Here is a 106,003-nt window from a genome sequence, read left to right as displayed (position 1 = left end):
ATAAGAGAAACCGGCATCGTTCCACCCCTTGGTCACGGCGACAGTGTCACGAAGTGTGCCAGGACCCACCGACATGGTGTCCGCGCCCGCGCGCCGCCCGAGTTGTCCGGTCCTGCCGATTGCGGTTCGGTGTCCGTCCGGCAGACTGAGTACGTCACACGGAGTACAGGGGTCGACGAATGTGCACATCGCGCAAGGGAACCGCGGCATCCGAGCGGGTTGCCGCGCTGACCGCGCTGCTCACCGCGGTCGTGTTGCTGGCCGCCGGGTGCGGCGGCGGCGAGGACGTGGCGCCGCCGCCCGTCCCGACCCTGGATCGGTACTACCAGCAGCAGATCGCGTGGGGCTCGTGCGACGACTATCCGGGCGGCGGAGCCGAGCTCACCGCCGCCGGAATCCAGTGCGCGCGGGTGACCGTGCCGATCGACTACGGGCAGCCCGACGGCGAGACGGCGAAGATCGCGATCTCCCGGCTGCGCGCCACCGGCGCCAAAGTCGCCTCGCTGCTGACGAATCCGGGTGGGCCGGGCGTGCCCGGCCTGCTCATGCCGCTGGCGCTGGCGAAGCTGCCGGTGGCCGAACGCTTCGACGTGATCGGGATGGACGTGCGCGGGCTCGGCGCGTCGACTCCGCTGGTCCGGTGTCGTTCCACGAAGGAGCACCTCACCAGCCGGCGCGTGCTCGGGATGACGGATCCGTTCGCCGAGATCGACCAGATCGAGCAGGAGAACGAGGAATACGCGGACTCGTGCGCCCAGCGCACCGGGCTGGCGCTGCTCGGTCACGTCGGCACCGGTGACGTCGCCCGCGATATGGATGTCATCCGCGCCGTGCTCGGCGACCGCAAGCTGACCTACTTCGGCGGGTCCTACGGCACCCGGCTGGGCTCGACCTATGCCGAACTGTTTCCGGACCGGGTGCGCGCCATGGTGCTCGACGCCCCCGTGGATCCGACCACGAACATCGGCGACGAAGTGATCACCTCGGCCGGTTTCCAGCAGGCCTTCGACGCCTACGCCGCGGACTGCGCCAAAGCGCCGGACTGCCCGCTCGGCACCGATCCGAAGAAGGCGACGGAGGCCTATCGCGCCCTGGTGCTGCCGCTGATCCGGCGCCCGATCCGCACCCAGGACCAACGCGGCCTCGATTACGACGCGGTCATCACCGCGACCATCGCCTCGCTCTACAACCCGGAGTCCTGGCCCGCGCTCACCCAGGGTTTGACCGAACTCGCCAACGGCCGCGGCGACGCGCTGCTCGGCGAAGCGGGCGAGTACCAGGAGGTGTCCTCCGACGACGTGCACCGCGCGGTGCTCTGCCTGGAGGAGGTGCGGGTGACCGACCGCGCGGTGGCGACCGATATCGACCGCCGATCCCGCAGTGCCGCACCGATTTTCGACGATGGGGTGGCCACCGGCCAGACGCCGCTGGATGCCTGCGCGTTCTGGCCGATCCCGCCGACCGCGCAGCCGCACGTGCCGAACGTGGCCGGGCTGCCGAAGGTCGTGGTCGTCGCGGTGACGGGCGATCCGGCGACGCCCTACCCCGGCGGCGTCACCCTCGCGAAAACCCTCGGTGCCGCGCTGATCACCTACGAGGGCACCCAGCACGGCGTAACCTTCGAAGGCGTCGCGTGCGTGGACGAGCCCGTACTGAGGTATCTGATCGACCTGACCGCGCCGGCCGAGGGCCTGCGCTGCCGCAAGTCCTGAGCGGGCTATCCGTCGACGACCACGACCTCGGGCCCCGGCAGCGCGAACAATGCTGTCGCGGCGAGCTTTTCGAGATGGCGTAGCTGACGTTCGTGCACGACGATCCGGCGCAGTGCCTCGTTGATGGTGGCGTTGCTCGTCGAGGTGCCCATGATCGCGGCAGCGGCGGCGAGCAGTTTCTGGTCGAGATCGATCCGCACGGATTTCATGCGTCCTCCTTCGTACGTTCGCCATTTTGCGCTGTCTCGCCCGCTCATGTCCGGCAAATCGATCAGAGTCACCGAATTCGCCGAGTTTTTCAGGGCCGCAAGCAGGTTCGGCACCCCGATGAACAGGCACGTAGGCGGTTCCCGGCACACACCCGGCATCGTCTTCGGCGCCGCGTGCCGGGCAGGTAGGACGACTCGACGGCCACTGGTCAGCTCGTCGTCGGATCAGGCGGTCGGACGCCGGTATGTGGACCCGAATCGGGCACCAGCTAGACACTTTGCCAAGCTGAATGTCCGTTTGTTGTCGCCGAGCCGTCGCGGTGCTTGCATCGTCGTATGTTCACCGAAGCTCAGCTGTACTCACCGGTGACCCGGTCCGGCGACGGCGATGTGACCGTCCACCTGAGCGACGAGCACCCTGGCGTGCACGACGCTGACTACCGGACCCGGCGCAACGCCATCGCCGAACTGGCACTCGACTACGCGCCGGGCAAGCCGGTGCCGCAGATCGACTACACCGACGAGGAACAGCAGGTGTGGCGGATCGCCTCCGCGGAACTCGCCCGCAAGCACCAGACCTACGCCTGCGCAGAGGTATTGGCGTCGGCGGCCCGGCTCGCCCTGCCCGAGGACCGTATTCCGCAGCTGGACGAGGTCTCCACGGCGCTGCTGCCGCTCAGCGGATTCCGCTACGCGCCCGCCGCGGGCCTGGTGCCGCTACGCGAGTTCTTCGGTTCGTTCGCCGATCGGATCTTCCACTCCACCCAGTACATTCGGCACCATTCGGCACCGCTGTACACGCCCGAACCCGACGCGATCCACGAGATCATCGGGCACGCCAACCAGATCGCGAGCCCGCGCTTCGCCGCCATCTACGAGGCGGTCGGCGCGGCCGTCGGACGGCTGGAGACCGATACCGCGCTGAAGTTCCTGGCCAACGTGTTCTGGTTCTCGATGGAATTCGGGGTGGTCCGGGAACAGGGCGAGGTGCGCTGCTACGGCGCGGGCCTGCTCTCCTCTTACGGTGAGATCGAGGAGTTCCGCGGCGCCGACCTGCGGCCGCTCGACGTCGCCGAGATGGGCAGCGCGGTCTACGACATCACGCACTACCAGCCGATCCTCTACTGCGCGGAGTCGATCGCCGAGATCGAGGACGTGGTGGGCGGATTCTTCGCGACCATGGACGACGAGACCCCGGAGCGGCTGCGGCATTCGAATACCGCAGGAGCGCAGTAGGTTCGGCTATTCCCCGGAACGGTCCCGCCCCAGCGGCAGCCCCGCTTCGAGGAATTCCATCGCTTTGGCGAGGTTCTCGGCGTTGACCGGCGCGATCGTCGCGATGGCCAGCGCTATGCCCGCCAGCGCGCCGGAAAGCACCCGGACCTCGAAGTCGTCCGGGGACACCCCCAGCCGTTCGGCCAGCATGCCCGCGGAGAGTTCGATGCTGCGCAGCATCTCCTGCCCGATCGCCGAGCGCAGTTCGGGCACGTGGTACACCAGCGCCTGGCGTTCCTGCTCGAAGGCCAGTTCCGAAGCGGGCAGCGTGCCGAACACCTCGGCGATGGCGTCGCGGAAAGCCTGCAGCGGCGGCACCTCCGGCGGCTGCGCCTGGAAGACCGCCATCAGCACCGGGTCGAGGTCGTCGGCGAGCACCAGCTGTTCCTTGGACGGGAAATAGCGGAAGAAGGTGCTCGGCGAGACCTCGGCCGCCGCCGCGATCTGCTCGACGGTCGTCTCGCCGTAGCCCTGCTCGCGGAACAGCCGGAACGCTTCGAGGCGAATCGTCCGGCGGGTCCGCTCCTTCTTCCGCTCCCGTAGACCGGGCACCGCGGGCTCTTCTCCGGACAGCTCAACCGACATGGTTCGATTCTGACGCATCCGCCCCGACGATCACCTCCGGTGCGGCGGTCGGTGGTTGCCGATCCGGCGCCGCCGGGCGCGGCGCGCGGATGAACACGGCGGCGAGCACCGCGGCCGCCGCGCACAAGGCCGCGCAGACCCAGAGCATCGCGGCCATGCCGCCGACGAACGCGGTCTGCACCTGGTGCAGCAGCACGAGGTCGCCGGTCCGGTGCGCCACCGCGGCGCCGGCGTTCACTCCGTCCGAGATCGGGTCATGGTTCAATTCGCCCAGTTCCGAACGGTATCGGGTGGCCAGCACGGTGCCGAGGATCGCGACGCCGATGGTGCCGCCCGCCTGGCGCAGCGCCTGGATCAACGCGGACCCGGACCCGGAACGCTCGGCGGAGAGCTCGCCCATCGCCAATCCCATGGCGGTCGGCATGGCCAGGCCCATGCCGGCGCCGAGCAGGGCCAGCCACAGTGCGGTGAACCCGTACCCGCTGTGCACGGAGGTCAGCCCGCCGAGTGCGAGTGCGGCGGCGAGCAGGCCGAAGCCCACGGCGAGGACCGTGCGGGTGCCGAGTTTCGGCAGCGCCCGGTCGACCACCCGGCTGCCGACGAGCAGCCCGCCGATCAGCGGCAGCAGTCGCAGCCCACTACCGAGCGCGTCGACGCCGAGCACCGCCTGGAAGTACTGCGGCACCGTGAAGAACATGCCGAACATCGCGAAGTTGACGACGATGGAAAGCGCGGTGCCCCAGCGGAATCCGGCGATGTCGAACAGGCCTAGATCGATCAGTGGATGCGCGGTTCTGCGCTGCCACAGCACGAACACGCCGAGCAGCAGTACCCCGGCACCGACGATGCCCCATGCCGTCCCGTTGCCCCAGCCGAACTCACCGATCCGGATGAATCCGTAGGTGAGGCCGAGCATGCCCGCGGCCGACAGCACCACACCGGGCACGTCCAGCCGGTAGCGGTGCGCACTGCGCGATTCCGGCACCAGGGCGAGCACCGCGAGCACGCCGATGATCACCATCGGCACATTGATCAGGAACACCGAACCCCACCAGAAGTTCCGCAGCAGCCAGCCGCCCACGATCGGCCCGAGCGGCAGTCCGAGCGCGGTCGAGGTCACCCAGACGGTGAGCGCACGCTGTCGTTCGCCGGGTTCGGGAAACAGCGAGGGCAACACCGCCATTGACAGCGGGATCATCGCCGCGGCCGCCACGCCGAGCACCACCCGCGCGGCGATCAGCGCGCCCGCCGAGGTCGCGAACGCGCACGCGAGCGAGGCCGCGCCGAACACAAGCAGGGCAGCGAGCAGGAACTTCTTGCGCCCGTACCGATCGCCGAGCGCGCCCGCGGGCAGCATCACGGCGGCCAGTGCGAGCGTGTACGCGCTGCTGAACCATTGCAGCGCAGCGGTATTCGCGTGCAGGTCGACGGCGAGCGTGGGCAACGCCACGGTCAAGACCGTCACGTCGAGCCCGATGGTCAGCATCGCGACCGCCAGCGCACCGAGCGCCAGCCAGCGGCGCGTCGAATCAGTTCGCACAACCCCTCCAAAAATGAAAGAAACTACTTTTTGATAGTAGCTCTCATTTAGTAGAGTCTGTCAATACCGCGCTCGGACGCGTGCGCGGCCGTCGCCGGCGCCGACCGTTACGCTCGCAAACGATGAAGATCCGGGAGTCGCGCCGCCGCGCCACACTTCGCCTCGGTTCCGCGCTGGCCGCACTGGCGGTCACCGCGGGCTTGGCCGCCGTACCGTCGTTCGCCGCGCCGACGAGCACGACGACGACACCGTTCACCACGCCCAACACCGACGGGTGCCCGCAGAAGACGAGTCCGCCCCCGCCGATCGATCAGTCCGAGGTGCCGCGGCCCGGGCAGTCGGCGCCGACCGCGCTGCCCGTCCCCGTCCCCCCGGTCGGCGGCAGCAGGCTCGGCGAATGCGGGCTGGTGCTGCCCAAGGGCGCACCCGCTGTGCCGCAGGACATTTCGGCCACCGCCTGGCAGGTGTCGGACCTGGACACCGGCGACGTCCTGGTCGCCAAGGACCCGCACGGCCGGTATCGGCCGGCCAGCACCATCAAGGTGCTGCTCGCCACCATCGCACTGCGCACCCTGGACCTGAACAAGGTGGTGATCGGCACCGAGGACGATGCGAACGCCGACGGCACCCGCGTCGGCATCGGACCCGGCGGCCGCTACACCAATCGCCAGCTGATGCAGGCCCTGATCATGGCGTCCGGCAACGACGCAGCCCATGCCATCGCCACCCAGCTGGGCGGCGAGGAGGCCACCGTCGCCAAGATGAACGAGCTGGCGAAGTCGTTGCACGCCTTGGATACTCGTGCGGCCAGCCCGTCCGGGCTGGACGGGCCCGGCATGAGCACCTCCGCCTACGACCTGTCCGTGCTCTTCCGCGAGGCCATGACGATCCCGCTGTTCGCCGAACTCATCCACACCGAACAGGTCGATTTCCCCGGCTATCCCGCGAATCCGAAGATCCCCGACGACAAGGACCATCCCGGCTTCCCGATCGGCAACGACAATCACCTGCTCTACGACTACGAGGGCGCCCTCGGCGGCAAAACCGGCTTCACCGACGACGCCAGGCAGACCTTCGTCGCCGCCGCCGAACGCGACGGCCGCCGGCTCGTCGTCACCCTGCTCAAAGCCGATGTCCGGCCGCTACGCCCCACCGATCAAGCCGCCCGCCTGCTCGACTACGGCTTCGCCCTCCCCCGCGGCACCGGCATCGGCAAACTCCCCAGCGCCACCACCGACCCGTCGAAAACCGGTGCCGCCCTGGCCTCCCCGCCACCCCGCGACACGGCTCCCCAGGCCGACTCCGCTCCCGGCGACTCCCACGGGCCCGACCGCACCGTCTGGATAGTGGGCGGCACCATCCTCGTCCTCGCCCTCCTGCTGGGCGCCCGCCGCCTCAATCGCCGTCGATAGAACAGCGACGGTCGAGTCAGGGACGGCGGCGCAGGCCGGAAAGAGCCAGGGCCGCAAGGGCTCCCGCACCGAAGAAGGTCGCGCCCGCGCCGACGGACAGTTCCCGGGCAGAGACCCGGGGCGCGATGACGGCGGCGGGCGGCGGGGGGATATCGGCTTCGCGGTCGTTGTCGGAGGCGGTAGCAGCCCACGCGGTGGCGAACAGGACGATGCGGTAGGTGATGTAGCTGAAGACCATCAGGCCGATGATGGAGCCGAACGCCGCGCCGGCCGGACTGGACAGCACGGTGCGCAGGTAGATCGAGGCGACGAACTTGAAGACCTCGAAGACCAGGGCGGCCAGCGCCGCGGCCTTCGCGGCGCTCTTCAACGTGACCGGCTCGCGCGGCAGCCGCGCGATGATCCAGGCGAACACCGCCCAGGAGGCGAGGAAGCCGAGGAAGATCGAGACCAGCGCCAACAGCAGCCGCGCCCCCGGCAGATGCGAAAGACCGAGGCTGATCAGCAACCGCGCCCCCAGGGTGCTGGACGCGAGCGCGGAAAGGCCAAGGGAGACAACGAAAGCCAGGCCGAGTCCGAGCAGCGCGCCGAGATCGGACAGCTTCGCCAGGAACCAGTTCTGCTCCTCGCTCTTCTGCTCCCACTGCTCGGTGAGCGCCGCGCGCAGGTTCGCCATCCAGCCGAGCCCGGTGTAGAGCCCGGCCAGCAGACCGATGACGCCGACCGTGCCGCGGGAGTCGACGGCCTTGTCGACCAGCTCGTTCAGCTGGGTGCCGAGCTCGCCGGGAATGTTGTCGACGATCTTGGCCTGCAGCTCGCCGAGCAGATCAGGATTGCTCGTCAGCACGAAGCCCGCGATCGCGAAGGCGACCATCAGCAACGGAAACAGCGACAGCACGGTGAAATACGTGATGCCCGCGGCGTAGTAGTCACCGCGCTGCCGTTGATACCGCCCGCCCGCTCGCACCAAATGGTCGAGCCACGGCCGCTTCTGGATCCGTCGTTCGATCCCGGCCTGGATGTTGTCGATCACCTGCACCAGTTCGCCCCTTCAGGAGTGATCTCGCAGGTGCCGCCGCTAGCGGGTCAGCAGACCCACTCGGTCGTATACCTGTGCGAGGGTGTTGCCGGCGATCTCTCGCGCACGCTCGGCACCGGCGGCGAGGATGCGGTCGAGTTCGCCCTGATCCGACAAATACTCTTGCACCTTCGCCTGCAATGGCGTGACAAATTCGACCAGCGCGTCGGCCACATCTGCTTTCAGGTCGCCGTAGCCCTTGCCCGCGTAATCCTTTTCGAGCGTCACGATCGGCGTGCCGGTCACCGAACTGAGGATCACCAGCAGGTTGCTGACGCCCGGCTTGTGCTCGACGTCATAGCGGATCTCGCGCTCGGTGTCGGTGACCGCAGCGCGCACCTTCTTGGCGGTGACCTTCGGGTCGTCGAGCAGGTTGATCAGGCCGGCGTCGGAGGACGCCGACTTGCTCATCTTCGCCGTCGGATCCTGCAGGTCGTAGATCTTGGCCGTGCCCTTCACGATATGCGCCTCGGGCACCACGAAGGTCTTCTTGAACCGGGTGTTGAAGCGCTGCGCCAGGTTTCGGGTCAGTTCGAGATGCTGGCGCTGATCCTCACCGACCGGCACCTGATGCGGACGGTAGAGCAGAATGTCCGACGCCATCAGCACCGGATAGGTGAACAGGCCGACGGAGGCATTGTCCGAGCCCTGTTTGGCCGACTTGTCCTTGAACTGGGTCATCCGGCTCGCCTCACCGAACCCGGTGATGCAGCTGAGCACCCAGGCCAGTTCCGCATGCTCGGGCACCTGGCTCTGCACGAACAGCGTCGACTTCTTCGGGTCGATGCCGATGGCGAGCAACTGCGCGGCCGCGCCCCTGGTCTGCGCCCGCAGCGCCTTCGGGTCCTGCGGCACGGTGATCGCGTGCAGGTTCGGGATGAAGTACAGCGAGTCGTAATCGTCCTGCATGGTCACCCAGTACTGCAGCGCCCCAAGGTAGTTGCCGAGATGGAACGAGGAACTGGTGGGCTGGATCCCGGAAAGGACCCGCTGCTTGCGTTCAGCGGCCGGGGTTTCTGCAGGAGCGGACATACTCCGATCTTTCCATGGGCGCCCAGCCGTCGCCCGTCCACCACCCCCTCAACGAGTCGCTGCGCGACGCCCCTGTTCGATCGAATTTCGCTGCACCCAGTTACGCGGATCGATGCCGGGCATGCTGGGTCGCCCGGTGCGCAGCAGGCGGCGTTCACGCTGGGAAACCAACTTGTAGACCGGCGCGCTCGGCCCGGCCAGCGTGCCGCGCAGCACAGGCGGCGCCAGCGGCAACGCGACATGCGCGGTCCGCACGGCTTGCGCGAGCGCCCGGTACGCGCCCTGCTCGGCGATCCCCCACCGCATGCCGTACATCTCGCGGATCCGCGGCGGCAGGCTGCCCTGCACCAGCAGGAAGAAAGCGGAGGTGACCTGTTGCAAAGGCATCCGCTGCGGATACGGCACGCGCTGCCCGGCCAGGTACGAACCGACCAACCGCGCCTCGTCAGTGAGGAACAGTTCGTCGGAGGCGAGGTAGGCGTCGAACGACGCGCGGAACTCCCGATAGGTGGCGGGCGCGGCCGCGGGCGGCATGCCGAACAGCTCGGCCCAGCGGACATAGTCCTGGTAGAGGCCCTCGCGCTCGCCGTCGGTCAGGGTGCGGACCAGCAGGTCGTACATCACCTCGGCGGAGTCGAAGGTGAACGCCATCGTCAGATACATCAGGTGCGGATCGTCGGCCGAATACCTGGTGCCCGCCGGATGATGGGCACCCGCGTCCTCGGGCAGCGCGCCGCGCACCGTGGCGTGCTTCTTCTTGGTGAACTCCAGCGCGCGGTCCGCCTCCGCCTTGCTGCCGAGAAACACCGCCTCGAACAGGTGACCGGTGAGCGCGAGCCTGGTGTAGGGCGTCATCCGGTGCTCGGTGTTCTCGGCGGTACCGACGTAGAGCAGTGGCTGCACCGCGCCGACGACCAGGGCGCGCTGGCCGTAGGTCAGGCCGACCGCCCGCTTGCGCATCACCCGCCGGGCCATCGAGTGATCGCTGAAATAGCCGGGTTCGGACATCACTGCCTCCTCATCGAGACCATCTGGCAATAGCATCCGCCAGATTCGCAATTCTGGCAAGAGGCTATGCCAGAATGAGCCGTGCCAGAATCGGAGTCGTGACTCGTAGCTATGGCGGGGTCTCCGCGACGGAGCGCAAGGCACAGCGGCGCACGGCACTGCTCGATGCCGCACTGGAGATCATCGGCACCCAGGGGCTGGCCAAACTGACCGTCTCGGGGCTCTGCGCCCAAGCCGGGCTCAACGAGCGGTACTACTACGAAAGTTTCGACAGCCGCGACGCCGTGCTGACCGCACTGATCGACGCCATCGCCGAGGAACTGGCGAGCGTGATCGTCGCGGCGGTCGGCGCCGCGCCGAAGGATTCCCGGGGCACCGCACACGCCGCGATCGCCGCGGGCATCCACTTGCTCACCGACGATCCGCGCAAAGCCAAGGTCGCGCTGGTCGCGGGCATGGCGACGCCGGAACTGCGGGCGCGCACCACCGAAACGGTGCGGTTGTTCGCCGGGATGGTCGCGGCCGAGGGCATCGACTTCTACGGCATCGATGATCCGGCCGCGGATCCGGCGATCGCGTTCCGGGCGAACTACCTGGTCGGCGGGTTGGTGCAGACGCTGACCGCCTGGCTACAGGGCGAGCTGCCGATCAGCCGGGACGAACTGATCGAACACACCACCGACGTGTTCGTCCTGCTCGGCGAGGACCTGGCACACCGCCTGGGCTGACCTCGGCGGAGTCAGAGCTGCACCGAAACGTCGTGCAAACCGGTCGATTCGCCCTGCAGCACCACCCGGAACAGGATGCCCTTGTCCGACCAGTATTCCGCGGCATCGCGAATCGCCGAGCCGAACCAGGCCCGCTCGTCCGGTTCGTCGGCCAGCAGCTGCGCCGAATCCCGGATCACCACCACGTATCCGGTCGCGTCGCCGACGAAATCGTCCAGATCACGCAGACATTCGTCGAACGCGTCCTTGTTCTCGCCGAAGTAGTACGGGAACTGCAGCGCGGCGGCGATCTCGTCGAAAACCCCTGCGACCGAACGCATCTTCGGCCCGCGCAGCTCACGCACCGCGAAACCCGAAGGCGCACGGTAGCGCACACTGCTCAGCTCGGCCGCATCGACGGCCGTGGCGCCCAGCGCCATCCGCGGCGGCAGCGGGGCGATCGGCTGTGCGTCCGCCGCGGCGACGAGGGGACGAGCAAGGAACTGCGACAACGTGACTGACTCGGTCATCAACGCATCCTCGTGAAGGTTTTGTAATGGTCCCCGGTGTACCAGGCCGCACCGTCACTTCCGGTGACGATGCGTTCGGCGTCCCGATTCCGGTTGCGCTGCTTGGGATTGACGTCCCACTCCTGATAGGTGATCGGTTTGCCGGACGCGTCGGCGGCGGGCAGATCGCCGCCGCGATTCTGCCAGCGGTCACCGCCTTTGGTGCCCGGCGCGTTCGCCGAATCCGGCCAGCGGCCCGCGTCGATCTCGCGCAGGGTGGCGTAGGCGCGATCGGGTACGCCGGGTGCGCGGCTGGCCGACGGGGTCGCTTCCGGCGTCCGCTGAGCGTTCCCGGCCGGTGCGCCGGCGCTCGGCGTGGCGCGGGCAGTGGTGGTCCCCGCGGCCCGGTCGTCACCGCCGCGGGTTGCCAGCACCGCGGCCACGATCAGCACCAGCGCCACCGCGCCGAGCGCGACGACGGCGCGAATCGCTCTCGGCGACAGGTTCATCGGTACTGCACCGTGACCGGTGCGTGGTCGGACCAGCGCTGGTCGTACGCGGCGGCCCGTTCCACCACGGCCTGCTTGGCGCGGGTCGCGAGTTCGCCGCGCGCCAGCTGGTAATCGATGCGCCAGCCCGCGTCGTTGTCGAAAGCGCGGCCGCGATAGGACCACCAGCTGTACGGGCCTTCGACCCCGGGGTGCAGTGTGCGCACCACATCGACGTATCCCGCGGCGAGCAAGCCGTCGATCCAGGCGCGCTCGTCCGGCAGGAAGCCCGCCGACTTCAGGTTGCCCTTCCAGTTCTTCAGGTCCAGTTCGGTGTGCGCGATGTTCCAGTCACCGCTCACCACGAACTCACCGGTGCGCGTGGTCAGGTAGGCGCCGAGTTCGGCCAGGTACCGGTACTTTTCGTCCTGGCGCGGGGTGCCGGCGTCGCCGGAGTGCACGTACACACTCGCCACGGTGACGTCGCCGAAGTCGGCCTCGAGGTAGCGGCCCGAGGCATCGAACTCACTGCTGCCGAAGCCGATTCGGACCGCGTGCGGCTCCCGGCGGGACAGGATCGCGACCCCGGCGCGACCCTTGGATTCCGGTTCGGCATTGGCCAGCCACCAGCCCTCGGCCAGCGCCGGCGCCAACGCCGCTCTGGTCTGCTCGTCGGTCGCCCGGACCTCCTGGACGCAGACGATGTCGGCCTCGGTGGCGGCGAGCCAGGCCAGCATGCCCTTGCCCGCGGCAGCGCGGACGCCGTTTACGTTCACACTCGAAATGATGTAGGCCACCGAACGACCGTACAATGCTGGTCAGATGAATTCCTTCGGACACCGCCGTCCAGGAAAGGGTGATGACGATGCCGTCTGACACCTCCAAGCCCACCGCCGCCGCGAAGCGCCCCGCGCGCCCGCCGGCCCCCGCCAAGCAGGCACCGGCAATACCCAAGGCCGTCAAGGCTTTACATCTGGGCTCCGGCGACCCGCTGCTCCTGCTGCACGGCTTCATGATGTCGCCGCACTGCTGGGAGCAGACGGCGACGCGGCTGTCGAGCCAGTGTGAGGTGTACGCGCCCGCCTTCGCGGGCCATTGGGGCGGTGAGGACGCGGACGGCTGGTCGGTCACCGTGCACACGCTCGCGGACCGGATCGAGGACCAGCTGGACGACCTCGGCTGGCGCACCTGCCACATCGCGGGCAACTCGCTCGGCGGGTGGGTCGGAGTCGAACTCGCCCGGCGCGGGCGGGCCCGCACCCTCACCCTCGTCGCGCCGGCGGGCGGCTGGCACGCGCCCTCGATCACCCAGCTCCGGATCAGCCTGAAGTTCCTGTCGCTGGTTCCGGTCATCGAAATCGGCAAGCGGCTGGGCAGTTTCGCGATCAACAATCCGATCGCGCAACGCTTGGCGTTGCTCCCGCTGAGCAAGAACGCTTCGGCGGTGTCCCGGGCCGACGCCGCGGCGTGCATCATGGCGGCGCTGCACTGCCCGACGATGATCCCGTTCATCATCGCCGGTCTGCGCGGGCCGGGACAGGAAGACCTGTCCACCCTCACCACGCCCGTCCGGCTGCTGCTCGCCGAATACGACCGGGTGATCCCCAATCGCGTCTACGCCCGCCGGTACTTGAAAGAGCTGCCCGACTCCGCCGATCGCATCGTCGTCCACGGGGTCGGCCACGTCCCGATGCTCGAAGCCCCCGACCGCATCGCCACCCTGATCGCCGAGCACGTCTACGCCAGCCGCAACCGCCTCCGCGCAGTCTGAACGACCGGATATCCACAGGTAGAGAAGTTGTCCCCAGATCGAAGAAAGATCTCGATCGCGCTCGCACCGAGACCTAATCTCGTGGCATGGGGAGCCAGCACACCGACCGAACCGTCAACCAACTGCGCGGCGACATCTACGGACTGTACGAACTGAGCGACAAGATCAAGAACGATGTGGTCGAGTGCGATCGCACAGTTCGCGACGTCCACCTACGCCTAGGACGGCTGGAGCGAACTTCCGAACGCCACTTCGGTCTCCTGCTCACCACCCAGCGCGAACACGGCCGGCGACTGGACCGCGTGGAGTCTCAACTCGGAGACGTCACCACCCAACTCCGCGACGTCACCACCAACCTCGACGAACTCGCACCACTACCAGCACAAGTCGCCACCCTCACAACCCAGGTCAGCGAACTCACCGGCCAGGTCGGCGAACTCGCACCACTACCAGCACAGGTCACCACCCTCACAACCCAGGTCAGCGAACTCACAAGCCGATTCGACCAACTCACAAGCCAATACGACCAACTCACAAGCCAAGTCGGTGAACTCACAAGCCAAGTCGGTGAACTCACAAGCCAAGTCGGTGAACTCACAAGCCAGGTCGGCGAACTCGCAGCGTTACCGGCACGGTTCGTCCCGCTCGAGACTCAGATGGGCAAACTGCAAAAGCAGGTGGATCAATTGGAGGGAACCATTCACCAGAACTCCCGAACCCTCGACACCGTCGTGGAACTGCTGCGCAAACAGCAGCCCGCACAGCGCAGAGACGAACTCGACCCACCATTCTGAAACCGGCGAACCGTTCCATTCGGACGAGCACGATGTGCGGTGCAGCGAACCGGCCCGATACACCGCAGGTCAGAGCGTCTTTCGCAGGTCGACAATGGGGTCGACTTACCCTGTAGCGACGGCTAGCGTTGCGCGCCATGGGAATCGCCGAGCTCCAGCATGCTGTCTACCGGCTCCGGAATGACATCGCGAGCCTGCACGAGGTGGCCCGAGCTTCCACCGGGCAAGCCGAAGCAATAGGTCGCACGATCCGCCGTATCGAACTACAGCTGTTTCGCCTGGAGCAGCGGGCTGACGGGGAATTGAGAGCGCCACACCGGCAGCCGACTGCACCACCTCGATCCGAGCAGGAATCCGTTCTCGCCGAGATCGACCGGCTGACAACCAGCTCGGCCCGACTCGCAACGCGAATCGATCAGCTGTCGACGCGGACGACCAACGTTGTCTCGCAAAGCCATACCCTGCAGATCAGGGCCGGAGTATCCAGGCGGCGCAAAGCCTTGTTCGAGCCGGAGCTGGGCATACTGCAGACGCAGACGCACCGTCTCCATCGGCAGACGAAACGCCTAGGCAGTGACCGACTCAGACTCGCCGCACGGATGACACACCTCGAGCACCGTTTCGGCGCGACCGCCACGAATACACCGGCACCACAGCCGTAAGGCCGTGCTCACCCCGTCAGGAGGCGGCGGTTGATTGGGGTGGTGGGGAAGGCGAGGAGGAGTTGGGCGATTTGGTTGGGGGCGTCGAGTTGGGGGCAGTGGCCTAGGCCGGGGAGAGGGAGGAACTCGCTGTGTGGGAGGAGGGCGTGTAAGGAGCGGGCGGCGGCGAGGGGGATGATGCGGTCTTTGGTGCCGTGGGCGATGAGGACGGGGCAGGTGAGGGCGAGCGGGCCATGGCCGGTGGGATGTTCGCGGGCATAGCGGACGGCGTCACGACCGCGGGCGGCGACGGCGGCCATGTCGGGGATCGAACGGACTGCGCTGCTGAGGAATTCGGGGGTGGCGGGGAAGCCGGGGCCGTAGACGAAGGTGGCGACGGCACGGTGCACACCCCAGCGCACCACCGAAGCCGGCACCGGCAGCACAGCGAGGAGACGGAACAAAAGCCGATACTCACGTAAACGACCGACCCGGGCCAGCCAATGCCGAGCCAGCAGCGGTTCGTCCAACGCGACCACGGCGATGACCTCGTCACCCGAATGCCGGGCGGCGGCATGCAGCGCGGTAGCCGCGCCGAGTGAGTTGCCGACCACGGTCAACGGACCGTGCTCGGCGATGATCGCATCGACGAACGCATCGAACTGGGGGGTCAACGCACCGGGCCGGCGCCGATCCGCCAGACCGAAACCCGGCAGGTCGACGGCGAACGCCGCACGTCCGGCAGCCGCGAGCGCCATGAGCACCCCGCGCCAGGTGTCGGCACTGTCCGCATACCCGTGCAGCAGCAGCATCGGCGGGTCCGCGCCCGCTACGGAAAGCACCCGGGTACGGACACCGTCGTAGTGCGCCGTGGTTTCGGTGATCATGGCCGATCCCCTTCACGAGCGGTGCATCCCGAAAGATGCACCGGGACAACGGCGTTGCAACGGCACAGCACGTTCGGAGCGCACACGCCGTTGTGGTGCGCCCCGAACGACGAGCTGTCAGGCCAGCAGACCCTTGGCGATGTGGGTCACCTGGATCTCGTTGCTGCCCGCGTAGATCATCAGCGACTTCGCGTCGCGCGCAAGCTGTTCCACGCGGTACTCGGTCATGTACCCGTTACCGCCGAACAATTGGACCGCCTCCATGGCGACCTCGGTGGCCGCCTCGGACGCGTACAGCTTCATCGCCGAGGCCTCGGCCAGCGTCGGCGGCTTGCCCGCGCGGCCCCGTTCCAGCGTGTTGAACACCATGTTCTGCACGTTGATGCGCGCGATCTCCATCTTGGCCAGCTTGAGCTGCACCAACTGGAACCGCCCGATCTCCTGGCCCCAGAGCTTGCGGCTCTTGGCATATTCCAGGCAGAGCCGGTGGCATTCGTTGATGATGCCCAACGCCATGAACGCGACGCCGACCCGTTCCGCGGTGAAGCTGGACCGCGCGCTTTCCCTGCCGTCGCCGCCCTTGTGCTCCTCGGTTTCGCCGAGCAGCCGGTCCCGGCCGAGGCGGACGTTGTCGAAGAACAGCTCACCGGTGGGCGAGGCGTGCAGGCCCATCTTCTTGAACGGCTTGCCCTGGGTGAGGCCCTCCATGCCCTTGTCCAGCACGAAGGTCAGCACCTTGCGCTCGCGCTTGTCGGCGCCGTCGCCCTCGTCGAGCTTGGCGTAGACGATCATCACGTCGGCGAAGGGACCGTTGGTGATGAAGGTCTTCTGCCCGTTGAGCAGGTAGTCCTCGCCGTCGCGTTTGACGTAGGTCTTCATGCCGCCGAACGCGTCGGACCCGGAGTCCGGCTCCGTGATGGCCCACGCCGCAACCTTTTTCATGGTCACGATGTCGGTGAGCCAGCGCTGCTTCTGGGCCAGCGTGCCCCGCGACATGATGGTGGTGGCGCCGAGACCGATGCTGACACCGAGCGCGGTGACCACGCCCATGCAGACACCGGACAGTTCACCGATGAGCACCGCCATCAGCGATTCCTGCCCGGCGAACGGGCTACCGCCGGAAGACTTCTCCTTCTTCTCCGGCTTCGGTTCGCCCGCCGCGATGGCCGCTTCCTTCGCCTCCTGCTTGGCGAGCAGCTTGGTCACCGCTTCCTCGCCCATCGCATCGATCCCGAACTCGCTGAACAGCTTCCGGATGATCGGGTACGGCGACAGCTCGCCGCTGTCCAGGGCGTCCAGGTTGGGCCGGATCTCCTTGTCGATGAACGTCCGCACGGCATCGCGGATCAGCAGATCGGTCTCGGACCATTCGAACATCGTTGTTCTCCTAACGTTGCGGCGAGCTCAGGGCAGCCGGGCGGAGATGTCGTCGATCAGCCAGGGCCCGTCGGTCTCGATCGTCTTCACATCGTGCCAACCGGCCAGCTCGGAAATGGCGCCGCCCTGTACCGCGAACACCTTGCCGGTGATCGGGCACTTGTCCGAGGCCAGGTAGGCCACCAGCGGCGAGATGTTGGCGGGGCTGAAGGCGTCGAAGCCGCCCTCCTCCACCTCGTCGGCCTCGGCGGCCATCATCGCGCCCATGCCCGGCGTGGCGAGGGTGAGCCTGGTGCGCGCGATCGGCGCGATGGCGTTGACGCGTACGCCGTAGCGAGCGAGTTCGTCGGCCGCGACGAGGGTCAGCGCGGCGATCCCCGCCTTGGCCGCGCCGTAGTTGCCCTGGCCGGCGTTGGGCACCGTGGTGCCGGAGGCGGACGCGGTGTTGATCACCGCCGCGTTGGGCTGGTTGCCGGCCTTGCTCTGGTCTTTCCAGTAGGCGGCGGCGTGGTGCAGCACGGCGGCGTGGCCTTTGAGGTGCACCGCGATCACCGCGTCCCATTGCGCTTCGTCCATGCCGGCGATGAACGCGTCGCGCAGGATGCCCGCGTTGTTGACCACGATGTCGAGCCCACCGAGCTCGGCGACGGCCTGGTCGACTACCCGCTTCGCGCCGTCCCAGGTGGCGATGTTGTCGGTGTTGGCCACCGCTTTGCCGCCCGCGGCGACGATCTCGTTCGCGACCTCTTGCGCGGGCGTGGTGTCGGTGCCCTCGCCCTCGTTGCTGCCGCCGAGGTCGTTGACGACCACGGCCGCGCCCTCCCGGGCGAACAGCAGGGCGTGCTCGCGGCCGATGCCGCGCCCGGCGCCGGTGATGATGGCTACTCGACCTTCGAGTGCACCCATCGATGTCTCCTTTTTCCTGAAGATGAATTGTGCGACCTGGTAAGGGTTTTCGCTCAGTCCGCGATCTCGGCGAGCCCGTCGCTGAGCACCACGTCCGTGCCGCGCACGGTTTCGAACGCGTAGGTGGTGACACCGTCGGCGGAGCCGACCTGCCAGATGCGGGTTTCCAGGTCGTCGCCCGGGAAGACCATCTTGGCGAACCGCACGGCGAATCGCTTCAGCCGGTTGACATCCGAACCGCCCACCTCGGTGAGCACCGCCCACGACGCGAACGCCATGGTGCAGAGGCCGTGCGCGATGATGCCGGGCAGCCCGGCATCCTTGGCCACCTGCTCGTCGAGGTGCAGCGGCACCGGATCACCGGAAGCCGGTGAGTACCGGAAGGTTTGGTCGTCGTCCACGTGCTGGGCCACGACCGCCACCGGCGGCTGCGCGCGCAGGCTCTCGTCGAACTTGTGCGCCGGCGCCGCCGTGCCGACCGACTTGCCGGCGTCGATATTGCGGAAGAAGGCGGTCAGGTACTGCTCGTTGACCAATTCCCCTTCCTCGGTGCGACATTCGATGAGGATAGTGATGGTCGTGCCGTTGGACCGGCTGGTGTATCCGGTCGCCTTGGCCCGCGAGACCAGCTTGTCGCCGGGCTGGATGGCCCGGTGGAAGTGGAAGTCCTGCTCGCCGTGCACAACCCGGCCGAAGATGTCCATCGGCGCGACATCGATCACCGGCATCATCATCGCCTCGAACACCGGCACGATGGCGAAGATCGGCGATGCGACCCGGCCCGCGAGGTGCGCCTCGATCGGATCGTTGGTGGCCGCGGCGTATTCGCCGATCCGTTCGCCGGTGACCTCGAAACGCTCGTCGTCACACCAGGTTTCCAGGCCCGCGTCGTCGAACTCGACCAGCCGCGCCGCGGCGGTCTCGGCGGTCATGCCGAGGCCAGCGCGTCGAGCTGCTCGAGGGACTTGTCCAGCTGCTTGAGTCCGTCCTTCTCGACCGCCTTGCCGAGCGCGCCCTTGATCAGCGCGCCCTCGAAGTCGCCGGACACCAGGATGGTGCTGCCGCCGTCACCCTTGGGCTGGATGTCGAAGGTGAACTCGGTCTTCACACCGGCCATTCCGGTGCCGCCGAGGGTGAGCTTGGACGGCTGCGCGACGGAGACGACGGTCCACTCCAGCTTGTTCGCCATGCCGAGCATCACGATCTTGGCGACGAGCTTGGCGCCCTCGGTGAGCACGGCGGGCGGCTCCTCCATGAAACGCTCGTGGATGGTGAACCACTTGTCCCAGGTCTGCGGGTCGGAGACGACCGCCCAGAGGGCATCGGGGGTGGCGTTGACGTCCTTGGTGGCTTCGATGTGTCCCATGTGTTGACTCCTCGTCGAGATGTGTTGTGCGAGTTCAGCGGTCGGATGTTCGGTGACGGTCCGGCTCAGCGGTCGGCGCGCTGGTAGGCCGTGACGACCGCGGCGCCGCCGAGACCGATGTTGTGCTGCAGCGCGGCGGTGACGCCGTCGACCTGCCGCTTGTCCGCGGTGCCGCGCAGCTGCCAGGTGAGTTCGGAGCATTGCGCCAAACCCGTTGCGCCCAAAGGATGTCCCTTGGAGATCAGGCCGCCGGAGGGGTTCACCACCCACTTGCCGCCGTAGGTGGTCAGATTGTCGTCGATCAGCTTTCCGGCTTCGCCCTCGCCACAGAGACCCAGCGCCTCGTAGGTGAGCAGCTCGTTGGCCGAGAAGCAGTCGTGCAGCTCGATGACCTGAAAGTCTTCGGCGCCGAGACCGGCCTGCTCATAGACCTTGCGGGCCGCCTGCACGGTCATGTCGTAGCCGACGAGGTTCTTGGCGGTCTCGTCGAAGGTGGACTTGAAGTCGGTGGTCATCGCCTGGCCGACGATCTCGACCGCCTGCGCGGCGAGGTTGTGCTTGTCCACGAACGCCTCACTGGCCAGGATCACCGCGCCGGAACCGTCCGAGGTCGGTGAGCACTGCAGCTTGGTGAGGGGGTCGTAGATCATGCGCGCGCCGAGGATGTCGTCCATCGAGTACGCGTCCTGGAACTGCGAGTACGGGTTGTTCACCGAGTGCTTGTGGTTCTTGTAGCCGATCTTGGCGAAGTGCTCGGCCGTGGTGCCGTACTGCTTCATGTGCTCGCGGCCGGCCGCGCCGAACATCCACGGCGCCACCGGGAACAGCACCTCGGAGATCTCGGCGAGCGCCATGATGTGCCTGGCCATCGGCTGTTCGCGGTCGTCCCAGGTCGAGCCGAGCGAGCCCGGCTGCATCTTCTCGAAGCCGAGCGCCAGCGTGCACTCGGCCAGCCCGCCCCGAATCGCCTGTGCCGCAAGGTAGAGCGCGGTCGAGCCGGTGGAACAGTTGTTGTTGACGTTCACCACCGGGACACCGGTCATGCCGAGTTCGTAGACCGCGCGCTGACCGGACGTGGATTCGCCGTACACGTAGCCGACGTAGGCCTGCTCTACCAGGTCGTAGGCGATGCCCGCATCGGCTAGCGCCTTGGTCCCGGACTCCCGCGCCATGTCCGGGTAGTCCCAGTCGGTCCCGTCTTCGTTCTTGCGGCGGCCCGGCTTCTCGAACTTCGTCATGCCGACGCCGACGACGTAAACCTTGTTCGCCATCGAACTCCTCAGATAGTGCCTAGCCCGGCGGCCCCCGCCGGGTACCGCCCGCTGGCGGACGACGCTGACCGATCCGTCCGGATCGAGCTGAAACAAACATACAAAGATGTATGTAAGTGCGCAAGGTTGTCACCGGTACCCGCGGTTCCATATAGGCGTTTCCCTGCCGCCGGACACGCCTCTACGACATACCGTCGGAGGTGTATGTATTGCCAGTTCGTGCTGATATCCGGACCGGTTCGAGCGGCCGCCGCAGTACTCCGAAGCGACTGCTGTGACCCAATTCACCGTCTCGGCGGTCGTAACAGCCGCGTAATGGTCCGGAAATTCATCGTCCACAACCGTGTACGACGGTCGACACGTCGCAGATCGTCAGTGCGAACATGAGGAGAAGAACGTGGTCGAGCTCGATACCCGGTCGTCGAATTCCGACGGGATCGCCGCAGCAAAAGAAACACTCGAGGACTACACCCTGCGGTTCGCGCCACGGAGTTACCGGAAATGGAGCCCGGCCGTCGTCGGCATCTCCGCCCTCGGTGGCATCGCGTACCTGGCCGACTTCGCCATCGGCGCGAACATCGGCATCGCCAACGGCACCGGGAACGCGCTGCTCGGGATCGGACTGTTCGCCGTCGTCGTGATGCTGACCGGCTTCCCGCTCGCCTATTACGCGGCGCGCTACAACATCGACCTCGATTTGATCACGCGCGGTAGCGGATTCGGCTATTACGGGTCGGTCATCACCAATATCGTGTTCGCCTCGTTCACGTTCATCTTCTTCGCGCTCGAAGGCTCGATCATGGCCCAGGGGCTGGAACTCGGCCTGGGCGTACCGCTGTGGCTCGGCTACCTGGCCTCGACGTTGATCATCTTCCCGCTGGTCATCTACGGCATGAACACCCTCGCCAAGCTGCAGGTGTGGACCACGCCGCTCTGGTTGCTGCTGATGGTGCTGCCGTTCGGGTTCCTGCTCGTGCGCCACCCCGACTCGGTGTCCTCGTTCTTCGCCTACGGCGGCGAAAACGGTTCCGGCGTCAGCTTTTCCGGCACGCTGCTGGCGGCGGGCGTCTGCCTGTCACTGATCGCCCAGATCGCCGAGCAGATCGACTACCTGCGCTTCATGCCGCCGCGTACGCCGGAGAACGCTCGCAAATGGTGGAGCTGGATGCTGCTCGCCGGGCCCGGCTGGGTGGTCTTCGGCGCGCTCAAGCAGGTGGTCGGACTGTTCCTCGCGGTGTACCTGATCGCGAATGTGCCTGCCGCACAGGGGATCGCCAACCAGCCGGTGCACCAGTTCCTGGAGATCTACCGCGATATGGTGCCGGGCTGGCTGGCCATGACGCTGGCCGTCGTGCTCGTCGTGATCAGCCAGATCAAGATCAATGTGACGAATGCGTACTCGGGCTCGCTGGCCTGGACCAACTCCTACACCCGGGTCACCAAGACCTACCCGGGGCGGTTGATCTTCCTCGGCGTGAACCTGGTGATCGCGTTGATCCTGATGGAAGCCAACATGTTCGACTTCCTCAACAACATCCTCGGCTTCTACGCCAACTGCGGCATCGCCTGGATCGTCACCGTCGCAACGGATATCGCGGTCAACAAGTACCTGTTGAAGATCTCGCCGAAGCAACCGGAGTTCCGGCGCGGCATGCTGTACGACTTCAACCCGGTCGGCCTGGTCGGCTTCGGGCTGTCCGCGGTGCTCTCGATCATGACGTTCTTCGGGCTGTTCGGTGAGCTGCTGAAGCCGTACTCCCCGATCGTCGCGGTGGTCGTCGCGTTCCTCGCCACCCCGCTGACCGCGGTCGCCACCAAGGGCAAGTACTACCTGCGGCGCAGCGACGACGGCATCGATCTGCCGATGTTCGACGAGCACGGCAACCCCTCCGGCGAGACCCTCACCTGCCATGTCACAGGCCTCGAATTCGAGCGCCCCGACATGATCGCCTCGGCCACCCCCGGCCCCGAAGGGGAGATCCAGTACATCAGCTCGCTGGCCCTGTCCACCGACAAACCCGGCCACCACCTCCTCCCCCGCCAGCACTGACGACCTCGTCGAGCGGGACGGGACCGTGCGGCAGCACCTGCCGCACGGTCCCGTCCCGCCGACGGCGTTATCGGTCAGGCGCGTCGGCGACGATGATCTTCGGCCATGATCTAGCAGGAGTCCGAGCTGCTGGCCCTGGCACTGTGCGGCGAATAGTCGCCGCGCTTCAGTCTGCGGTGCGAACGCCGGCCAATGCCGCGGCGGCGATGTCGTGCAGGTGGGCGGTGGCACGACGCCAACGACGTTGGGCGCGTTCGTTGTCGGGGTCGATGAAGTTGGAGACGAGGATGCCGCGCAGGGCGTCCATGGCCGTGTAGATGAAATCGCGGGCTTCCTTGCGGCGGATCTCGTCGGGGACGAAGCGGGCGACGGCCATCAGGACGGCGTTGTTGACGAACGGCTCGACCTTCTCCATCGCGGCGGCGAGCACGGGATCGGTGCGGCCCGCCACCCACAGTTCGACGGTGGCGATGAACAGCGGACCCTGATGCAGTTCCCACAGGAACTCCAGCGCCGCGCCGACCGGGTCGTCACCGCGCTCGACCTTGGCCATCTCCCGCATCGCGGTCTCGGCGCGCAGCTGCGCGAGGTGGCTGATCGCGGCGACCACCAGGTCGGTCTTGGAACCGAAGTGGTGCACCTGCGCACCGCGGGTGACGCCGGCGCGTTCGGCGACCCGCGGTGTGGTCGTGCCCGCGTAGCCGTACTCGACCAGACAGTCGATGGTCGCATCGAGCAACCGCGTGCGCATCTCGGTGCTGCGCTGTTCCTGGGTGCGGCGCTGCGGTTTCGCGACTTCGATCCTGGCCATCCGGCGATTCTACACTTACATACAGCTCTGTATGTTCAAGTGCAGCGCGCCGTCAGGCGATCAGGGCTGCCGCCGCGACGAGGCGCGCGTCCCGGCGAGCCGCCCAGACGGTGATCGCGAACAACACCACGCCGATCACGGCGAGGCCCGCGCCGACCATGGCGGGCGCGGTGTACCCGAGCCCGGCCGCGATCACGGCGCCGCCCAGCCAGGCGCCCGCGGCGTTGGCGATGTTGAGCGCGGCGTGGTTCAACGCGGCGGCCAGCGTCTGCGCCTCGTGCGCCACATCCATCAGCCGGGTCTGCAAGCCGGGGGCGAGCGAGGCGCCACTCGCGCCGACCAGGAACGCACCGATCGCCGCGGTGTACGGATTGTGCGCCGCCGCAACGAATGCGGCGAGGATGACGGCCATACCGATCATGGCGAAGTAGATCGCGCGATCCACGCCGCGGTCGGCGAGCACACCGCCGACGATATTGCCGACCACCATGCCGACGCCGAACAGCATCAGCACCAGCGGAACCAGGCCGGCGGACATGCCGGCGACGCCGGTGAGCGTGGTGGTGATGTAGGTGTACACGGCGAACATGCCGCCGAAGCCGATCGCGCCGACCAGCAGGGTCAGCAGTACCTGGGGACGACGCAGCGCGCCGAGTTCGGTGACGGGGTTGGTCATCGTGATCCCGGTGAGTTCCGGGACGAACTTGATCAGTGCGGCGACGGTCGCCAGCCCGATCACGGCGACCACGACGTAGGCGTCGCGCCAGCCGAGATGTTGGCCGAGCCAGGTCGCAGCAGGAACGCCGACGACATTGGCGGCGCTCAACCCGAGCATAACCGCGGCGACCGCTTTCGCGCGCTGCCCCACCGGAGCGAGGGTGGCGGCGGCGAGCGAGGCGACGCCGAAGTACGCGCCGTGCGGCAGACCGGAGACGAACCGCGCGGCCACCAGCGTGCCGAAGCTCGGCGCCAGCACGGTCGCGATGTTGCCCAGCGTGAACGCCGCCATCAACGCGATGAGCAGTTTCTTCCGGGACACCCGCGCGCACAGCGCGGCGATGACCGGCGCACCGATCACCACCCCGAGCGCGTACGCGGAGACGGCGTGTCCCGCGGTCGGTTCGGAGACGCCCATCGCGTGGGCGATATTGGGCAGCAGGCCCATGGTGACGAATTCTGTTGTGCCGATGCCGAATCCGCCGAGAGCCAGCGCGAGCATGGCCGGAATATGCCAGCTCGTCCGCTCAGCCTCGGGGCGTGCGGGTACCTGGGTGGCGAGTGGGGTGGTCACGTATTCATGAAACGCCTCCCGCGGCGGTTTCGCTTCCCGAGTAAACGTGAGTTGAAACACCTTTAGATCGAGAAAACATGCAGGTCAGCAGGAAAAATCGCCCAATTTGGACGGTCCGGCCATTCGACCTGGCAATTTTCATTCGGAAACACTCGCGTACCCCGAGCGCACCGCCCGACGCCCCCGCCGAATGTGCGCGGCGTCATCCCGGCCCCGGTTCGATTCCGCCGACGAGCAATTCACGCCGCAGGGGGTTCGCGGAGTTCGAAGGTGCGGCGGTATTCCGCGGGTGTCACGCCGACTACGGCGGCGAAGTGTCTGCGCAGGTTGGCGGCGGTGCCGAGACCGCACATCCGGCTGACCCGGCCGATGGGGTGATCGGTGGATTCGAGCAGCGATTGTGCGCGGGCCAAGCGCTGGGTCAGCAACCACTGTTTCGGGGTCACCCCGATCGACTGCTGTACGCGGCGATGGAAGGTGCGCGGGCTCATGGCGGCGCGGGCGGCGAGCTGGTCGACGGTGAGCGGCTCGCCGAGGTGGGCGCGGGCCCATTCGAGCGCGGGCCCGAGATCGGCCGCGGCCCGCGCCGTGACGGACAGGTCGACGAACTGGGCCTGCCCCCCGGCTCGATTCGGCGGCACCATCAACCGCCTGGCCAGCCGGTTCGCCACGGCCGCCCCGAAATCGCGGCGCACCAGATGCAGCGAGAGATCCAGCGCGGCGGTCATTCCCGAGCTGGTGAGGATGTCCCCGTCGTCCACATAGAGCGCCGATCCGTCCACTTCGACGGCGGGAAAGCGCCGAGCCAGGATCGCGGCGTGCTCCCAGCCCACGGTGGCTCGCCTGCCGTCGAGCAGACCGGCGGCGGCCAGCACGAAAGTGCCGCTGCACAGCGCGACCATCCGTGCGCCGCGCCGGTGCGCCGCGGCGAGGGCATCGATCAGTTCGGGCGGCACCGGGCGGTTGTCGGTCGTGCAGTCGTAGGCGATCGACGGGATGAAAACCGTGTCGGCGGCGACCAGTTCGGCCACGCCGTACTCGGCGCGCAGGAAGGCGCCGTGCCCGATCGCCGACTCGGCCGTTTCCGGCAGGACCGAGCAGATCCGCAGCTCGTACCAGTCGTCGGCGATACCGGGCTGCGGAGTGCCGAAAATCGAGGCGAGCACGCCGAGTTCGTAGAGATCCCAGGGATGCATCGCACCGGGCGTGACGGCGATGGCGACGGTGCGGCCGGTCATGCCGCCCAGGATATGGCAGGAAGCGTGCGCCGACGGTCAGTCCTGCCACTCGTGCGACGCGACCCGAACGCGAAGACTGGGACGCGGGCGCCCACCCGACACCCGCACAGATCTACGGAGGAAACGCATGACCAGCGAAAAGCGCACGCGGATAACGGTGCTCGGACTCGGGCGGATGGGCTCGGCGATCGCCGGACGCTACCTGGCCGCCGGCTACCCGACGACGGTGTGGAATCGGACGCCGGGCCGCGCGCCGCAGCTGGACGAGCTGGGTGTGCGCCGCGCCGCGACGCTCCCCGACGCGATCACGGCGAGCGAACTGATCATCGTCTCGCACGTCGACACCCCTGGCGTGGCGGCGCTGCTGGAGACCGTTCCCGGCGCACTGGCGGGACGCACGGTGCTGAACGTCTCGACGGGCCGTCCCGACGACGCCCGCGCGCTCGCGGCGTGGATCGCCGAGCAGCAGGGGCACTTCCTCGACGGTGCGATTCTCGGCATGCCCGCGACGGTGGGCACCGCGGCCACGCTCGTTCCCTACAGCGGGTCGGCCGAAGCCGCGGACGCGCACGGCTCGGCGATCGCCGAGCTGGGTGCCACAACCTATCTCGGCGCCGACACCGGCCTGGCGGCCCTACACGACATGGCGGTGCTCGCGGGCATGTACGGGCTGTTCGGCGGTTTCTTCCACGCGGCGGCGATGCTCGGCGGCACACCGGCCACCGTGCACGGGCTCACCGCCGACTTCCTGGTGCCCTGGCTGCGTGCGCTGCTCGACGTGCTACCGGCCCTTGCCGCCGAAATCGACGCGGACGAGTTCGCACCGACCTTCGCGAGCATCGCGGAGATGGGTTCGGTGCTGGAAACGATCCGCGGCGTGAGTCGCGAGCAAGGCGTGCCCACCGACCTGCTGGACCCGTTGCAGCGCCTGCTCGACGTGAGCGTCGAACGCGGTCTCGGCGCGGAGAACTTCCCCCGCGCCGCCACGGTGCTGCGCGACCACACCGTCGCGGCCTGACCGGAAAACAGTCCGGGCACCCGTACCACCGTGTGGTGCGGGTGCCCGTAGAGTCGTCCCCGGCGCCGGAATCGCTGCCGGCGCCGGGACATTCAGCTGGTCAGCGCAGGGCGCGGGCCAGGTTGGCGTCCAGCGCGCCGAGGAATTCCTCGGTGCTCAGGTAGCCCTGATCGCCGCCGACGAGCAGCGCGAGATCCTTGGTCATCTGGCCGCCCTCGACGGTCTTGATGACGACATCCTCGAGGGTCTGCGAGAAGCCGATCACCTCGGGGGTGTTGTCCAGCTTGCCGCGGTGCTCGAGCCCGCGCGTCCAGGCGAAGATCGACGCGATCGGATTGGTCGAGGTCGGCTTGCCCTGCTGGTGCTGACGGTAGTGCCGGGTGACGGTGCCGTGCGCGGCCTCCGCCTCACAGGTCTTGCCGTCCGGGGTCAGCAGCACCGAGGTCATCAGGCCGAGCGAACCGAAGCCCTGGGCCACGGTGTCGGACTGCACGTCGCCGTCGTAGTTCTTACAGGCCCAGACGTAACCGCCCTCCCACTTCATGGAGGATGCGACCATGTCGTCGATGAGGCGGTGCTCGTAGGTCAGGCCCGCCGCGTCGAACTGGGTCTTGAACTCGGCGTCGAAGATGTCCTGGAACGTGTCCTTGAACATGCCGTCGTAGGCCTTGAGGATGGTGTTCTTCGTGGAGAGATACACCGGGTAGTTCTGCTGCAGGCCGTAGTTGAACGAGGCGCGCGCGAAATCGATGATCGAGTTCTTGAAGTTGTACATGCCCATGACGACGCCGCCGTCCTCGGGCATCTTCACGACCTCGTGCTGAATCGGCTCGCTGCCGTCCTCCGGCGTGAAGGTCACGGTGACCGTGCCCGCCTGGTACACCTTGAAATCGGTGGCGCGGTACTGGTCGCCGAACGCGTGACGGCCGATGATGATCGGCTTGGTCCAGCCGGGCACCAGGCGCGGGACGTTGGAGATGATGATCGGGGCGCGGAAGATGGTGCCGCCGAGGATGTTGCGGATGGTGCCGTTGGGCGAGCGCCACATCTTCTTCAGGCCGAATTCCTTGACGCGGGCCTCGTCCGGCGTGATGGTGGCGCATTTGACGCCGACGCCGTGGCGCTTGATCGCCTCGGCGGCATCGATGGTGACCTGGTCGTCTGTCTTGTCCCGGTACTCGATGCCCAGGTCGTAGTACTCGAGGTTCACGTCGAGATACGGATGGATCAGCTTGTCCTTGATGAACTGCCAGATGATCCGGGTCATCTCGTCGCCGTCGAGTTCGACGACGGTGCCTTCAACCTTGATCTTGGACATGGATCTTCGTGTCCTCCTAGGATGGTGCCCTCATTGCACGGCCAGGCGAACACGCTTGTGAGCGGACCCCAGCTGTTCCAACAGACAACGTATATGCCCCGCGTTGTCCGCGAGACGTGTGGTGCAAACAAGACAAGCGTACTGCTGCCGCCGTTCGCGGTGTGCGGGCAGCCCCCCGAGTGAGAAACCCCACGAACTTACTGACTGGTAGGTCCCAGCGCAATTCGCCGGTTGGCCCCGGCGCCGCGCACCGGTGGCTACGGCGCAATGCGCAGGTCGCCCGCGCCCCCCACGATAGGTCCGCGGACCGCCGCCTGGCGATCCGCGGACCGAGTCGTTATCCAGTTGATCAGACCCCGACGTGCACCGGGCGCGCCGCGTCGTCGGCGCCTTCGATCAGGTTCGCCGGCCGGTCCCGGATCATCAGCCAGATCACCGGGATGGCGGCGAGGAAGAACCCGGCACCGACATAGAACGCCACGTCGTAGCTGTGGATCGAAGCGCGGGCGAGCAGGTTGTCCAGCGGCGCGTGGCTCTCGGCGTAGCTCTTGGCCGTCTGCACCGAGATGGTGGTCAGCAGGGCCGTGCCGACCGCGCCGCCGACCTGCTGTGCCGCGTTCAGCAGCGCACTGGCCACGCCCGAATCCGCTTCTTCCACCTGATGCAGCGCGACGGTCTGCATGCCGACGAACAGCGGGCCCATGCCGAGCGCGATGAGCAGCTGCGCGGGCAGCACGCTGGTCGCGTAGCCGTCCCCGAAACCGAGCTGGGCCAGCCACAGCAGGCCGAGCACGCCGAGCACGGCGCCGGCCACCATCAGCGGCCGCGGGCCGATCTTCGGCAGCAGCGCGCTGGTCACGCCCGCGGAGATCGCGATGCCCGCGGGGAACGGCAGGAACGCGAAGCCCGCCTTCAGCGACGAGTAGCCGAGCGTGATCTGGAAGTAGTAGCTGAGGAACAGGAACATCGCGAACATGGCGATCGGCACCAGCAGCGCGGCGAGGAACGCGCCGCCCCGGTTGATCTCACCCGGAATATGCAGCGGCAGCAGCGGATTCGCCGAACGGCGCTCGATCGCGACGAACGCGGTCAGCAGCGCGGCACCGGCCACCAGCAGGCCGAGCGTGCTGCCCGCCAGCCAGCCGTCGGCGGCGGCCCGGCTGAAGCCGTACACGATCGCGATCAGACCGAGGGTGACGGTGACCGCGCCGGGCACGTCGTAGCCACCGGTCCGGGGTGTCGGCACATCTTTGACCACCCAGGCCAGCGCGCCGACCAGGGCGAGCAGCGCAATCGGGGTGTTCACCAGCAGGCACCAGCGCCACGAGGCGTATTCGGTGAGCGCGCCACCGGCGATCAGGCCGAGCGCGGCGCCACCGGCGGAGATGCCCGCGAACAGGCCGAAGGCCTTGGCCCGCTCACCGGGTTCGGTGAAGGTCACCGAGAGCAGCGAGAGCGCGGCCGGCGCGAGCAACGCCGCGAACGCACCCTGCAGGGCACGGCCGGCGAACATCTCGGCCCCGTTCTGCGCGAGACCGGCAAGTGCCGACGCGGCCGCGAAGCCGATCAGGCCGACGATGAAGATCCGCCGTCGGCCGAGGTAGTCGGCGAGCCGACCGCCGAGCAGCAGCAGGCCGCCGAAGATCAGCGTGTACGCCGTGAGCATCCACTGCTTGTTGCCGTCGCTGATGCCGAGGTCCTGCTGCGCGAAGGGCAGCGAGATCGTCACGATGGTGGCGTCGAGCACCACCATGAGCTGGGCCAACGCGATGACGCCGAGGGCGAACCAGCGCGCTGAACTGCCTTGTTTTTCTGGAACTGCTACCGCTGTCGCAGTGTCGGTCACTGTCTTCTCCCTCATTTCGAAGTGGAGCCATCCTGACATTGCGCGACATTTGGCGTCAAGAGAAAAATGTCTGATCGCGACAGTTGTCTGTTAATGACACGATCCGGCCCGATTGCGATAGCATGGACGCATGCTCGAGTCACCGACGCCGACGAGTGCGAACACCGCGGCCCCCGCGCCGCAACCCCACCCCGGCCTGCGCGAGCGGAAGAAGCAGCAGACGCGGTTGCGCATCATCGAAGTCGGCCTGAACCTGTGCGACGCACAGGGATTCGACGCCACCACGATCGAACAGATCGCCAATGCGGCCGATATCTCGCCGCGCACCATCAACCGGTACTTCGAGAGCAAGGAAGACATCGTCCTCGGGCCGGTGGTCGACTTCGGCGCGGCGGTCGCGGAAACCCTGCGCGAGCTGCCGCGCACCGGGAACGAACTGCACGCGCTGCGCGAGGCGTTCCTGCGGGTCGTCGACAGCGCGTCGACGAACGACAGCACCGACCCGGTGACCTTCCGCCAGTTCCAGCAGATGCGGCGGATCATGCGCAGCAGCGCGGCGGTCAGCACCCGCAGCATCGACCACGCCGAGAGCAAGAACGTCGCGATCGCGAGCGTGCTCGCCGAGCGGCTCGACACCACGCCCGACGCACTGCCGGTACGGCTCATCCTCGGTGCCTGGCAGTTGATCGGGCACGTCGGCATGGAATGTCAGGAGGCAGTCTTCGACGACGACGATCTCGAGGCCGCGGCCCAGGCCTCGCGCGCGGCCTTCACCACGACATTCGACGAGTTCCTGCGCCTGTGCTGCGGTACCGGTAGCGCCGCCACGGGGTGAGGTTGCGGCGGGCGCGGGCGCGCCGGTTATGATCGCGGTCAGGTCATGAGTACCAGCGCCAAGCCCCGGCTCGCTGGTCGGCAACCCTCCAGCAGCGGTGGGGTGCTCCGGGTGATGACCCGGCTCTCGACGGTCGAGAGCAAGCGCGCTTCCAGGAGGTTCCCGAAATGTGTTGTTGTTCTTCGCCTGCGCCCCGATAACCGAGCAGTTCTGGCGAGCAACCTTTTCTTTGGAGCAAAACCGAGATGACTGACCCCACCGTGTCCGAGGTCGATCCGAGCCAGTGGTCCTTCGAGACCAAGCAGGTGCACGCGGGCCAGGCGCCCGACGACAGCACCGGCGCCCGGGCCCTGCCGATCTACCAGACCACCTCGTACGCCTTCCGCGATACCGACCACGCCGCCGCGCTGTTCGGCCTCGCCGAGCCGGGCAATATCTACACCCGGATCATGAATCCCACGCAGGACGTGGTCGAGCAGCGCGTCGCCGCGCTCGAGGGCGGCGTCGCCGCGCTGCTGCTGGCCTCCGGGCAGGCCGCGGAGACCTACGCGATCCTGAACCTGGCCGCGGCCGGCGACCATATCGTGTCCAGCCCGCACCTGTACGGCGGCACCTACAACCTCTTCCACTACACGCTGCCCAAGCTCGGCATCGAGGTGTCCTTCGTCGACGACCCGGACGACCTCGAGCAGTGGCGCGCCGCGATCCGGCCGAACACCAAAGCGTTCTACGGCGAGACCATCGCCAATCCGAGCAGCGCCATCTTCGACATCCCCGGCATCGCCGCCGTCGCGCACGCGGCCGGGCTGCCCTTGCTCGTGGACAACACGGTGGCCACGCCGTACCTGATCCAGCCGCTGGCGCATGGTGCCGACATCGTGGTGCACTCGGCGACCAAGTACCTCGGCGGGCACGGCTCGGCCATCGCCGGCGTCATCGTCGACGGCGGCACCTTCGACTGGACGGTGACCGACGCGCAGGGACAGTCCCGCTACCCCGGTTTCACCACCCCGGACCCGAGCTACCACGGCGCGGTGTTCGCCGATCTCGGCGCGCCCGCGTTCGCGCTCAAGGCCCGCGTGCAACTGCTGCGCGACCTCGGCGCGGCCATCTCACCGTTCAACGCGTTCCTGATCAGCCAGGGCATCGAGACGCTGAGCCTGCGGGTCGAGCGACATGTGGCCAATGCCACGGCGGTCGCCGAATTCCTGCGCACCCACCCGGACGTGATCTCGGTCAGCTACGCGGGTCTGCCCACGTCACCGTGGTACGAACGCGCCCAGCAACTGGCGCCGAAGGGCGCGGGCGCGATCGTCGCGTTCGAGCTGCGCGGTGGTGTCGATGCGGGCAAGAAGTTCGTGGACGGATTAGCCCTGCACAGCCATGTGGCTAACATCGGAGATGTGCGTTCTCTCGTGATCCACCCCGCGTCGACCACACATTCGCAGCTCACGCCGGACGAACAACTCCGCGCGGGCGTCACTCCGGGGCTGGTCCGGCTGGCGGTGGGCATCGAGGGGATCGACGACATCCTGGCCGATCTGCGCGCCGGCTTCACGGCGGCGGCGACGTGACGGTGGGTACCGAACCGAGTTTCCGCCGTTCGTCCGGGGTAGCCCTGCCGCCGCCGGACGGACGGCTCGGGATCATCCCGGTCGGTGACATTCGATTGGAGAGCGGCGCGGTCATTCCGCAGGTCCATCTCGCGGTCCAGCGGTGGGGCGAGCTCTCTCCCGAGCTGGACAACGTGGTGTTGGTCGAGCACGCGCTCACCGGCGACTCGCACGTGGTCGGCTTCCCGGACGATATCCACCCGCTGCCCGGTTGGTGGGACGGCATGGTCGGTCCGGGCTGTCCGCTCGACACCGACGAGTGGTGCGTGATCGCGACGAACGTGCTCGGTGGCTGCAAGGGCAGCACCGGGCCGTCGACCCTGGCACCCGACGGGAAACCTTGGGGCGCACGGTTTCCGGAGATCTCCATCCGCGACCAGGTGACCGCCGAGGCGGCGCTGATGGATCGGCTCGGCGTCACGCGGCTGGCCGCGGTCGTCGGCGGCTCGATGGGCGGCATGCGGGTGCTCGAGTGGATGGTCGGCAGTCCCGACCGGGTCGGCGCCGCGTTGGTACTGGCCGTCGGCGCCCGCGCCACCGCCGACCAGATCGGCACCCAGACCACCCAGATCGCCGCCATCAAGGCCGATCCGGACTGGCAGGGCGGCGATTACCACGACACCGACCGCGCGCCGATGACCGGCATGGGCCTGGCCCGGCGCATCGCGCACCTCACCTATCGGACCGAGGACGAGCTCGACCACCGCTTCGAGAACAGCGCGCAGGGTGCCGAAGATCCTTGGCGCGGTGGACGTTACGCGGTGCAGAGCTACCTGGACCACCAGGCCGACAAGCTGTGCAACCGGTTCGATCCGGCCACCTACGTGCTGCTGACCGAGGCGATGAACCGCCACGACATCGGCCGCGGCCGCGGCGGGGTGCAGGCGGCGCTGGCCGCGACGCCCGTGCCGTGCGTGGTCGGCGGCGTCGACTCCGACCGGCTGTATCCGCTGCGCACCCAGCAGGAACTCGCCGACGGGCTGCCCGGCTGCGACGGGCTCGAGGTCGTGCACTCCAGAGACGGTCACGACGGCTTCCTCACCGAGGCGGCCGCGGTGGCGAAACTGCTGACCGAAACGGTGCGCCTGGCCCGCGCCGCCCGCCAACCCGCCAACTGAGGTTCAAGCGCGCGATTGTCGCGGCGCGCAAGAACTGTCGCGGCGGGTACGAATCGTCGCGGCGCGCACAGAAGCGCCGACGAGTTCGTGCGCGTGGGGCCTGCGCGCACGAATTGTCGCCGCAGGAGCGGACTGTCGCGGCGCGCGCGAGTTGTCGCGACGCGCGCGAATTGTCATGGCGCGCGAATTGTCATGGCGCGCGCGGAATTGCTTATTGATTCGTGCGCGGGGTGCTGAGATGTGTGCGGGGGCAGGGGCTATGGGGCTGGGGCGCCGACGAGTAGGCGGACGATGGCGTGTACGAAACCTTGTAGGCGTTCGCGGGGGTACTCGTCGGGTTCGCTGACCGCCAGCCGCCCGAGCATCTCGGCCACCTGCAGCAGCGAGTTGGTGAGCAGCGCCGAATCCACACCGGCCCATCGCGGTTCGAGTGCGGTGCCGATCCGCACCAGCGCCTCGGCCTGATCGAAGATGCCCGCCCGCGAATTGCGCAGGGCCTCACGGTATTCGTCGGGTGCGTTGCCCGGTCCGGCGAGGATCAGCCGCCAGCGGGTCGGATTCTCCAGTGCCACACCGACGAACGCCTCGACCGTGGCCGAGGCCGCGACCACGGGGTCGGCGCCGATCAGGTCGGTCGGCAGAGTGGCGGCGACCTGTTCCAGGCCGCGCTCGCGTTCCCGTTCCAGCAGTGCCGCAACGAGTTCGGCGCGGGTCTTGAAGACGGTGTAGAGCACCGGCTTGCCGACGCCGGCCTCCTGCGCGACCGCCTCCATGTTCAGCTCGTGCAGTTCCATCCGGCCCAGCACCGCGAACGCGGCGTCGAGCAACTGGGCCCGGCGCTGCTCGGGCGGCAGGCGCGGCGCGTAACGGCGACGCGGCCGCTCCGCCGCGGTACGCGATGTGGTCACTGCCGCCTCACCTCCATGCGGTCCATCCTGACAGCATTCGCCCACCCGCGGGGAATCCGCCGGTCACAAATGCTACGCCCCCGTTGTATTCAACACACGCAATTGCTACGGTTGCGTTGTATTCACCCCCGCGCCCAGGGGCGATCACCGCAAAGGAGCACGTGATGCACTTCGATCCGACCACCCTGCGCCGGGACGACTACGGGTTCTTCGGTCCCGATTCGCCCAGCTGGAAGATCTGGACCGCGCCGACCGCGGTGATCGGCTTCCAGCGGGCCGTGGTGCTCGAGCACTTCGACCCGTACCTCACCGCCGCGGTCGCCGACTCACAGGGCATCTACAGCAACCCGCGCCGGCGGCTCGACCACACCTTCTCCTACTTCCTGATCGCCGCGATCGCCGACGGACGCACCGCCATCCAGGCGGCCGAACACCTGATGCAGGTGCACGCCCCGATGACGGGCATCGAACCGATCAGCGGCAACCGCTACAGCGCGAACAGCCCCGAGACCCAGCTGTGGATCCACATCACCGGCTGGCACTCGGTGCTCAAGGCCTACGAGATGTTCGGCCCTGGCCCGCTCTCGCCGGAAGAAGAGACCCGGTTCTGGCACGAGTGCGCCATCGCGGCCGAACTGCAGACCTGCAAGCCGGCGGACGTGCCCCGCTCCCGGGAGGAGGTGCGCGCCTACTTCGAGCGGGTGCGCCCGCGCCTGTGCACCTCCGAACGCGCCGAAGAGGGCATGCACCACCTGCTGTGGACCTCGCCTCGCAACGGCGCCGGACTCGCGTATGCCATTGGCAGCAGGCTGCTTTCGCTCGCCTCGGTGGCGACGCTGCCGAAGTGGATGCGCACGCTCGGCCGCTTCGATCGCTGGGGCATCGTCGATCTCGCCGTGAAAATTCCCGCGAAGGTCCTGGTGTGGAGCTTCAGCCGGTTCAATTCGTTCGGGCTGCTCGCCGCGGCGCCGTTCATCGCACCGATGGCGGGCCAGATCCTGAAGGAACACATCAACGCCGAGCCGCCGACCCGGCCGGAAACCGTCACGCCGGCGCAGGCCCGCGCGCTCTACGGCAGCCGGGGCGCCCGGCCGGTACCGTCGCTCGTCTCGGAATCGGCCTGACCGGAAGGCATTTCGCGGGATCCGCCCGCCGCGTCGAGGGGTGCGGTGCGGCGGGTCGCGCGCTCAGAAGACGCCGAGGGTGTTGATCGTCGCGGCGATGAAGACGATGGACGAGCCGAGCAGGGTCAGCGCACCCACGTCGAAAGGCTTGCTGCGCACCGCGAGCAGGCCGACCCGCGCCGTCGGCAGGCACAGCCGGAAGGCGGCGGCCAGCAAGGTGGCTCCGCCGAAGAACAGGGCGCCGCGGCGCCACCGATCCTGGGCCACGAACACGATCGCCACCAGGATGACCAGCGTGACGAGCACGAGCGGCAGGTGGCAACGCAGGAACTGGGCTCCCGCACCACCGGTCCGCTGATCTACTCTCGACCGCTCGGCACCTGTCACCCCCCGATTCTTACAGACCCACAGATCCCGCGCCGCCGGCGGCCGCGATGGCCGCGTCGGGGCGGTCGGCACGTGGCGATTCCCACCCTTGCCGGGAAATTACTACCGAGCGTAGTTTGAGAAGGGATCAGCGGCACAGAAGGTGGGGCAATGCGAGCATTGACACGGATCGGGCATTACATCCAGGCGATGCGCCAGGCCAAGCGGAACCGCTCGGATCTGGTCGGCTGGCAGCTGCGCCGGCCGCAATTGCTGTTCAGCACAGCGGTATTCGAGACCTCGCTGCTGTTCGCGAACCGACTGGACCCGAAACTCAAGGAACTGGCCGAACTGAAAACCGCAGGCCTGGTGAACTGCGAGTTCTGCCTGGACATCGGCTCCGCGCTGGCCAGATCCGCCGGCCTGTCCGAACAACAACTGCTGGACCTGCCGCGTTACCAGACCAGTTCCGCCTACACGGATTTGGAGAAGCTGGTCATCGCGTTCGCCGAAGCCATGACCGTCACGCCCGCGATCGGCATCGACGAATTGCGCGAATCCCTACTCGTTCATCTGTCCAAAGCGCAGCTGGCCGAACTGGCCGTCACCATCGCCTGGGAGAACCAGCGCGCCCGCGTCAATCAGGGGCTGGGTGTCCGCCCGACCGGCATGGCCGAAGGCGGCGTCTGCGCCCTGCCCGAACGGCCCGCCGCGGCCGAATGACCCTGCGGTCGAACCGATTCGGTACACGCCCCGAAAAATGGGGGCGGCGGCGCACGGGTGACATCATCTCGACCATGACTCGACGACTTTCCCTCCTCGCGCTGCTCGCCGTTCCGGCCGCGGCGCTGGCGCTGCCCGGCGCCACCGCCAACGCGATCCCCGGCCTCGACGCGCCGGTGATCGAAGAGGTCTTCTCGGTGTCGGGCACCGTGTCGGCGAAGTTCCACAACCCGAACAACGACGGCGTGTGCTGGATCTTCAACGCCAAGACCGGCGAAATCTTCGGCGGCAACAACCCGACCTCGTTCGCCACCAACGACCACAAGATGGTGCAGACCTCGATCGGCAACGGCAGCCTGCCCGCCGGACAGGTGATCGACGTGCGCGGCGCCTGCGCCTGGGAACGCCCCACCGGCCCGCACGACAACGTGACCGTCACCGACATCATCCCTGTCACCGTGGTCGGCAAGCCCAGCACCGGCAGCTTCGGCTGACCCACCCGGTCCCAGGTGGTAGCCGCAGTACGATTAGCGCTGTGACCGCAGCGCACGTCTATGAAGACCTGCATCGCTTGGTCGATCGGCTGACGCCCGATCAAGCGCATGCGCTGCGCGCGGTCGCATTGCAACTGGTTGTCACCGACACTCCAGAGCAGAGCCCTACCAGCAGCGAGCCCGGTAAGCGACGACGACACCTCTCGTTCGCCGGGGTAATGGACGCCGAGCCGGATCTCGCTGCGCGGTCGGAGGATCTGCTCCGCGAAGAACGTGGCAGGCAAGCCGAGTGATCGTCTGCGACACAGGCCCGCTCGTTGCCTGTACTGAACAAGAACGACGCGGATCATCAGCGCTGTCTAGACCTCCTGGAAACCCATCCTGGGCCACTACTCGTCCCGAGCCCTGTGCTCGCCGAAGTCTGCTATTTCCTGGAGACTCGCGTCGGCCCTTCGGTCGAGGCGTCTTTTCTGGAATCAATCGCGCGCGGTGAGATCGAACTGGTCGATCTCACCCGGGCCGACCTTTCCCGGATGGCGGAATTGGTTCGGAAATACGCCGACTTCCCGTTGGGCGCGGTTGATGCCGCGGTCCTCGCCGTCTCTGAACGCCTCGACACGCACGAAGTCGCAACCCTGGACCGCCGGCACTTCAGCGCTGTCCGGACCCGCCATTCCACACCCCTTCGGCTGCTCCCTGACTGACCGGCCCCGCAACGGAATGCCGGTACCTGATTGACTTGGGGCGTGTTCCGTCTGATGTTTCATGAGCCCGCTATTCCCGGGAACACCGGGAATGCGATCCGGTTGGTGGCCGGGACCGGGTCCGAGCTGCATCTGATCGAGCCATTGGGGTTCGATCTGTCCGAGGCGAAGCTGCGCCGGGCCGGGTTGGATTACCACGACCTGGCCTCGGTGACGGTGCATCCGAGTCTGGCGGCGGCGTGGACGGCGTTGCGGCCGGAGCGGGTGTTCGCGTTCACCACGCAGGCGACGACGCGCTACACCGAGGTCGCCTACCGCGCGGGTGACGTGCTGCTGTTCGGGACGGAGCCGACCGGGCTGCCGCCCGCGGTACTCGACGACCCGCAGGTGACGGCGCAGCTGCGGATTCCGATGCTGCCGGGCCGCCGCTCGATGAACCTGTCCAACGCGGCCGCGGTCACCGTGTACGAGGCGTGGCGGCAGCTCGGCTTCCCGGACGGCGTGTAGTCCCCGCTCAGCAGTCGATCTCGAATCGCTTGTGGCGGGAGGTCGCACCCGCCGCCAAGCGCACGGCGCTCTTCGGAACCCCGTAGTGCGCGGCGAGCAGTTCGATGGCGGCCTTGTTCGCTTTGCCCTCGACCGCGGGCGCACGCACATACAACTGCAAGGTCCCGTCGTCGAGGGTTTCGACGAGCGGGCCCTTGCGGCTGTTCGGTTTGATCGTCGCCCGGACGATGGTCGGCACCACACCTCCCTGTCGGTCGCCATAAATGGCTGGGCTCCAACAATATTCGACAGCTGGGCGGGTCCGCCCTCGATCTCGGACCCGCCCGGCGCAGTCTGCTCAGGACTCGGATTCCGCCGAACTCCCGGTGCCCGGAGGATTTTCAGTACCCGAAGGCTTTCCGGTGCCCGAAGAGCTTCCACCGCCCGAAGAACCGCTAGCGCCCGAAGCACTTCCCGTACCCGAAGAACCTCCGGCGCCCGGAGTACCGCTGCTTCCCGAAGTTACCTCGGCACCCGGCGAACTCGCTGAACCCGCAGCACCGCCCGACCGCTCGGCACCCACCGCAACCGGTGCGGGCCGACCCGCTTCCCCGTGCTCCGGCCCACTCGCCCCGGTCTTCTTCCGCCGCAACACCGTTCGCACGATGCCCCACACCACGGCGGCGAGCACCACGAGGAACCCGAGCCACGGAATCGCCTTGCCGGTGAACACCACCGCGTCCTTCAGCCAATCCACCAGCGAGTTCCAGCCGTCGACGATGCCCTCCCAGAAGCTGTCGGCGCGCTCCTCGTCGACCTTCTTGGTCGTGGTGGTGATGTCGATCGAGAGGCTGGACAGCGCGACCTGGTCGTCGAGGTGGCGCTTCTGCGCGGTCAGGCTGTCCAGTTCGCCCTGCCTGCTGGACAGCGCCTGCTCGGCGTTGAGCAGGTCGGCGGTGTTCGTGGCGTTCGCGATGAGCCCGCGCAGCCGCTCGACGGAGGCCTGCAGCGCCTTGATCCTGGCGTCCAGGTCTTCCCACTGCATGGTGACGTCGTCGCGGTTGGTGCTCACCCGGGTGACCTTGCCGATGCCGCCGAGCCCGTCGATGAACGCGTCGGTCTTGTCCGCGGGCACCCGGACGGTGAGCGTGGCGCTGGCGTCGGTGTCGCCGGCGCCGGGTTGCTCGGTCCGGCTGTCGATCCGGCCGCCGACCTCGCGCACCCGATCGGCGATCTTGCCCGCCGCGTCGATCGGCTTGTCGGCGGTGATCTCCACGCTGCCGGTGACGATTTCCTTACGCGCCGAGGTGGTTTCGCCGCTGCCGGTGTTGTCCTTGCGCGCGGGGCCCTGGTCGCGCAGCGCGGGTGGCGGCACGGCGGCGGGCGCGGGCGCCTCGGTGGCATAGGTGGCGGGCCGGCCCGGCGGCGCGGACTTCTTCGCGTCGTCGGCACCGCAGCCGACGAGCAAGGTGAGACCGAGCAGGCCGATGCACAGCACAGCAAGCTTCCGCATGATTCGCACAGTAACCCCTCTGGCTGCGGAAACGGCCCGACATAACGGTTCTCTAGAACGCTTCTAACAGTTCCTTAAAAGCGACGGCGGGCCCGGCCGCCGCCGCGGCTCAGCGGAAGTCCCGCGACTTCGAATCGACCCGCAGTTCCAGCCTGCGCAGGTGTTCGGCGACGACGGTGACCGCGCCCTCGGCGTTCTGCACCCGGCCCCGGATGAGCAGGGCAGGCGCGCTCTGGGCCAGGCGGCGATAGCGCGTCCACAACCCGACCGAGCAGACGACGTTCACCATGCCGGTCTCGTCCTCCAGGTTCATGAACGTGACACCGCCCGCCGTGGCGGGGCGCTGCCGATGGGTCACCGCGCCGCCCACCAGAACTCGCGAACCGTCGGGCACCGTGAGCAGATCGGCGGCGGGGACCACGCCGAGCGCGTCCAGTCGCGGACGCAGGAATTCGGTGGGGTAGCTCCCCGGCGAGACCCCGGTGGCCCAGACATCGGCGGCAGCCAGTTCGAGATCGCTCATGCCGGGCAGCACGGGCGCGGTGGTGGCGGCGCCGGTGCCGGGCAGGCGATCCGGGCGTTCCCCCGCGGCGGCGCCCGCGGCCCACAGCGCTGCGCGCCGGGTACTGCCCAGACTGCCGAGCGCGCCCGCGGTGGCCAGCGATTCGGCTTGCGCGACAGTCAGTTCCACCCGCCCGGTCAGGTCGAGGAAACTGGTGTAAGGCCGCTCTCCCCGGGCGGCGACGATCTTTTCGGCCAGATCGGAGCCGATGTGCCGGACCGCCGCGAGACCGAGCCGGATCTCGGTGCCCCGACATTCGAGGGTGGGTTCGGCCCGGCTGGCATTGATGTCGGGGCCGTGCACCACCACTCCGTGCCTGCGGGCGTCGGCGACCAGCGATTGCGGCGAATAGAAGCCCATCGGCTGGGCGCGCAGCAACCCGGCGCAGAACGCCGCCGGGTAGTGCAGTTTGAACCAGGCCGAATAGAACACGATCGAGGCGAAGCTCTGCGAATGACTCTCGGGGAAGCCGAAATTAGCGAAGGCGTAGAGCTTTTCGTAGATGCGATCGGCGATCTCGCCCTCGATGCCGTGCAGCTCGCGCATGCCTTGGTAGAGGCGCGCTTTGAGCCGCTGCATGCGTTCGGGCGACCGCTTGGAACCCATCGCGCGGCGCAGCTGATCGGCCTCGGTGGCGGTGAAGCCCGCGACATCGACCGCCATCTGCATCAGCTGCTCCTGGAACAGCGGCACGCCGAGGGTCCGGGCCAGCGCATTCTCCAGGGCCGGATGGTCGAAGTCCCAGTCCTCCAGCCCGTTGCGCCGCCGGATGTAGGGGTGCACCGAGCCGCCCTGGATCGGGCCGGGCCGGATCAGTGCCACCTCCACCACCAGGTCGTAGAACGTGCGGGGCCGCAGCCGGGGCAGGGTGGCCATCTGCGCGCGCGACTCCACCTGGAATACGCCCACCGAGTCGGCGCGCGAGAGCATTTCGTAGACGGCGGCCTCTTTCAGGTCGAGCTGGTGCAGCTCGACCACCTTGCCGGTGTGCTCGCGCACCAGGTCCATCATGTAGTGCAGCGCCGAGAGCATGCCGAGGCCGAGCAGATCGAACTTCACCAGATCGATGGCGGAACAGTCGTCCTTGTCCCACTGCAGCACGCTGCGGCCGGGCATGCGCGCCCACTCCACCGGGCAGACGTCGGCGATCGGCCGGTCGCAGATCACCATGCCACCGGAGTGGATGCCGAGATGCCTTGGGAGGCCTTCGATGTCGCCTGCCAACCGCAGCACTTCGGCGGGGATGTCGGTGTTCGCCTCCGCCTCGACGCCGGTCCACCTGCTCACCTGCTTGCTCCAGGCGTCCTGCTGCCCCTGCGAAAAGCCCAGTGCGCGAGCGGCATCGCGCACCGCGGACTTGCCACGGTAGGTGATCACATTGGCCACCTGGGCGGCGTACGCACGGCCGTACTTGGCGTAGACGTGCTGGATGGCCTCCTCGCGGCGGTCGGACTCGATGTCGATATCGATATCGGGCGGACCGTCGCGCTCCGGGGAGAGGAAGCGCTCGAACAGCAGGGTGTTGCCGACGGGATCGACATTGGTGATGCCGATCGCGTAGCAGACGGCCGAGTTGGCCGCCGAACCCCGGCCCTGACAGAGGATGTCGTTGTCCTGGCAGAAACGGACGATATCGTGCACCACCAGGAAGTAGCCGGGGAACTCCAGCTCCTCGATCACCGCCAGCTCGTGCTCGATCTGCTGGTAGGCCTTGGGATTTCGCTCCCGCGGCCCATAGCGCGCGGCCGCGCCCTCGAAGGCGAGCAGGCGCAGATAGGACGTCTCGTCGTGATTCGCGGGCACGGTGAACGGCGGGAGTTTCGGCGCGATCAGCTTCAGGTCGAAGGCGCACTCGCGGGCGAGCAGGACCGCGTTGCGCACCGCCTGCGGGCACTCGGCGAACAGCCACGCCATCTCCGCGCCGGAACGCAGGTGCGCGCCGCCGGTGGGCGCCAGCCAGCCCGCGATCTCGTCCAGACTCCGCCGCGCCCGGATCGCGGCCAGCGCCATGGCGCGACGACGCTGCCGCGGCGCGGCGAAATGCGCTCCGGTGGTGGCGATCACGGGCAGGCCGAGCCGCTCGGCCAGCACGATCAGGTGCGCGTTGCGCTCGTCGTCCTCCGGGATGCCGTGGTGGGTGAGCTCCACGCTCACCCGGTCGGCGCCGAAACGTTCGGTCAGATCGCGCAGCGCGGCCTCGGCGTGCACGAGACGGGTACTGCCCGAACGCAAGTCGTCCGCGAGTGCGCGGCGCAGATGTCCTTTCCGGCAGCCGGTCAGGATCTGCCACTGGCCGCCCGCCGCCGCGGTGAGGGTGTCGAGGTCGTAGCGCAGGATGCCCTTCTCCCCCGCCGCCATGTGCGCGGCCGCGATCTCCCGGGAAAGGCGGCGGTAGCCCTCCTGACCGCGGGCCAGCACCAGCAGATGCGGTCCGGCGGGGTCGGGAGATCCGGTGCGCGGCACGGAATCCGGGGCATCGATGTGCCCGCTCCGGCCGGCGCCGTTCCCGTCCGGGCCGGGCGCGCCGAGCACACCGTCCGGACCGGTCGCCGAATCCCGTTGGCTGCCCGCACGATCCGCGCCCTTGGTGCGCCGCCGCGCCGTCGGCCGGTCGGTACCGAGCGACAGCTCGGAGCCGAAGACGGTCGGCAGGCCGAATTCCCTGGCCGCCTCGGCGAAGCGCACCGTGCCGTAGAACCCGTCGTGGTCGGTGAGCGCGATCGCCTCCAGGCCGAGGCGCACGGCCTCCTCCACCAGCTCCTCGGGCTGGCTCGCCCCGTCCAGGAAGCTGTAGGCCGAGTGCGTGTGCAGTTCCGCGTACGGCACCCGCGCCTCGTCGTCCGGGGCCACCGGTTCGGCCCGGTACTCGCCGCGTTTACGGGACCAGGCCGGGCTGTCGCCGCCGTCGCCCGGATACATCGCGTCCGGATTCGTGCGGCCGGGCCGGCCGGACAGCACCCGTTCCAGCTCCGTCCAGGTGGGCGGGCCGTTACTCCACCCCACCGTGCATCACCTCCTCGGGCGGGTTCAGCTCGACAGCGGTTCGGTCGAACCGCGGGCCAGCGCGGATTCGACGCGTTCGAGTTCGGACCGGATCAGCGCGCCGTACGCGTCGGCAGCGAGGACATCGAGGTGCCCGCGGGCGATGGTCAGCTGCATGCGCGCCGTGTCGAAATCGCCGACGCGGCGGTGGCTGTCGGCCAGGTTCAGATACAGCGACGGAAGGAAGCTGCGCAACCCCTCGTCGAGCGGAATGCCGGGGCCGAACACCGCGGCCAGTGCCCGCCGATCCCAGAGCAGCGCATCGGCGGCCGCCCCTTGGAGATCCGCCAGGTGGTGCGCGATCACGCAGCGGTGCAAGGGATCACCGCCCTCTCCGATCTCGTCCCACAACTTCTCCAGCGCCTGTCGCGCCGCCGCCGGGTTCCCCCCACCGAGCCGCACCGCGGCAAAGATGTCCGCCATCCGATCGTCCGCCATGCGCCGAGTATCGCACATATGTTCGATCGATTTCGAGGGGTTGTTCGACCCGTGTCCACCACCTCGACCGCCGACCCGGAAAGTGATCAGCGCCACTTGGCAGGTAAACTTACTTCGGAGTAAGTTCGTGCCAAACAACCTGCAAAGGAGCAGCGATGACCGAGGCCTCCGCTGACGCTGCCGGCGCACGTCGCCGCCGTAACCGCGATATCGCCGGACGACATGTCCTGATCACCGGCGCCTCGTCCGGCATCGGCCGGGCGGCCGCGATCGCCGTCGCGGGCAAGGGCGCCACGGTGTTCCTGCTCGCGCGCCGCGCCGACGAACTCGCGAGCGTGGTCGAGGAGATCAAGGCCGCGGGCGGCAGCGCCTACGCCTACCAGTGCGACGTCACCGACTCCGACTCGGTCGATCACGCCGTGAAGACCATCCTCGACGAACACGGCCACGTCGACATGCTGGTGAACAACGCGGGCCGGTCGATCCGGCGCGCGATCCACCGCTCCACCGACCGGCTGCACGACTTCGAACGGACCATGGCGGTCAACTACTTCGGCGCGCTGCGGCTGACGCTGGCCCTGCTGCCGCAGATGCGTGAGCGCAAGTTCGGCCACATCGTCAACATCAGCAGCGCGGGCGTGCAGGTGGCCACGCCACGCTTCGCGGCCTACCTGGCCAGCAAGGCCGCGCTGGACAAATTCGCCGAGGTGGCCTCGGTGGAGACGATGGCCGACGGCGTCACCTTCACCACCATCCACATGCCGCTGGTGCGCACCCCGATGATCACCCCGAGCGGCGATCAGGGACCGTCCGAATCCCCCGAATGGGCCGCGGCGACCATCGTGCGCGCGCTGACCGAACGCCCCAAGCGCATCGACGTGCCGCTGGGCACCTTCGCCGAATACGGCGCGCTGCTCACACCCAAGTTCCGCGACCGAATCCTGCACCGCTACTACCGCGCCCTGCCGGACTCCCCGGCGGCCAAGGGCGAACAGGTGGAGGAGACCGAGGACAACGCCGAACCCGTGGTGTCCCGAGCGGAACCGCGTCCGCGCTCGGCGGCCCGGCGCGTCACCGGCACCGCCCTGCGCCGCGCGGCCCGCTGGGTGCCCGGCACCCACTGGTGAGCCGAACCGCTCGACGAGCTCAGGCGGCCAGGAACGGGTGCACGGCGGCGGCGAACTCGCGATAGCGGTCGCGGTGGATGCTGTGGCCGCAGGTGAACGCGGTGACCGTGCAGTCGGGGACGGCGGTGCGCAGGAACTCGAGCTTCACCGGGTCGACCATGCCGCCGGGCCCGCCGCGCAGCACCAGCGTCGACGCGGTGATGTCGGACAGCCGGTCCCACCACTCCGGGTTCGGCTTGCGGAACTGCTCGAGCGCGGTCCTGGTCATGGACCGGTCGAAGGCCAGCACCGCGCGCGGATGCCGGACCAGGCTCGAGGTGGCGTGCCAGAGCTCGGGCACGGTCGGGAAACGCCGGGTCAGGCGTAATTCCTCGGCGCCGGACTGCAACGGCAGCGGGCATTCCTCGATGACCAGGCGACGCACCAGCGCGGGACGCTCCTGCGCGACGCAGGAGACGGCGTAGCCGCCCAGCGAATGACCGACCAGATCCACCGAGGTCAGCTCCAGCCGCTCGCACAGGTTCAGCACGTCGGCGCCGAACTCGTCGAACCGATACGACTCGGTGTGCGCACTACGGCCGTGGCCGCGTAGATCGGGGATGATCACCCGGCGGCCCGCCTGCACCAGGGTCCGCGCGAACCGGTCCCAGGTGTGCCCGTCCCCGCCCATGCCGTGCACCAGCACCACGGGCACGCCGGAACCCGCGGTCGCCCCCGAGTCCCGGTAGGCGATCCGCACGTCCCCGCATGCCAGCTCGGCCGCCGTCAGATCCACGATCTTCGAGGGTACCGGGGTCGCGGCGGCCGGACCTGCGACTTGTCACCCGGATCACGTGCGCCGAGCAGCACAGATCCGCTGCGCCGGCGGTGCCACCGGGAAAACTTCCTGGCGAAACCCGTTGTGCCGCGCAATACTCCGGGCATGCCGTCCTTCGCGGAGTACGACCGCCGAAACTATCCCACCGTCGACGTGGCCACCGGATACGACGGCTGGGCGCCGACGTACGAGCACACGGTCATGGACGAGATGGATATCGCGCTGCTGGCCCGCCTGCGCCGACCGGCGTGGGCCCGGGTGCGGCGGGCCGCCGACCTCGGCTGCGGGACCGGACGGACCGGCGCCTGGCTGCGCACCCAGGGCGTCGAAGAAATCGATGGCGTCGACGTGAGCACCCAGATGCTGCAGCGGGCCGCACAGCGCGGCGCGCACAGCACGCTGACCACCGGCGACGTGCGCGACACCGGACTGCGCGGCGGAGCCTACGACCTGATCATCGCCTCGCTGGTCGACGAGCACCTGCCCGAGTTGGCGCCGTTCTACGCCGAGGCCTGGCGGCTCGCCGCACCCGGCGCGCGGTGCGTGCTGGTCAGCTTCCACCCCCAGTTCATGATGGTGACCGGCATGCCGACGCACTACACCCCGGCCGGCGGCGAACCGGTGGCGATCAGCACCAACCTGCACCTGCTCAGCGAGCACCTGACCGCGGCGCTGGACGCGGGCTGGGTGCTCACCGAATTCGCCGAGGCACTGATCGACGAGGCCTGGCTGGCCGCGAAACCGAAGTGGACGCACCTGCTGGGGCAGCCGTTCACCATGGCTTCGGTGTGGACCCGGCCTCAGTCGTAAAGCCCTTCCGCACGCCAGTTCCCGTCGTAGTAGAGCAGCAGCAACACCCGCACCTCGGCGGCCGCGCCGTCCAGCTGCACCTGGGCGCGGGCCGTGAAAGTGGCTGCGCCGTCGGCCTTTCCGGGGGTTTCCGGCGCCCACCAGCGCTCGTCCACCGGCCACGGTCCGGCCCATCCGGCCAGCCGCCACTGCCTGCTGCCCCAGCGCAGGCGGGACGGGTCGGCGCTGAACAAGGCGCGTTCGGTGATCCGGACCGGCCTGCCGTCGGCGTCCTCCAGCTGCACCACCGGGCGGTGCAGCAGGATCAGCGCGGGCGCGGGCTCCGGCAGCCGGCCCGGCCACGGCAGCGCCGGATCGGCGGCGGGCACGAGCTCGTCGCCCAGCGCGACCATGGTGACGCGCTCGGTGGGACCGCGACCGCCGCTGAGCACGCCGACCCGCACCGCTTCCCCGCCGAGCAGGCCCTGCACCCGGACGAGCGCACGACGGGCCCGCTCGTCCTGTTCGCCCACACCGCCCCACAGGCCGAGTTGCAGCGCGCCCGCGGCCACCACCTCGACCGGGTCCAGGCGCAGCCGGACGATCGGCGCGGTGGGCCGGTCCCGATGGGTGAGCCAGCCGTCGAGCTGCCAGCGCACCCGGTCCGCGGTGCCCTCCGGGGTCAACGGCTCCGCGCAGCGCCAGATCCGGGAAAGCTCCTCTCCCGCTTCTGTTTCGGCGAAAATAGACAGCCGGGTACAGGCCAGCCCGGCGGCCGCGAGCGCGGTGTGCAGGCGGGTGGCGAGCAGGCGGCCCGCGAAGGCGGCGGCGTCCACCCGCTCGATCGGCGGATCGCAGGGATACTCCACCGCCAGGTCTTTCGGCGGCTGCCGCGCGGCGGGCGGCCGTTCCGGTTCGGCGTTGGCGCTGCGGTGCGCGAGCACCGCGTCCGCGCCGAAGCGCGAGGCCACCTCGGCGGTGGACAGCGCGGCGAAATCACCGATCCGGCGTAAACCCAAGCGGTGCAACAGATCCACCAGGTCGGTCCGCTCTGGTGCGGCCAGGCTCGGCTCGATCGCCAGCTCGTGCACCGGCAATGACGCCAGGAAGCGCGCCCCGTGCCCGGCGGGCACCAGCGCGCCGCGGCGGGCGGCGATCACCGCCGTGGACACCTCGTCGGCGATGCCGACCTGCGCCTCCACCCCGGCGGCGGCCGCGGTGTCGACCAACCGCTCGGCCGCCACCTCCTCGGAGCCGAAAAACCTTGCGGCACCGCGGGCCCCGAGCACCAGCAGTCCCGGCCGCAACACCTCTACGCCGGGCACCGTCTCGTCCACCGCCGCCACCACCGGTTCGAACAGCCGCGCGTCCCGATCCGGATCCGCCTGGGCGAGTAACAGATCGGGGCAACGGGCTTGCGCTTCCCGGCGCTTGAGCCCGCGCCGCACCCCGTCGGTGCGCGCGACCGCCGAACACGCGACCACCCGGTTGGCGAACAGCACCGCCACCGGCCGCGTCGCGGGTATTCCGGCCAGCGCCGCCGCGGCGACCGCCGGCCAATCCGGGCACCACAGCGCGAGTACCCGGGTCGCCTTTCCCGACTTCGGACGAATCATGGTGCCGCTGAGCCGTTCCCGAGCACGGGGGTCGGGTTCCTCACGAGGCTGCTTCGCCGGCGTCGAGCACCGGCACGGCCCGCCGGTTCGTCTCGTGCCGGACCCATTCGACCCGGCCCGCCCGCGAACACAGGTCGAGCCTGCCGCGCCGGGGCTGCCCCTCCTTACCGCGCACCTCCACCTCCAAGCCGAGGGCGCGCAGGCGTCCCCGGCCCCGGCCGAGCCCCGCGTAACCGGCGACGCGCGCGTCGAGCCGCAGCGTGGGACCGGGCCAGCGACCGTCGGTGACCACCAGGGTCGAGCCCTTGTTGCGGGCGCGGGCGGCGATCACCCTGGTGCGGGCGGGCGGCACTGCCGCGCCGCTCAGGCCGAGCACGACCAGGTCGAGACCGTCGAGCAGGACGGCGGCCACCTCCACCGGGTCCTGGCCCGGGTCGGCGATCACGGCGAGCCGCTCCAGCTGGGCGCCCATCTCCGCCGCGGCGAGCAGGCCGAGCCGCGGCACCCCGACCACCGCGGCATGGCCGCCGGCTCCGGTCACCGCGGCGACCAGCCCGGCGAGCAGCGAACGCGCCCCGGTGTAGGACACGACGGAACCTTTGACCAGCCCACCGTCCGGCAACAACTCGGCGAGCGGCGGCGGCACCGCGAGCACCTCCCGGCGCAACCGCGCCTGCGCCGGTACCCGCTCGACCGCCGCCGCTCCGCGCCCGGGGATGGCCGCCATCTTTCTGCGCAGCTCAGCCAAGGTCGGCCGGGTCTCTCGACCGGCCGACGGCGACGAGCCCCGCGGTTGTGCCCCCTCCTGCGTTCGCGCATCCGAACCCATCCCTACCACCTACTTCCCACGATGGACCCGGGTCGGCACCGACTCAGCTATCGATCCGTAATCGAATATACGTTCGATACCTGCTCAGTAGAAACCGACCCCCGGGTTCCGTCAAGAGGGCGCACCCGTGGGCGGCGATTTCGAAACGCGGCCGTTGTACAACGACGGCCGCTCAACCCGGTCGTTATGCGGGTGCGACGGCGGCATGCGGTGTCGCCACGAATCAGGCCAGCTAAGCCCATTTTCCGCTACCCTCGCACCCGTGACCGAACGCGCTCGTCCCATCGTCGGCCCCGACTACCTCGTCGCCGGCCGCTACCGGCTGCAGTCGAAGGCGGGCGGGGGTGGCATGGGCGCGGTCTGGCTCGCGCACGACCGGCTGCTCGATCGGGATGTCGCGATCAAGCAGGTCATCTCGACGGCCGGGCTCGACGAGCAAGAGGCCAACGAGATCCGCAGCCAGATCATGCACGAGGGCCGGGTCGCCGCCAAGCTCTCGCACGAGCACGCGATCGCCGTCTACGACGTGGTGCTGGAGGCCGGCGAACCGTGGCTGGTGATGGAACACCTGCCTTCCCGCAGCGTCGCCAAGGCGCTCGCGCTGGTCGAGACCCTCCCCCCGATCGAGGTGGCGCAGATCGGCGCGCAGGTGGCCGACGCGTTGGCCGCGGCACACGCGGCGGGCATCGTGCACCGGGCCATCAAGCCCGGCAACATCCTTGTCGCCGACCGCGGTCCGATCGTCGGCATGGCCAAGCTCAGCGACTTCGGTATCTCGCGCGGCGCGGGCGAGCACTCCGACGAACCCGACGGCGTGATCACCGGCACCCCCGCCTACCTGCCGCCGGAGGTGGCGCGCGGCGCCCAGCCGACCAAGGCCAGCGACGTGTTCTCCCTCGGCGCCACGCTCTACACCGCGATCGAGGGGCAGCCGCCGTTCGGTTTCGACGAGGACCAGGACGTCGTGGTGACCCGCGCGGCCATGGCGCAGATCATCCCGCCCACCCGCAGCGGCATGCTCACCGAGGCGCTGCTGCACATGATGGAGCCCGCCCCGCAGCGACGGCCGACGATGGCCGAGGCCAGAGACGAAATCCTCACCGCCGCTTTCGGTCCCGGCACCGGTCCGTACATTCTCGGCGCACCGGTGCGCACCGAGGACGGCACGATTCCGGCGTGGGCGGCCCGCAATTCGGCCTCCGGCTTACGCAGCCCGCACTCCACCCCGTTACCCCGCCCGCACCGCACCCCCGCGAGCACCGCGGCGGCCCCCGCCCCGCAGCGCACGAAGGCCCCGCAGCCGAGCAGCGCTCCCCTGGCCATCGCCGTCGGCCTGCTGATCGGCCTGATCATCATCATCGCGATCATCGTCGCGGTGATGTAAGCACCTCTCCCGCAAGCCAACCTGCCCCGAGCGGACGAGGAGTTCGCGCGCGGCGAACTCAGTCGATGCGGCGCCGATGCGCCCAGCGGGTGAGCGCATTGCGATTGGACTGCTGGGTTTTGCGCAGCACGTTGGAGGCGTGCGTCTCCACGGTTTTCACCGAGATGAACAGGTTTTCGGCGATCTCCCGATAGGTGTAGCCGCGCGCGAGCAGGCGCAGCACCTCGAGTTCCCGCGGGGTCAGCGAATCCAGTTCCGGATCCAGCGGCGGTTCCGGAACCGGTGACTTACCGGTGAACGAGTCGAGCACGAAACCCGCCAGACGCGGGCTGAACACGGCGTCGCCACCAGCCACCCGCCGGATGCCGTCGGCCAGTTCGGCGCCCGAAATCGTCTTGGTCACATAGCCTCTGGCGCCTGCCCGGATCACCGCGATCACGTCTTCGGCGGCGTCGGAGACGCTCAGGGCCAGGCACACCGGCCCGTCCTCGATACCGCCGAGCACCGCGACGCCGCCGCCGTCGGGCATGTGCACGTCGAGCAGCACCACATCCGGTTTCGCCGTGTTGATCCCGGCGATCGCCTCGGCCACCCCGCCCGCCTCACCGACCACTTCCATGTCGGTTTCTCTGCTCAACTCCGCCCGCACACCCGACCGGAACACTGCGTGATCGTCGACGAGAAAGACTCGCACGGTCACCTATCCGCCTCTCCGCGTACTCCGCCGGACATGAAAGCCACCGCGCTGTCGCCGCGGGCCACCGGCCGCACGCTGAGTCTAATGAAAAATCATCATGGCACGGGTTGCCGGACTTCGGCCTCGGCCGCCTGCTCGTCGGCGGCGTCCTCCGGGCCACCGGAATCCGTGCGCGGCATGAAGATTCGTACCTCGGTGCCGCGTCCCGGATGGGACAGGATCTCCACTTGACCACCGCGGCGTTCGATGCGGCCGCGAATGGATTTCGCCAGCCCCTGCCGGTCCTGCGGTACCGCCGCGGCATCGAAACCGGTGCCGCGGTCGCGCACGAAGATGCTCACCTGATGGGGTTCGGTCTCGGCGAAGAGGTCGATCTCCGGGACGCCCGCGTGCTTCGCGGCGTTGACCAGCGCCTCCCGGCTGGCGCCGAGCAGCGCGGTGAAATGCTCCTTGGGCAGGCCGGATCCGGTGTCACCGAGATCCATCGAGACGTCGCCGACGGTCACCGGGGCGACCTTCACACCGTGCTGGTCCTCCACTTCGCCCGCGATGGTGCGCAGCGCGGCGGCCAGACTCGACTGCGCGGGCCCGGCGTCCTCGAACAACCACTTGCGCAGTTCGCGCTCCTGGCTGCGCGCCAGCCGCGCCACCTCCTGCGGGTCGTCGGCCTGACGCTGGATCAGGGCCAGCGTCTGCAAAACCGAATCGTGCAGGTGCGAGGCGATCTCCTCGCGTTCCTCGTTGCGGATGCGCGCCGCGCGCTCGGCGTTCAACGCCCGCATCATGCGCAGCCAGAGCGGCACCGTCAGCAGCGCCGCCCCGACCAGGGTGACCGCCACCGCGACGAGCGCGGACCCGAGCGAGCTCAGATCGATCCGGGCCAGCACCACCACGCCGAGCCCCGCCACGATCAGCGTGCCGCCCGCGACGATGCGCGCCCAGGTCACCACCGAGGGACGAGCGGGCAGGCCGAGCAGCGAGCGGGGACCGTCGGCGTCGTACTCGCGCCAGACCAGCGCCGCGCCGATGGCCACCACGATGATCGGCACGATCACGCTCGCCGCGGTCCCGCTGAACAGCCAGGACACCCCGACCGCGAGCGCGAGCCCGAGCAGGGCCAGGCCGATCGCCTGCCGCCGCTCCGAACCGGAGGCCTTCACCACATCGTTGCCACCGGGGGTGAAGATCCACAGCAACCCGTAGGTGACGATGCCCGCGCCGAACGCGGACAGCAGCACGAAGGCGATGCGTACCTTGAACACGTCGATGCCGAGGTGATCGGCGATGCCGCCCGCCACCCCGCCGACGATCCGGCCGCCCGAGCGCCGGACCATCCGCGCATGCGGCGCGCGCCCGGGGTCGAACACCGGCGCCGGGCCGAAACCGCGCACAGGATCGAACCCCCGCGTGGCTTCGAACCCCCTGGTGTCGAACGAGGGCGCAGACGGGTACATGTCTTCGATAGTGACACGCGCCCCGGCAGCTAGCTATCAGGAATCACCCTGATCTTCGCGCCCACCCGCCGCTGACCGGCCGGTCCAAAGGATGGGGGGAATTATTCAGGGTTCCCCCCGATGTGCGGATGCGCTGGTCAGGCACAGTATGGGAACCATGACGAAAACGAGCTTCGGGGACCAGCTCCAGCACATGTGGCGCACGCGGCCGGTGCGGCTGCCTCGACAGGGACCGATCGCCGGCGTCGCGGCCGGGTTCGGCCGGCGGTACAACGTCGACCCGGTGCTCGTTCGCGTGGCGTTCGTGGTGTCGGCCATCTTCGGTGGCGCAGGCGTCGTCCTGTACCTGCTCGCCTGGCTACTGTGCAGCGAGGCCGGGGATCAGGCATCGGCGGCCGAGTCGCTGGTGGGGAAGGGCCACAGTTCCCAGTCGCAGACCAAGACGATCGTGTTGATCGTCGCGCTCGCCATCGCGGTGAGCACGATGGGTCCGGTCGGGGTCGGCCTCGGCGGCTCGGGGCTGATCAGCCTCGCGCTGATGCTGGCGGGCTGGTGGATGCTGCATCTGCGCAACCCCGCGGCACCGCCCGGCACCACCAGTGAGTTCAGCGGGTTGATGACCGACGACGGCATCACCGCCACCGGGTACCCCGGCGCCACCTTCCCGCCGGGCGCCCCGCGCACCGCCGGAGCCATGTACGTCCCGCCGACCAGCGTGTACACCCCGTACACCAAGCTGCCGGACGCCTACGTCCCGGACGCCCCCGCTCCCGAAACCGCATCGCCGCAACCGGATTCGCCCGTCGCCGCCGAAGCGCCCACCGCCGTGCTGCGGGTGGACGAGCAGTCCACGACGATCATCGACCTCGAAAAGCCCGCTACGCCCGGCGCAGACAGCACCGCCGCGCTGGACAAGCGGAACGCGCCGGCCGAGTCCGCCGACGACATCCAGGACGCCGAGATCGTCCCCGACCCCGCGCCCGCACTGCGCAAGGACGCTCCCGCCGAACGGTTCGACACCGGAACGCCTTCCGGTGCAAGCAGATCCGCGACGCTCGACCGCCCGGCTCCGCCGTCCTGGGATCCGCTCGGCGTCGCGCCGCTCGCCTGGGACCTGCCCGAACCGACCCCGGTCCGCACCGTGGTCGCGCCCCCGCCGAAACGCCCGCGCTCCCGACTGACCCCGGTGGTGATCGGCCTCGCCATCCTGGCGGCCGCGGGCGCCGGTGCGCTGGCCGCCTCCGGCGTCGAATGGATGACGCCCGGCCGGATCGCGGCGGTGGCGCTGGCGGTGGTCGGCCTGGGCCTGGTGCTCGGCGCCTTCCTGCGCCGCGGCTACGGACTGCTGGTGCTGACCGCCCCGCTGGCCGGCTTCGTCCTGCTCGCCTCGGCGATCGGCCCGGTCGAACTCGATCGCGCCGCGATGGGCGAACACGTCTGGACCCCGACCTCGATCGACCAGTTGGACGCGAAATACCGGATCAACATGGGCGCGGGCAAACTCGACCTGCGGTCGCTGAATCTCACCGCGAATCGCACCGTCGACATCAATGTCCGCATGGGCGACTTCCAGGTGCTGGTGCCCGCCGGCATGACGGTGCGCACCAATTGCAATGTGGCGATGGGTGATTGCGTCAACGGCGTCACCGGACCGAATACACCCGACACCCCCGTGCTCGACCTGCAGGTCGACGTCCGGGCCGGCTCGATGGCGGTGCAACGTGGCTGACAATTCATACAACGAGACCGACACCAAGCGCGGCCCGTCCGCCTCGCTGCTCATCGTCGGCCTGCTGGCCCTCGGGGTGAGCGCCTGGGCCTTCATCGGCCCCGAGTCGTGGTCGAAGACCAGCGGGGTGCCGCTGGGCTGGATCGTGGTGCTCGCCGCCATCGTCGTCGGCGTGGTGCTGGTGGTCTCCCCACGCAAACGACGCTGAGCACACAACACACGAAAGGCCCCGTCCGAAGGGACGGGGCCTTTGCCGTCGGCTCAGTGCCGGATCACTCCCATTCGATGGTGCCCGGCGGCTTGCTGGTCACATCGAGGACGACCCGGTTGACCTCCGGCACCTCGTTGGTGATCCGGGTGGAGATCCGCTCCAGCACCTCGTAGGGCAGCCGGGTCCAGTCGGCGGTCATCGCGTCCTCGCTGGAGACCGGGCGCAGCACGATCGGGTGACCGTAGGTGCGGCCGTCGCCCTGCACGCCGACGCTGCGCACATCCGCGAGCAGCACCACCGGGCACTGCCAGATCTGCTTGTCGAGCCCGGCGGCGGTGAGTTCCTCCCGCGCGATGGCATCGGCCTGGCGCAGCGTGGCCAGCCGATCGGGGGTCACCTCGCCGACGATCCGGATGGCCAGGCCGGGGCCGGGGAACGGCTGCCGGCCGACGATCTCCTCCGGCAGGCCGAGCTCACGACCGACCGCGCGCACCTCGTCCTTGAACAGCAGGCGCAACGGCTCGACCAGTTCGAATTCCAGGTCGTCGGGCAGGCCGCCGACATTGTGATGGCTCTTGATGTTCGCGGTGCCGGTGCCGCCGCCGGACTCCACCACATCCGGGTACAGCGTGCCCTGCACGAGGAATTCGACCTTCGAGCCGGTGTCCGCGGCGTCCGTGCCCTGCTCGAGCACGACCTCGGACACCGCGTCCTCGAACGAACGGATGAACTCGCGTCCGATGATCTTGCGCTTCTCCTCGGGGTCGGTGACGCCCTTCAACTCGCCGAGGAACTTGTCGACCGCGTCGACGGTGACCAACTTGGCCCCGGTGGCGGCGACGAAATCCTGCTGCACCTGCTCGCGCTCGCCCGCGCGCAACAGGCCGTGGTCGACGAACACACAGGTCAACCGGTCCCCGATGGCGCGCTGCACCAGCGCGGCGGCAACCGCGGAATCGACACCGCCGGACAGACCGCAGATCGCGTGCCCGGTGCCGATCTGCTCCCGCACCCCGGCGACCAGCGATTCGGCGATATTGGCGGGCGTCCAGGTGCCCGGGATGCCCGCGATCTCGTGCAGGAAGCGGCTGAGCACCTGCTGGCCGTGCGGCGAATGCAGCACCTCGGGGTGGTACTGCACACCGGCCAGGCGGCGGGCCCGATCCTCGAACGCGGCGACCGGCGCGCCCGCGGTGGTGCCGGTGACCTCGAAGCCCTCGGGGGCATCGGTCACCGCGTCGCCGTGGCTCATCCACACCGGCTGAATGGTGGGCAGGCCGCCGTGCAGCACGCCGCCGTCGATATTGAGTTCGGTGCGGCCGTATTCGCGGGTGCCGGTGTGCGCGACCGTGCCGCCGAGCGCCTGCGCCATCGCCTGGAAGCCGTAGCAGATGCCGAACACCGGCAGGCCCAGATCGAACAGTCGCGCGTCCAATTGCGGTGCGCCCTCGGCATACACGCTGGCCGGACCGCCGGACAGGATCACCGCGAGGGGCTGGCGCTCGGCGATCTCCGCCACCGTGGTGGTGTGCGGGATCACCTCGGAGAACACACTCGATTCGCGGACCCGCCGAGCGATCAGCTGTGCGTACTGCGCGCCGAAGTCGACGACGAGGACCGGTCTCTGTGTTTGCGCCACCGGCACAGTTTAGTGAGCGCGCCGAACGAGCGAATCATCGGCACCGCGGTGCCGCTACCAGCACCGACGAGGCCGTCACGGTAGTACGCGGGCGGCAGCCGCCGCGGGCGGCACGACGAGCATCCACGCAGCGAAGGCACGGCCGAGCGAACTGTCGGCACCGCCGACACGCGGCCGCGGTGCCCGATCTCCAGCGCCGCGGCGCCGAACCCGCCCGCCCCGCAACGAAGTCCAGCGATCGAGGTCGCGGCCTTGACGGACCGGTCGGCGCGGGCGATTTCGGAACTCGTCGCGCCCACGAACTCCAGCAAGTAATCGGGCGACCCAGCAAATCGGCCCGCGAGCCGGTGCCCCGCTGGCTATCCTCGTGCAGTGCCATTCGCCCGCGCGATCGACGCCGACATCCACTACGAGGACAGCGGCGGGAGCGGCCCGGTGGTGCTGCTAGCACACGAATTCTTCATGGACCGGACCATGTTCGCGGCTCAGATGGCCGCGCTGGCACCGGAATTCCGGATCGTCTCGTGGGATGCCCGCGGCCACGGCCGCACCAGGGACGAGGGCTTGCCGTTCACCTACTGGACCGCGGCCCGCGACGCGCTCACCGTGCTCGACCACGTCGGCGCCGAACGGGCCGTGGTCGGCGGCACCGCGCAGGGCGGCTTCACCGCCCTGCGGACCGCGCTCATCGCGCCGGAACGGGTCTCGGCGCTGATCCTGATCAGCACCGAGGCGAACGGCCCGACCCCCGAACAGTCCGACGCCACCCAGAAGTTCCTCGAGGAGTGGTACGACGACGGCTCGCGCCAGCAGGCGGCGCACCAGCTCGCGTCCTGGCTGATCGGCAACGACAACTGGTACCGCACCATCTGGACCACCCGCTGGCTGCTGCGCGACTGCCGCGGTATCGAGGTGGCGGCGGGCTGTCTGCTCAGCCGGGACTCCGTGCTGGAGCGGCTGTCCGAAATCACCTGTCCCGCCTTGGTGATCCACGCCACCGACAGCGGCATCCCGCCCGACCGGGCCAGGCAGCTGACGCACGGCCTCACCGGCTCGACCTACGTCGAGATCGCGGGCGCGCGGCTCGCGGTCACCATGACCCATCCCGATCCAGTGAACACCGCGATGCGCCGCTTCCTGCGCGAACGCGTCGTCCCGAGCATCGCCCGCTGAAACGGTCGCGGCGAGCGCGGATTTCGCGACGCCGTGCGCTCAGCAGCGGACGCCCGGGCAATCAGCCGCGGACGCTGAGGCCGACCTTCTGGAACTCCTTGAGGTCGGAATAGCCCGCCTTGGCCATCGAACGGCGCAGGCCGCCAACGAGATTCAGCGAGCCGAACGGGTCGTCGGAGGGTCCGAACAGCACCTGCTCCAGGCTGGGGCGCACCGCATCGCCGGAACCCTCCTCCTGGTCCCATTCGACGCCGAGCAGCGAACCACGGGGCACCGAGGGGTGCGCGGCGGCCGAGGGCCAGTACCAGCCGCGGCCGGGCGCCTCGGCGGCCACCGCGAGCGGCACCCCGAGCATCGCGGCGTCCGCGCCGCAGGCGATCGCCTTGGCCAGCTGACCGGAGGTCTCGATATCGCCGTCGGCGATGACGTGCACGTACCGGCCGCCGGTCTCGTCCAGATAGTCGCGGCGCGCGGCCGCGGCGTCGGCGATCGCAGTGGCCATCGGCACGCCGATACCGAGCACCTCGCGGGTGGTGGTCGCGCCGGGGAACGAGCCGTAGCCGACGATGACGCCCGCCGCGCCGGTGCGCATCAGGTGCAGCGCGGTCCGGTGATCGCTCACGCCGCCCGCCACCACGGGCACGTCCAGCTCGGCGATGAAGGTCTTGAGGTTCAACGGTTCACCGTCGCCGACGTGTTCGGCGGAGATGATGGTGCCGTGCACGACCAGCAGGTCGACCCCGGCCTGCACCAGGGCGGGCGTCAACGCGCGCGCGTTCTGCGGGCTCACCCGCACCGCGACGGTCACCCCCGCCGCCCGCACCTGTGCGACCGCGGCCGCGAGCAGCTCCGGCTGCATCGGCGCGGCGTGCAGCTCCTGCAGCAGCGAGACGGCCCGCTCGTAGCCGCCCTTGCCGACCAGTTCGAGCAGTTGCTCGATCTTCGCGGCGACGTCCGCGTGCCTGGCCCACAGGCCCTCGCCGTTGATGACACCGAGTCCGCCGAGGCGGCCGAGTTCGATGGCGAACTCCGGCGACACCAGCGCATCGGTCGGGTGCGCGAGGAACGGGATCTCGAAACGGTAGGCGTCGAGCTGCCAGGACAGCGACACCTGCTTCGACGAGCGGGTCCGGCGCGAGGGGACGATATCGATATCGTCCAGCTCGTAGGTACGCCGGGCGGTCCGGCCCATGCCGATCTCGACCATGTCGCGCACGTTTGTACTCCTATCTATCGGCCGCGCGGGCGCGGCGTGTTCGTGGCCCCCTCGTGACTTGCGCGCGAGCCGTCGAGACTCGCGCGCGAGACGGGCCACGAACGGCGCTCGTGAGACTCGCGCTGTGGTGACCTTGTCCTGACCGGAGGTCGCGGCCCCAGGCTAGTCGCAGCCAGGTCAGCGGCCGCGCGGACACGGCCCGCCGGGCCCGTCATCGGGGTCCGGACGCGCCACCGCACCCGCTGTTCGCCCGGCAGCGCACCGCCGGGTTCCTACCTCCGCTAGCCGCGGCCGGTGTAGTTGGGGGCCTCGACGGTCATCGTGATGTCGTGCGGGTGGCTCTCCTTCAGACCCGCCGCGGTGATCTGCACGAACTGCGCGTCCTGCAGATGCGCGATGGACTGCGAGCCGGTGTAACCCATGGCCGCGCGCAGACCGCCGACGAGCTGGTGGATGACCTGGTTCACCGGCCCGCGGAAGGGCACCCGGCCCTCGATGCCCTCGGGCACCAGCTTGTCCTCGGCGAGCACGTCGTCCTGGAAGTAGCGGTCCTTCGAGAAGGACTTCGCCTGGCCCCGGCCCTGCATCGCGCCGAGCGAGCCCATGCCGCGGTAGCTCTTGAACTGCTTGCCGCCCACCAGGATCAGCTCACCCGGCGATTCGGCGGTGCCCGCGAGCAGTGAGCCCAGCATCACGGTGGACGCGCCCGCCGCGATGGCCTTGGCGATATCGCCGGAGAACTGGATGCCACCGTCGGCGATCACCGGCACACCGGCGGGCTTGCACGCGGCCACGGCCTCGAGGATCGCGGTGATCTGCGGTGCGCCGACACCGGCGACCACGCGGGTGGTGCAGATGGAGCCGGGACCGACGCCGACCTTCACCGCGTCCGCGCCCGCCTCGACCAGCGCGGCCGCACCGGCCCGGGTGGCCACGTTGCCGCCGACGACCTGGATCCGGTCGCCGACCTCGGCCTTGACCTTGGTGACCATCTGCAGCACCTGCGCCTGATGGCCGTGCGCGGTGTCGACGATGAGCACGTCCACGCCCGCGTCGGCCAGCGTCATCGCGCGCGACCAGGCGTCCTCGCCCACGCCGACCGCGGCGCCGACCAGCAGGCGGCCGTCGCGGTCCTTGGTGGCGTTCGGGTACTGATCGGTCTTGACGAAGTCCTTGACCGTGATGAGGCCGCGCAGCCTGCCGTTGCCGTCCACGATGGGCAGCTTCTCGATCTTGTGCCGGCGCAGCAGGCCGAGCGCCGCCTCGGCGGTGACGCCCTCCTGCGCGGTGATCAACGGCGCCTTGGTCATCACCTCTTCGACCCGACGGTTCTGATCGACCTCGAACCGCATGTCGCGATTGGTGATGATGCCCACAAGGGAACCGGTCTCGTCCACCACCGGCAGGCCGGAGATGCGGAACCGGGCGCACATGGCATCGACCTCGGCGAGGGTGTCCGACGGACGGCAGGTCACCGGATCGGTCACCATGCCCGCCTCGGACCGCTTCACCGTCTCCACCTGCGCGGCCTGATCGGCTGCTGCGAGGTTGCGGTGCAACACGCCCATGCCGCCGGCGCGGGCCATCGAAATGGCCATCCGCGCCTCGGTCACCGTGTCCATCGCCGAGCTCACCAGCGGGGTCCGCAACCGGATCTCCCTGGTCAGCTGGCTGGACGTCTCCACAGAACTGGGGATGAGATCCGAGGCGGCTGGCAACAACAACACATCGTCGAATGTGAGGCCGAGCATGGCGATCTTGTGCGGATCGTCACCACCCGTAGATGGGCGGACAGCAGTGCGTTCGCCCGATACGGGATTACTCATTCGGATCGACCCCTCCTGGACGTCGACAGCGAGCGGCGCCGGGGTCACCGGCGTCGTGCGCAGCTGATGGGATGGACTGGTGGCTCCGGATATCGTGTCGGGTGCTCGCCGGAGCCTGACACCATGGTATCTGTCCCGCAAACCCACCGACCAAGTGAGCCCACCGGGCGGCGCGGCCGACGCGAAACGCCCGGGCACGGGGCGACGGCGCGGACCGGTGACGGGTGGGTACCGGCGAAACTTGCGGCCCACATCGCTGGCGCAGACCACCCTGTTCTGCGTACCGTGGGGATGTGCGTGACCATCTACCACCTGGCTTGCCGCCGGATCCCTTCGCCGGAGACCCCTCCGACCCGTCCGCCGCGCTCGATGCCATCGAGCCCGGTGAGCCGCTGGATCCCCACGAGCGCCTCGCGGTCGAGGAGGATCTCGCTGATCTCGCCGTCTACGAGGCACTACTAGCGCACCGCGGTATCCGCGGACTCGTGGTCAGCTGCGAAGACTGTCGGCAGGACCACTACCACGACTGGGACATGTTGCGCGCCAACCTGCTTCAGCTACTGGTGGACGGCACGGTGCGCCCGCACGAGCCCGCCTACGACCCGACGCCGGAAGCGTACGTCACCTGGGATTACTGCCGGGGCTACGCGGATGCCTCGATGAACGAGGCGTTCCACGGCGACGGCTTCGACGGTTTCGACAGCTGAGCGTTTCGCTACCGCGCTTCGTCCCACCCGTGCCGCGTCCGAGGGCTCGGACCCGCGCTACAGCGCCCAGTGGCGCTGTGATTTTCGCCGCATAGATCTTCGCCGCGCAGCCCCCGCGACAACCCGGTCGGGCAGCCCCGAAAAGACAGAAAACCGACCGCCGTTCGGCAATCGGTTCATGTCTTGTTCGTTTGTGCTGCGACCTAGTCAGCTGGTGCTGGGCAAACCTGCCCCGGACGGCACGGCGAACGTCGGCCCCGAGTTGCCCGTCGGCGGCTTGGTCACCGGCTGGGTCGGCGCACCGTTCGAATCGCCGGTCGGCTCGACCACCGTGGGCCCGGACACCGTGGTGGGTGTCGCAGGCTGGGTGGTCGGCTCGACGGTCGGCGGCGGCGTGGTCACCGGCGGCGTGGTCGGTTTGTCGTCGGTCGGCTCGGTGGGTTCGGTCGGCTTGTCCGACGGATCGCCCGGCTTCGTCTGCAGGATCGAGGGGTCCGGCGTGGTCTGCACCGGCGGCACCGGCTTCGTGGGCTTGACCCCACTACTCGGCGACGGCGTGACCGGATCCGACGTGCCGTTGTTCAGCTGGTCGGCCAGGTCCTGACGCACCTTGGCCAACTCGGCGACGAGCCGGTTCCACTCCTCCATCGCCTCGGTGTGCTTCTTGGGGTCGCTGATCTGCCCGGCATTCTCCTTGGCCGCCGCCAAGCGCTGCTTGGCCGCAACGGGATCCTGCTTGACCAGCTTGCCTGCCTCGCTCAGATCGCTGTCGGTGCGCTGCACCACGGTGCTCTGCGCCTGCTCACTGAACACGACCTCTTTGAGCCGCCACAGCGGATCATCCGGCTCGGCGTTGTAGGAGAACGCCGTCATACCGCCGAAGACCAGGGCGAGTGCCGCCGCGGCCCCGAGGAGTGGGCGGACCAGCCGTAGTCGGCTGCTGCCCTGGCCCCTTATCTGTACCTGACGCGCACCGATCTCCTGATTGACCGCGGCCACGATCGCATCCAGATCGGGTGCGTCGGCCATCGGCGGAGCGATGAGCTCCGCGCGCCAGTCCGCGAGCAAAGCCGCGAGCTGATACTCCTCCGCGCTGTCGGTGCGCACCTGGCCATCGCTTGCGATGGCATCGATCAGCACATCGTCGCGGCGTACCGCGGCGATGTCGACCGGGCCGGTGTCCCCTGACGCGTCGGCGTAGGGACCGCTGTTTCGCGATCCAAGCCGCGCTTTCCAGTCGCCCCGACCGCGCCCGCCATCCCTAGCCATACATTTCACCTGCCCTCGCCACTTGAGACTTGAGTTTCGCGAGTGCCCTGTGCTGAGCCACTCGTATCGCGCCCGCCGTACTGCCCATGGCGACTGCGGTTTCTTCGGCTGACAAACCCATGACCAATCGCAGGATCAAGATCTCTCGATGTTTCTCGGGGAGTGTCGCGAGCAGACGGTTCATCTGCCTGCTCGTCTCCGATTCGAGAGCGCGTTGTTCCGGACCATGGTCGGTGGATATGACATCTGGTACTTCGGCCATCGCCTCCGCCTTGTTACGGGCGGCGTTGCGATGGGCGTCGGCGACCTTGTGCGAAGCGATTCCGTAAACGAAGGCCATGAAGGGCCTGCCCTGGTCTTGATACCTGGGCAAGGCGGTCATCACGGCCAAACAGACCTCCTGCGCAACGTCGTCCGCGGAGAGCTGCCCACGCTCCGCGGCTCCGATCCGCGCGCGGCAGTAGCGCACCACCAGCGGGCGGATCATCTCCAGTACCTGAGCTAAAGCGGATCTGTCGCCCTGCGCAGCGGCAGCGACGGCGAGGTCCAACTCTTCGCCCGTGTTCGTCATCGTCAGAGAGATTCCTGGCGTTACAAGTGGCACGGTCGGTGTTGACCGGTGCTTCCACCGAAGCGGCGGAACGGAACTAACAATAGCGATACAGCGCGCGGAACAAGGCAACTGGGAGCGCATGCGCGCACGAATTGCGCGCGGCCCCGCGGCCGCCCGGCGCGAACCTCATCCCACGGTCATCGGACGGAACCGCCCGCCACGTCGGACGATGGTCGCCGCGCAGTCCTCGGCCTCGGCGGTGGCGCCCGGGACGGACAGGCCGGCGCGCAGCATCGCGCTCGCCCAGCGCAGCGGCAGCAGGCCGTGTTCGCGGCACTGCGCGCCGACCTGTTCGGCGAGTTCTCGCGACCGGTCGTGTTCGTTTGCCGCCGCCGCGGCAGCGGCGACCAGCAGGCGGGACTTGACCCGATGCCGCACCGAGGGACTGTGCTCGGCGAGTTCGAGCGCGGCGGCCGCGTCGCGCCGCGCCGGCTCGACAAGGCCTGCGGCAAGCGCCGTTTCGGCGCCGACCCAGTGCCTGCGCAGGGCGGGACGCCAGCCGAGCTCTCCGCCGGGCAGCAGTTCGTCCACCCGTTGCAGCAGCCGCCAGGACAGCGCGAGGCGGCCGGTGCCGAGCGCGTCCGCGGCGAGACCGGTCAGTGCGTCGCAGATCGCTTCGGCGGCGGGGAAGCGATAGTGGGCGGGGTCCGCGCGGTCTCCCAGCGCTCGCGCCGAGACCAGCGCGGCCGCGCGACCGTCGTAGGCGGCGGCGCGGGCGTGCCAGCCGAGCTGGCGCAGCAGCGAACCCGTGGTGCTCGCGGCCAGCGAAAGCAACACCGGATCCGTGCTCGCGCCGCCGATAATTCGTAATTCCGCGCGCGCCGCCGCATAACGTCCCTGTCCACCCAGAATCACCGCTCGATACCACGAAGCGAGCGCACCGGGCGCGGTCGGCAACTCGGCAGCGGCGAGGCCCGGGCGGGCGCCGAACGCACCGTCGGCGAGGACCTCGATACGGGGATCTCCGAGCGGAGCAGGCACGAACACCGCCGAACTGTATACCGGGCCCACCCCGCGCAGTGACCGGGAGAAAGACTGCAAACAACCAACCGGCTACCGCACAGCATTTACGACGACTATGTCATGTTTCCGTCAGGTAAATCTCATCGCCGTAATCCTGCGGTGGCCGTGATCGTTATTCACACGCGTTTCGCGCAATTTACCTGGATGCCCCGTTTTCGCCATCTCGGCGCCGCACGCCGCACCGGCGGCCGGACGCCATCGTGACCGCCCCCACACCGGCCAGCTCCAGCTCTGAACGGTTCAGATCTCCAAAAACCCCACTCTACCTGCGAAAACGTGTCCATATCGCAGGCAGCAGCGACCGATGCGCCTCTGGTCAACCGATCAGTATCGCCGGAACCAATGCGAAAAGTAAACAGCTCAGAGGTTAAATTTCGCAGCCTAAGATTTGGAAAACTGCTGCGCCGAACTATTGACGGAATTTCGCGGCTGGACCTAACGTAGCTCATCGCCACAGTCGGCGCCGCGCGAAATTGCAGCGACCGCAACGGGCAGCACAGGGGCACTCGCCGACACAGCGCCGTGGCCTACAACTTTGCAGAACAACTGCTCGACAACGCTGACGAGCTCGCACCACGAGGAGTTCACCATGCCCATGCCCACCCACCTCCCCGGGCCGAACGCCGATGTCTGGGATTGGCAGATGCGAGGGTCCTGCCGTGGGCAGGACTCCGCCGTGTTCTTCCACCCCGACGGCGAACGTGGCCGCGCCCGTACCGCGCGTGAGATGCGCGCCAAAGAGATCTGCCGGGCCTGCCCGGTGCTGATGCAGTGCCGCAGCCATGCCCTCAAAGTCAGCGAGCCCTACGGCATCTGGGGTGGCATGTCCGAAACCGAACGCGAGATGCACGCCCGGCGCAATCGCCGCCGCATGGCGGTCTGATCGAAAAATTTTCCCATCCATGTGGCGCGGCGCGCCGAATCCCTAGCAAACAACCGGCAGGCGATATGCGGTCACCACCGCGGCGCCGCCGGCGCCAAAGGCCAGAAGCCAAATAACCTGACGAGCCCTGCGTTTCGCAGTTGATTTCGGCGTGTCACGGCGTGTCTCAGCTTGAGATGCTCCGGCGTGTCGAAGTTTTCCGCAAAGTCGCTGGGCCACAGTCGGTTTGCCGACACCCCAGTCGAAGGGAGGTCATAGCGGCCCGCTACGGTGGTGACCGATGACACAGAATGGAGCGTTGTGACAACGCGGCAGCCGGCCGCAGAGGGCGACTCGTTCCGAAGAGATGCCTTCCCACCCGGTGTGGATTCTGCGGTTACGGCCCGCGCCGCCGAAAGTATCGAGCTCGCCGCCTTGCTGGACAAGTGCGGCCAAGCCGACCAGGAAGCCTTCGCCGAGCTATACGACCGGACGTCCGCGCGCGTCTTCGGTCTGGTGCTGCGCGTCCTACACGACCCCGGATACGCCGAGGAGACGACCCAAGAGGTCTATCTACAGATCTGGCGCACCGCCGCCAGCTTCGACCCCGACAAGGGCTCGGCCGTGACGTGGTTGATGACGCTGGCACATCGGCGAGCCGTCGACCGGGTCCGCGCCGAGCAAGCGCACACCCAACGCGAGGTCGCCTACGGCATCCGGGTGCTCGGTAACGAATTCGACGAAGTGACCGAAGAGGTAGAGCGAAGGCTCGAACAGCAGGCCGTCCTCGACGGCCTCGCGACCTTGACCGAGACCCAGCGAGAAGCCATCTCGCTCGCCTATTACGGCGGGCGAACCTATGCGGAGGTAGCCCACTACCTTGGCGTAGGGTTACCGACCGTTAAGTCCCGAATTCGGGACGGATTGACACGACTCAAAAGAAGTTTGGGGGTGACGTGAGATGAACGAACGCCAGGTCGATCTCGCGCACACCGTCGCGCTCGGATCGATCGACGACGAAGACCACCATGAGGTGCAGGAACTGCTCGACACCGAGGACCCCGCGCTACGTGCGGAGTTCATCACCGAGATCCGGCGGACGCGCGAGGCCCTCGCGACGCTCGCCACTGCTACGGCCAGCCAACCGCCCGCAGCGTTGCGGAGTCGGTTGCTCGCCGCCATCGCGGCCGAACAGCCGCCCGTAGCCTCTTGAACACATAACAGCCACTCGCACACATAAAACGAAGGCCCCCGGACGATGTCCGAGGGCCTTCTCCGGTTCTGCGCCAGGGTCAGCTCAGTGGCTGTGCCCGTGGTGGCTGTGCTCCGGCGCCTCTTCGGCGGGCTTGTCCACGACCGCGCTCTCGGTGGTCAGGATCATGCGCGCCACCGACGCCGCGTTCACGACGGCCGAGCGGGTCACCTTCACCGGGTCGACGACACCGTCGGTGACCAGGTCGCCGTAGGTGAGGGTGGCGGCGTTGAAGCCGTCCTTGCCCTCGGCGACCTTGCTGACCACCACGGCACCGTCCACGCCCGCGTTGGTGGCGATCCAGAACAGCGGGGCCGACAGCGCGGTCCGCACCACCTCGACACCGACCGCCTCGTCGCCGGACAGCGAGTCGCGCAGGTCGCCGAGCTTGGCCGCCGCCTGCACCAGCGCGGAGCCGCCGCCGGGCACGATGCCCTCCTCGACCGCCGCCTTGGCCGCGCTCACCGCGTCCTCGACCCGGTACTTGCGCTCCTTGAGCGCCGTCTCGGTGGCCGCGCCGACCTTGATCACCGCGACGCCGCCGGACAGCTTGGCCAGCCGCTCCTCGAGCTTCTCGCGATCCCAGTCGGAGTCGGTGGCCTCGATCTCGCGCCGCAGCTGCGCGCTGCGCGCCGAAATGTCCTCGGCGGTACCCGCACCATCGATGATGGTGGTGTCGTCCTTGCTGACGACGACGCGGCGCGCCTTGCCCAGCACGTCGAGGCCGGCCTCGCGCAGCGTGATGCCCAAGTCCGGGTTGATCACGGTGCCCGCGGTAACGACGGCCAGGTCGTCCAGGAACGCCTTGCGCCGGTCGCCGAAGAACGGCGCCTTCACCGCGACGGCCTTGATCGTCTTGCGGATCGAGTTGACCACCAGGGTGGACAGCGCCTCGCCCTCGACGTCCTCGGCGATGATCAGCACCGGCTTGCCGGACTCGGCGATCTTCTCCAGCAGCGGCAGGAAGTCGGGCAGCGAGCTGACCTTCTCCCGGTGCAGCAGGATGTAGGCGTCCTCCAGCACGGCCTGCTGGGCGTCGACGTCGGTGACGAAGTACGGCGACAGGTAGCCCTTGTCGAACTGCACGCCCTCGGTGACGACGAGTTCGGTCTGCAGCGTCGAGGACTCCTCGACGGTGACGACGCCGTCCTTGCCGACGACGGTCAGCGCCTTGCCGACCATCTCGCCGATCTCCTCGTCCCGCGAGGAGACCGTGGCGACCTGCGCGATCGCCTTCTCGCCGGACACCGGGGTGGCCGCGGCCAGCAGCGCCTCGGCGACCGCGTCGGCGGCCTTGGCGATGCCCGCGCCGAGCGAAATCGGATTCGCGCCCGCGGCAACGTTCTTCAGGCCGGCCCGGACCAGCGCCTGGGCCAGCACGGTGGCGGTGGTGGTGCCGTCGCCCGCCACATCGTTGGTCTTGGTGGCGACGCTCTTGACCAGCTGCGCGCCGAGGTTCTCGAACGGGTCCTCGAGGTCGATCTCGCGCGCGATGGTGACACCGTCGTTGGTCACGGTCGGGCCGCCGAAGGCCTTCGCGAGCACGACGTGGCGGCCACGCGGGCCGAGGGTGACCTTGACGGCGTCGGCGAGCTTGTCGACGCCGCGTTCCAGAGCCCGGCGAGCGTTCTCGTCGAACTCGATCTGCTTTGCCATAAGTCCTATTCCTTGGATTCCAGGGCTTGAGATGCCACTGCCCCGGCCCCGCTCAGCGGAACCGGGGCAGTGGCACGACTAGATCCGGGCGGTCGGGTGGCAGCGGACCGTCACCACCGCGCGGAGCGCGGTCACTTGGTGACGACGGCCAGCACGTCGCGCGCCGACAGGATGAGGTACTCCTCGCCCTGGTACTTGATCTCGGTGCCGCCGTACTTGCTGTAGATGACGGTGTCACCTTCCTTGACGTCGACCGGGATGCGGTCACCCTTGTCGGTGACGCGGCCTTCGCCGACGGCGATGACGGTGCCCTCCTGCGGCTTTTCCTTCGCCGTGTCGGGGATGACCAGGCCGGAGGCCGTCGTCGTCTCGGCCTCGTTGGCCTGGACGAGGATCTTGTCCTCGAGCGGCTTGATGTTCACGCTCGCCACGTTGAGCCCTCCACTTTCAGGGGATTACCGGAACTGTTGTTCCGGACCATCGGTATCTGTATCGGTCACAGGTTCTTTCGAGCGACCTGCAAACAGTCGCAAGCGGTAGCCGACCCTGCGCACAGCCCCGTCGTCGCGGGTGCCGGGACCCCTGCTCAGTAGTCGAAACTGCCTGGCACAAGTACAGAGCACCGAGCGGACGGAAGTCCGGCCGGGCACGTCACACAGTGCCGACTAGCACTCTATACATGAGAGTGCCAGCGCTCAAGGCCGGGCGGTGCCAATTTCGGATCGCCATGCAGCCCAGGCGGTCGCGACACGCCCAACGCACGCTCGCGGGGGTTCCAAATAGATCCGGAAAACTGTAACGTTCGGATAACGGATTGTGACACTATTGACGACGGTCGCTGTCCGACCACTGTGTTCGTCCCGAACCAGTGCCGTCGGAGACCAGGGGTCGTCAACAGCAGGCACGTCGTCACGGCACTCGGCTTCACCGAATACCTCAGCGGCACCGAACAGTTCAGCGGCACCGAGCAGTTCCACGGCACCGACGCCCCGGAGCCCGCGAACCACCCGGCACCGGGGAACACCCAGCGTCACCAGAACTACGTCTCATCGAGAGCTGCACCAGAGAGCTAGCCACACGTGATCCACCGCCGGTCCCCGCGACCCACCGGACAACGGGACCGACCGGATTTCGGAGTCCGAACCGTGCGTCGACCACGACGATTCGGCAGTCCAGCGAGATGGTCGGCGACAACGAGTTGCTTACGAGAGCGAATACCCCAGCCGCACATGACCATCCGCTCGAAGGGAGGTGAATGAACATGCGAACATCCCTCGGCATCTCCGCCGGGTCCGAGGTCGTGTGCTCGGCACTGGTCGCCACCGCCTCGAACGGGGCGCAGAGCTTCGATTATCGGGTCGTCTCCGCCGACGCGGCGCATTCCGATCTCGGCGACCTGGTCGCCTCCTCGATCGAGTTGATGACCACCCAGCTGCCGACCACCCAGCTGGCCCACGACGTGGACTATCCCGTCGGCGCCCGGTTCGCCGGCGCGCGCCCGCGCAACCTCGAATCGCCGACCAGCAGGCCGCCCACCAGCGTCGCCGTCGCCTACCGGACCAAGGAGCAGGCGCAGGCCATCCGCTCGGCCACCGGCAAGCAGCGCGAACTGCGCCTGGTGCCCGAGGGCACCGCGGCACTCACCTACCTCCGGCACACCGGGCTGCTCGACCGCTACGAGACGGTCGCCATCATCGACCTCGGCGCGAGCGGGCTCACCGTCACCGTGGCCGACCAGGCCGACGGCACCGTGCTGCGGTCCGAACGCACCGGCGCGATCAGCGGCAACGCCATCGATGACCTGATCTACCACCATTTGGTCGACCTGCACTACGCGCGGCGCGGCACCCGGCCCAACCGCGGCATGCTGACCAACCGCGGCCGCGCGGCCAAGGAGCATCTGTCCATCGCGCCCGCCGTCACCATCGACCATGTCGCCGGGCAGCCGCTCAAGCTGACCAGGGCCGACTTCGAGGAGCTCATCGCCGACCTGCTCCGCGAGACCGCCGTCTTCGCGGCCGCGGTGTTCGCCCGGGCGCCCAAGTTCCCCGAAGCGGTGGCCGTGATCGGCGGCGGCGCCAATATCCCCGCCGTCGTGGACACCCTCGCCCACCAGCTCGACGTGCCGGTGTTCACGGTGGAAGATCCCGATGCCGTGATCGCGAAAGGCGCCGCGCTGGTTGCCGATTCGGTCCAGCCGTCGGTGATCCCGCTGGCCGCGCTCAGCAGTGACGCGCCGGTCGGCACGTTCACCAAGGTGGTCGGCACGCTCGCCGGTGCCATCGTCGTGGTCGGGCTGATCATCGGCTACGGCGTGAAGACGTTCGCGCCCACCTCCGACGACGAGGTCTCCCCCGCGGGCACCACCAGCAGCGCGTCCCAGCTGCCGCCCGCGCCGGGGAGCGTCGTCCCGCCGACAGGTGCGGGCACCGCCACCAGTGGGCGCACCCAGGAGAGCACCAACCGGCCGAGCGACGGCAACCTGCCCTCGATCACCCAGGACCGCGGGCAGCCGTCGAGCACGCCGGCCCCGTCCTCGGCCCCGCAGCCCAGCCCGCCCACCCTGCGGCCGGACCCGAACCTCCCGGTCATCCCGTTCCCCGAACTGCTCGGCCCGCTGTTCGGCAACCCGACCACGCCCCCGGGCGGTTCCTCTGGGCCGGACAAGCCCAAGCCCGGAGCCGCCCCCACCCCGACCCAGGTCCCGCCCACCGGCCAACGCCAGGCCCCCGCCCAATCCCAACTCCCGATCATCCCCCGCTCGAACTCCGGCTCCGCCCACATCGGCGGAACCGAGCAGCCGAGCCACTCGGACTGAACCGGGTTCGCTCGGGGTGCGCGCCCCGAAGGTTTCGCACCAACCAGGTCGGCATCCGCCCCACAGCCCGCGCCACTCTGAGCTCACGCACCACTTCTGCGGCTTCGCACCCGTTACGGCAGGCCACAACCGGTGCGGGAACACAGAACCCGTGCGACTTGGCTGAGACGCAGCCCCAAGTCGGCATCCGCCACCCCGGCCTGCGGCGATGGTCCCGCGCGTGGGTCCGACAAGCCGCACCACTTCTGACCTCACGCACCACTTCTGGGGCTTCGCACCCGCTGTGGCACGCCACAGCGGGTGCGGGAACGCAGAAGGGGTGCGGGGGTCAGCTGACGCGGCTTACCGAGACCGGGAGGCCGGGGTCGGTGGCTACGGTGAGGGCGGAGGGGGGTGCGCCGCCGGCGATCACGTGGGCACCGAGGGCGGCGATCATCACGCCGTTGTCGGTGCACAGGCGGGGTTTGGGCACGCGCAGGGTCAATCCGGCGGCGGCGCAACGTTCTTCGGCCATCGAGCGGATCCGGGAATTGGCGGTGGCGCCGCCGCCGAGCACCAGCGTGTCGACGCCGACGTCTTGTGCGGCACGGACGGCTTTCATGGTGAGCACGTCGGCGACCGCTTCCTGGAACGACGCGGCGATATTCGGGATGGGCAGGTCGGCGGCGGTCAGGCCGCTGCGCTGTGCCGCCTCGACGTAGCGGGCGACGGCGGTTTTCAGGCCGGAGAAGGAGAAGTCGTATCGGGCGTCTCGCGGGCCGGTCATGCCGCGCGGAAACGCGATCGCGCCGGGATCCCCCTGTGCGGCAGCGGCGTCCAGTGCCGGACCGCCGGGAAAGCCGAGCCCGAGCAGCCGCGCGACCTTGTCGAACGCCTCGCCAGCGGCATCGTCGACGGTGCTGCCCAGCTCGACGATGGGCTCGGCCAGATCGGTGACGTGCAGCAGGTGGGTGTGCCCGCCGGACACGAGCAGCGCGACGCACGGCGGCATCGGTCCGTGCTCCAGCGTGTCCACGGCGACGTGTCCGCCGAGATGGTTCAGCGCGTAGAACGGCACATCCCACGCCGCCGCATAGGCTTTCGCCGCCGCGACGCCGACCAGCAACGCGCCCGCGAGTCCGGGGCCGATGGTCACGGCCAGCGCGTCGGGCTTGGCGATACCGGCCACGGCGAGCGCCCGGCGCATGGCGGGGACGATCGCTTCCAGGTGCGCCCGGGACGCGATCTCGGGCACCACGCCGCCGAAGCGGGCGTGCTGATCGACGCTGGAGGCGACCTCGTCGGCGAGCAGCTCGCAGCTGCCGTCGGCGTGCCTGCGCACGATGCCGACTCCGGTTTCGTCGCAGGAGCTTTCGATGCCCATGATGATCACGAGAGCACCTCGTCCGGCAGGGGCAGGGCGCTCAGCGCGGGCCTGCGCATGGTGTAGGCGTCGGCGCCGCTGGGGTGGTAGTAGTTCTTGCGCAGGCCGATGATGTGGAATCCGTGCTTGGCGTACAACGCGATCGCGGGATCGTTGTCGGTGCGCACCTCGAGGAACACCGGTCCGCCGCGCTTGCCCGCTTCATCGAGCAGGGCTTCGAGCAGCCGGGTCCCGATACCGGCGCGCAGGTAGCTCGGGTCGACGCCGATGGTGTGCACCTCGGCTTCAGGGTGGCGGTCGTCACCGAGCAGCGCGATGCCGGCGTAGCCGACCATTCGCCCGTCGGCGTCGCGCGCGGTGATGTAGCGATTGTGTGCCGCAGCCAGTTCCGACTGGAAGGCGACCGCGTGCCACGGGTCGTCCTCCGGGAACAGCAGCTGTTCCAGTTCGACGCAGCGGTCGATGTCGGTGACGGCCATCGGTTCGATCCGGATGTCCACCGGTCTCACGCTCCCGTCCGGTCGAGGGTGCGGTAGCTCTTCTCGACGGCGTCGGGCCTGCGCAGATACAGCGGCACCAGCGGCTCGGGCACCGCGCGCGCGAGCACCGCGGCGGCGGCGACCGTGGCCAGGCCGGCCGGTGACGGCGTCTCCACCGGCAGTACCGGTAGGTCGAAGAAGTCGACGTGCGAGGCGGATCCGGCGATCACGGTGGCCTGTGCGAGATCGACCTCGCCGGGCTTGGCCACCTCCGGTCCCGCGACGCGCACGCCGTCGCGGTAGCGCGCCCAGTAGACCTCGCGGCGGCGCGCGTCGGTGACGACGAGCAGTTCGCTCTCGGGGGTGAGGTCCGCCGCGGCGTCGGCGGCGATGGCGTCGAGACTGCACACCCCGTAGACCGGCAGCCCGAGCGCGTCACCGAAGGCGGCGGCGGTCGCCATGCCGACCCGCAGTCCGGTGAACGGGCCGGGGCCGATGCCGACCACGACCGCCGCGAGATCGGTCCTGGAACGGCCTGCCTCCGTGAGACATTCGAGAATCTGCGGGGTGAGCACCTCGGCATGCGCACGCGGATCGACCCGCACACGGGAGGCGACCGTGCGCGTCTGGATCGGTGCTGCCTGCTCCAGTTCCACCAATCCCGCGGTCACGGCGGGTGTCGCGGTGTCGACACTTAATACCAGCATGATTGACCCAACGATACCGGGTGGTAGCTGCCGCCGGTGCGGAGCTACCAGGTAGTTAATCCACCCATTCCCATTCGGCGGTGCGCACGTCCGAATCCGGTTCGCGCGAGAGCTGCACCCACAGATGCCGGTCGGTCAGGTGCTCCACGACGCCGCGGCCCCACTCCACCACGACCACTGCCTGGTGCAGTTCGGTGTCGAGGTCCAGCGCGTCCAGCTCGTCGAGGTCGCCGCCGAGCCGGTAGGCGTCCACGTGCACCAGCGGCACCGCCCCTACCTGCGCACCTGCCCGATGCTGCCGGGCGATGATGAAGGTGGGCGAACTCACCCGGCCCTGCACCCCGAGCCCCGCCGCGATGCCGCGGGTCAGTGCCGTCTTGCCCGCGCCGAGCGGCCCGTCCAGCACGACCAGGTCACCGGCGCCGAGCCCCGCGGCCAGTTCCCGGCCGAGTGCCTCGGTGTCGGCCACCGTGGGCAGCGTGCGTTGCTGACGATCAGCCACTGGTCACCTCCGACGGGTGCGGTTCGAGCACGCCGGCGCGCACCAGCAATCGATCGAGCGCGTCGTTGACGATGTCCGGGAATTGCAGATGCGCCATGTGCGCGGCCTCCCGCAGGTGAATCAGCTCACTGGCCTTCAACTCTCGCGCCAGCGCGCGTGAGTTGCGGAACGGGATCACCAGATCGTGCGAGCCGCCGATGATCAGCACCGGCACCTGTGCCAGCGTGGGCAGTGCGGCCGACTCGTCGTGCAACTCGATGGCTTTCAGGAATTTCATGATGGTCTCGACCGGGGTGTCGTCGATCATCATCGTGGTGAACCGGGACAGCGTCGGGCTCACCGGTCCGTGGAACGAGCTGACGTGCAGGATCGGCGTGATCACGTGCCGCGCCGTGGTCCGGCCCGCCTGCACCAGCGCGGGCGCGGCGGCCACGGCCATCCGGAAGCCGTCGATGGCGGGATTGCGCAGCAGCTGGGTGATCCCGGCCGCGGTGACCTCGGCCGCCGCCGTGGACAGCAGTGCGATCCCGATCACCCGCTGCGCGAACAACTCCGGGAACTGTGCTGCGGCGGCCAGCACCGACATCCCGCCCAGCGAATGACCCACCAGCACCACCGGACCGGTCGGCGCGGTGGCCGTGATCACGGCGGCGAGGTCGCGGCCGAGCTGGGAGACGGTGCAGCGCTCGGTCGCCGAGGTGCCGGAGCGGCCGTGCCCGCGCAGATCGAACAGCACCAGCCGAGCCCGTGCGCCCCAGCGCTTTTCGAGGTCGCGGCGTTGAAAGTGGAACGACTCCATGGTGTTGCAGAAGCCGTGCACGAAGATCACCGTGACCGGCGCGTCCGCGGGACCGCATTCGCGGGTGGCCAAGCGCACACCGTCCTCGGTGTGCACGCTGCCCGCGCGGTCCTCGTCGATGAGCGCGAAGTTCTCGTCGCGATATTCGTCACGGCGGGCGGGCCAGAGCACCCGGGCGCCGGCGCGGCGCAGGGCGTGCGCCCCGGCCAGCGCGGCGACCACGCCCGCGGTGGCCAGACCGCCGCGGACCGCGGTGACCCGCCGTCTGCTCACCGGCCACCGCCTACATAGCGGCGAACCGACCGGCCGCGCGGCGAACACACCACCTCGTAGTGAATGGTGCCGAGCAGATCCGCCCACTCCTGTGCGCGCGGTTCGCCGGGACCGCCGCCGAACAGGACGGCCATATCGCCCTCCCGGACATTCGCCGCGTTGTCGCCGAGGTCGACCACGAACTGGTCCATGCAGACCCGGCCGACGTTCGGCCTGCGCGCCCCGCCCAGCCACACCTCGAAACGTCCGCTGAGTGGCCGGAATACGCCGTCGGCGTAGCCCACCGGGATCAGCGCCACCGTGGTGTCGCGCGGGGCGTACCAGGTGTGCCCATACGAGACGCCCTCGCCCGCCGCGACCTGCTTGACCAGCGCGACCCGGGCCTGGAAGGTCATGGCCGGGCGTAGCCCGAAGTCCTCGGCCACGGGGCTGTGCCCGTACATCGCGATGCCCGGGCGGACCATGTCGAACGCGAGGTCGGGGCGGGTCAGCGTGGCGGGCGAGTTCGCCAGGTGCACCAGTTCCGGTTCCAGGCCGTGTTCCTTGGCGACGGCGACCGCCTCCAGGAAGCGGTCGCGCTGCATGTCGTTGACCGGATGCGCGGGCTCGTCGGCGTTCGCGAGGTGGGAGAACAGCGCCCGGAACCGCATTGCCTGCGCGTCGACCAGCGTCCGCAATTCCGCGAGGGCCTGCGGATATTCGACCGGCGACAGCCCGTTGCGGTTGAGGCCGGTGTCGACCTTGAGCGAGACCGTCGCCGTCCGGCCGGTCTGCTCGGTCGCGGCGGCCACCGCGCGCAGATGATCGAGCGAGGACACCCCGATCTCGATATCCGCGCGAATCGCCGCGGCGTAGTCGGCGGCGGAGTTGTTGAGCCAGCTCAGAATAGGCGCGGTGATACCCGCGTCGCGCAACTGGACGGCCTCGGCGATCGTGGTGACGCCGAGCTCGGCGGCTCCCGCGGCCAGCGCCGCCTTGCCGACCTCGACCGCGCCGTGGTTGTAACCGTCGGCCTTGACGACCGCCATCACGGCGGCGTCGCCCGCGAGTTCGCGCAGGATCCGCACGTTGTGTGCGATGGCGTCGAGATCGACAACCGTCTCCACTTGCACTGTTCCGCCTCTCCGGGAGTTCAGGTGCCACCCTGGGTGGCGCGGCAACCGCGGCCGTGCCGTCAGACCGTGCCCGGCGAGTTACCCATGCGCTCCCGAAAGTTGTCACCGGTATTCGGCCCCGAGTCTATCGACCGGGAAAGTCCTGGTGGAGTCGGTGGGCACGGAGGTGGTCCGGGGCACAGCGCGCAGCGCGCTCTATCACGGCGGTGCGTGCGGGTCAGTCGACCTGGTCGGCGAAGGCGCGCAAGGTGCCGATCGCCGGACGGAGATGCTCGAGTAGGGGTGTCGCGGAGATCGGCGCGCCCACCGAGTGCCCCTCCTGGGCAGCGAGGTTGGCCGCCAGCGCGTGCACCCGGGCGGCGGCCGCCGCCGACCAGGCGGGATCGCGGCCCGCGGCGAGCAGCGCACCGAGAATGCCGGAAAGGACATCACCGGCCCCCGCGGTGGCGGCCCAGGACGCAGCCGCCTCGTTGACCAGGACCGGCGCGCCCGGGGTGGCCACGAGGGTGGCGCGCCCCTTCAACAGGACGGTGACCTGCCAGTCGTCGGCGAGCGAACGGACCGCACCGACCCGGTCCGGCCCGGCTTCGTGCCCGGTGAGGCGCGCGAATTCGCCTGCGTGCGGGGTCAATACCGTCGGTGCGGTGCGGGCCCGCACCAGTTCGGGCTCGGCGGCGAGCATGGTCAGACCGTCGGCGTCGACGACGACCGGCAGTTCGGTGGCGAGGATCTCGACGAGGCGGTTGCGGGCCTCGGCGTCGGTGCCCGCGCCCGGGCCGAACACCCACGACTGCACTCGGCCCACTTCCGAGACGTGCTGGGTGGCAATGACTTCGGGGAACCTCGCGAGCACGTCGGCGGCACCGGTGCCGGCATAGCGGACCATGCCCGAGGTCGCCGCGACCGCCGCGCCCGTGCACAGCACCGCCGCGCCCGGATAGCTCGCGCTGCCCGCGCAGATGCCGGTCACGCCCTGGGTGTACTTGTCGTCGGTCGCCGCCGGTATCGGCCAGTCCGCACCGATCGACCCTGGTTCCAGCGCGGCCAGATTCGGCCCGGGTAGTCGTAAACCGATGGGCACCAGCTCCGTTCGCCCGCAGTACGGCGCGGCGAGGACATGCACGGGCTTGTACGCGCCGAACGCCACCGTGACGTCGGCGCGGACGGCGGGGCCGGTGACCGCGCCGGTATCCGGGTCGACGCCGCTCGGCAGGTCCGCGGCGACGATCGGAACCCGCAGGCCCGCAACCAGTTCCGCAGCATCGGGCCGCAACGACCCGCGGCCGGAGATCCCGACGATGCCGTCGACCACCAGGTCGGGGCTGCCGATGTCCGCGCGCACCCGCCCACCGGCCTTACGCAGTGCCGCAAGGCCTTTCGCGTGCGCCCGCGCCGGGTTCAGCAGCACCGCCGCCACTTCGACACCGCGGCGGCGCAGCATCGATCCGGCCCACAGCGCGTCACCGCCGTTGTCGCCGGAGCCGACGAGCAAGGTCACCGCGCGACCGGCGACCCCGCCGGTGCGCGCCCGCAACTCCTCCGCGACGACATTGGCCAGCCCGTAAGCCGCGCGCTGCATGGGCACGCCGTCCGGGACGCGCGTGAACAGCTCGGCCTCCGCCGCGCGCACTTCGTCTGCGGTGAAATAGCCCCGCTGCGTGGACATGAGCGATCCTCCACTGGGTTGTTCGGTACGGCTGCCGCGCGGACCCGCAACGTCAGCAGACTACGCTTGGCCATCATGCCAATGGTCACGCGTCGCGCACGGTCCACGCAGGTCGCCACCGGAGTGGCGGTGCTGACCGCGGTGCTGGTGGCGGGCTGCGGCGGTGCCGATTCGAGCCCCGCCGCGACGACCACCAAGCGACCCGCGCATCCGGTGACCACCACCACCCAGCCCGCGGGCGATACGAAACCCGCCGCCGTCACCATCGATGTGCGCGACATGAAGTTCGCTCCCGGCGAAGTGACCGTCAAGGTCGGCGACACCGTCACCTGGCATTTCACCGACAAGGCCCCGCACACCGTGCAGGGCATCGGTGACAAGGCGATGGGCCTCAACAGCCCGATCATCGACAAGGGCGACTGGAGCTACACCTTCACCGCGCCGGGGACCTACCGCTATCTCTGCTCGCTGCACCCGGAAATGCGCGGCACCGTCACCGTGCAGTAGGACACGCCCCGAATAGCGCGCCACCCCAGCGCAATAGGCGCAGTTCCGCTCGACGCCGAGTCTCGTCGGCGGCGAGCGGAACATACGCGCGTCAGACCGGCCGGTAGGCGCGGGTGCGCGGACTCCGCGCCGACGTCGTGTTGAGCGCTTCGACCGCGGCCACCAGCGGGGCCAGCTCCGGGTCCGCCGCCGCTTGGCCGAGCGCACTGGCGAGCGCGTCGTCGTGGGTCGGGCGCGCCCGGTCCAGCAGCGCGAGGCCGGGCGGGGTGACGTCGGTGTAGATGCCGCGACGATCGTCGGGGCACAGGTAGCGCTGGAGCAGGCCGCGGTCCTCCAGCCGGGTGACCAGCCGGGTCGTCGCGCTCTGACTCAGCACGACCGCCTCCGCGACCTGGTTCATCCGTAGGTGACCGCCGGGACCGTCGTGCTGCCTGCTCAACACCACCAATAGCGAGTACTCGCGGACGCTCAGGTCGTGGCCGGATTGCAGGGCGCGTTCGATATGCGCCTCGATCCGATCGTGCAGCAGCGACAGTGCGTACCAGCCATCGGCCAAGCCGGTCAGGGCGGCATCCGCGGTCATGATCGTCCTTCCGCGTCGGGAGTGTCCTTCCAGGATAGATGAAGTTCGCAATAGCCCGCGCTTGCAATTATCACGCGCTTGCAATTATTGTTGACGCCCGTAAGGCTCAAGCGCAATCTCATGTGGAGGCTCTCGCCCATGCCGCTCGCACTCCTCGCCCTCACCCTCGGGGCCTTCGGAATCGGCACCACCGAATTCGTGGTCGTCGGGTTGCTACCCGACATCGCGGACACCTACGCGGTGTCCATCCCCACCGCGGGCCTGCTGGTCACCGGATACGCGCTCGGCGTGGTGGCCGGCGCGCCGCTGATGACCGGGCTCGGCACCCGCGTCTCGCGCAAACGCATGCTCCTCGGCATGCTGCTGCTCCTGGTCGCGGGCAACGTATTATCCGCCGTCGCACCGACTTTCGGGCTCATGCTGACCGGCCGGATCGTCGCCTCGCTGGCACACGGCGCGTTCTTCGGCATCGGCGCGGTGGTCGCGGGCAGCGTGGTCCGCCCCGACAAGCGCGCGGGCGCCATCGCGATCATGTTCACCGGCCTCACCGTGGCAACCATGGTCGGCGTGCCCGTCGGCACCCTGCTCGGCCAGCAGTTCGGCTGGCGGCTCACCTTCCTGATCGTCGCGCTGGTCGGACTGATCGGGCTGCTCGGCGTCGCGCTGCTGGTGCCGGAACAGCCCGCGCCGCAGGACGCCCGGCTGCGCACCGAGCTCGCCGTGTTCCGCAATCCGCAGGTGCTGCTCGCGATGGCCATGACGGTGCTCGGGTTCGGCGGCGTCTTCGCGGCGATCACCTACCTCGCCCCGATGATGACCGAGGTCACCGGTTTCGCGGACAGCTCGGTCACCTGGCTGCTCGTCCTGTTCGGCCTCGGCTTCTCCGCGGGCAACCTGATCGGCGGCAAATTCGCCGACCGGCACCTGATGCCGATGCTCTACCTCACGCTCGGCGGACTCGCCGTGGTGCTCGCGCTGTTCACCCTCACCGCGCACAACAAGGTCACGGCCGCGGTCACGATCGTGCTGGTCGGCGCGCTCGGGTTCGCGACCGTGCCGCCGTTGCAGAAGCGCGTCCTCGACCAGGCTTCGGGCGCACCGACTTTGGCGTCGGCGGTCAACATCGGCGCGTTCAACCTCGGCAACGCCGTCGCCGCGTGGCTCGGCGGACTGGTCATCGCCGCGGGCTTCGGCTACACCGCACCGAACTGGGTCGGGGTCGCGCTGGTGGTCACCGCGCTCGGCCTGGCCGTGTGGTCCGGTGCCATCGAACGCCGGGCCGCTGCCGAACCGACCCCCGCGCTGGTGCCGGCGAGCTGAGCCGCACTCGATCGATCCGGCGGCGACCTGGTAGTCGCCGCCGGATTCGCGTCATACCTGGCGAAAGTTGTTGCTGCCCAGCCACACACGTATTGGTGCGACGCCGTTGGACTACTCGACCGTGACGGACTTGGCCAGGTTGCGCGGCTTGTCCACGTCGTAACCGCGGGCCTGGGCCACCTCGGCCGCGAAGATCTGCAAAGGGACCGTCGACAGCAACGGCTGGAACAGCGTCGGCGCGGACGGGATCTCGATCAGGTCATCGGCGAACGGCCGCACCGTGTCGTCGCCCTCCTCGGCGATCACGATGGTGCGCGCGCCGCGCGCCTGGATCTCCCGGATATTGCTGAGCAGCTTGGAATGCAGCACCGCGCGACCCTTCGGCGACGGCATCACCACGATCACCGGCAGACCGTCCTCGATCAGCGCGATCGGCCCGTGCTTGAGCTCACCGGCCGCGAAGCCCTCGGCGTGCATGTACGCCAGTTCCTTGAGCTTCAGCGCGCCCTCCAGCGCCACCGGGTAACCGACGTGGCGGCCCAGGAAGAGCACCGTCTGGACATGAGCGAGCTCCCGCGCGATGGCCCGCACCTGCGGCCCGGTCGCCAGCACCCGCTCGACCAGCTTCGGCATCGCCTCCAGTTCGGCGAACTCACGGGCCACCTCGTCCGGATACTTGGTGCCCCGTGCCTGCGCCAGCGCCAAGCCGACCAGGTAGTTCGCGGTGACCTGCGCCAGGAACGCCTTCGTCGACGCGACGCCGATCTCCGGGCCGGTCCTGGTGTACAGCACGGCATCCGACTCGCGCGGGATCTGCGCGCCGTTGGTGTTGCAGATCGCCAGCACCCTGGCCTTCTGCTCCTTGGCGTGCCGCACCGCCTCGAGCGTGTCGGCGGTCTCGCCCGACTGCGAGATCGCCACCACCAGCGTGGAACGATCCAACACCGGGTCGCGGTAACGGAATTCGCTGGCCAGCTCCACCTCGACGGGCAGCCTGGTCCAGTGCTCGATCGCGTACTTGGCGAGCAGGCCCGCGTGGTACGAACTGCCGCAGGCGACGACGAACACCTTGTCGAAGTCGCGCAGTTCCTGATCGGCCAGGCGCTGCTCGTCCAGCACGATCCGGCCCGCACCGTCCTGATCCTGGCTGAAATGCCCGATCAGCGTGTCCGCGACGCCCGCGGGCTGCTCCTCGATCTCCTTGAGCATGAAGTAGTCGTGGCCACCCTTTTCGGCCGCGGCCAGATCCCAGTCGATCGTGAACGGGCGGGTCCGCGCGACCGCGTCGACCCCCGCGAAATCGGTGACCGTGTAGGTGTCCGCGGTGATCACCACCGCCTGGTCCTGCCCGAGCTCGACCGCTTCGCGGGTGTGCTCGATGAACGCTGTGACATCGGAGGCGATGAACATCTCGCCCTTGCCGACACCGACCACCAGCGGGGTCGAGCGGCGCGCCGCGACGATCATCTCCGGATGGTCCGCGTGCGTGAAGACCAACGTGAACGCGCCCTCCAACCGGCGCAGCACCGCGAGCGCGCTCGCCGCGAAATCGCCCGCCGTCGGGCCCGCGGCATAAGCCTGCGCGACCAGGTGCACCGCGACCTCGGTGTCGGTGTCGCTGCGCAGTTCGACCCCGGCGTCCTCCAGTTCGCGGCGCAGCGGGGCGAAGTTCTCGATGATGCCGTTGTGCACCACGGCGACCTTGCCGCTGTGGTCGCGATGCGGGTGCGCGTTGCGGTCGGTCGGCGCACCGTGGGTCGCCCAGCGGGTGTGCCCCATACCGGTGGTTCCCGCGAACCGCGCCACCCCGACCTCGGCCAGTTCGGCCTCCAGGTTGGCCAGCTTGCCCGCCTTGCGTTCCACCGCCAACGCGCCGGTGCCGTCGACGATCGCCACGCCCGCGGAGTCGTAGCCGCGATATTCCATGCGGCGCAACGCGTCAACGACAACGCCGAGCGCGTCCCGGTATCCGACGTACCCCACGATTCCGCACATGGCTCACCAGAGTACTTATCGGATAACGTTCTCGTCGTGTCGGCGTCTGTGAAATCGCTTCTGAGCACCTTGACCAGCCGCGGCCCCCATCGGGTGCTGCGCGGCAACCTGGCCATCGCCGGGCAGCCCGGGGTGGTGTTCACGCCGGAATCCGGACTCAACCTGCCCGCGGTAGCGTTCGGCCACGGCTGGTTGACCGGCGTCGCGCACTACCGCACCCTGCTCGAGCACCTGGCCTCCTGGGGCATCGTGGCCGCCGCCCCGGACACCGAGCGCGGGCCGATCCCGTCGCACCTCGGCCTGGCCACCGACCTGCTGACCACCCTGAACATCTGCACCGGGGTGCGGCTCGGGGACGGCTCGATCAGCGTGCATCCCGAACGCCTCGCCCTGGTCGGCCACGGCATGGGTGCGGGCGCCGCCGTCATCGCGGCGAACCAGCGGCAGGTCGCCGCCGTCGCCGCGCTGTTCCCCGCGCCGACCGCCCCGGCCGCCGAGAAGCTCGGGGCCGACATCGACACGCCCGCTCTCATCCTCGCCGGAGCCACCGATATCGCCTCGGTCAGCTCCAACGCGCTCCCCCTGGCCGCCACCTGGGGCGGGCCCATGGTGTTGCGCGCCATCGACGGCGCCTCCCACACCGGCATCGTCGAAGGTCGCCGAGTCCTGGCCGCCGTCGGCGCGGGCAAGCACGAATCGAAGACCGCCCGCACCACCCGCGCCCTCCTCGCCGGCTACCTGCTCGCCAAACTGTCCGGCGACAAGACCTACCGCATCTTCGCCGACCCCGCCGCCGACATCCCCCACACCACCGTCATAGATCCCAACGCCAAAGAGGAAACCCCAGCCCCCAAACTCAAAGTCGGCCAACTGGCTGCACTCCTCCGCCGCTGACCCGCAGGGCAACACCCCACGGCTGGACCGTGCACGTTCACAGACCTTCTCGACACCTCACACACCAACACGCCGCACGACACACCGGCGCTCCAGTGCGAACCTCTGTGAACACCGACCGCGCCGCGGCCAACCCGGCCCCAACCCGCACGGCAACCGGCTCGACACGCCCGGGCGCGGCGGGGTTTGGGGGCTCAGATCAGCCAGGTTTTTCGTTGGTAGAAGGCTGCTTCCTCGTCTTCCGCGTCTACGGGGGCGACGTCGCGGTTGGCGCGCCGGGCGGCGATGGAGCGGGCTACTGCTTCCCGTTGTTCGCGCGCCTCGGTTTCCTGGCGGGTCCGTTCTTCCTCGGCTTGGGCTTCGGCTTCTTGGATCGCGGCGAGCAATTCCGGGCCGCCTCGGTCGCTGAGGCGTTGTTTCATCTCGTCGTATTCGTCCTGTAGGCGGAGCACCGCGCGCCGATTCTCCTCGACGATGCATTCGATCTCGTAGGCGTGGTTCACCGCGCCACCGACCTGTCACTGGCGAGCCGGGTCACAGTGGCCCTGCCTCCGCCAGTTCGGCCCCGCTGTCGAACGGCGCGTCTGGGTTTTGGCTACCCGGCATCGGTTTCGGCTTGTGCTCACCGTCTTCTTCGCGGCGTGCGGACGGCACACCGGAAGGCAAGCCTGGCTGGCCGGTGTTCTCCTCCGCCGCAGGTGCTTTCGGCGCAGGCGCTTCCTGATCCGGGCGGGAAGGTGCGGGCTCCTCGGACCGAGGAGCCGCGGCCGGATCCTTGGACTGCGGCGCCTCCGCGGCCGGCGTCGGCTGCTCGCCCACGGGCCGTTCACCCTTCGGCTGCTCCCCCGTAGGCTGCTCGCCCTTCGGTTGGTCGGATGCGGGTTCGTCGGACGGCACAGGCTCCCCTTCGGCTTTCGGCTCGTTTACCGAAAGTACCGGCACCCCATGCTCATCCAGCTTCAGGCTGAACTCCTGCGGCTTGCCGTCGGCGTCGGACATGGTGAGCTTCAGCCCGTCCGCGCCCATCTCGAACTTCAAATGCTTACCGGCGACGTCGAATTCGGCTGCGGGCTGGTCGGGCTTGCCGTCGTTGTCCCGGTCCACCGGCGTGGGTTGCAGACTCGATTGCAGGTTCTTGATCGCGTCGTCCACACCGGTCGCGAGGCTGCTGGTCAGCGAACTGAGGCCGGAGGTGACCGCGCTGGTGAGCGAAGATGCCAACGGCGACAACGAACTCGTCACCTGGCTGAGCGAGGCGAGACCGTCCAGCGAGGGAATCTTCGTCGTGGCCGGCACGGTCGTAGCGGGCGTGGTCTCGGCAGGGACAGTGGAAGCAGGCGTCGTGCCGGGCGTACCCGGCGTGCCTGGCGTTCCAGGAGTGCCAGGCGTACCCGGCGTACCCGGCGTACCCGGTGTTCCAGGCGTGCCAGTACCTTTCGGCTGCTCCGTAGGCGCGGGCGCATCGGCCGGCGCCGGATACTGACTGGTGTCCAACCGCGCGAGCGCATCGGCGAGCTGTCCGTAGATGCGGCGCACATCCGAATCCGTCTTCTTGCACAGCGCCAGGAAGTTGTCGACGGTGCCGTCGACGTGCGGAACGAACGTCTCCTGCAACCACTTCTTGGCGTCTCTGCCGAGCTCGTAGTCGGCGTAGTTCTCGGCGTTGTAGATGAACTGATCGATTGCCTTGCGACCGGTGTTGTCGATATCGGGCTTGTCTTTGTCCCAGTACCGCGCGACGGTCTCCGCTTTGCTCCGTACGACGCTGCGCAGGCCCGGAACCGCCGCGGACAGCGTCGACGCGACGGCAATGGCGGTGCCGCGATCGGTCTCGGCCCGGCGGACCTGTTCCGCCAGCATGGTGTGCGCGGCATCGCCTGCCACGCCCTGCCACACCGAGGGCAACGCCGCGAGCTGAACCTGCTGCTTGTGCAGTTCGGTGCCGACCTCACCGTTCACCTTGCTGACCGTGGCGGCGATCTGGCCGAGCGCATCCAGATCCATCTCTCGCTCAGCGTCGAACAGCGCGCAGAGCGCCGAATAATCGGGCAGATCCGCGCGCCCGTACCCGAACTTGTCGTGGACGGTGTTGTAGCGCGGCAGATAGCTCTCGAAGTACATCAAACCTTCGGCGCCGTTATCCAGCATCTGCTGGACCGTCGCGCTGTCGCCGGCCTGGTAATCAACCATTAGTCACTCGTCCCCGTCGGAGCCACTGCTGCTCGGCCGCCTGGCCTACCGTTCGAACCGTCAGGTGAGCTGGACACCGACTGCCGTGATCTTGCGTACGTTCGCGTCGTCCACGGTCGCGTAGGTGGTGGCGCTGGTGGTGATCTGTGTACCCGTCTTGTCGACGGCCCCCTGCCAGTTCTGCAACCAGGTCGCGAAGCGCGCCAAACCGTCGTGCACCTTGATCCCCTCGGCGGCGTAGGACCGGCCCGCCTGCGCCGCGCCGAAATCCTGCCGCCGCGCGTCGATCACCTTGTTGCCGATGACCGCCGCCGAGGACTTCAGATTGGCCCCGATCTGTTGCAGCACAGCCGGATCCACCGTGACGCTGCCACCCATCGTGCCCCCTTCGTCCCTGCGTCGTCCGAACTCGCGCTTCGATACCGTGCCGACGCCGAGTGGTGTCCATACCTTCTTCGACGCGGCACTCCGACGTTCGGTTCCATCGATTCCGGCCGGACGTCCTACGCGGGAATCTAATGGGCGAGCCGGGCCGGGACAACCTGATCCGACCGGGAACTACGACCCGATCTTCCCGTGATCCGTGCGCACCCACTCGGACGTGCCGTCGGGATGCCGATGGAACTCCCAGGCCGCGTAGTCGCCGTCTTTTTCCACCACGGTGACGTGATCGGCGAGGCCGTCGTGGTCGTAGTCGGTCCAGACCTGCATCGCCTCCTCACCGGTGGTGGTGATGGTGTCGAGGGTGCCGTCGCCGTCGATGTCCTGGGTGGGGTGATGCAGTTCGACCGCACCGAGGCCGTCCAGCGATGAGGACGCGTCGATGCCGGGCAGTTCCAGACCCGGCAATTCGCCCGAGGTGATCATTGCTACTCCTCAGCAGGACTCGTGGTGTGCGCTGCGTTGGTTTCCGCGATGGTCCGCGAACAACGTCATCGCTCCATACTGACATCCGCGGGAGTCCGACGCAGCCCCCACCGGCCTCACTTCTTCGGCATCAGCAGCCACAACACCAGGTAGATGATGAACTGCGGGCCCGGCAGCAGGCACGAGATCACAAAGAGCAGGCGCACGACGTTGGCGTTCCAGCCCAGGTATTCGGCGATGCCGCCACAGACGCCCGCGATCCACTTGTCGTGGGTCGAGCGGGTGAAACGGCGGGTAGGTGCGGTCATGGTCTTCCCTCTCTGGCGGTGTTCTCTTCGACCTCCACTCTGCCGATGCCGGCCCGCCAGCACATCGCTCCGGCGACCGATCCCGACCCTGATTTCCGCACCGCCCGGCTCAGGGTGCAACCCCGAGAGCACCGATGCGGGCCGCCCGGCCCCCGCACGGCAGAATGCTCACGTGAACGAGGGCCAGCGAGCGAACCACGAATACCGCACGACGCAGCCGAGCGCCGGCGAGGCGGAGTCGTGAGCTCAACTCTGCATGCCCGCGGCCTCTCGGCCGGGCACGGCGAACGTGTCCTGTTCGAGGATCTGGATCTCACCCTGGCCCCGGGCGACGTGATCGGCCTGGTCGGCGTGAACGGCGCGGGCAAGTCGACGCTGCTGCGCATGCTGGCGGACCGGCGCACGCCCACCGGCAGCATCACAGTGAGCCCGCCCGATGCGACCATCGGCTATCTCGCGCAGGAACCCGAGCGGGTGTCCGGTGAGACGGTGCGCCAATTCCTCGGTCGCCGAACCGGAGTCACCGCCGCGCAGCTCGCCATGGACGAGGCCGCCGAACGACTCGCCGACGGCGGCGACGAAGCAGCGACGACGTATTCGGACGCCCTGGAACGCTGGCTCGCGCTCGGCGGCGCGGATCTGGACCAGCGTGCCGACGAGGTGGCGGCCGATCTCGGTCTGACCGTCAGCTTGGCGAACGGCCTGGAGACCCCGATGACGGGCTTGTCCGGCGGCCAGGCCGCGCGGGCGGGACTGGCGTCGGTGTTGTTGTCGCGCTTCGACATTCTGTTGCTGGACGAGCCGACCAACGATCTGGACCTGGACGGCCTGGCCCGGCTCGAGCAGTTCGTCGCGGGCGTGCGGGTGCCGCTGGTGGTGATCAGTCATGACCGGGAGTTCTTGGCGCGCACCGTGAATCGGGTGGTCGAGCTGGATCTGGCGCAACAGCAGGTCGGCTCCTACGACGGCGGCTACGAGGCCTATCTGGCCGAACGCGAGATCGCCCGCAGGCACGCGCGCGAGGCGTACGACGAGTACGCGGACACCAAAGCGGGCTTGGAAGCGCGGGCACAGATGCAGCGCAACTGGCTCGAGCACGGTGTGCGCAACGCCCGCCGCAAGGCACGCGATCCCAAGAAGGTCGATTCGGACAAGGTGGGCCGCAAGATGCGCGCCGAATCCACCGAGAAGCAGGCGGCGAAGGCCAGGCAGACGCAACGCCGGATCGAACGGCTCGACGCGGTCGAGGAGCCGCGCAAGGAGTGGGAGCTGCGAATGACCATCGCGGCCGCGCCGCGCAGCGGCTCGGTGGTGGCGACGCTGTCCGACGCGACGCTCACGCGCGGTGATTTCACCCTCGGCCCCGTCACCACGCAGGTCGATTGGGCCGACCGGATCGTGTTGACCGGCGCGAACGGCTCCGGCAAATCCACGCTGCTCGCGTTGTTGCTCGGCAAGATCGAGCCGGACACGGGCAGCGCGACGCTCGGTGCCGGTGTCGAGATCGGCGAGGTGGATCAGGCTCGCGGGTTGTTCCGCGGCACCGTGACGCTGGCCGACACATTCGGCGCGCAGATGCCGGATTGGCCCGACGCCGAAGTCCGCACGCTGCTGGCCAAGTTCGGCCTGCGCGGCGCACACGCGTTGCGCCCCTGCGAAACTCTCTCACCCGGTGAACGCACCCGCGCCGCACTTGCTCTGCTGCAGGCCCGCGGGGTGAACCTGCTCGTACTGGACGAGCCGACCAACCATCTGGACCTGCCCGCCATCGAACAGTTGGAGCAGGCGGTCGAATCCTTCACCGGCACACTGCTGCTGGTCACGCACGATCGCCGAATGCTCGACACCATCCAGGCGACCCGCCGCTGGCACATGGATTCCGGCAAACTCACCGAAACCACCTGAGCGAGTACGGGTCAGACCGAGGCGACCCGCTTGGCGAGATCGTCGGCGAGTTGCCTGGCCTGGGCCGGGTCGGTGGCTTCCACCATGACGCGGACCAGTTCCTCGGTTCCGCTGGGGCGCAGCAGGACTCGGCCGGAGTCGCCGAGGATGCGCTCGGCCTCCTGCACCGCCTCCCGCACTTCCGGCGCCGTCGCGACCAGCGACTTGTCGCTGACCGGCACGTTCACCAAAACCTGTGGCACGGTCTGCAATACGGCGGCCAGCTCGGCGAGGCTGCGCCGCGTGGTGGCCATCCTGGCCATCAGTTTCAGGCCGGTGAGAATGCCGTCGCCGGTGGTGCCGAACTGCGGGAAGATCACGTGCCCGGACTGTTCGCCGCCGAGGGTGTAGCCGCCGCGCCGCAGTTCCTCCAGCACATACCGGTCGCCGACCGCGGTGGTACGCAACGCGATTCCGGCCGCGCGCATCGCGATGTGCAGGCCCAGGTTGCTCATCACGGTACCGACCAGGGTCTGCTGCGCCAGCTCGCCTGCCTCGTGCATGGCCAGCGCGAGTACCGCGAGGATGGCGTCCCCGTCGACGATCCGGCCCGCGGCGTCGACCGCGAGGCAGCGGTCCGCGTCACCGTCGAGCGCCAAGCCGAGGTCGGCCCCGTGTTCGCGCACCGCCTGCTGGATCGAGTCCAAATGCGTTGAACCGCAACCGTCATTGATATTGAGACCGTCGGGTTCGGCGTTGATCGAGATCACCGTCGCCCCGGCCGCGCGGAACGCGGCGGGCCCGACCTCGGACGCGGCACCGTGCGCGCAGTCGAGCACGACGGTCAGCCCGGACAGATCCTGCGCCGTCGCCGCCACCAGGTGCTCGACATAGCGCTCGTGCGTGCCGGCCAGGCTGTACTGATCGGGCACCGCGGGCCCGTGATCGCTCGCGCCGACCGCGTTGACCACCCGGCCGATGCTCGCCCCGGTCGGGCGCACCACCAGGTCCTCGGTGATCAGGGCCTCGATCCGGTCCTCGATCGCGTCGTCGAGCTTGTGCCCGCCCGCGGCGAAAATCTTGATGCCGTTGTCCGGCATGGGGTTGTGCGAGGCGGAGATCATCACGCCGAAGCACGCGTCGTACAAACCGGTCAGATACGCGACGGCGGGGGTTGGCAGCACGCCGACCTGGAGCACGTTCACACCGGTCGCGGTCAGGCCTGCGGTCACCGCGGCCTCCAGCATCTCCCCGCTGGCCCGGGAATCGCGCCCGAGCACCGCCAGCGGGCGCTGCTTGCCTCGACTCAAGATCTGTGCGGCCGCACCCGAAACTCGCATGGCCAGTTCCGGACTCAACGACTCGTTGGCCAGCCCACGGATTCCGTCGGTGCCGAACAAACGTCCCATACCTCAGCCCCTCATCGTGGATCCGCGGCGGCGCGCGCCGGCGGTCCGGAGACGGCGGCGTACGCGACCGGCGAAGGCGCAGACGCCACACGGTGATACAGCACGAGAGCAGGCAACCAGCCGTTGCTGGAAGCCTGCTCTCGTACAGCTGCCCGTCGACCGTTGTGCCCCCGGCACCTCCAAGGGTGCCGGATGGCAGCGGACGACGAGGCCAAAATCAGCGCTTCGAGTACTGCGGAGCCTTACGGGCCTTCTTGAGGCCGTACTTCTTGCGCTCGGTGGCACGCGGGTCACGGGTCAGGAAGCCGGCCCGCTTCAGCGCGGGGCGGTCGTCCGGGGTGACCTCGATCAGCGCGCGGGCGATGGCCAGACGCAGGGCGCCGGCCTGTCCCGACGGGCCGCCGCCGACCAGGCGGGCGTGGATGTCGAAGGACTCGGTCCGCTCGACGGTCACCAGCGGCGACTTGACCAGCTGCTGGTGCACCTTGTTCGGGAAGTAGTCCTCGATGGTGCGGCCGTTGAGCACGAAGTTGCCGGAGCCCGGCAGCATGCGCACGCGAACGACGGCTTCCTTACGACGGCCGACGGTCTGCACCGGGCGGTCGATCACGATCGGCGCGAAGCTCTCCGCACCGACCTCGGCCTCGTCGTAGCCTTCGCCGTCCTCGACGACCTCGACAGCGTCGAATTCCTCGGCGACGGCTTCTTCGTTGAATTCCTCAGGAGCGGTCACTGAATCTTCTCCGTTACTCACTGCGCCACCTGCTTGATCTCGAACGGAATCGGCTGCTGAGCGGCGTGCGGGTGGCTGGGGCCCGCGTAGACCTTCAGCTTGCCCGCGATCGCGTTGCCGAGCTTGTTCTTCGGGATCATGCCCTTGACGGCCTTCTCCACGAGCCGGTCCGGACGGCTCTCCAACACCTGGCCGACAGTGCGCGACTTGAGGCCGCCCGGGTGCCCGCTGTGGTGGTGGATCAGCTTGTCCGCCTTCTTGTTGCCGCTGATGGCAACCTTGTCGGCGTTGATGATGATGACGAAATCGCCACCATCGAAGTTCGGTGCGTAGGTCGGCTTCGTCTTGCCACGCAGCAGATTCGCTGCCTGGACGGCGAGACGGCCGAGCACTACGTCAGTGGCGTCGATGACGTACCACTTGCGGGTCACGTCACCAGCCTTGGGGCTGTACGTAGGCACAGTGCTTCCCTGTCTGTCGTCGGTGTTGCCGGCCAGGCGTGTGGTCGAACGCTCCCGGCGGCCGGTGGAGACCCGGGACTCGATTGCACGACCGGTTACCCGGTACGTCCGCACGCCAACGAGCCACGATACCAGTCCGGGCAGGCCGGACCGAAATCGCGTCAGATCTCGACCGGCGGCCCCGGATCGATCGCCCGCCGCGGGCCGGGCAGCAGGTAGCGCAGGGTGTCGACGCCCGGCTGTTCGCATGCCGGTTCGGTGGCCCGCCGGTCGGTGCGCGGCGCTCCCGGCGCGTGACCGCGCACCGCGGCGATGCCGGGACGGACCTCATTGGTCACATACGGCGTCAACGGGCAGGCGATCAGGTCCGCGACCGCCGGACCCGGTGCCACGGTCAGCGTCGTCTCCGCCGCCGTGAGCTCGACCCGGTCACCGCTGCCCGGCAGCGCCACCACCGCGAGCGCCACCGCGCCGACCACCGTGTGCGCGCCGAACAGGTTGTCCTTCATCTTGTTCCACAGTTTTCCCTTGCGGGGTCTGTCCTCGTCGTCGTCCGGCTCGGACCCCGGCTCACGCCACTGGCCCTGCCGCCCCGGCTCGTCGGACTGCGGCGCCTGATACGAACGCGCGCCGGGCGGGATCGGCCCGGGCGGCGGCCCGCTCTGCGGCGGTCCCGCCGGACCGCGCTGCTCCTCGGCGGGCTGCCCCGGCGGCCGGGTGAAGCGGCTGCCCAGCTCGGCGAGGTTCGGCGGCAGTCCGCGCGAGGCTTCCTCGCGCGAGAGCCGGGTGGTCGCGTCGAGATCGCCCTGGCTCGGATAACCAGGGCCGTACTGCACGGGCGGCACGGGACGCGGCGGCACGGTATCCGCACGCCGCGGCGCGGACTCGGCTTGCCGCTGGGGCGATTCCGCCTGCCGCTGCGGCGATTCGGCTTGCCGCTGACCGGACTCGGCTTGGTGCCGAGGCGATTCCGCCTGCCGCTGGGTGGCGCCGGCCTGCCGCTGGCCGGGCGGCGCCTGCGGCGGCGCGGACTCGGGTCGGTAATGCCCCGCCTGGTCCCGATGCTGCGGACCCGGATCCTGGTACTGCGTCGGATCGACGCGCGGCGGCGCGGGCTCGGCATGCCTGCCGCCCGGTTCCGGTTCGTCCATCTCGGTATCGGTGACCAGCAGGTGCGCGGCGCCGAGCACCAGCGCGTGCATCGGGTGATCGGCGACCTGCAACCGGTGCCCGAGGTGGTTCTGGAAAGCCAGCCGCAAGGCCTCGTTGAAGCACACATTGCCGGACAGCAGCACCGTCGAGGTGTCCGCGCCGATCCGGCGGGCCGCCGCCATCACCTCGATCACCACATTGTCCGCGGACCTGGCGTCTCGCATGGATTCCGGGCTCACCGGCACGTCGACCGATTCGGTCGGCTGCTCGTCGTCGCCGTGCACCGCGACCACCAGCACGGTCCGGCCGTCGGAGTACACGCCGGTCGCGCCGATGCCGTTCGGTCTAGCTTGATCCGGCGGATGCACCAGACCGAGCGCACGCACGTACCCCGACAACGCGATGCTCTCCGGCAGCGGCTCGACGATCACGTCGAGCTGTTCCACCAGCGCGGCGTACACCTCGACCTTCTCGTCCGGCCAGCCGTCCGGGAACGGCAACGCCACCAGGTCGGGCTTGCCGCGCAGATGCTTACCGATCGAGGCCAGCGGGTTGTACATCCGAGCCCGGAACACCAGCTCCGCGGGCCAGGTCGCCCCGGCCACCACGATCTGCGGGTGGCCGAGGATGTCGCGCACATCGGCGATCGCCATGCCGAGGTCGGGCCGCTGCCGGTCCACCCCGGCGGTGTGCAACCGCCCCGAAGAATCCGCCAGCAAATACGCGGGCGGTGTCCACATACCCTCCACCTGCACCGGGCGGATCGGCGTGCCCCCGCCACCCGCGGCTACGGACACCACATCCCAGCCGAGATGTACCGCCCCTACTCGCACCGTCACAGGCATAAGTGTGCCTGGTATGCGGCCGAGATGCTCGCTCTTGTCCGCAGCCCCCGGTAGTGGCCGGAAAATCGCACCGGCATCAGGCCACCGACTTCTTCAGCCGGAGTCGCCGCCAGGTGATGACGGCCAGCACGACGGTGAGCAGGATCAGCACGCCCACGTCCAGCGCCCAGATGCCCGGCGTGTGCTCCCACAACTTGTCCGGCTGCGCGTTGATGAACACTTCGCGAATGTTCACTGTCGAGGCGCCCGTCGCGTAACCCCAGCGAGCCGGGAACAGCCAGGACACCTGCTCGAGCACCACCCGGCCGGTGACCGGGATCAGGCCGCCCGCCATCACCAGCTGGCACATGATGGCGACCACCAGCAGCGGCATCACCTGCTCGTTCGACTTCGCCAGCGACGAAAGCAGCAGTCCGACAACGACACAGCACACCGCGGTCAACGCGATATCGATGTACAGCTCGGCGCTGCCCGAGGCCAGCACCGCGCCCTCGCCGGGACGCTTCTTACCCGCGAGCACGATGCCGACCAGCACCGCGGACTGCAGCAGCGCGGTGAAACTGAACACCGCGATCTTCGCCAGCAGATACGCCGAGGGCAGCAGCCCGACCGCGCGTTCGCGCTGGAAGATGGTGCGCTCGCCGACCAGGTCACGCACGGTGAGCGTGGAACCCATGAAGCAGGCGCCGAGGATCAGCACCACGAGTAGTTGCTGGGTCTCCCCACCGCCCTGTGGTACGAAACTGCCGTCCGGCAGCGCCTTCAGCGCGCCCCGCTGGAAACCGTCCTTACCGGGCACCACCAGCGACAGCGCGCCGAGGATGAACGGCATCACGATGAGGAAGATCAGATAACCGCGATCGGCCAGGATCAGCCGGATCTGTCTGCGCGAGAGCGTCGAGAACTGTTTCCCGCCACTGGATTGCGGGGGTGAGCCCACCGAACCGTACTGCTGGGGTGGCGGCGGTGGCGGCGGCGCGAACGCCTGCCGGGATCGGTAGGCCGCGAAGGCCTGGTCCGGGTTGGCCGCCACGTTGGCGAAGATCTCGGCCCAGTCGCTGGTGCCGAGCGCCGCGCCGACACCCGCCGGGTTACCGCAGTAGGCGGTCTTACCACCCGGTGCGAGCAAGAGCACCTGATCGCACATGTCCAGGTGCGCGACCGAGTGCGTCACCACGATCACCACGCGACCCGCGTCGGCCAGCTCGCGCAGCATCACCATGACCTGCCGGTCCAGCGCCGGATCCAGACCCGAGGTGGGTTCGTCCAGGATCAGCAGCGACGGACCGGTGAGCAGTTCCAGCGCTACCGACGCGCGTTTGCGCTGGCCGCCGGAGAGCCGGTCCACCCGGGTGTCGGCGTGCTCGGTGAGCGAAAGTTCCTTCAGCACACCATCGATCACCTGTTGCCGGTCGGCCTTGCTGTTGTCCGGCGGCAGCCGCAGCTCGGCCGCGTAGCCGAGCGCCTGGCGCACGGTGAGCTGCCGGTGCAGCACGTCGTCCTGCGGCACCATGCCGATGCGGGAGCGCAACGCCTCGTATTCGGCATGCAGATTGCGGCCTTCGAAGGTGACCACACCACCCGAGGGACGGGTGGTACCCGCGATCAAACGGGACAGCGTGGATTTGCCCGCGCCGGACGGACCGATCAACGCGGTCAGCGTGCCCCGGCTGGCCTGCATGTTCACATCGACGAGCAGTTGCTTGTTGCCCTCGACGGTGAACCCGACACCGTGCACCGCGAGCCCCTGTTCGGCGACCGGCTTCTGCCGGTGCACCAAAGTGCCCTGCTGGACCACGAAGTCGACGTTGCCGACGGTGATGATGTCGCGCTCGCGCAGCACCACCCGCTGCTGCCGGTGGCCGTTGACGAACGTGCCGTTCGCCGAGCCGAGGTCCTCGAGGGTGAGGCCCTCGGCGGTGGCGACGAGGCGCGCGTGCTTACGCGAGGCGAGCGGATCGTTGACGACGATCTGGTTGTCGGTGGTGCGGCCGATCGAGAGCCCGCCGGCCGGCAGCCGATCGGCGCGCGCGATCGCCGCGGTCGAGGCCCTGGCCCGCACCGGCGGCATGTTCGAGCTGTCCGCCCGGTGGGTCATGTTGGGGTTGATCGGCTGGGGCGCGTCCTGCGGCGGCTGATACGCCGGGCGCTGGAACTGCTGCACCGGCCGCGGCCCCGCCATCGGCGGCTGGCCGGCCATCGGCTGCTGGCCCGACTGCGGCACCTGCCCCGACTGCGGCGGACGTCCCGCCGGACGCTGCGGGGGTTGTGGATTGGCGGGCAGCAGATGGAGCAGCGGACCGCTGATCGCGTCGCCGAGGCGCACCTGCGTCGGCCGATCGATCGACACCGGCTGGGTCAGTCGCCGCGCGTCCACGAAGACACCGTTGGTGCTTCCGTTGTCCGCGAGCACCCAGGCGCTACCCTGCCAGGTGAGCGTCGCGTGGACCCGCGAAACCAGCGGGCTGTCGACGAATAGCGTCACCTCCGGCGCGCGGCCCATGGTGACCGGCTGACTCGAATCGAATACTCGTTCGTTTCCATCATGGCGCACGGTGATGGTCTGCGCCCCCGGTGAAGACATGCAGCGGATACTATTCCATCACCCGGACATCGGCGGTGCCCCCGACGCGCCTCTTGCCCCGATCCGGCGACCGATGTGAACGTGATACCGGCCGACAAGGGGGAGCTTTGCCGAAAGCCCATGCGACGGCGCTCATTACCGCCGCGCTGATCGTTGTGGTGCTGGTCGCGGGCTGCACCAGGCTGGTCGACGGCCGCGCCGTCTCGATCTACGACGACCCGTTCAAGGTCGCGGGGCTACCCACCACCAGCGGTCCCAACGGCCCCCGCGCCGGTGTCCCGGACAGCACCCTGACCGCCACCAACGGGGACGGCAGCGCCGAGGACAAGCTCGCCCTCAACGCCGTCGAGGACATCCAGGCCTACTGGCGCGCGGAATTCGGCAACGAGTTCGAGGGCAATGATTTCAAGCCGGTCGACAAGTTGATCTCGTGGAGCGCGAAGGCGCCGCGCGGTGACTCGCTCGAGTTCTGCAAGGAGACCACCTATCGCCTGGTGAACGCCGCCTACTGCAGGCTGGACAACTCGATCGGCTGGGACCGGTCGGTGCTGCTGCCCGCCATGGAGGAGACCTTCGGCAAAATGGCGGTGGTCATGGTGCTCGCGCACGAATACGGGCACGCGGTGCAGACCATGGCCAAGCTGGTCGGCGCCAAGGACCCGGTGATCGTCAAGGAGCAGCAGGCCGACTGCTTTGCGGGCGCGTTCATGCGCTCGGTCGCCGAGGGCAAGTCGAAGCACTTCACCATCAACACCTCCGACGGGCTCAACTCCGTGCTCGCCGCCACCGTGGCCATCCGTGATTCCGACCCCGACGACCCGGAGAGCGTGCACGGTTCGGCGTTCGAGCGGGTGACCGCAGTGCAGGTCGGTTTCACCGACGGGCCCAAGGGCTGCAAGCGCATCGATATCGACGAGATCAACGAGCGGCGCGGCAACCTGCCCAAGGACTTCAAGGGCGATACCGGCCGCGGCGAATACGCGATCACCAAGGAAAACCTGATCGAGCTCAGCAAGGCCCTCGGCGCACTGCTGCCGACCAAGCCGAGCCCGACCTACGACTACCACGGCGCCCAACTCGACTGCCGCAACGGCGCCACCACCGAGCCGGTCAGCTACTGCCCGGAGAAGAACACCATCGGCACCGATATCCCCGCGCTCGCCCAGCGCGGCACCTCCAACTGGGACGTGGACGATCCGCTGCCGCTGAAGGTCACCGGCGACTACAACGGTTACATCGTCTTCATCTCCCGCTACACCCTTGCGGTGCAGCAGAATCACGGCCAGCAGCTGGTCGGAGCGAAGACCGGCCTGCGGGCCGCCTGCCTGTCCGGCGTGGTCACCGGCAAGCTCGCGATGCCGAACCGGCCCAGCTCGCAGGGCGATATCGGCCTCGCCGCAGGCGATCTCGACGAAGCGGTGTCCGGTCTGCTCACCGACGGCCTGGCGGCCAGCGATGTCCAAGGCCAAACGGTCCCGAGCGGCTTCGCGCGGGTGGACGCCTTCCGCGCCGGGGTGCTCAACGGCGAGAACACCTGCATGTCGCGATACTCCTGAGCGCCTGCGCGCGGAGTCAGCGGCCGAACGGCGGTGGCGCCAGATGTTCGAAGCGCAGCACCCGGTTGCCGAGCATGACCTCGGCCCCGGCCACCAGCACCATGGATTGGTTGGGCGCCAAGCGGATCCAGTCGCGGTAGCCGGGCAGCCGGGTGCGGGTGCCGTTGGTCGAGCCCCGATCCACCACCGTCACATCCCAATTCAACAGGTGGATCTCGGCGTGCGCCCGGGACATGCCGCCGGAGGAATCGTCGACCCGCAGCGGGACCAGGCCGCGCTGCGCCGCATCGGAATGCTCCGGATCGCGGCCGAGCACCGCGTCGGCGGCCAGGGTGTAGGTCATGCCGTCGTCGAGGACGAGCATGCCGAGCGGCGGCCGGACCACCTCGATCAGCGCCTGGGTCTGGTCCACCGGCATGCCGCACACCGTGCAGAACGCCGAGCGCGGATCGCTGGGATGCGCGCGGGCGCACTTGAACCCCATCACCTTGACCGTGAGCGCGGTGGCCTTCGCCGTCGCCTCGAGTCTGCGCTGGAGATCCGGATCCGGGGGCGGCGCGGGCGTCGTGCCCCGCATCTGCGTGACCGCGTGCTGCAGGTCGGTATCGGCGGCGTGCGACTGCGCCGCGGTGTGCGACTCGGTCGCCCGCTGCGGCGACGGCACATCGGGCTGCGAAGCCGAGACATCGGGTGGCGGGGCCGAGACATCAGGCTGCGGGGTCAAGACATCCGGCGGCGGGGCGGAGACATCGCGCCGCACCGACGAGGCATCGGATTGTGGCACAGCGACATCGGGCTGCGGCGTGGAGGCACTGCGCTGCGGCGAGGCGACACCGGGTTGCGGCGACGCGGCAGCCTGCTGCTGCCGCTCGCCATCGCGCTGCGACGGAGAACCATCACGCTGCCGCGGCGACGCGTCGTAGAGCGGTGCCGAGCCGAGTCGCTGCGGTGTGGCAGGACGTTGCGGCGGCTCGTGGTCGATCCGCGCGGTCGGCAGCGGCGCTTCTTCTTCGCGCCTGCGCCTGGCCTCGCGGGCCGCCGCCTCCGGTCGGCTCGCGGCGCGCGCGCCGTCGGTCCAGACGATCGCCCCGCCCGCCTGCGCGAGACCCTCGACCAGCCAACCGATTCCACGTTCCGCGGGTACCTCGGGTGTCCGCCCTTTGGCATCGTCGACGAACAGCGCGGCGGCCCGCGCCGGGGTACTCGCCACCCGATCGACGGTGAACGCCGCGTCGCTGCCGCGGTGCCGCTCGACCGTGCCGTCACCCACCAGTACCGCGGTCACGGCCCCGTGCAGGAATATCGCCACCCCGCCGGCCTCGGCGGGCGAGAGGATGCCGAAGTCGATCGGCTCCCCCGGACTGATCTGCTCGGCGGACTTCATCAGCCAGCGGGTGGCCTGCCTGGCGATCAGCGCACCGGGTGCGGTCCGGTCCTGTTCGGTCGCCTCCCGGACCAGCTCGGCCAGCGATTCCGCGGCCAGCGCGGCGGGCGAATCCGGCGTCGGCCGACCCGGCCCGCGGTGCCCGACGACCACCAGCGCCCCCGCGACCCGCGCCACCGCATGACTGCCGACAACGACCTCGACCTGCCGATCCATCAAAGGAATCGGCCTCTGTCGAGGGTGCGCTGCACGGTCGTCGCCACGAGAACCAGGGTATTGCAATCCCACAACTATCGACCCCCCTCCCAGGCGTCCGTCCGGTAACTTCGGTGTGAGCAAGTGAACGAAACGAGGACCCGTCATGGTTCGGACATCACGTATCGCACTCGCCGCGTCGTGTATCGCTTTGACTGGTCTGCTGACCGGCTGCGGCGGCGTGCGGGGCACCGCTACGGCGGGCGAGCTCGACGTGCGCCAGCTGGAAGTCGGCACCTATGCCGTCGATCGGCACCGGTACAACCAGGATCCCGGCGACAAAGCCGCACTACTCGAGGGCATGCGGATGTCCGACGCCGTGGTGCCGACCGTGCAGATCGATTCTTCGCTGAAGGTCGGCCGGGGCAGCACGGTGATCGCCGACGCCGAGCAGGCGCTCGATTTCGTCGCCAAGGTCTCCAAGCCGGTCTTCGACAATCGCAAGCTCATCGTCGGCTACGCGGCCAGCGGCGCCGACAAGCCGGACCCCGACGGGCAGACCAATCCCGCGCCCGAGGCCACCGCGGTGACCAACGCGTTGTTCCGTTTCCCCGATCCGGCGACCGCGAAACTCGCCGCCCGCGAGCTCGAAGATGTCGATATCTCCGTCTCCCCGGAGAACCGCAAGCTGCCGTCGACGAAGTATCCGGACGCCTACATCCATTGGCGCCCAGGCGTTCCCACCATCGGCACCTTCGTCGCCTACAAGGAGTTCGTCATCTCCCTGTTCATCCAGCGCCCGCGCGCCGACAGCGCGGACCTGGTGAGTTGGGTCGACAAGACGCTCACCGCCCAGCTCGCGCAGCTCGACAAATTCCAGGCCACCCCCCAGGAGAAGATCAAGGACCTGAAGGTCGATCCGGAGGATCTGCTCGCCCGGGTGGCGGTGAGCGACCGCAAGAGCCGCACCCCCGATACCGCCACCTTCGCCGTTTTCGGCGCCGATCACATGGTGCACCGCTCCGACGACGAGGCCGCGCATCTGCGCCTGGTCCAGGACGCGGGCGTGGACCGCACCGCCGTGGCCGACGACAGTTATGTCGCCCGCGCCCGGGATGCGGCGGCCGCGCAGAAACTCGCCGCCGGATTGATGGAAAGCGAAGGCGCGCACTACGACACCCTCGGTGCGCCGAAGGACGTGCCCGGCGCCAAATGCCTGCAGCTGAACAGCAAAGGCAATCCCGACCGGGAATACAAGTTCCGCTGCTACGTCACCTACAAACGTTATGTGGGCGTCGTGACCAGCGACAAAGAACCCGACGTCCGGCAGAAGGTGGCGGCCGAATACGCGTTGCTCGCGAACAGCCTCTGAGCGAGGCCCCGAACCTTATGGTCCTGTGCCCGCCGACGCGGTGAGTTAGTATCCCGCGAGACGACCACAGTACGGGGAGGGCCGGTTTGCAGTTCGGCGTGACATCGATACCTGCGCGCACCGCGGGTGCCTTGGTCATTGCGGGCACACTGGCGCTCGGCAGCGCGTGCGGCACATCGCCGCAGGTCACTGCGGATCCGGTGATCGATATCGCCCGCCTGGACGTCGGCAGCTATCCCACGACACCGCGCGAATTGGGGCCGGTGAAGAACGCCGACCAGGCCCGCTTCATCGAGGCCGAGCGGCTCGGGAACTTCGTGCCCGTCGCGTCGGATATCGATCCCGCGTTCCGCGAGGGCAATCCGTCGGTCTCCACGGTTTTCATCGACCCGCGCAATTCTCTCGGCAAGATCATGAGCATCGATCGTTTCGCCGAGGCGGCGCCGGATTTCGTCGCCGGTTTTCTCAGCAATGGCAGCACCGACGTGCGCAACCAGGGCCGTGACCTGTTCAACGCGGTCATGATCTTCCCGGACGAACAGCGCGCCGCCGCGGCCGCCGAGGCGCTGGAGCGGGTCGATTTCGAGGCCGCACCGCAGAACGAACGAGTGCAGATCCCGAAATACCCTGCGGCGCGCGCACATTGGCAACCGACGCAGCAATCGATCGGCTCCTGGTTCGCCACCGGCAAATTCGTCGTCTACACCTGGATCTACGACTACCTGAAGATCTTCCTGGAGAAGGTGGACCTGCCCGCATTGTTCGCGCTGGTCGAAAAGAGCCTCGACACGATCGTCCCCGCGATCGGCAAGTTCACGCCGACACCGGCCGACCAGCTGCTGAACCAGCCGATCGATTACGACAACATGCTCAGCCGCACCCTCCCCCGGCCGCGCGAGGATTCCTGGATCGATCCTCCGGGTGCGTACAACGGCCATGCCGCACTGCACTTCACCACCGATCCGGCCGAGGACCGCAGGCTCATCGAGGAGGCCGGAGTGGATCGGTTCGCCGTCGACGCCACCAACGTCTACCGGGCGCGCGACGCCGCCGCGGCCGCGAAGTTCCGCGCCGACCGCGGCGGGCTCACCAAACGCTTCAAGAGTGCCGAGTCGCCGCAGCAGCTGCCGGTGGCCAAATGCAAGGAATACATCGGCACCCAGGCGATGGCGGTCCGCTTCTATTGTTCGGTCTCCCAGGGCCGGTACGCCGCATTCTCCTGGTCGCATCAACTGCTGGACGCGCAACAGCGAATATCTGCGCAATACGCAATTCTGGTGAATGCCCGATGAATTCCATGCGCGCCGGCCGCATCGCCGCCCTCGCCTGCTGCGCGATGACGCTGCTCGCCGCGTGCGGGTCGACCGTGTCCGGCACGGCTCAACCCGGCGAAATCGATATTCGCCAACTCGATGTCGGCAATTACCCGACCGTGCCGTTGAACGCGCACGACGACGACTACCGGCCGACCTTCTACGAAATGCGCGAGGTCGCCGCGATGCGGCTGGCCGACTACGTCGCCTCCGCCTACGACATCGATCCCCGGATGAAATACGGCTCGCTGTCCTGGAGCATCTCCAGCGGCGTGATGCCCGACGAACTCGGCCGTCCCACCGATCTCGAGCCGATCGCCAAGCGGCACAAGATGATCTACGGGTTCAAGTCCAACGGCTCGGACAACAACAGCAGCAACTTCACCTCGTCGTGGCCGACCAAGCGGCAACCGAACTCGACGACGGTCAGCACCATCGTCATGCAGTTCCCGGATGCCGAGCGGGCGAAGATCGCGGCGACCGAGTTCTACGATGCCGACTTCGGCGCCTACCGCGAACAGAACCAGCCGGTGCCGCTACCGAAATACGCTGAAGCGCATGCGCATTGGCGGCCCGACTCGCCGTTCCTGCGCACCACCATGGCACATGGCCCGTATGTGATCGGCTTCCTGGTCTCGACCCCGGCCCCCGTGCTCAACGACCTGGTCGCATTGGCGGAGAAGGCCTACAGCACCCAACTCGCGCTGCTGGACCAACTTCCGGTGCTGTCGGAAGAGCAGCTGCTCCAGTTGCCTTGGGATCCCGACCATCTGCTCAGCCGCGCGCTGAACCCGGACAAGGCCAAGCGGCCGAGTTTCGACGACAGCTACGCCCTGCTGGGCGGGCGTGGTGTGCTGCATTACACCCGCGATCGCGACTACGCGAAACAGCGCTTCGCCGACATGCGGGCAGACCGGTTCGCGCTGTCCGCGGGCACGCTGGTGGTGCACACCGCGGGACCCGACGCGGCGCGAAAGGTGGTCGCGGACCGGATCACTCCGACCCTCGCCGGGGCCAATGCGGACGCACCGGCCAATCTGCCCGACTCGGCGTGTGTGGAAAACAAAACCGGCGTCAGCGGCAGCAAACGATTCACCTGCATTGTCGCGTATCGGGAATATGTGGGTTTCGTCTCGGCGAATCAGCTCGCCGACGCCCAGCAACGCGCGGCCGCGCAATACTCGCTTTTCGCGAACAGCCGGTAATGCGCGGCGCCGCGGCGGGTTCGAGCAGTCCAGTATGCTGCTGCGTGGGAAAGACCGAGTCAGGAGATTGTGGACTATGGCGATGAGCCCCGGCACCATCGTGGGCGGGTACCGCATCGATCGAGTACTCGGAGCCGGCGGTATGGGCACGGTCTACCTCGCCAAACACCCCAGCCTTCCGCGCATGGACGCGCTCAAGGTACTCAGTCCCGAACTCAGCAGCGACCACGAGTTCCGGGCCCGCTTCGAACGCGAAGCCAATCTCGCGGCGGGCCTCGACCATCCGAATATCGTCTCGGTATACAACCGCGGCGAGGAGCACGGCCAACTGTGGATCGCCATGCAGTACGTCGACGGCATCGACGCCTCCGCCGAGATCGCCCGCGATCCGCACGCGATGAATCCGCTACGGGCACTGCGGATCACCACCGAGGTCGGCAAGGGCCTGGACTACGCGCACCGGAAAGGGCTGCTGCACCGCGACATCAAGCCCGCCAACTTCCTGCTCTCCGCCACCGACGGCGATGAAGAGCGGGTGCTGCTCACCGATTTCGGCGTGGCCAAATCCAACGACGACACCACCGAGCTCACCCAGACCGGCAGCTTCGTCGCCACCATCGCCTACGCCCCGCCCGAGCAGCTCACCGGCGAACGGCTCGACCACCACGCCGACATCTACAGCCTGGCCTGCTCCTTCTTCAAGCTGCTCACCGGCCGCAATCCTTATCCCGCAACGCAACCCGCGCTGGTCATGATGGGCCACCTGCACGAGCCGCCACCGGCGGCGACCGCCGTGCACCCCGGTTTGCCGCCGGCCATCGATCAGGTCTTCGCCAGAGCCATGGCGAAGAATCCCGCCGACCGGTTCAATTCCTGCCGCGAGCTCACCGACGCGGCGGCCAATGCCCTCGTCCCCGGCTACAACCCCGGCGCGACCAACACCTCCCCGACCTATCCCGTCCAGGTCGTCGACCCCCGCCCGCCCACCGATCCGCGGGTCGCGCAGTCCGGCCCGCACGGCCAGGCCCCCGTGTCGCCGAAGCGGCGCAAGCGCAGGCTGATCGCCGTGGAGATCGGCGCGGTCGTCATCACGCTGGCCGCGGGATTCGGTATCTGGGCGGTCAGCGGCGGCAGCAGCAGTACGCCCGATGCGCCGGCCACGCCCTCGACGGTCATCGCGAGCGGCGCGACCTCGGTCGAACAGGCGCGAGCCGACAATCCGGTGTTTCGCGGCAAGGTCATCACCATGGTGGATGTACCGCGAACCAAGCAGATCGCGGCTTTCCTCGGCGGTACCGCGCCGGCCAAGTTCCTCGAGGATCTGGGCTTCGTCTACAACTTCAACTACGCGAAGCAGGGCGAGGAGACCTCGCCGCGCGCGTTGACCACCAGCGGTGCGCTCGAGGTGGCGCCGGACAGCTATGTCCTCGCGGTGCGCAGCGACGAGGAAGCCGGCAACGGTGGCCTGCGCGGACTGCCGTATCAGGTGGCGGGCACCCGGGCCACGGTCATCGTGCTGGACGATCCCGCCGCCGTCGCCGCGCTGCGGAGTTGGACGGCTGGTTCGGAACGAACCCTGCTAGACAAGCTGGTGCCCTTACTCCGTAATCGGGTGAAGTAAACAACCGTCGCGTAATTCCGCGACATCGTGCCACGGACGAATTTGCGATCCGCGGATAACCGCAGTACATGGCGCCGATTTTTGCTTTCGAAGCGGTTCGCTCTGCTGGTAGCGGTACTCATAGGCGTTCGGTAAGGTGTACCGCAGCCAGCCCACTCGCCGATCAACACACAGCGAGCAGGGGGAAGGAGGGGAGCCGAGCGCTGGCGGCATGTGATCGGCCGTGTCTGTAGAGCGACCCTGATGGGGCTTGAACACACGAAAAGTACTGGTCGACGACGCCGGAACTGATCATGTGAGCCGTCTCGAAACTTTCTCGGGTCGAGATGGAACCGATCAGGACCGAACAGCGTCCAATCAGATGTACAGGCCAACCAGGGCGTCCGCCGTTGGCCGAGACGGGAACCGAAAGGAGCCGAAATGGCAGGACAGCTCGAAGCGAGCGAGGAAGCGATCCGGAAGTTCACGGAGAACTGCCGTCAGCGGCACAGCGATCTGCAGGCCTCGATCACGGCGCTGAATGCAAAGTCGGATGCCACCACGGCTACGTGGAGTGGCGCGGCGCGCGGCGCGTTCGACACGCTGATGGACAATTACTTCGCGCAGGCGAAGAAGCTGAACGATCAGCTGGACCAGACCTCCGACAAGCTGGCCCACGCGGGCACCAAGTTTGCCGATCAGGACCAGCAGTTCGCCCAGCAGGTTGCGGCGCAGGCTTCCAGCCTGGACCTTCCCTGATCGACAACCAGACCATCAGACGATAAGGAGCTCCAGATGGCTGCAAACAACCCAGGAACCATTGCCTCCAATTTCGGTGAGGTCTCGGCCGGCGCACAGTCGATCGTCACCGAAGCACGGAACGTCATGTCCATGCTCGAGGACTTCCACAAGCAGGTCACCGACTTCGTGACCAACTACTGGAAGGGTGACGCGAACGACGCGTTTGCCTCCCTCCAGGCGCAGTGGAACACCAACGTCACCCAGCTGAACACCACGCTGGAGACCGCGGGCAAGCTCGTCGACCAGGGCAACACGGACCTGCAGAGCACCGACACCACCCTTGCGGGACTCTTCTGAGAAACCCGTCTCGGCGATTCGGGCCCCCGGCATGCTGCATGCCGGGGGCCCGAATTTGTTGTGGGTCAAGGTAATCCGCTGAACTCCACGGTGCCGCCGACTTCTCAGGCTTCCTCGTCGCTGTGGAATAAGCGGTAGATATACGACCTTTCCCCTTTGCGACTCACCCACACTCCGGTCGGCGGCAGCGCACCTCGGCCCGCATCATCGAAGGGGCGACTCAGCACCACACCGGACTCGGCCGAAACGGCCCAGCCGTAGTCGGGAAGTCGCCGGCACCAAATGTCACTGTCCCCTCGCCGGTACGCCGGATATCCGTAAGCCGCACCGGCGCGGACGAACTCGTAAGTCAGCCCGTCGCCGCAGCGCACGAATCGCAGCTTCCGCATGTCGCGCCCCTTTGCTCGCGCCCAGATTCTGGTGCCGCGCACAGATCCGATAACGTGTCAGACGATCGATTCCGCGAGAGCCGCAGCCAACCCCACTCCGAACAGATTGCACCTCGTTTACTGCCAGCGCGCAATGGGTTTGCCAGGACGGGCGAACCGCCGTTGGACTCCGAGTTCCCGCACCCGTTCTGATGCCCCGCACCCGTTACGGCAGGCCATAAAGGGTGCGTCAGCTCAGAAAGGGTGCGCGAGGAACAGATACACACCTAGCACCGGCGCTCGCACGCAAAGGGCAGAACAGGCGAACTGGCGTCGGGCTCCGCGTTCGCGCACCCATTCTGATGCCCCGCACACCTTCTGATGCCTCGCACGCGTTATGGCCTGTCATTAAGGGTGCGTCAGCTCAGAAAGGGTGCGTGAGCATCAGGTACCCGCCCTATACCGGCGATTGCGCGCAAAGGGATTGGTAGCGTGCATAATTC

The 106,003-nt window shown here is 68.6% G+C and carries 99 protein-coding genes and 1 riboswitch; of the genes, 39 read left to right on the top strand and 60 right to left on the bottom strand.

Annotation, left to right across the window (positions count from 1 at the left end):
- Positions 1-179: 179 nt before the first annotated feature.
- Entirely contained in the window at positions 180-1,712 is a 1,533-nt protein-coding gene (locus tag TY25_RS34765) for an alpha/beta hydrolase (RefSeq protein ID WP_042263549.1), read from the top strand.
- Positions 1,713-1,717: 5 nt separating this feature from the next.
- Here the strand turns inward: TY25_RS34765 and TY25_RS34760 are convergent, their stop codons facing one another.
- A complete protein-coding gene (locus tag TY25_RS34760) occupies positions 1,718-1,921 on the bottom strand; it encodes a type II toxin-antitoxin system VapB family antitoxin (RefSeq protein ID WP_014981886.1) in 204 nt (67 codons plus the stop codon).
- Positions 1,922-2,257: 336 nt separating this feature from the next.
- Here TY25_RS34760 and TY25_RS34755 point away from each other — a divergent pair, with 336 nt between their 5' ends.
- Positions 2,258-3,157 (top strand): phenylalanine 4-monooxygenase, encoded by a 900-nt coding sequence (locus TY25_RS34755; protein WP_042263547.1) that lies wholly within the window; start codon positions 2,258-2,260, stop codon positions 3,155-3,157.
- Positions 3,158-3,163: 6 nt separating this feature from the next.
- On the opposite strand, the gene TY25_RS34750 is transcribed toward TY25_RS34755, so the two are convergent.
- Both TY25_RS34750 and TY25_RS34745 read right to left on the bottom strand, forming a co-directional pair.
- Positions 3,164-3,781, bottom strand: a complete 618-nt coding sequence (locus tag TY25_RS34750) for a TetR family transcriptional regulator (RefSeq protein WP_042263545.1) — start codon at positions 3,779-3,781, stop codon at positions 3,164-3,166.
- Positions 3,771-5,321: an MFS transporter gene (locus tag TY25_RS34745; protein WP_042263542.1), complete on the bottom strand. Its 1,551-nt coding sequence runs from the start codon at positions 5,319-5,321 to the stop codon at positions 3,771-3,773. The genes TY25_RS34750 and TY25_RS34745 overlap by 11 nt, the downstream gene beginning before the upstream one ends.
- A gap of 122 nt (positions 5,322-5,443) precedes the next feature.
- Between TY25_RS34745 and TY25_RS34740 the strand changes: the two genes are divergently transcribed.
- On the top strand, positions 5,444-6,733 hold the full coding sequence (locus TY25_RS34740; RefSeq protein ID WP_042263540.1) for a D-alanyl-D-alanine carboxypeptidase family protein: 1,290 nt from the start codon (positions 5,444-5,446) through the stop codon (positions 6,731-6,733).
- A 16-nt stretch (positions 6,734-6,749) separates the two neighbouring features.
- On the opposite strand, the gene yhjD is transcribed toward TY25_RS34740, so the two are convergent.
- From yhjD to TY25_RS34725, 3 genes are read right to left on the bottom strand one after another with little or no spacing between them, the layout of a single operon-like run.
- Positions 6,750-7,772, bottom strand: a complete 1,023-nt coding sequence (gene yhjD / locus TY25_RS34735; RefSeq protein WP_042263538.1) for an inner membrane protein YhjD — start codon at positions 7,770-7,772, stop codon at positions 6,750-6,752.
- 39 nt (positions 7,773-7,811) lie between these two features.
- Positions 7,812-8,843, bottom strand: a complete 1,032-nt coding sequence (gene trpS, locus TY25_RS34730) for a tryptophan--tRNA ligase (protein ID WP_042263536.1) — start codon at positions 8,841-8,843, stop codon at positions 7,812-7,814.
- Between the two features lie 48 nt (positions 8,844-8,891).
- Positions 8,892-9,851 carry an oxygenase MpaB family protein gene (locus TY25_RS34725; protein ID WP_042263533.1) on the bottom strand — a complete coding sequence of 320 codons (960 nt, stop codon included), beginning with the start codon at positions 9,849-9,851 and terminating at the stop codon, positions 8,892-8,894.
- A 98-nt stretch (positions 9,852-9,949) separates the two neighbouring features.
- Here TY25_RS34725 and TY25_RS34720 point away from each other — a divergent pair, with 98 nt between their 5' ends.
- A complete protein-coding gene (locus tag TY25_RS34720; RefSeq protein WP_081869292.1) occupies positions 9,950-10,579 on the top strand; it encodes a TetR/AcrR family transcriptional regulator in 630 nt (209 codons plus the stop codon).
- Positions 10,580-10,590: 11 nt separating this feature from the next.
- Here TY25_RS34720 and TY25_RS34715 read toward each other — a convergent pair whose 3' ends face one another.
- The 3 genes from TY25_RS34715 to TY25_RS34705 are packed head-to-tail and all read right to left on the bottom strand — an operon-like array spanning position 10,591 to position 12,292.
- Complete coding sequence (locus TY25_RS34715; protein ID WP_042263528.1) at positions 10,591-11,088, bottom strand: barstar family protein; 498 nt, start codon at positions 11,086-11,088, stop codon at positions 10,591-10,593.
- Positions 11,088-11,576 carry a guanyl-specific ribonuclease gene (locus TY25_RS34710; protein ID WP_042263525.1) on the bottom strand — a complete coding sequence of 163 codons (489 nt, stop codon included), beginning with the start codon at positions 11,574-11,576 and terminating at the stop codon, positions 11,088-11,090. The genes TY25_RS34715 and TY25_RS34710 overlap by 1 nt, the downstream gene beginning before the upstream one ends.
- The gene (locus TY25_RS34705; protein WP_236639168.1) at positions 11,573-12,292 is read right to left on the bottom strand and encodes an exodeoxyribonuclease III; all 720 of its coding nucleotides are present in this window, start codon (positions 12,290-12,292) and stop codon (positions 11,573-11,575) included. The genes TY25_RS34710 and TY25_RS34705 overlap by 4 nt, the downstream gene beginning before the upstream one ends.
- Before the next feature lie 122 nt (positions 12,293-12,414).
- Between TY25_RS34705 and ephH the strand changes: the two genes are divergently transcribed.
- Positions 12,415-13,326 carry an epoxide hydrolase EphH gene (gene ephH, locus TY25_RS34700; RefSeq protein WP_052383391.1) on the top strand — a complete coding sequence of 304 codons (912 nt, stop codon included), beginning with the start codon at positions 12,415-12,417 and terminating at the stop codon, positions 13,324-13,326.
- Between the two features lie 86 nt (positions 13,327-13,412).
- A complete protein-coding gene (locus tag TY25_RS34695; RefSeq protein WP_042263524.1) occupies positions 13,413-14,120 on the top strand; it encodes a hypothetical protein in 708 nt (235 codons plus the stop codon).
- 670 nt (positions 14,121-14,790) lie between these two features.
- Here TY25_RS34695 and TY25_RS34685 read toward each other — a convergent pair.
- From TY25_RS34685 to TY25_RS34660, 6 genes are all read right to left on the bottom strand, one after another.
- Positions 14,791-15,648: an alpha/beta fold hydrolase gene (locus TY25_RS34685; protein WP_042263518.1), complete on the bottom strand. Its 858-nt coding sequence runs from the start codon at positions 15,646-15,648 to the stop codon at positions 14,791-14,793.
- Between the two features lie 117 nt (positions 15,649-15,765).
- Positions 15,766-17,025: an acyl-CoA dehydrogenase family protein gene (locus tag TY25_RS34680; RefSeq protein WP_042263517.1), complete on the bottom strand. Its 1,260-nt coding sequence runs from the start codon at positions 17,023-17,025 to the stop codon at positions 15,766-15,768.
- A gap of 27 nt (positions 17,026-17,052) precedes the next feature.
- A complete protein-coding gene (locus TY25_RS34675; RefSeq protein ID WP_042263515.1) occupies positions 17,053-17,931 on the bottom strand; it encodes an SDR family oxidoreductase in 879 nt (292 codons plus the stop codon).
- A gap of 53 nt (positions 17,932-17,984) precedes the next feature.
- On the bottom strand, positions 17,985-18,863 hold the full coding sequence (locus TY25_RS34670) for a MaoC/PaaZ C-terminal domain-containing protein (protein WP_042263512.1): 879 nt from the start codon (positions 18,861-18,863) through the stop codon (positions 17,985-17,987).
- Positions 18,860-19,297 (bottom strand): type II toxin-antitoxin system Rv0910 family toxin, encoded by a 438-nt coding sequence (locus tag TY25_RS34665; protein ID WP_029894958.1) that lies wholly within the window; start codon positions 19,295-19,297, stop codon positions 18,860-18,862. The genes TY25_RS34670 and TY25_RS34665 overlap by 4 nt, the downstream gene beginning before the upstream one ends.
- A gap of 65 nt (positions 19,298-19,362) precedes the next feature.
- Positions 19,363-20,568, bottom strand: a complete 1,206-nt coding sequence (locus TY25_RS34660; RefSeq protein WP_014981867.1) for a lipid-transfer protein — start codon at positions 20,566-20,568, stop codon at positions 19,363-19,365.
- Between the two features lie 397 nt (positions 20,569-20,965).
- On the opposite strand from TY25_RS34660, the gene TY25_RS34655 reads away from it, so the two are divergent.
- Positions 20,966-22,618, top strand: coding sequence for a purine-cytosine permease family protein (locus TY25_RS34655; RefSeq protein ID WP_042263570.1), 1,653 nt, complete (start codon positions 20,966-20,968; stop codon positions 22,616-22,618).
- Between the two features lie 166 nt (positions 22,619-22,784).
- Here the strand turns inward: TY25_RS34655 and TY25_RS34650 are convergent, their stop codons facing one another.
- The 3 genes from TY25_RS34650 to TY25_RS34640 all read right to left on the bottom strand — a co-directional run bounded on the left by TY25_RS34650 (position 22,785) and on the right by TY25_RS34640 (position 25,958).
- Positions 22,785-23,429, bottom strand: coding sequence for a TetR/AcrR family transcriptional regulator (locus TY25_RS34650; protein ID WP_042263510.1), 645 nt, complete (start codon positions 23,427-23,429; stop codon positions 22,785-22,787).
- A 52-nt stretch (positions 23,430-23,481) separates the two neighbouring features.
- Positions 23,482-24,648: an MFS transporter gene (locus tag TY25_RS34645; protein ID WP_042263508.1), complete on the bottom strand. Its 1,167-nt coding sequence runs from the start codon at positions 24,646-24,648 to the stop codon at positions 23,482-23,484.
- A 311-nt stretch (positions 24,649-24,959) separates the two neighbouring features.
- The gene (locus TY25_RS34640) at positions 24,960-25,958 is read right to left on the bottom strand and encodes a GlxA family transcriptional regulator (protein ID WP_042263507.1); all 999 of its coding nucleotides are present in this window, start codon (positions 25,956-25,958) and stop codon (positions 24,960-24,962) included.
- 127 nt (positions 25,959-26,085) lie between these two features.
- On the opposite strand from TY25_RS34640, the gene TY25_RS34635 reads away from it, so the two are divergent.
- On the top strand, positions 26,086-26,976 hold the full coding sequence (locus TY25_RS34635) for an NAD(P)-dependent oxidoreductase (RefSeq protein WP_042263505.1): 891 nt from the start codon (positions 26,086-26,088) through the stop codon (positions 26,974-26,976).
- A gap of 100 nt (positions 26,977-27,076) precedes the next feature.
- Here TY25_RS34635 and TY25_RS34630 read toward each other — a convergent pair whose 3' ends face one another.
- Positions 27,077-28,294 (bottom strand): NADP-dependent isocitrate dehydrogenase, encoded by a 1,218-nt coding sequence (locus tag TY25_RS34630; RefSeq protein WP_029894971.1) that lies wholly within the window; start codon positions 28,292-28,294, stop codon positions 27,077-27,079.
- Between the two features lie 349 nt (positions 28,295-28,643).
- Entirely contained in the window at positions 28,644-30,155 is a 1,512-nt protein-coding gene (locus TY25_RS34625) for an MFS transporter (protein WP_052383390.1), read from the bottom strand.
- A gap of 115 nt (positions 30,156-30,270) precedes the next feature.
- Between TY25_RS34625 and TY25_RS40980 the strand changes: the two genes are divergently transcribed.
- From TY25_RS40980 to metX, 3 genes are all read left to right on the top strand, one after another.
- Positions 30,271-30,975: a TetR family transcriptional regulator gene (locus TY25_RS40980; RefSeq protein WP_052383389.1), complete on the top strand. Its 705-nt coding sequence runs from the start codon at positions 30,271-30,273 to the stop codon at positions 30,973-30,975.
- A 41-nt stretch (positions 30,976-31,016) separates the two neighbouring features.
- Positions 31,017-31,127: riboswitch (SAM riboswitch) on the top strand.
- A 93-nt stretch (positions 31,128-31,220) separates the two neighbouring features.
- Positions 31,221-32,549: a bifunctional o-acetylhomoserine/o-acetylserine sulfhydrylase gene (locus TY25_RS34615; protein WP_042263501.1), complete on the top strand. Its 1,329-nt coding sequence runs from the start codon at positions 31,221-31,223 to the stop codon at positions 32,547-32,549.
- Entirely contained in the window at positions 32,546-33,706 is a 1,161-nt protein-coding gene (metX, locus tag TY25_RS34610; protein WP_042263499.1) for a homoserine O-acetyltransferase MetX, read from the top strand. Before TY25_RS34615 ends, metX begins: the two co-directional genes overlap by 4 nt.
- A 257-nt stretch (positions 33,707-33,963) precedes the next feature.
- On the opposite strand, the gene TY25_RS34605 is transcribed toward metX, so the two are convergent.
- Positions 33,964-34,614, bottom strand: a complete 651-nt coding sequence (locus TY25_RS34605) for a TetR/AcrR family transcriptional regulator (protein ID WP_042263497.1) — start codon at positions 34,612-34,614, stop codon at positions 33,964-33,966.
- Positions 34,615-34,778: 164 nt separating this feature from the next.
- On the opposite strand from TY25_RS34605, the gene TY25_RS34600 reads away from it, so the two are divergent.
- Positions 34,779-35,738 carry an oxygenase MpaB family protein gene (locus TY25_RS34600; protein WP_042263495.1) on the top strand — a complete coding sequence of 320 codons (960 nt, stop codon included), beginning with the start codon at positions 34,779-34,781 and terminating at the stop codon, positions 35,736-35,738.
- Between the two features lie 63 nt (positions 35,739-35,801).
- On the opposite strand, the gene TY25_RS34595 is transcribed toward TY25_RS34600, so the two are convergent.
- Positions 35,802-36,125: a DUF3017 domain-containing protein gene (locus TY25_RS34595; protein ID WP_042263493.1), complete on the bottom strand. Its 324-nt coding sequence runs from the start codon at positions 36,123-36,125 to the stop codon at positions 35,802-35,804.
- Positions 36,126-36,275: 150 nt separating this feature from the next.
- Here TY25_RS34595 and TY25_RS34590 point away from each other — a divergent pair, with 150 nt between their 5' ends.
- From TY25_RS34590 to TY25_RS34570, 5 genes are all read left to right on the top strand, one after another.
- Complete coding sequence (locus TY25_RS34590; RefSeq protein ID WP_042263490.1) at positions 36,276-36,827, top strand: carboxymuconolactone decarboxylase family protein; 552 nt, start codon at positions 36,276-36,278, stop codon at positions 36,825-36,827.
- Between the two features lie 74 nt (positions 36,828-36,901).
- Positions 36,902-37,321, top strand: a complete 420-nt coding sequence (locus TY25_RS34585) for a hypothetical protein (RefSeq protein WP_146154086.1) — start codon at positions 36,902-36,904, stop codon at positions 37,319-37,321.
- A gap of 41 nt (positions 37,322-37,362) precedes the next feature.
- Positions 37,363-37,614: a hypothetical protein gene (locus TY25_RS34580; RefSeq protein WP_042263486.1), complete on the top strand. Its 252-nt coding sequence runs from the start codon at positions 37,363-37,365 to the stop codon at positions 37,612-37,614.
- A gap of 24 nt (positions 37,615-37,638) precedes the next feature.
- The gene (locus TY25_RS42170) at positions 37,639-38,025 is read left to right on the top strand and encodes a type II toxin-antitoxin system VapC family toxin (RefSeq protein ID WP_106387006.1); all 387 of its coding nucleotides are present in this window, start codon (positions 37,639-37,641) and stop codon (positions 38,023-38,025) included.
- A gap of 42 nt (positions 38,026-38,067) precedes the next feature.
- Positions 38,068-38,532 (top strand): tRNA (cytidine(34)-2'-O)-methyltransferase, encoded by a 465-nt coding sequence (locus tag TY25_RS34570; protein WP_088607033.1) that lies wholly within the window; start codon positions 38,068-38,070, stop codon positions 38,530-38,532.
- 7 nt (positions 38,533-38,539) lie between these two features.
- Here the strand turns inward: TY25_RS34570 and TY25_RS34565 are convergent, their stop codons facing one another.
- From TY25_RS34565 to TY25_RS34550, 4 genes are all read right to left on the bottom strand, one after another.
- Positions 38,540-38,770 (bottom strand): DUF167 domain-containing protein, encoded by a 231-nt coding sequence (locus tag TY25_RS34565; RefSeq protein ID WP_042263566.1) that lies wholly within the window; start codon positions 38,768-38,770, stop codon positions 38,540-38,542.
- 99 nt (positions 38,771-38,869) lie between these two features.
- Complete coding sequence (locus tag TY25_RS34560; RefSeq protein ID WP_042263480.1) at positions 38,870-40,024, bottom strand: DUF4349 domain-containing protein; 1,155 nt, start codon at positions 40,022-40,024, stop codon at positions 38,870-38,872.
- Positions 40,025-40,133: 109 nt separating this feature from the next.
- Positions 40,134-43,589 carry an error-prone DNA polymerase gene (locus TY25_RS34555; RefSeq protein WP_042263478.1) on the bottom strand — a complete coding sequence of 1,152 codons (3,456 nt, stop codon included), beginning with the start codon at positions 43,587-43,589 and terminating at the stop codon, positions 40,134-40,136.
- A gap of 24 nt (positions 43,590-43,613) precedes the next feature.
- Positions 43,614-44,066: a hypothetical protein gene (locus TY25_RS34550; RefSeq protein WP_029894997.1), complete on the bottom strand. Its 453-nt coding sequence runs from the start codon at positions 44,064-44,066 to the stop codon at positions 43,614-43,616.
- A gap of 155 nt (positions 44,067-44,221) precedes the next feature.
- Between TY25_RS34550 and TY25_RS34545 the strand changes: the two genes are divergently transcribed.
- Positions 44,222-45,193, top strand: a complete 972-nt coding sequence (locus TY25_RS34545; RefSeq protein ID WP_042263476.1) for an SDR family NAD(P)-dependent oxidoreductase — start codon at positions 44,222-44,224, stop codon at positions 45,191-45,193.
- A gap of 19 nt (positions 45,194-45,212) precedes the next feature.
- Here TY25_RS34545 and TY25_RS34540 read toward each other — a convergent pair whose 3' ends face one another.
- The gene (locus TY25_RS34540; protein WP_042263473.1) at positions 45,213-45,968 is read right to left on the bottom strand and encodes an alpha/beta fold hydrolase; all 756 of its coding nucleotides are present in this window, start codon (positions 45,966-45,968) and stop codon (positions 45,213-45,215) included.
- 147 nt (positions 45,969-46,115) lie between these two features.
- Between TY25_RS34540 and TY25_RS34535 the strand changes: the two genes are divergently transcribed.
- Positions 46,116-46,820 carry a class I SAM-dependent DNA methyltransferase gene (locus TY25_RS34535; protein ID WP_042263471.1) on the top strand — a complete coding sequence of 235 codons (705 nt, stop codon included), beginning with the start codon at positions 46,116-46,118 and terminating at the stop codon, positions 46,818-46,820.
- Here TY25_RS34535 and TY25_RS34530 read toward each other — a convergent pair.
- Both TY25_RS34530 and imuA' read right to left on the bottom strand, forming a co-directional pair.
- The gene (locus tag TY25_RS34530; RefSeq protein ID WP_042263469.1) at positions 46,811-48,415 is read right to left on the bottom strand and encodes a DNA polymerase Y family protein; all 1,605 of its coding nucleotides are present in this window, start codon (positions 48,413-48,415) and stop codon (positions 46,811-46,813) included. The two genes, TY25_RS34535 and TY25_RS34530, sit on opposite strands and share 10 nt — an antisense overlap.
- A gap of 40 nt (positions 48,416-48,455) precedes the next feature.
- Entirely contained in the window at positions 48,456-49,244 is a 789-nt protein-coding gene (imuA', locus tag TY25_RS34525) for a DnaE2-dependent mutagenesis accessory factor ImuA' (RefSeq protein ID WP_042263467.1), read from the bottom strand.
- Positions 49,245-49,506: 262 nt separating this feature from the next.
- Between imuA' and TY25_RS34520 the strand changes: the two genes are divergently transcribed.
- Positions 49,507-50,628 (top strand): serine/threonine-protein kinase, encoded by a 1,122-nt coding sequence (locus tag TY25_RS34520; RefSeq protein ID WP_042263465.1) that lies wholly within the window; start codon positions 49,507-49,509, stop codon positions 50,626-50,628.
- A gap of 58 nt (positions 50,629-50,686) precedes the next feature.
- Here the strand turns inward: TY25_RS34520 and TY25_RS34515 are convergent, their stop codons facing one another.
- On the bottom strand, positions 50,687-51,322 hold the full coding sequence (locus tag TY25_RS34515) for a response regulator (RefSeq protein WP_014981839.1): 636 nt from the start codon (positions 51,320-51,322) through the stop codon (positions 50,687-50,689).
- A gap of 98 nt (positions 51,323-51,420) precedes the next feature.
- A complete protein-coding gene (locus tag TY25_RS34510) occupies positions 51,421-52,659 on the bottom strand; it encodes an ATP-binding protein (RefSeq protein ID WP_042263564.1) in 1,239 nt (412 codons plus the stop codon).
- Positions 52,660-52,927: 268 nt separating this feature from the next.
- Between TY25_RS34510 and TY25_RS34505 the strand changes: the two genes are divergently transcribed.
- Together TY25_RS34505 and TY25_RS34500 are read left to right on the top strand one after the other, a co-directional pair.
- Complete coding sequence (locus TY25_RS34505) at positions 52,928-54,508, top strand: PspC domain-containing protein (protein ID WP_052383387.1); 1,581 nt, start codon at positions 52,928-52,930, stop codon at positions 54,506-54,508.
- Complete coding sequence (locus TY25_RS34500) at positions 54,501-54,716, top strand: hypothetical protein (RefSeq protein WP_042263463.1); 216 nt, start codon at positions 54,501-54,503, stop codon at positions 54,714-54,716. Before TY25_RS34505 ends, TY25_RS34500 begins: the two co-directional genes overlap by 8 nt.
- A gap of 64 nt (positions 54,717-54,780) precedes the next feature.
- Here the strand turns inward: TY25_RS34500 and guaA are convergent, their stop codons facing one another.
- The gene (gene guaA / locus TY25_RS34495) at positions 54,781-56,358 is read right to left on the bottom strand and encodes a glutamine-hydrolyzing GMP synthase (protein ID WP_042263561.1); all 1,578 of its coding nucleotides are present in this window, start codon (positions 56,356-56,358) and stop codon (positions 54,781-54,783) included.
- A gap of 372 nt (positions 56,359-56,730) precedes the next feature.
- Between guaA and TY25_RS34490 the strand changes: the two genes are divergently transcribed.
- Positions 56,731-57,531 carry an alpha/beta fold hydrolase gene (locus tag TY25_RS34490; RefSeq protein ID WP_042263462.1) on the top strand — a complete coding sequence of 267 codons (801 nt, stop codon included), beginning with the start codon at positions 56,731-56,733 and terminating at the stop codon, positions 57,529-57,531.
- Between the two features lie 61 nt (positions 57,532-57,592).
- On the opposite strand, the gene TY25_RS34485 is transcribed toward TY25_RS34490, so the two are convergent.
- Together TY25_RS34485 and guaB are read right to left on the bottom strand one after the other, a co-directional pair.
- The gene (locus TY25_RS34485; RefSeq protein WP_042263459.1) at positions 57,593-58,747 is read right to left on the bottom strand and encodes a GuaB3 family IMP dehydrogenase-related protein; all 1,155 of its coding nucleotides are present in this window, start codon (positions 58,745-58,747) and stop codon (positions 57,593-57,595) included.
- A gap of 281 nt (positions 58,748-59,028) precedes the next feature.
- The gene (gene guaB / locus TY25_RS34480) at positions 59,029-60,573 is read right to left on the bottom strand and encodes an IMP dehydrogenase (RefSeq protein ID WP_081869290.1); all 1,545 of its coding nucleotides are present in this window, start codon (positions 60,571-60,573) and stop codon (positions 59,029-59,031) included.
- Between the two features lie 293 nt (positions 60,574-60,866).
- Between guaB and TY25_RS34475 the strand changes: the two genes are divergently transcribed.
- The gene (locus TY25_RS34475) at positions 60,867-61,280 is read left to right on the top strand and encodes a DUF5319 domain-containing protein (protein WP_011207424.1); all 414 of its coding nucleotides are present in this window, start codon (positions 60,867-60,869) and stop codon (positions 61,278-61,280) included.
- Positions 61,281-61,487: 207 nt separating this feature from the next.
- On the opposite strand, the gene TY25_RS34470 is transcribed toward TY25_RS34475, so the two are convergent.
- The 3 genes from TY25_RS34470 to TY25_RS34460 all read right to left on the bottom strand — a co-directional run bounded on the left by TY25_RS34470 (position 61,488) and on the right by TY25_RS34460 (position 64,149).
- On the bottom strand, positions 61,488-62,549 hold the full coding sequence (locus TY25_RS34470; RefSeq protein ID WP_042263456.1) for an anti-sigma-D factor RsdA: 1,062 nt from the start codon (positions 62,547-62,549) through the stop codon (positions 61,488-61,490).
- Positions 62,542-63,120 carry a sigma-70 family RNA polymerase sigma factor gene (locus TY25_RS34465; RefSeq protein ID WP_014981830.1) on the bottom strand — a complete coding sequence of 193 codons (579 nt, stop codon included), beginning with the start codon at positions 63,118-63,120 and terminating at the stop codon, positions 62,542-62,544. The genes TY25_RS34470 and TY25_RS34465 overlap by 8 nt, the downstream gene beginning before the upstream one ends.
- A gap of 168 nt (positions 63,121-63,288) precedes the next feature.
- Complete coding sequence (locus TY25_RS34460; protein ID WP_081869289.1) at positions 63,289-64,149, bottom strand: hypothetical protein; 861 nt, start codon at positions 64,147-64,149, stop codon at positions 63,289-63,291.
- Between the two features lie 625 nt (positions 64,150-64,774).
- Between TY25_RS34460 and TY25_RS34455 the strand changes: the two genes are divergently transcribed.
- From TY25_RS34455 to TY25_RS34445, 3 genes are all read left to right on the top strand, one after another.
- Entirely contained in the window at positions 64,775-65,068 is a 294-nt protein-coding gene (locus tag TY25_RS34455) for a WhiB family transcriptional regulator (protein WP_014981828.1), read from the top strand.
- A gap of 363 nt (positions 65,069-65,431) precedes the next feature.
- Positions 65,432-66,007, top strand: coding sequence for a sigma-70 family RNA polymerase sigma factor (locus TY25_RS34450; protein WP_014981827.1), 576 nt, complete (start codon positions 65,432-65,434; stop codon positions 66,005-66,007).
- A 1-nt stretch (position 66,008) separates the two neighbouring features.
- Complete coding sequence (locus TY25_RS34445; RefSeq protein WP_029903660.1) at positions 66,009-66,260, top strand: RskA family anti-sigma factor; 252 nt, start codon at positions 66,009-66,011, stop codon at positions 66,258-66,260.
- Between the two features lie 84 nt (positions 66,261-66,344).
- Here TY25_RS34445 and groL read toward each other — a convergent pair whose 3' ends face one another.
- Positions 66,345-67,955 carry a chaperonin GroEL gene (gene groL, locus TY25_RS34440; RefSeq protein WP_042263454.1) on the bottom strand — a complete coding sequence of 537 codons (1,611 nt, stop codon included), beginning with the start codon at positions 67,953-67,955 and terminating at the stop codon, positions 66,345-66,347.
- A 131-nt stretch (positions 67,956-68,086) separates the two neighbouring features.
- Positions 68,087-68,386 (bottom strand): co-chaperone GroES, encoded by a 300-nt coding sequence (gene groES, locus TY25_RS34435; protein WP_014981824.1) that lies wholly within the window; start codon positions 68,384-68,386, stop codon positions 68,087-68,089.
- Between the two features lie 830 nt (positions 68,387-69,216).
- Here groES and TY25_RS34430 point away from each other — a divergent pair.
- Positions 69,217-70,773, top strand: coding sequence for a DUF7159 family protein (locus TY25_RS34430; RefSeq protein ID WP_042263556.1), 1,557 nt, complete (start codon positions 69,217-69,219; stop codon positions 70,771-70,773).
- A gap of 328 nt (positions 70,774-71,101) precedes the next feature.
- On the opposite strand, the gene tsaD is transcribed toward TY25_RS34430, so the two are convergent.
- From tsaD to TY25_RS34395, 7 genes are all read right to left on the bottom strand, one after another.
- Positions 71,102-72,145: a tRNA (adenosine(37)-N6)-threonylcarbamoyltransferase complex transferase subunit TsaD gene (gene tsaD / locus TY25_RS34425; protein ID WP_042263452.1), complete on the bottom strand. Its 1,044-nt coding sequence runs from the start codon at positions 72,143-72,145 to the stop codon at positions 71,102-71,104.
- Positions 72,142-72,636, bottom strand: coding sequence for a ribosomal protein S18-alanine N-acetyltransferase (gene rimI / locus TY25_RS34420; RefSeq protein ID WP_088607034.1), 495 nt, complete (start codon positions 72,634-72,636; stop codon positions 72,142-72,144). The genes tsaD and rimI overlap by 4 nt, the downstream gene beginning before the upstream one ends.
- Positions 72,637-72,641: 5 nt before the next feature.
- Positions 72,642-73,322, bottom strand: a complete 681-nt coding sequence (gene tsaB / locus TY25_RS34415) for a tRNA (adenosine(37)-N6)-threonylcarbamoyltransferase complex dimerization subunit type 1 TsaB (RefSeq protein WP_042263450.1) — start codon at positions 73,320-73,322, stop codon at positions 72,642-72,644.
- Positions 73,323-73,377: 55 nt separating this feature from the next.
- On the bottom strand, positions 73,378-73,824 hold the full coding sequence (gene tsaE / locus TY25_RS34410; protein WP_042263447.1) for a tRNA (adenosine(37)-N6)-threonylcarbamoyltransferase complex ATPase subunit type 1 TsaE: 447 nt from the start codon (positions 73,822-73,824) through the stop codon (positions 73,378-73,380).
- Complete coding sequence (locus TY25_RS34405; RefSeq protein WP_042263445.1) at positions 73,817-74,896, bottom strand: alpha/beta hydrolase; 1,080 nt, start codon at positions 74,894-74,896, stop codon at positions 73,817-73,819. Before TY25_RS34405 ends, tsaE begins: the two co-directional genes overlap by 8 nt.
- On the bottom strand, positions 74,893-76,056 hold the full coding sequence (alr, locus tag TY25_RS34400) for an alanine racemase (protein WP_042263443.1): 1,164 nt from the start codon (positions 76,054-76,056) through the stop codon (positions 74,893-74,895). Before alr ends, TY25_RS34405 begins: the two co-directional genes overlap by 4 nt.
- Positions 76,057-76,228: 172 nt before the next feature.
- The gene (locus TY25_RS34395) at positions 76,229-77,677 is read right to left on the bottom strand and encodes an NAD(P)H-hydrate dehydratase (RefSeq protein WP_042263442.1); all 1,449 of its coding nucleotides are present in this window, start codon (positions 77,675-77,677) and stop codon (positions 76,229-76,231) included.
- Positions 77,678-77,752: 75 nt separating this feature from the next.
- Between TY25_RS34395 and TY25_RS34390 the strand changes: the two genes are divergently transcribed.
- Positions 77,753-78,184 (top strand): cupredoxin domain-containing protein, encoded by a 432-nt coding sequence (locus TY25_RS34390; RefSeq protein WP_226887061.1) that lies wholly within the window; start codon positions 77,753-77,755, stop codon positions 78,182-78,184.
- A 91-nt stretch (positions 78,185-78,275) separates the two neighbouring features.
- Here TY25_RS34390 and TY25_RS34385 read toward each other — a convergent pair whose 3' ends face one another.
- Positions 78,276-78,767 carry a MarR family winged helix-turn-helix transcriptional regulator gene (locus TY25_RS34385; protein WP_029903680.1) on the bottom strand — a complete coding sequence of 164 codons (492 nt, stop codon included), beginning with the start codon at positions 78,765-78,767 and terminating at the stop codon, positions 78,276-78,278.
- 138 nt (positions 78,768-78,905) lie between these two features.
- On the opposite strand from TY25_RS34385, the gene TY25_RS34380 reads away from it, so the two are divergent.
- Positions 78,906-80,087: an MFS transporter gene (locus tag TY25_RS34380; RefSeq protein ID WP_042263438.1), complete on the top strand. Its 1,182-nt coding sequence runs from the start codon at positions 78,906-78,908 to the stop codon at positions 80,085-80,087.
- Between the two features lie 111 nt (positions 80,088-80,198).
- On the opposite strand, the gene glmS is transcribed toward TY25_RS34380, so the two are convergent.
- Entirely contained in the window at positions 80,199-82,082 is a 1,884-nt protein-coding gene (gene glmS / locus TY25_RS34375; protein WP_042263436.1) for a glutamine--fructose-6-phosphate transaminase (isomerizing), read from the bottom strand.
- A 36-nt stretch (positions 82,083-82,118) separates the two neighbouring features.
- On the opposite strand from glmS, the gene TY25_RS34370 reads away from it, so the two are divergent.
- Positions 82,119-82,976, top strand: a complete 858-nt coding sequence (locus tag TY25_RS34370; RefSeq protein WP_042263435.1) for a dienelactone hydrolase family protein — start codon at positions 82,119-82,121, stop codon at positions 82,974-82,976.
- A 194-nt stretch (positions 82,977-83,170) separates the two neighbouring features.
- Here the strand turns inward: TY25_RS34370 and TY25_RS34365 are convergent, their stop codons facing one another.
- From TY25_RS34365 to TY25_RS34345, 5 genes are all read right to left on the bottom strand, one after another.
- Positions 83,171-83,479 (bottom strand): hypothetical protein, encoded by a 309-nt coding sequence (locus TY25_RS34365; protein WP_042263433.1) that lies wholly within the window; start codon positions 83,477-83,479, stop codon positions 83,171-83,173.
- A gap of 31 nt (positions 83,480-83,510) precedes the next feature.
- Positions 83,511-85,166, bottom strand: a complete 1,656-nt coding sequence (locus tag TY25_RS42990; protein WP_042263431.1) for a WXG100 family type VII secretion target — start codon at positions 85,164-85,166, stop codon at positions 83,511-83,513.
- Between the two features lie 60 nt (positions 85,167-85,226).
- Complete coding sequence (locus TY25_RS34355; RefSeq protein ID WP_042263429.1) at positions 85,227-85,544, bottom strand: type VII secretion target; 318 nt, start codon at positions 85,542-85,544, stop codon at positions 85,227-85,229.
- A gap of 180 nt (positions 85,545-85,724) precedes the next feature.
- Positions 85,725-86,033 (bottom strand): DUF6802 family protein, encoded by a 309-nt coding sequence (locus tag TY25_RS34350; protein WP_014981807.1) that lies wholly within the window; start codon positions 86,031-86,033, stop codon positions 85,725-85,727.
- A 116-nt stretch (positions 86,034-86,149) separates the two neighbouring features.
- Complete coding sequence (locus TY25_RS34345; protein ID WP_014981806.1) at positions 86,150-86,341, bottom strand: PspC domain-containing protein; 192 nt, start codon at positions 86,339-86,341, stop codon at positions 86,150-86,152.
- A gap of 240 nt (positions 86,342-86,581) precedes the next feature.
- On the opposite strand from TY25_RS34345, the gene TY25_RS34340 reads away from it, so the two are divergent.
- A complete protein-coding gene (locus tag TY25_RS34340) occupies positions 86,582-88,246 on the top strand; it encodes an ABC-F family ATP-binding cassette domain-containing protein (protein ID WP_042263426.1) in 1,665 nt (554 codons plus the stop codon).
- An 11-nt stretch (positions 88,247-88,257) separates the two neighbouring features.
- Here the strand turns inward: TY25_RS34340 and glmM are convergent, their stop codons facing one another.
- The 5 genes from glmM to TY25_RS34315 all read right to left on the bottom strand — a co-directional run bounded on the left by glmM (position 88,258) and on the right by TY25_RS34315 (position 95,409).
- Entirely contained in the window at positions 88,258-89,634 is a 1,377-nt protein-coding gene (gene glmM / locus TY25_RS34335; protein ID WP_042263424.1) for a phosphoglucosamine mutase, read from the bottom strand.
- A 217-nt stretch (positions 89,635-89,851) separates the two neighbouring features.
- Positions 89,852-90,367 carry a 30S ribosomal protein S9 gene (gene rpsI / locus TY25_RS34330; RefSeq protein ID WP_042263422.1) on the bottom strand — a complete coding sequence of 172 codons (516 nt, stop codon included), beginning with the start codon at positions 90,365-90,367 and terminating at the stop codon, positions 89,852-89,854.
- A 17-nt stretch (positions 90,368-90,384) separates the two neighbouring features.
- Complete coding sequence (gene rplM / locus TY25_RS34325) at positions 90,385-90,828, bottom strand: 50S ribosomal protein L13 (RefSeq protein WP_014981802.1); 444 nt, start codon at positions 90,826-90,828, stop codon at positions 90,385-90,387.
- Positions 90,829-90,989: 161 nt separating this feature from the next.
- Positions 90,990-92,825, bottom strand: a complete 1,836-nt coding sequence (locus tag TY25_RS44310; protein ID WP_370466203.1) for a hypothetical protein — start codon at positions 92,823-92,825, stop codon at positions 90,990-90,992.
- 76 nt (positions 92,826-92,901) lie between these two features.
- Complete coding sequence (locus tag TY25_RS34315; protein WP_042263420.1) at positions 92,902-95,409, bottom strand: FHA domain-containing protein; 2,508 nt, start codon at positions 95,407-95,409, stop codon at positions 92,902-92,904.
- A gap of 107 nt (positions 95,410-95,516) precedes the next feature.
- Between TY25_RS34315 and TY25_RS34310 the strand changes: the two genes are divergently transcribed.
- Positions 95,517-96,965: a neutral zinc metallopeptidase gene (locus tag TY25_RS34310; RefSeq protein ID WP_042263418.1), complete on the top strand. Its 1,449-nt coding sequence runs from the start codon at positions 95,517-95,519 to the stop codon at positions 96,963-96,965.
- Positions 96,966-96,981: 16 nt separating this feature from the next.
- Here the strand turns inward: TY25_RS34310 and TY25_RS34305 are convergent, their stop codons facing one another.
- Positions 96,982-98,565, bottom strand: a complete 1,584-nt coding sequence (locus TY25_RS34305; protein ID WP_042263416.1) for an FHA domain-containing protein — start codon at positions 98,563-98,565, stop codon at positions 96,982-96,984.
- A 145-nt stretch (positions 98,566-98,710) separates the two neighbouring features.
- Between TY25_RS34305 and TY25_RS34300 the strand changes: the two genes are divergently transcribed.
- The 6 genes from TY25_RS34300 (at position 98,711) to TY25_RS34275 (ending at position 105,132) form a co-directional block, all read left to right on the top strand.
- Positions 98,711-99,916: a DUF7373 family lipoprotein gene (locus TY25_RS34300; protein WP_042263414.1), complete on the top strand. Its 1,206-nt coding sequence runs from the start codon at positions 98,711-98,713 to the stop codon at positions 99,914-99,916.
- A 98-nt stretch (positions 99,917-100,014) separates the two neighbouring features.
- Positions 100,015-101,208, top strand: a complete 1,194-nt coding sequence (locus TY25_RS34295; RefSeq protein WP_226887063.1) for a DUF7373 family lipoprotein — start codon at positions 100,015-100,017, stop codon at positions 101,206-101,208.
- Positions 101,205-102,434, top strand: coding sequence for a DUF7373 family lipoprotein (locus TY25_RS34290; protein WP_042263409.1), 1,230 nt, complete (start codon positions 101,205-101,207; stop codon positions 102,432-102,434). Before TY25_RS34295 ends, TY25_RS34290 begins: the two co-directional genes overlap by 4 nt.
- Before the next feature lie 76 nt (positions 102,435-102,510).
- A complete protein-coding gene (locus TY25_RS34285; RefSeq protein ID WP_042263407.1) occupies positions 102,511-104,055 on the top strand; it encodes a serine/threonine-protein kinase in 1,545 nt (514 codons plus the stop codon).
- Positions 104,056-104,475: 420 nt separating this feature from the next.
- Positions 104,476-104,793 carry a WXG100 family type VII secretion target gene (locus tag TY25_RS34280; RefSeq protein WP_014981793.1) on the top strand — a complete coding sequence of 106 codons (318 nt, stop codon included), beginning with the start codon at positions 104,476-104,478 and terminating at the stop codon, positions 104,791-104,793.
- Between the two features lie 36 nt (positions 104,794-104,829).
- Positions 104,830-105,132: a WXG100 family type VII secretion target gene (locus tag TY25_RS34275; RefSeq protein WP_042263403.1), complete on the top strand. Its 303-nt coding sequence runs from the start codon at positions 104,830-104,832 to the stop codon at positions 105,130-105,132.
- A 104-nt stretch (positions 105,133-105,236) separates the two neighbouring features.
- Here the strand turns inward: TY25_RS34275 and TY25_RS34270 are convergent, their stop codons facing one another.
- Positions 105,237-105,521: a hypothetical protein gene (locus TY25_RS34270; protein ID WP_042263551.1), complete on the bottom strand. Its 285-nt coding sequence runs from the start codon at positions 105,519-105,521 to the stop codon at positions 105,237-105,239.
- Between the last annotated feature and the right edge of the window lie 482 nt (positions 105,522-106,003).

Source organism: Nocardia brasiliensis NBRC 14402 (genome assembly GCF_000308475.2).
Taxonomy (GTDB): Bacteria; Actinomycetota; Actinomycetes; order Mycobacteriales; family Mycobacteriaceae; genus Nocardia; species Nocardia brasiliensis.
Note: the sequence above shows the minus strand (reverse complement) of the source record. Positions and strands in the feature narration are given on the sequence as shown.

Coding starts and splice junctions, on each gene's coding strand:
- TY25_RS34755 (WP_042263547.1), top strand. CDS start 2,258: ATGTTCACCGAAGCTCAGCTGTACTCACCGGTGACCCGGTCCGGCGAC.
- TY25_RS34550 (WP_029894997.1), bottom strand. CDS start 44,066: ATGGCGGACGATCGGATGGCGGACATCTTTGCCGCGGTGCGGCTCGGT.
- TY25_RS34705 (WP_236639168.1), bottom strand. CDS start 12,292: ATGCTGGCCTGGCTCGCCGCCACCGAGGCCGACATCGTCTGCGTCCAG.
- TY25_RS34505 (WP_052383387.1), top strand. CDS start 52,928: ATGGGAACCATGACGAAAACGAGCTTCGGGGACCAGCTCCAGCACATG.
- TY25_RS34545 (WP_042263476.1), top strand. CDS start 44,222: ATGACCGAGGCCTCCGCTGACGCTGCCGGCGCACGTCGCCGCCGTAAC.
- TY25_RS34315 (WP_042263420.1), bottom strand. CDS start 95,409: ATGTCTTCACCGGGGGCGCAGACCATCACCGTGCGCCATGATGGAAAC.
- TY25_RS34455 (WP_014981828.1), top strand. CDS start 64,775: ATGCCCATGCCCACCCACCTCCCCGGGCCGAACGCCGATGTCTGGGAT.
- TY25_RS34465 (WP_014981830.1), bottom strand. CDS start 63,120: ATGACGAACACGGGCGAAGAGTTGGACCTCGCCGTCGCTGCCGCTGCG.
- TY25_RS42990 (WP_042263431.1), bottom strand. CDS start 85,166: ATGGTTGATTACCAGGCCGGCGACAGCGCGACGGTCCAGCAGATGCTG.
- TY25_RS34280 (WP_014981793.1), top strand. CDS start 104,476: ATGGCAGGACAGCTCGAAGCGAGCGAGGAAGCGATCCGGAAGTTCACG.
- TY25_RS34680 (WP_042263517.1), bottom strand. CDS start 17,025: ATGTTCGAATGGTCCGAGACCGATCTGCTGATCCGCGATGCCGTGCGG.
- glmM (WP_042263424.1), bottom strand. CDS start 89,634: ATGGGACGTTTGTTCGGCACCGACGGAATCCGTGGGCTGGCCAACGAG.
- TY25_RS34470 (WP_042263456.1), bottom strand. CDS start 62,549: ATGGCTAGGGATGGCGGGCGCGGTCGGGGCGACTGGAAAGCGCGGCTT.
- TY25_RS34305 (WP_042263416.1), bottom strand. CDS start 98,565: ATGGATCGGCAGGTCGAGGTCGTTGTCGGCAGTCATGCGGTGGCGCGG.
- TY25_RS34740 (WP_042263540.1), top strand. CDS start 5,444: ATGAAGATCCGGGAGTCGCGCCGCCGCGCCACACTTCGCCTCGGTTCC.
- TY25_RS34600 (WP_042263495.1), top strand. CDS start 34,779: ATGCACTTCGATCCGACCACCCTGCGCCGGGACGACTACGGGTTCTTC.
- TY25_RS34675 (WP_042263515.1), bottom strand. CDS start 17,931: ATGGGTGCACTCGAAGGTCGAGTAGCCATCATCACCGGCGCCGGGCGC.
- TY25_RS34510 (WP_042263564.1), bottom strand. CDS start 52,659: ATGGTCCGGCGCTCGGGCGGCCGGATCGTCGGCGGGGTGGCGGGCGGC.
- TY25_RS34430 (WP_042263556.1), top strand. CDS start 69,217: ATGCGAACATCCCTCGGCATCTCCGCCGGGTCCGAGGTCGTGTGCTCG.
- TY25_RS34385 (WP_029903680.1), bottom strand. CDS start 78,767: ATGACCGCGGATGCCGCCCTGACCGGCTTGGCCGATGGCTGGTACGCA.
- TY25_RS34665 (WP_029894958.1), bottom strand. CDS start 19,297: ATGGGACACATCGAAGCCACCAAGGACGTCAACGCCACCCCCGATGCC.
- ephH (WP_052383391.1), top strand. CDS start 12,415: ATGACGATGCCGTCTGACACCTCCAAGCCCACCGCCGCCGCGAAGCGC.
- TY25_RS44310 (WP_370466203.1), bottom strand. CDS start 92,825: ATGCCTGTGACGGTGCGAGTAGGGGCGGTACATCTCGGCTGGGATGTG.
- TY25_RS34750 (WP_042263545.1), bottom strand. CDS start 3,781: ATGTCGGTTGAGCTGTCCGGAGAAGAGCCCGCGGTGCCCGGTCTACGG.
- TY25_RS34685 (WP_042263518.1), bottom strand. CDS start 15,648: ATGATCACCGAAACCACGGCGCACTACGACGGTGTCCGTACCCGGGTG.
- TY25_RS34445 (WP_029903660.1), top strand. CDS start 66,009: ATGAACGAACGCCAGGTCGATCTCGCGCACACCGTCGCGCTCGGATCG.
- TY25_RS34590 (WP_042263490.1), top strand. CDS start 36,276: ATGCGAGCATTGACACGGATCGGGCATTACATCCAGGCGATGCGCCAG.
- TY25_RS34765 (WP_042263549.1), top strand. CDS start 180: ATGTGCACATCGCGCAAGGGAACCGCGGCATCCGAGCGGGTTGCCGCG.
- TY25_RS34630 (WP_029894971.1), bottom strand. CDS start 28,294: ATGTCCAAGATCAAGGTTGAAGGCACCGTCGTCGAACTCGACGGCGAC.
- TY25_RS34650 (WP_042263510.1), bottom strand. CDS start 23,429: ATGGCCAGGATCGAAGTCGCGAAACCGCAGCGCCGCACCCAGGAACAG.
- TY25_RS34760 (WP_014981886.1), bottom strand. CDS start 1,921: ATGAAATCCGTGCGGATCGATCTCGACCAGAAACTGCTCGCCGCCGCT.
- TY25_RS34715 (WP_042263528.1), bottom strand. CDS start 11,088: ATGACCGAGTCAGTCACGTTGTCGCAGTTCCTTGCTCGTCCCCTCGTC.
- TY25_RS34695 (WP_042263524.1), top strand. CDS start 13,413: ATGGGGAGCCAGCACACCGACCGAACCGTCAACCAACTGCGCGGCGAC.
- tsaB (WP_042263450.1), bottom strand. CDS start 73,322: ATGCTGGTATTAAGTGTCGACACCGCGACACCCGCCGTGACCGCGGGA.
- TY25_RS34355 (WP_042263429.1), bottom strand. CDS start 85,544: ATGGGTGGCAGCGTCACGGTGGATCCGGCTGTGCTGCAACAGATCGGG.
- TY25_RS34725 (WP_042263533.1), bottom strand. CDS start 9,851: ATGTCCGAACCCGGCTATTTCAGCGATCACTCGATGGCCCGGCGGGTG.
- TY25_RS34350 (WP_014981807.1), bottom strand. CDS start 86,033: ATGATCACCTCGGGCGAATTGCCGGGTCTGGAACTGCCCGGCATCGAC.
- groL (WP_042263454.1), bottom strand. CDS start 67,955: ATGGCAAAGCAGATCGAGTTCGACGAGAACGCTCGCCGGGCTCTGGAA.
- TY25_RS34535 (WP_042263471.1), top strand. CDS start 46,116: ATGCCGTCCTTCGCGGAGTACGACCGCCGAAACTATCCCACCGTCGAC.
- TY25_RS34645 (WP_042263508.1), bottom strand. CDS start 24,648: ATGCTCGCGCTGGCTCTCGGCGGATTCGGCATCGGCACAACAGAATTC.
- TY25_RS34380 (WP_042263438.1), top strand. CDS start 78,906: ATGCCGCTCGCACTCCTCGCCCTCACCCTCGGGGCCTTCGGAATCGGC.
- TY25_RS34615 (WP_042263501.1), top strand. CDS start 31,221: ATGACTGACCCCACCGTGTCCGAGGTCGATCCGAGCCAGTGGTCCTTC.
- TY25_RS34530 (WP_042263469.1), bottom strand. CDS start 48,415: ATGATTCGTCCGAAGTCGGGAAAGGCGACCCGGGTACTCGCGCTGTGG.
- TY25_RS34395 (WP_042263442.1), bottom strand. CDS start 77,677: ATGTCCACGCAGCGGGGCTATTTCACCGCAGACGAAGTGCGCGCGGCG.
- TY25_RS34270 (WP_042263551.1), bottom strand. CDS start 105,521: ATGCGGAAGCTGCGATTCGTGCGCTGCGGCGACGGGCTGACTTACGAG.
- TY25_RS34300 (WP_042263414.1), top strand. CDS start 98,711: ATGGTTCGGACATCACGTATCGCACTCGCCGCGTCGTGTATCGCTTTG.
- TY25_RS34625 (WP_052383390.1), bottom strand. CDS start 30,155: ATGAGGGAGAAGACAGTGACCGACACTGCGACAGCGGTAGCAGTTCCA.
- TY25_RS34585 (WP_146154086.1), top strand. CDS start 36,902: ATGACTCGACGACTTTCCCTCCTCGCGCTGCTCGCCGTTCCGGCCGCG.
- trpS (WP_042263536.1), bottom strand. CDS start 8,843: ATGTCCGCTCCTGCAGAAACCCCGGCCGCTGAACGCAAGCAGCGGGTC.
- TY25_RS34390 (WP_226887061.1), top strand. CDS start 77,753: ATGCCAATGGTCACGCGTCGCGCACGGTCCACGCAGGTCGCCACCGGA.
- TY25_RS34285 (WP_042263407.1), top strand. CDS start 102,511: ATGGCGATGAGCCCCGGCACCATCGTGGGCGGGTACCGCATCGATCGA.
- TY25_RS34560 (WP_042263480.1), bottom strand. CDS start 40,024: ATGCGGAAGCTTGCTGTGCTGTGCATCGGCCTGCTCGGTCTCACCTTG.
- glmS (WP_042263436.1), bottom strand. CDS start 82,082: ATGTGCGGAATCGTGGGGTACGTCGGATACCGGGACGCGCTCGGCGTT.
- TY25_RS34710 (WP_042263525.1), bottom strand. CDS start 11,576: ATGAACCTGTCGCCGAGAGCGATTCGCGCCGTCGTCGCGCTCGGCGCG.
- TY25_RS34290 (WP_042263409.1), top strand. CDS start 101,205: ATGAATTCCATGCGCGCCGGCCGCATCGCCGCCCTCGCCTGCTGCGCG.
- TY25_RS34640 (WP_042263507.1), bottom strand. CDS start 25,958: ATGACCGGCCGCACCGTCGCCATCGCCGTCACGCCCGGTGCGATGCAT.
- TY25_RS34670 (WP_042263512.1), bottom strand. CDS start 18,863: ATGACCGCCGAGACCGCCGCGGCGCGGCTGGTCGAGTTCGACGACGCG.
- imuA' (WP_042263467.1), bottom strand. CDS start 49,244: ATGGGTTCGGATGCGCGAACGCAGGAGGGGGCACAACCGCGGGGCTCG.
- TY25_RS40980 (WP_052383389.1), top strand. CDS start 30,271: ATGCTCGAGTCACCGACGCCGACGAGTGCGAACACCGCGGCCCCCGCG.
- TY25_RS34635 (WP_042263505.1), top strand. CDS start 26,086: ATGACCAGCGAAAAGCGCACGCGGATAACGGTGCTCGGACTCGGGCGG.
- TY25_RS34275 (WP_042263403.1), top strand. CDS start 104,830: ATGGCTGCAAACAACCCAGGAACCATTGCCTCCAATTTCGGTGAGGTC.
- TY25_RS34660 (WP_014981867.1), bottom strand. CDS start 20,568: ATGGCGAACAAGGTTTACGTCGTCGGCGTCGGCATGACGAAGTTCGAG.
- guaB (WP_081869290.1), bottom strand. CDS start 60,573: ATGAGTAATCCCGTATCGGGCGAACGCACTGCTGTCCGCCCATCTACG.
- TY25_RS34345 (WP_014981806.1), bottom strand. CDS start 86,341: ATGACCGCACCTACCCGCCGTTTCACCCGCTCGACCCACGACAAGTGG.